The organism is Nocardiopsis sp. LDBS1602, from assembly GCF_035818715.1.
Classification (GTDB): Bacteria; Actinomycetota; Actinomycetes; order Streptosporangiales; family Streptosporangiaceae; genus Nocardiopsis; species Nocardiopsis alba.
This window is the reverse complement of the sequence record NZ_JAYLVW010000006.1, coordinates 171,739-287,081: the sequence shown is the minus strand read 5'-3', so window position 1 is coordinate 287,081 and position 115,343 is coordinate 171,739. Positions and strand designations below refer to the sequence as shown.

Here is a 115,343-nt window from a genome sequence, read left to right as displayed (position 1 = left end):
TCTCGTCCATGAGGAGGAAGCGGTCGCGGACCGGGGGTTCGGCCACGTTCTCGTGCGGGCGGACGGGGCTCGGGTCGGTGTCGTCGTCGGGGAGGCGCAGGGCGCCGATGAGTCCGCGTTGGGTCTCGCCGTTCGGGGTGACCTGTTCGTACACGTACAGGGCGGGTTCGGGGTCTCGGACGAGTCGGCCGTCGGAGATCCAGCCGTGGAGTCGTTCGGCGGCGCCCCGGTAGCGGTGGGCGGTGGTGTCCTCGCCGGCGGTGTGCCGGGACAGGGCGTAGGGGAGGGTGACCCTCGCCGCGTTGTAGGGGTCGGAGCGTTGGAGTTCGCGGGCCTCGCGGGCGTCGGGGATGTCGTAGGGCGGCGCGAGGAGGCGGGAGAGGTCGAAATCGCCGTCGATGAAGCGATCGACGTCGGGGGCCGCGTAGCGCAGTCCCCGGAAGGGGGCCAGGTCAAGAGGTCGGCGTGGCATCCCAGAAAGGTACCCTCCCGCGGGCGGCGGTCGTGGGCGGTCGGGGGAGAAGGGGGCACGGTCCCGGTCGCTGGGGCCCTCCCGCTCGGGGAGGGCGGGTGTGCCTCTGCTCACGTGGGCGGTGGCGGTGTTCTCGGCCCGGGCGCGTCCTTCACAGGAGGCGGCGCATGCGCAGGAGGTCGCCGACGCTGGCGTTGACCTTGAGACGTCGGCTGACCAGGGCCTTGGCCGGGTCCAGGCGGTCCTCGGCCAGGGCCACGAGGTCGTCGCCGGAGACGGTCACCTTGACCTGGGCGGGGCCGCCGGGGGAGGTGAGCGGGCGGTGGACGATGTCGGTGAGTCCGTCGACGGTCAGGCGCATGTCGAAGGCGGTTCCCAGGTCGGGGACGATCACGCTGATGGTGCGTTCGCGTATGTGCTCGCGGCGTTCGGCCTCGGGGCGGGCGAGGATACGCTCGTTCGTTCGGGCGATGCCGTCCAGACACGCGTCGATGCTGCTCATAGGCTCATGATGCCCTATATGGGGATGGTTCCGCCGTTGTTCCGGGTGGAGAGGGCGGAGGGCGGGTCGGTCGGTTCGCGTGTCATGGGAGCGCCGGGCCCGGTAGCGTTGGTGTCGATCCCCGGAGCACGAGGCCCCTCCCTCCTGCCTTCGTTCCCTTTCCTTTTCTCCTTCGGCCCCATCAAGGAGTACGTCATCATGGTCGTCGACGCGGTACGCACCTATCTCGATGCCGCCAATGGCCTCACCGAACTCTCCCGCAAGCAGGCGGTCGCGGCCGCCAAGTCCCTGCTGAAGGCGAACGGTTCGGTCTCGCCGCAGGTCGCGGAGGCCGATGGTCCGCCTCCGCGTCTGGGGCAGAACATCCAGGCTCTGGCCGGTGAGTTGATCGAGACCAGTCAGGCCAACCGGGCGGCCATCGCCGATCTGGTGCGGGCCGAGGTGGAGAGCGCCCTGGAGCGGATGGACATGGTGCCGCGCTCGGAGTACGAGCGTGTGGTGCGCCGGGTCGCGGAGTTGGAGCGCAGGATGGCGGCCCGTCAGCCGGTGGAGCGGGTCGCGGCCTCGCGCGGGGAGACCTCCTCGACGTCGCCGGCCCCGGTCGAGGGTGAGGATGACCGGCGGGAGCCCGTGCCGGCGCCGGAGGCTTCGGTGGCGGCCGACTCCGAGGCGGCCGCGTCGACGGTCGGTTCCGAGCCGGTGGAGGAGACGGCGCCCTCTTCCTCAGAGCCCGCGGTCGAGGGGTCCTCGGCCGGGGAGGAGCGCTCCGAGGGTTCCGACGAGGGGTCGGAGGAGGCCGCGGAGAGCGAGGCCTCCGACGCTTCGAAGGGGGCCTCGGCCACCCGCGCCAAGAGCCGGGCGGGCAACGCCAAGACCGCCAGGGCCAAGACGGCTCCCAAGCGCGGGGCCAAGGGCAAGGGCGGCAAGAAGTAGTTCGGGTAGGGTCCCTCCGAGTGTGGTGGGACGACGGTCGTGAGAGGGCGTCCGGTCGTGGACGTGGAAGGGGAGGCGTGCCTCGATGAGCACCGAGGAGGAGGCCGAGGCCTTGGCGGAGCGTACGCTCGGCGCCACGCGGGAGCGTTTGGCGGAGTTGGACGCGCTGCCCACCCACGAGCACGTCGCGGTCTTCGACGCCCTCCAGCAGGAACTGTCCGGTGTCCTGGGAGCTCTCGGGCAGGGCTCCCAAGGCGCGCGATAACGCCCGGTACCCTAGGTGACCATGGCAAAACGTAGTCGGCTCGACGCGGAACTGGTCCGCCGCGGTCACGCACGCTCCCGAGGCCACGCGGCCGAGATCATCGAGAACGGTTTCGTCCGTGTGGCGGGGATGGTCGCCTCCAAGGCCGCCACCCAGGTCGGGACCGACCAACCCATCGTGGTGCGCACGCCCTCCGACGAACCGCCCTACGTCTCACGTGGCGCGCACAAGCTGATCGGTGCCCTGGACGCCTTCGAACTGTCGGTGGACGGTCGTCGGGCGTTGGACGCGGGCGCCTCCACCGGCGGGTTCACCGATGTGCTGTTGCGTCGTGGGGCGGCCCATGTGACGGCGGTCGACGTCGGTTACGGCCAGTTGGCGTGGGCGTTGCGCAGTAATGAGCGGGTCAAGGTCATGGAGCGGGTCAACGTCCGTGAGTTGACCCCCGAGCAGATCGACGAGCCCCGTCCCGATCTGGTGGTGGGCGATCTTTCGTTCATCTCGCTGAAGTTGGTGCTGGGGCCGTTGCGCGACTGCGTCGATCCCGGTGCGGACTTCGTGATGATGGTCAAGCCCCAGTTCGAGGTGGGGCGGGATCGTGTGGGCGCGGGCGGTGTGGTGCGCGAGCCGGAGTTGCGCGCCGAGGCGGTGACGGACGTGGCCGCGCACGCGCTCACGTTGGGTCTGGGCGTGGTCGACGTGGCGGCGAGTCCGTTGCCGGGGCCTTCGGGGAACGTCGAGTACTTCCTGTGGATGAGGGCCGGGGCCGACCCGTTGGATCCGGCCCGGTTGGAGCGCGCGATCGAGGAGGGGCCGTCCTGAGGGGGCGTGGCCGCTCGTCGTAGGAGTCCGGTAACGTGACCCGGCCGGGTCCGCACGAGGCATCCGGTCTGCACCAGACCCCCTGTCGGGGCGTGAACGTGAGGGGACGGCGATGACCGGCGGACGCAGTGTTCTCCTGCTGGCGCACACCGGGAGGCCGGCGGCCGTGCGCAGCGCGCGGTTGGTCCATGAGCGGCTCAGCGGGGCCGGGTTGACGGTCCGGATGCTCGAGGACGAGGTCCGGGAGTTGGCCGCCGTGGGTTGTGAGCTGTCCCCGGTGGAGGCGGTGGCTCCGGAGGTGGCCGCCCACGGGGTGGAGCTGGTCATGGTCCTGGGCGGGGACGGCACCCTGTTGCGCGCCGCGGAGCTGGCCCGCCCCGCGGGGGCGCCGCTGTTGGGGGTCAATCTCGGGCACGTGGGTTTCCTGGCGGAGGCCGAGCGTGAGGACCTGGGGGCCACGGTGCGCAGTGTGGTCAACCGCGACTACGTCGTGGAGGAGCGGATGACCCTGGACGTGGCGGTCTTCAACGGGGGCCGTGGCGATGGGGATCCGCCGGTGCGGTCCTGGGCGTTGAACGAGGCCACGGTGGAGAAGGCCGATTCCCGCCGCATGTTGGAGATGGTCCTGGAGGTGGACGGTCGTCCCCTGTCCAGCTGGGGCTGTGACGGTGTGGTGTGCGCCACCCCCACGGGGTCCACGGCGCACGCGTTCTCCGCGGGCGGTCCGGTGGTGTGGCCGGACGTGGAGGCCCTCATGGTCGTACCGATCAGCGCGCACGCCCTGTTCGCCCGTCCCCTGGTGGTGGGGCCGGAGGCGACGGTGGCGTTGGAGGTGCTTCCGGACACCACGCCGGGCGTGCTCTGGTGTGATGGACGGCGTATGGTCGAATTGCCCGTGGGGGCACGAATCGAGATCACCCGTGCCGATACGCCGGTCCGTCTGGCCAGGCTGCATCGCGCCCCGTTCACCGACCGGTTGGTGGCCAAGTTCGGCCTCCCGGTCGCCGGCTGGCGGGGCCGGGTCGAGCACGAACGCTGAGTGCCGGCGTAGGCACACGCACAGGGCGTCAACTATTCAGGAGAGGGATCGGTGCTCGAAGAAGTCCGCATCCAAGGCCTCGGTGTCATCGACGACGCCGTGTTGGAGCTGTCACCGGGTCTGACCGTGGTCACCGGTGAGACCGGCGCGGGTAAGACCATGGTCGTCACCGGGCTGGGGTTGCTCTTCGGTGGGCGGGCCGATCCGCAGCGGGTGCGGCCCGGCGCCGGTCGCGCGGTGGTCGAGGGCCGGTTGACCGTTCCCGAGGGCGGTCGGGTGGCCACCCGGGTCCTGGAGGCCGGTGGCGACATCGACGACGACGTTCTCATCCTCAACCGTACGGTGTCGGCGGAGGGCCGTTCGCGGGCGACGTTGGGCGGGCGTTCGGCGCCGGTGAGTCTGTTGGCGTATCTGGCCGACGACCTGGTGGCGGTGCACGGTCAGTCCGATCAGCAGCGGTTGCTGCGGGCCGAGCGGCAGCGGTCCTCGTTGGACCGTTTCGCCGGGGACGACCTGGTCAAGGTCCTGAAGCGCTATTCGGTGGCCTACCGGCGGCACCGGGAGGTGGCGGCGGAGCTGGAGGAGCTGGTGGAGCGGGCGCGTGAGCGCGCGCAGGAGGCCGATCTGCTCCGGTTCGGGGTGGAGGAGATCACCGCGGCCGAGCCGGTGCCGGGTGAGGACGCCGAGTTGTCGGCGGAGGAGACGAGGCTGGCGCACGCCGATGGGCTGCGGGTGGCCTCGACCACCGCGCACGAGGCGCTCACGGGCGATCCGGCCGCGGCCGACGTGCAGGCCGACGTGGTGGGGCTCTTGTCGGCGGCCCGGCAGGCGGTGGCCTCGGTCAGTGAGCACGATGAGGATCTGGCCTCGATCGGGAGCCGGTTGGACGAGGCGTCCTACATCATCACCGACGCGGCCACCGAGTTGGCCTCCTACGCCGAGTCGGTGGAGGCCGATCCGGCCCGGCTGGCGGTGGTGCAGGAGCGTCGTGCCCTGTTGACGCAGTTGGCGCGCAAGTACGGCGAGACCACCGACGAGATGTTGGCGTGGGCGGAGAACGCCTCCGCGCGGTTGTCGGAGCTGGACGGCGACGACGAGCGGATCGAGGAGTTGCGGGCCGAGGTCGAGGAGTCGGCGGCCGATATGGCCGAGGCGGCCGGTGAGCTCACCGAGATCCGTGAGGCCGCGGCCGAGCGTTTCGGGGAGGCGGTCACCGAGGAGTTGACCGCGTTGGCGATGCCGCACGCCCGGGTGAGCGTGCGGATCACCACGGGGGAGGAGTTCGGCCCGCACGGTCGTGACGAGGTGGAGCTGTTGTTGGCCCCGCATCCGGGGTCGGCTCCGTTGCCGTTGCACAAGGGTGCCTCCGGTGGTGAGCTCTCGCGGGTGATGTTGGCGATCGAGGTCGTGTTCGCGGGCGCGGATCCGGTGCCCACGTTCGTGTTCGACGAGGTGGACGCCGGGGTGGGCGGTAAGGCGGCGGTGGAGATCGGGCGGCGTCTGGCCCGGTTGGCCCGTCGTGCCCAGGTCATCGTGGTCACGCACCTGCCGCAGGTGGCGGCGTTCGCGGACGCCCATCTGGTGGTGGAGAAGTCCACGGAGGGGCTGGTCACCGAGAGCGGTGTGGTCCGTCTGGATCGGGACGGTCGGGTGCGCGAGTTGTCCCGGATGCTGGCCGGTCTGGAGGATTCGGAGCTGGGTCGGGCCCATGCCGAGGAGCTGTTGGGCAACGCCGACCCGGATCGGGCGTATCCGAGGGCTTGAGGGGGTGTCGCCGGTGTCCTGAGCGGACACCGGCGACGTTTTGCCCCGAAAACGCCGATCGGCCGACTGTTGTAACTCTACGTGAGCGAGTTCTGACAGTATGCCAGCGATGAAGGTATCGGATGCGCTCAGCGCGACAGTCATGCGATTCCGACGCTCTCGGGCGGAGACCTCCACCGGGCTGGTCGCTCCCGTCCGCTCGGACCGTCGTACCAAGAACCTGACCAAGCGGCTGCGCCCCGGCGACATCGCCGTGATCGACCACGTCGACCTCGACCGTGTCAGCGCCGAGGCGCTGGTCGGTTGCGGGGTCGGCGCCGTGCTCAACGTCGCCCCCAGCATCAGCGGCCGCTACCCCAACCAGGGGCCGGAGTTGATCGTGGGCGCGGGGATCCCCCTGCTGGACGACGTCGATCCCGAGGTCTTCACCCGTGTGCGCGACGGGGAACGGTTGCGTCTGGAGGGCGACACCCTCTATCGGGGCGAGGAGGTCGTCGCCCGAGGCGTCCTCCAGGACCGGGAGACGGTGGAGGAGGCCATGCACCGGGCCCGTGCCGGTCTGGCGACCCAGTTGGAGGCCTTCGCCGCCAACACCATGGCCTACCTGCAACGCGAGCGCGATCTTCTGTTGGACGGGATCGGGATCCCGGCGATCGGTACCGCGATGGAGGGAAGACACGTCCTCATCGTGGTCCGCGGCTACCACTATCGAGAGGACATCGCGGCGCTCAGACCCTACATACGCGAGTTCCGCCCGGTCATCATCGGTGTGGACGGCGGAGCCGACGCGGTGATCGAGGCCGGATACCGGCCCGACATCATCGTCGGCGACTTCGACTCGGTCTCGGACCGTTCCCTGAGCAGCGGCGCCGAACTCGTGGTGCACGCCTATCGGGACGGTCGGGCGCCCGGACTGCAACGGCTGCGGGACCTGGGGCACGACGCCGTGGTCTTCCCCGCGACCGGCACCAGCGAGGACGTGGCGATGATGCTCGCCGACGGGGCGGGGGCGAGCATCATCGTGGCGGTGGGCACCCACGCCACGATGGAGGAGTTCCTCGACAAGGGCCGCGCCGGGATGGCCAGCACCTTCCTCACCCGGCTCAGGGTCGGCGGCAAACTCGTCGACGCCAAGGGCGTGAGCCGTCTGTACCGTTCCCGCATCTCTCCGTGGGCACTGCTGGGCCTGGTGGCCGCGTGCCTTCTGACCATCGTGGTCGCCGCCTACTGCTCACCGGCCGGCCAGGTCTACCTCACCTTTCTCGCGGCGCGCTGGGACGCGTTCGTGTACTCGCTGACGGGGCTGTTCACGTGATCGACTTCCGTTACCACCTGGTGTCCATCGTCGCCGTGTTCCTGGCGCTCACCGTCGGGCTGGTCCTGGGAACCACGATGCTCCAGGACCCGCTGCTCAACACGCTCCAGTCCGAGACCGCCGACCTGCGCGGGCAGAGCGAGGAGCTCAGGGCCGAGCGCGACAGCGCCGATCGGCTCAACGAGGGGGCCGACCGTCTGGCCGACGCCGTCGGCGACGACGTGTTGGAGGATCGGCTGCGCGACGTCGGCCTGGTCGTGATCGGCGCTCCCGGGGCGGACGAGGACATGGTGGCCTCCTTGGAGGAACGGGCGGAGGCGGCGGGGGCCGACGTCCAAGGGCGGGTGTCCCTGGAGGACGCCTTCGTCGACGACGGTGGAGCCACGTTCGTCGACGAGCTCGCCCTCCAGGTGTCCCTGACCCCCGAGGACCTGACCGGCGGCCCCTACGACAAGGCGGGGGTCGAGCTGGGTCGGGCGTTGGCCGTCGGGCTCGACGAGGAGACGGAGACCCCCGAGGCCCCTGAGGAGGGGGCGAGCGAGGGCCCCCGCGAAGAGGACGTCGAGGAGAGCGCCCGCCCTTCCGACGAGGACGATTCCAAGGGCGCCGAGGCCGTCCTGGCCGCCTTCGAGGAGGGCGGCCTGATCAGTGTGCGGGGGAACCCGGCCCGGTCCGCCGACGCCCTGCTGGTGGTCGCCCCGGCCGGGGCTCCGGAAGGGGAGAGCGAGGCGGCCAACACCCTCCTGACCGGGTTCACCACGGCGTTGAGCGAGACCGTGGGCCCCACGGTCCTGGCCGGGGGCACCGAGGCCGCCGGCGAGGGCGGTCTGATCGCCCGTGCCCTGGCGGAGGAGGCCCCCTACAGCACGGTGGACGTGGCCGGTCGACCCACCGGTGACGTGGTCACGGTGTTGGCCCTGGCCGGGGCCCTGGAGGGGACCCGGGGGGCCTACGGCATCGGCGAGGGCGTCTCGGGTTTCCTGCCCGAACCGCTGCCCGGACCGATCGCGAGCGAGGACCCCGAGGCCCCCGAGGCCGACGCCTCCTCGGGCGAACAGGACGAGGCCCGTCGCTCCGCCTCCGGAGAGGAGGAGTGACCGTCGTGTTCGACCGGATCCCGACCCTGGCCGCCCGAGGGCTGACCGGGGTCGTCCTGGGCGGGCTGGCCGCCCGCTCCACCTACCGTCTGATCACCCGGGGGCCCGGACGTTCCGAGGCCTGGCGGCGGACCAACTTCCGGGGGAGGACCGTCACCCTCAAGGAGGGGCCGGCCCTGGCCTCCGGTGTGTGCGCGGCCTCCGCGCTGGCCCCGGGGGTGTCCCCGCGGGTGCGCGCGGCCTCGATCGTGGCCGCCGCGGGCGCGGCCGGGTTCGGCGCCTACGACGATCTGGCCGGATCGGACCGGGCCAAGGGGCTGCGCGGCCATCTGGGCGCGTTGCGTCGCGGCGAGGTCACGACCGGGGCGGTGAAGATGGCGGGGATCGGGGCGACCGGGATCGTGGCCGCCGCCCTGCTGCGTCGGGGTCCGTTGGACACCTTGATGGACGGGGCCCTGATCGCGGCGGGCGCCAATCTGATCAACCTGTTCGATCTGCGTCCCGGCCGCGCGGTGAAGTTCGCGCTGCTCACGGCGGCACCGGCTCTGGTCACCCCGGCCGCGCCCCTGGTGGGCCCGGTGTTGGGCGCCTCGGCGGCGCTGTTGCCCGATGAGTTGGCCGAGCGTTCCATGTTGGGCGACGCCGGGGCCAACGCCCTGGGCGCGGCCCTGGGTGTGGCCGCGGTGGCCCAGGCCCCGCGCCCGGTCCGGGCGGCACTGCTGGGCGGGGTGGTCGGTCTGACCCTGGCCAGCGAGGTCACCAGTTTCTCCCGGGTGATCGAGCGGGTGCCGGCGCTGCGCCGTCTGGACCGCTGGGGGAGGAACGCTCCGGAGGTGACGGGTGGGCGGGGTACGTGAGGACCGGCCGGTTCGTGACGGCGAGGTGACCCGGGGGGTCGCCGCCGCGGCCGCGCTCATCGCCGTGGTCACGGTGGGGGCGCGGCTGGCCGGTTTCGGCCGTACCGTCGTCTTCTCCCAGACCGTCGGCGACACCTGTCTGGGCACGGCCTACGTGACCGCCAATCAACTGCCGGCGGTGTTGTTCGAGATCGTCATCGGCGGGGCCCTGACCGCCATGGTCGTGCCGGTGCTGGCCGCCGCGGTCCGCAACGGCGACAGGGACCAGGTCCGCCACACCACGTCCGCGCTGATCACCTGGGTACTGCTGCTCTCCCTGCCGTTGGCGGCGCTGCTCGCCCTGGCCTCGGTGCCGGCGATGGCGCTGATGTTGGGCGGGGCGGGCGGTTGCGACCACGCCGCTCTGCTCTCCCTGGCCTCCCGGATGCTGATGGTGTTCGCGCCCCAGGTGGTCTTCTACGGGCTGGCCGCCGTGCTGTACGGGGTGTTGCAGGCGCACCGCAGGTTCCTGGGGCCGGCGTTGGCCCCGTTGGTGTCCAGCCTGGTGGTCATCGCCGCCTACCTGGCCTTCGTGCCCCTGGGGGAGGGGCACCGTCGGGATCCGGCGGGGCTGCCGCTTCCGGCGGAGCTCGTCCTGTCGTTGGGCACCACGTTGGGCGTGGTGGCGCTGTTCGTCACGGCCCTGGTGCCGGCCCGGGGGCTGGGGTTGCGGCCGCGGCCGTGTCTGACCTTCCCGCCCGGTGTGGGGGCCAGGGTGCGGGCCCTGGCGATGGCCTCCCTGTTGCCCCTGGTGGCCATGCAGGTGTCGCTGCTGGTGGCGGTGGCGCTGGCCAACTGGGGCGGAGGCGCCGGGGCCGCGGTGCTCTACAGCTACGCGTGGGCACTGTTCACACTGCCCTACGGGGTGATCGCGGTGCCCATCGCCACCAGCGCCTTCACCGAATTGACGGTGGCCCACGCCGAGGACGACCGGGAGGGGTTCGCCCGGCTGGTGTCGGCCTCGGCCAAGGCCGCGGTGGTGATCACCGCCGCCGCGGGCACCGCTCTGGCCGGCGCGGCCGGCCCCGTGGCGTCGGTGTTCGCCCAGGTCGATCCCCTGCCGTTGGAGCGGGCCCTGCTCGCCTACGCGCCGGGTGTCGTGGGGTTCGCGCTGGTGGCCCTGCTCGGTCGTGCCCTGTACGCCTCCCACCACGGTCGTCGGGCCGCCGCCGCGCAGGTTGTGGGTTGGGTCGTGGTGATGGTGTGCGCGGTCGCGCTGGTCTCGGCGTCGCCGACGGGGTGGGCGATCGCGGGCCTGGGGGCGGGTACCGCCATCGGGCTGAGTCTGGCGGCGGCCCTGCTGTGCGTCGGGGTGGTCCGCGCGCACGGACGTGCCTGCCTGGTGGGGCTGCCCCGCTCCCTGGCCGCCGCGGCACTGGGCGGGGGCGCCGGTACGGCGGCGGGCCGGATCGTGGCCGAGATCGCGCCGCAGGGGGGCACCGGGGCCGCGGTGGTCGCGGCGATGGGCGCCGGATGCGCGGCGCTGGTGGTCTTCGGTTCGGTCGCGGCGTTGGTGGACCGCCCCGCCGTGCGAGCGGTGGCCGACCGGGCCCGGAACGTACTCGAACGTAGGAGGGGGACGAGGTGAACGACAGGATCGCGTTGGTGATCGGGAGCAGTACCGGAGGTGTGGGCCGCCACGTGCGCTCGCTGGGGGAGGGGCTGCGTCGGCGGGGTCACCGGGTGGCGGTGGTCGGGCCGCCCGAGGCCGATCGGGAGTTCGGTTTCTCCGAGGCGGGCATGCGGTTCTCGGAGGTACGGATCGGCCCGTCGCCGTCGTGGAACGATCCGCGGGCGGTGGTGCGGCTGCGGGCCCTGTTGGGCGGGGCCGACGTGGTGCACGCGCACGGTATGCGGGCGGGGGCGTTGTGCGCCCTGGCCGGAGCGCGCCCGTTGGTGGTCACCGCGCACAACGCCCCGCCCTCGGTCTCGGGGCCGCTGTCGGCGGCCTTCCCCGTGCTGGAGCGGATCGTGGCGGCCAGGGCCGATCTGGTGACGGGGGTCTCCGGCGACCTGGTGCGCCGGCTGCGCGCGGCGGGCGCCGCGGACGCCCGACCGGCGGTGGTGGCGGCTCCGGACACGGGCGGCACGATCAAGGGGCGGGAGGAGACGCGTCGGGATCTGGCGGTGACCCCGGAACGCCCTCTGTTGTTGACCGTGGCGCGCCTGGCCGAGCAGAAGGGGCTGGACGTGCTCTTGGAGGCGGCGCCCGCGATCGCCGACCGCGCGCCCGAGCCGGTGGTGGCGATCGCCGGGGACGGTCCTCTGTGGGGGAGGCTGCACGACACCGCCGCCGAGATGGACGCGGACGTGCGCATGCTCGGGAGTCGGAGCGACGTGGCCGATCTGTTGGCGGCCGCGGACCTGTTCTGTCTGCCCTCGCGCTGGGAGGGGCCCTCACTGGTGATCATGGAGGCGTTGCGCGCCGGGCTCCCGGTGGTGGCGACCCGGGTCGGTGGGATCCCGGACCTGTACGAGGGGACGGTGGAGATGGTGCCGCCGGGGGACGCCGGGGCGTTCGCCGCGGCGGTGGGGCGTGTGCTGGACGATCCCGAGTACGCCGCCGATCTGCGGGCGCGCTCACGCGAGGCGGCCCGGAACCTGCCGGACGAGGAGGACGCGGTGGAGGCCGCGTGCGCTCTGTACAAGGCGGTGACGCGGGGGTGAGCCCCGGTCGCCTTCGGACGGGGCGGTGGCCGGCGGAACGGTCTGGTGAATGTGTCCCCGGGGTGGCCCCGGTACCACCGGGCCGGCGATTTTCCTTACCGATCTTTTGATGGCATGCTGATCTTCGGCTCGTGTGGCGTACCCTGGTCGGGTGCGCTTCATGCGCCTGCTTCACCACGTGAGGGGAGTATCCCTGTCGCGGCGGCGCCGTCATCACGGAGTACAAGGGCGTGCTCCCGGTTCCGTCGGTCCACACCGTTCCGGTGTGGGCGGGAGAGACCTCCGGTTCGTTATCGTGCGCGCACAACGCTCGCGCGCACCGACCGGAGGAGAATCCGTCCGTGAACGTTCCCCTGTGGGTCTGGGCTGCCACGATCGCGGCCATGATCCTGATCCTGACGCTGGATCTGATCATCGTCGACCACCCCTGGAGCAAGACCAAGGGTCCCAAGGAATTCGGGATCAAGCAGGCCGCCTGGTGGGCCGTCTTCTACATCGGTATCGCCGTGGTGTTCGGCCTCGGTCTCATGTACTTCGGCGGGGCGACCTCGGGCGCGGAGTACTTCGCCGGGTTCGTCACCGAGAAGAGCCTGAGCATCGACAACCTCTTCGTCTTCTATCTGTTGATGACGGCGTTCGCGGTGCCGAAGAAGTACCAGCACGAGGTGCTGCTGGTCGGCATCGTCCTGGCGATCATCATGCGCGGCGTCTTCATCGTCCTGGGCGCCCAGGTCATCAACGCCTGGAGCGAGGTCTTCTACCTCTTCGGCGTCTTCCTCATCTACACCGGCTACAAGATCGTCCGTGACCACGTGAAGGGCGACGAGGAGGAGAAGGACTTCACCCAGACCCCCGCGGTCCGTCTGGTGAAGCGCTTCTGGCCGGTCACCGACGACTACCACGGCGCCAAGCTCACGGTGAAGCTCGACGGCCGTCGTCACGTCACCCCGATGCTGCTGGTGATCGTCGCGATCGGCGTCATCGACCTGGTCTTCGCCGTCGACTCCATCCCGGCGATCTTCGGTCTGACCCAGGACGCCTACATCGTCTTCACCGCCAACGCCTTCGCCCTGATGGGTCTGCGCCAGCTCTACTTCCTGCTGGCCGGGCTGATGGACCGTCTGGCCTACATCAGCTGGGGCCTGTCGGCGATCATGGTGTTCATCGGTGTGAAGATGATCCTGCACGCGCTGCACGAGAACGGCGTCCACGTCATCGACATCGGCATCGGCACCTCGCTGACCGTCATCATCGGCATCATGACCATCACCGTCGTCGGCAGCCTGATCAAGTCCCGCTCGGACTCGAAGAAGAAGGCCGAGAGCGAGGCGATCGAGGGTTCCTGACCCCGGCCGGATCCGGCCGGATCCGATCGAGGAGATCGAGCCGAACCTCGTCGTTTCGAACGGCTGTTCGTCTATAGTGGTGGTGTTCTGACGCCGGAGCGTCATGGGCACCACCACTCTCTTCTGGTGGAAGAAACCGTCATGGGCGATCGTTGGTCTTGTCGGACGGGGTAGGGATCTCCTCCTCCCCGCTTCCCCTCAGCGGCCCGGCCCCGAGGCCGAGGCGGCCCTGATGGGTCCGCGACCGCCGTACCGCGAAGCCGCACGGGTCAACCGACGTCACGCGACGTGGTTGGACGTCCGGTGCGTCACAGCCGAAGGATGTCTCACTCGATGGTCGAACAACTGGTGGTGCGTGGAGCACGGGAGCACAACCTCAAGGACGTGTCCCTGGATCTGCCACGCGACTCCATGATCGTGTTCACCGGGCTGTCCGGATCGGGCAAGTCCTCGCTCGCCTTCGACACGATCTTCGCCGAGGGCCAGCGCCGCTACGTCGAGTCCCTCTCGGCGTACGCCCGCCAGTTCCTCGGTCAGATGGACAAACCCGACGTCGACTTCATCGAGGGCCTCTCGCCCGCGGTCTCCATCGATCAGAAGTCGACCAGCCGCAACCCGCGTTCCACGGTCGGGACCATCACCGAGGTCTACGACTACCTGCGCCTGCTCTGGGCCAGGGTGGGCGTGCCGCACTGTCCCGAGTGCCACCGCGAGATCGCCCGGCAGAGCCCGCAGCAGATCGTCGACCGGGTCATGGAGATGACCGAGGGCACCCGTTTCCAGGTGCTGGCCCCCGTCGTGCGCGGCCGCAAGGGCGAGTACGTCGAACTCTTCAAGGAACTCCAGTCCAAGGGCTACACCCGCGCGGTGGTCGACGGCGAGGCGGTGCGGCTGGACGAGGCGCCCAAGCTGGGCCGCTACGACAAGCACGACATCGCGGTGGTCGTGGACCGGCTCAGCGTCAAGCCCGGCTCCCCGGGCCGGCTCACCGACTCGATCGAGACGGCGCTGAAGCTGGCCGGTGGAACCATCGTGCTGGACTTCGTCGACCTGGACGCCGAGGACCCCGAGCGCGAGAAGGTCTTCTCCGAGCACCTGTACTGCCCCTACGACGACCTCTCCTTCGAACAGCTCGAACCGCGCTCCTTCTCCTTCAACGCCCCCTACGGCGCCTGCCCCGACTGCTCCGGTCTGGGCACCCGCATGGAGGTCGACGCCGACCTGCTGGTCCCCGACCCGGAGAAGACCCTGGCCGAAGGGGCGATCTCGCCCTGGTCGGGTGGGCCCAACAGCGGCTACTGGGAGCGGATCCTCACGGCGTTGGGCGAGGCGATCGGCTTCGACCTGGACACCCCCTGGGAGCGTCTGCCCCGCAAGGCGCGCAAGGCCATCCTGGAGGGGCACGGCACCCAGGTGCACGTCAGCTACCGCAACCGGTACGGGCGCAGCCGCTCCTACTACACCGAGTTCGAGGGGGTCGTCCCCTGGGTGCGGCGCCGCCACTCCGAGGTGGAGAGCGACCACACGCGCGAGCGCCTCGAGGGCTACATGCGCACGGTGCCCTGCCCCACCTGTGAGGGGACCCGGCTCAAGCCGGTGGTGCTGGCCGTGACCGTGGGCGGTCGCTCGATCGCCGACGTCGCGTCGATGTCGCTGCGGGACAGCGCCGCCTTCCTCGCCGACCTGACGCTCTCCGACCGGGACATGGTCATCGCCTCCCAGGTGCTCAAGGAGATCAACGCCCGGCTGGGGTTCCTGCTGGACGTGGGTCTGGACTACCTGAGCCTGGCGCGTTCGTCCGGTTCGCTCTCGGGCGGCGAGGCCCAGCGCATCCGGTTGGCCACCCAGATCGGTTCGGGGCTGGTGGGCGTCCTCTACGTGCTGGACGAGCCCTCCATCGGGCTGCACCAGCGCGACAACGCCCGCCTGTTGGAGACGCTCCAGCGGCTGCGCGACATCGGTAACACGCTCATCGTGGTCGAACACGACGAGGACACCATCCGCGCCGCCGACTGGGTCGTGGACATCGGCCCCGGCGCGGGCGAGCACGGCGGCCACGTCGTGGTCTCGGGCATCGTCGACGAGCTGCTCACCTCGACCGACTCGCTGACCGGCGACTATCTGTCGGGGCGGCGCGCCATCGAGTTGCCCAAGCTGAGGCGGCCGGTCACCAAGGGCCATGAACTGGTGGTCCGAGGGGCGCGGGAGAACAACCTGGACGGGATCGACGTGACCTTCCCGCTCGGGGTGTTCACCGCGGTCACCGGTGTGTCCGGTTCGGGTAAGTCCACCCTGGTCAACGAGATCCTGTACAAGGCCCTGGCCAAGGAGCTCAACGGTGCCCGCGACGTGCCCGGTCGGCATCTGCGGGTCAACGGCACCGGCAAGGTCGACAAGGTGGTGCACGTCGATCAGAGCCCGATCGGTCGTACCCCGCGTTCCAACCCGGCCACCTACTCCGGGGTCTTCGACCACGTGCGCAAGCTGTTCGCGCAGACCACCGACGCCAAGACCCGCGGCTACCAGCCGGGCCGGTTCTCCTTCAACGTCAAGGGCGGCCGTTGCGAGGCCTGCGCGGGCGACGGCACGCTCAAGATCGAGATGCAGTTCCTGCCCGACGTGTACGTGCCCTGCGAGGTCTGCCACGGAGCCCGGTACAACCGGGAGACCCTTCAGGTGAAGTACAAGGGCAAGAACATCTCCGAGGTGTTGGACATGCCCATCTCCGAGGCCCTGGAGTTCTTCGAGCCGATCAACGCGATCCGCCGCCACCTCCAGACGCTCAGCGACGTGGGGTTGGGCTACGTGCGGTTGGGGCAGCCGGCCACGACCCTGTCGGGCGGTGAGGCCCAGCGGGTCAAGCTCGCCGCGGAGCTTCAGCGCCGTTCCACCGGGCGCACCGTGTACGTGCTGGACGAGCCGACCACGGGTCTGCACTTCGAGGACATCCGCAAGCTGTTGGGCGTGCTCGACCGGCTGACCGAGAGCGGCAACACGGTGATCGTCATCGAGCACAACCTCGACGTCATCAAGACCGCCGACCACGTCATCGACATGGGCCCCGAGGGCGGTTCCGGCGGTGGCATGGTCGTGGCCCAGGGGACCCCGGAGGAGGTCGCCGCGGTCGCGGAGTCCTACACCGGTCGTTTCCTCGCCAAGATGCTCTGACCCTCCCTTCGGTCCGTTCGGGGCCCGCGTCGCCCTCCGGTGACGCGGGCCCCGCTCCGGTTCCGCCTGGAGTACACCCTTCAGGGGGTGATATCGGGATCCGGTGGCCTCCCGGTCGTGAGAACCTGGGCCGTCGAAGGGACCACCCCGATCCGACCGAGAACCGTGCCCCCGAGACGTCCATGGCCGCGTCCCCGCCCCGCTCCCGCGTTCGCCCCCACGTTCTCCGGGCCCGAGAGAGGACCCCCCGTGCTTCCGCTCCACCGAGAATTCCACAAGACCCGACCGCAGAGGCTCCCCGCCGGAGAGTGGCGCAGTCTCCGGTTCGACGTGGACCACGAGGGTCGTGAGGGGGCGTTCTACGCCCTCGTCGGCCAGTACGAGCCTCAGGGGGCCCTGTACGACCTGTCCGTCGGAGTGGTGCTGGAGGGGGTCGATCGCGGGGCCGAGGTGCAGATCCGCGCCAGCGAGTACGTCAAGGTCGAGGACGCGTGGGTCGTGGCCCGAGACCGTCCGATCGACAGCCCCGTCCACGTCGGGGGGCGGGCCCACTTCACCTACTCCTGGAAGGACCTGTTGGAGCCGGGTCGGCGCGTCCGTGTGCGGGTGGCCCAGTACGGGCGCTCGGAGGCGGTGATCCGCGGCGCCGAGGCGGTCGCCTTCTACCTTCCCGACGGTCACGGGACACCGGCGCCCGGTCCCTGGGACGCGGCGGGCGCGCACGAGGGGTTCCACGCGCAGGTCCCTCACGGGGCGCAGGGGTACGGACCTCCGGTCCCGCCGCCGATGCCGCCCTCCCCGCCGGGGGAGTACGGTCTGGCCCCCTACCCGCCGCCGGCGGGGGAGACGACGCCTCCCTACCCCGCCGACGGTCACCGGTTCCCGCCGGCACGGTAGGGGCGGGATCGGGCACTCCGGGCGGGCTACTACAGTTCGTAGTGGACTGTCAGGCGCAGGTGAGGAGCGTTCGGTCGTGGCCGGAAAGAGGACATGCGGGTGCGGGGTGAGCAGGCGGCGTCTGCTCGGTACGGCGGGCGCGGCGGCGGCCGTCACCGCTGTGAGCGCCTGTGGCGAACCTCCGGACCCCCAGGAGATACGCCGCGGTCACGTGATCGGTCAGGTCGACGAGGTGCCCGAGGGCGGCGGGGCGGTCTTCAGTCAGAGCAAGCTGGTGGTCACCCAGCCCGAGAAGGGCGAGTACAAGGCGTTCAGCGCCTCCTGCACCCACGGTGGATGCACCGTGCAGGAGGTGGAGGACGAGGTGATCCGCTGCCTGTGCCACGGAAGCGAGTTCGACATCACCTCGGGCGAGCCGGTCACCGGGCCGGCCCAGGAGCCGTTGGAGCCCTTCACGGTCACCATCGATGGTGAGGACATCATCCTCGACTGACACGGTCGGTGGACGTCGACGCGAAGCGGCCCCGTCGAGTCGGACTCGACGGGGCCGCTTCGTACGTCGGGGAGGGGGTCAGACCTCCTCGGGGTCGCCCGAACGCGCGTCGCCCGCGTCGTCGTGGGCCAGGGCGGAGGCCGCGACGCTGCGGCGGAAGGCCGAGGTGGGGAAACGCGAGGCGTAGGAGGAGTCCTCCTCGCCGCCGACGAACTCGGTGCGCTTGCGCGGCAGGGACTCCGGGTAGTGGGTGGTCAGCCAGGTGATGAGATGTTCGCGGATCTCACAGGCGATGTTCCACTGGGCTCCGGTGTCGGCGGCGGTGGCGACCACGCGCACCATCACCTCGCCGCTCTCGCTGATGTCCACGACCTGGCAGGACCAGCTGCGCCCGTCCCAGTGATCGCTGGAGGTGATCAGACGGCCGGCCTCCTCGCGGAGTTCGGCGATGGGCACCTCCCAGTCGAGGGGGAGCTGCACCTTGGCGGTGATGTTGGTGCCCGACTTCGTCCAGTTCTCGAAGCTGGTCGTGGTGAAGTTGGCGACCGGGACCACCAGGCGGCGCTCGTCCCAGATCTTGATGGTGACGTTGACCAGGCTGAGCTCCTCGACCCGGCCCCACTCGCCCTCGACCACGACCACGTCGCCGATGCGGAGGGCGTCGCTGAAGGCGAGCTGGAGTCCGGCGAACAGGTTGCCCAGGGTCGACTGGGCGGCGACACCGGCGACGATACCGATGATGCCCGCGGAGGCCAGGAGTCCGGCGCCCAGCGCCTTCACCGCGTCGAAGGTGAACAGGATGGCGGCGATCGCCAGGACGACGATGATGGAGGTGATGACCCGGCGCAGCAGACGGACCTGGGTCTGGAGGCGGCGTGCCCGGCGGTCGGCGTCGCCGTTGCTCGCGGACAGGCGCTGGAGCACCATGTCGGTGGCGGCGTAGGCGAGGCTGATGCCCAGGGCGGTCAGCGTGCCGATCATCAGGATCTGCATCGCGTGCTGGATGGTCTGGTAGGTGCTCCAGCCGACGTCGCCCACGCTGGGCAGCGCAAGGTTGGCGCCCACCACGGCCGCGGCGGTGTAGGCGGTCACCGCGGATCGCGAGACCACGTATCGCGCCATCGGCCAGATCTTGCCCAACTTGTGGTTGAGCAGCCAGTGCAACGCGAAGACCAGGGCCATGGAGAGCGCGATGGCGATGCCGATCGCGATCCAGTGCTCGACGGTCACGATGTGGAGCCCCCTTGTCGTTCGTCTGTTCGTCGGGTGCGGGCCCGGGTGTCGGGCCGAGAGGAGGGAGGGATCCCCGCCTCGGGGAGGGTGGGTGTCGCGGGTGTCGCGGTCCACGTGCCGGAGTGGGCGAACGTGGCCATCAAGGTCTCCTCCTTGATGCTGAAAAGGCCCGATGAAAGAGGTTTTCGAGTCCTTTGGGACGAGAACGCGGTCTTTCCGGGTCGAGGTCCCTTACGTCGGGAAGTCCGTCGGTACCCGCCCAACCTAGACTATGTGGATACCCAATCGTGACGTTTGCGGGAAGGATCACCCGGAAGTGAGACGCGGCACTGTGTCGTTCGCGCCGACGAGTGGCCGTCTGTCGCCGTGACACATCAGAATGGGGGCATGGCTGCGACTCCTCACCTACGACCCGCGCCCGGATCGATCCCCACCGAGCCCGGCGTCTACCGGTTCCGCGACGCGTCCGGCCAGGTCATCTACGTGGGCAAGGCCAAGAACCTGAGGTCGAGGCTGTCCTCCTACTTCCGTGACTTCGCGGGCCTGCATCCGCGTACCCAGCAGATGGTCTCCACCGCCGACGACGTGGACTGGACGATCGTCGGCACCGAGGTCGAGGCCCTCCAGCTCGAGTACTCGTGGATCAAGCAGTACAATCCGCGCTTCAACGTCAAGTATCGCGATGACAAGAGCTACCCCTACCTCGCGGTGACGCTCAACGAGGAGTTCCCGCGCGTTCAGGTGATGCGGGGCGCCAAGCGCAAGGGCGTCCGTTACTTCGGCCCCTATTCGCACGCCTGGGCCATCCGGGAGACCGTCGACCTGCTGTTGCGGGTCTTTCCGGTGCGCACCTGCTCGGCCGGGGTCTTCCGCGGGGCGCGCAACAGTGGTCGCCCCTGCCTGCTCGGTTACATCGGCAAGTGCGTGGCCCCCTGCGTGGGCCGTGCCTCACCGGAGGAGCACCGGGACCTGGTGGAGGACTTCTGCGCCTTCCTGGCCGGTGACACCGGGCGGTTCCTGAAGGAGCTCGAAGGGCGGATGAGGGAGGCGGCCGGCGAGCAGGAGTACGAGCGGGCCGCGCGTCTGCGCGACGACATCGAGGCCCTGCGCGCCGCTCTGGAGAAGCAGGCCGTGGTCCTTCCCGACTCCACCGACTGCGACGTCATCGCCATGGCCGACGACCCCTTGGAGGCGGCGGTCCAGATCTTCCACGTGCGCGGCGGACGGATCCGGGGGCGACGCGGTTACGTGGTCGACCGGGTGAGCGACGCCGATACGGGCGAGCTGATGCAGACCTTCCTGCGCCAGATCTACGGGGCGCTGGACGGGGACGAGGAGACCGAGGGCACGGGCACCTCCGTACCGCGCGAGGTCCTGGTCTCCCATGAGCCCTCCGATCGGGAGGCGGTCGCCGTCTGGTTGTCGGAGCATCGGGGATCGACGGTCGACCTGCGGGTGCCGCGGCGTGGTGACAAGAAGTCCCTGATGGAGACGGTCGATCGCAACGCGCGTGAGGCGCTGGCCCGGCACAAGACGCACCGCGCGGGCGATCTGAGCACGCGGAGCCGGGCCCTCAACGAGATCCAGGAGGCCCTGGATCTGCCGGAGGCGCCGCTGCGCATCGAATGCTTCGACATCTCCAACCTCCAGGGCGAGCACGTGGTCGCCTCCATGGTGGTCTTCGAGGACGGGTTGGCCCGCAAGTCCGAGTACCGCCGCTTCTCGGTCCGCGGCAGCGGCGAGGGCGGCTCGGAACAGCACGACGTGGCGGCCATGTACGAGGTGGTCTCCCGGCGTTTCCGCCGCTACCTGGAGGAGAGCTCCCGCTCGGGCGAGGTCGCCAGGATGGGCGGCCCCGACGACCAGGGGGCCGGCGCCGGGGGAGAGGAACCGACCCCCGGTAGGTTCGCCTATCCGCCCAACCTGGTGGTGGTGGACGGCGCCCTTCCCCAGGCCAGGGCGGCGCGACGCGCCTTGGACGAGTTGGGGATCGAGGACGTGGCCGTGTGCGGGCTGGCCAAACGTCTGGAAGAGGTATGGCTGCCCGACGACGAGGATCCGGTGATCCTTCCCCGCAACGGGGAGGGGCTCTATCTTCTGCAACGGGTGCGTGACGAGGCCCACCGCTTCGCCATCCGCTATCACCGGCAGAAACGTGCCAAGGCGCTCACCGGCAGCAGCCTGGACGAGCTCGCGGGGCTCGGTCCGGCGCGGCGGAGCGCCCTCATCAAGGAGTTCGGTTCCGTGAAGCGTTTGGCCTCGGCGAGTGTCGAGGAGATCGCGGCCGTGCCCGGTATCGGCCCCAAGCTGGCCGAGGCCGTGCACGAGCACCTCTCCGGTGGCCCCACCGGAGCCGGTGACGAGGGTTCAGGGGCGACGAGAGACCGGAAGACGGACGGGGGAGGAGACACATGACGGTCGAACTGGGTGGGGAACTGCCACCCGAGGTGGTCATCGTCACCGGGATGTCCGGTGCGGGACGGAGCACGGCGGCCAGGGCCCTGGAGGACCTGGACTGGTTCGTGGTGGACAACCTGCCGCCGGGGCTGCTGCCCACGATGATCGAATTGGCGGGCCGTACCCACGGGGCGGTGCCCCGGGTGGCGGTGGTGGTGGACGTGCGTTCGCTGGCCTTCACCGAGGACCTGCTGTCCACGGTGGAGGGGCTGCGCAAGCGCGACATCGTCGCGCGCGTCCTCTACCTGGAGGCCTCCGACGAGGCCCTGGTCCGTCGGTTCGAGGGGGTGCGCCGCCCCCACCCGCTCCAGGGCGACGGGCGGCTCACCGACGGCATCTCGCTGGAGCGGGAGACGCTGCGGGCGGTCCGGGGCGAGGCCGACCTGGTCATCGACACCTCCCAGCTCAACGTGCACCAGCTCAAGGCCCGGGTGATCGGGTTCTTCGGTGAGAGCGACGAGGTGCGCACCCGCGCCAACGTGGTGTCCTTCGGTTTCAAGCACGGTCTGCCGGTCGACGCGGATCTGGTCCTGGACTGTCGTTTCCTGCCCAACCCCCACTGGGTGCCCGAGCTCAGGCCGATGAACGGGCGCGACGAGCCGGTGCGCGACTACGTGCTCTCCCAGGACGGCGCCAAGGAGATGCTGGAGTCCTACGTCGACGTCCTCAAGCTGATCATCGCCGGCTATCAGCGTGAGGGGAAGCACTACATGACGTTCGCGGTGGGCTGCACGGGGGGCAAGCACCGCAGCGTGGCGATGGCGGAGCAGTTCGGCGAGCGGTTGCGGGGTCTGGGGGTGGACGTGCACGTGGTCCACCGGGACGTCGGAAGGGAGTGATCCACGCCCGCCCGGTGTGGTGAACCGAATCGCCAAGAGTGGCGTCTTCACTTACATTGGCCCGATCGCCATCGGCCCCGGCCCGGGAGGGCCCGGGTCCGACGGGGCACGGTGGCGGGTCGATCGTTCGTACGCCGTCGAGTGACGGTAGGGGCCGGAGTGTCCGAGGGACCACGGGACGAGGGGGCAGGCCGAAGGCATGGCGAAGAGCACCGCGCCGGACGGGCCGGACGGGGACGACGACTCGCGGCCACCACGGGTGGTCGCGCTGGGGGGCGGGCACGGCCTGTACGCCTCGTTGTCGGCGCTGCGCAGGGTGACCACGGACGTCACCGCGATCGTGACCGTCGCCGACGACGGCGGATCCAGCGGGCGGCTGCGCAGGGAGTTGGGGGTGCTGCCACCGGGTGATCTGCGGATGGCCTTGGCGGCGTTGTGCGGGGACGACGAATGGGGGCACACCTGGACCCAGGTGCTCCAGCACCGTTTCCGTTCGGAGGGCGAGCTGCACGGCCACGCCGTCGGGAACCTGCTGATCGTGGCCCTGTGGGAGCTTTTGGGCGATTCGGTGGCGGGGCTGGACTGGGTGGGGCAGTTGTTGGGCGCCCACGGTCGGGTCCTGCCGATGTCCTCGGCCCCGCTGGAGATCTCCGCCGAGGTGGAGGGGGTGGACCCCGAGCGTCCGCACGAGCTCACCACGGTGCGCGGCCAGGTGGCCTGCGCGAGCACCAGTGGTCGGGTGCGATCCATCTCGCTGCTTCCGGAGGAGCCGCCGGCCAGTCCGCAGGCGGTCAAGGCGGTGCGCGAGGCGGACTGGGTGGTCTTCGGGCCCGGTTCGTGGTTCACCAGTGTGCTGCCGCACCTGCTGGTGCCGGATCTGGCGCACGCCCTGGTCACCACCCGGGCCAAGAGGCTGGTGGCCCTGAACCTGTCGCCCCAGAAGGGCGAGACCGACGACTTCCGGCCCGAGACCTACCTGGAGGTGCTGCGCGAGCACGCCCCCAAGCTGGGGGTGGACGTCGTGCTGGCCGACACCGGGACGGTGGAGGACCCGCTGCCGTTGGAGGCGGTGGTGGGCGAGCTCGGAGGGCGTCTGGAGTTGGCCGAGCTGAGCATGGGGGACGGTGGCCCCCGGCACGATCCGGACCTGTTCGCCACGGCTCTGGAGCGAATCCTGGTGGATTGACGGGTTCGTCGTGACGGTCCCCGGGGAAAGGGGGCCGCATGGCCGAACAGCACCGCGTTCACCTGGAACGCGTCTACGACGAGATCCACGCCGAAGAACATCCCGACCGGGAGGGGGAGGCCCCTCCCGGTCCGCGTTTCCTCGTTGACCGGCTCTGGCCGCGCGGGGTGCGCAAGAGCACCTTGGAAGAGGTCCGGTGGGTCAAGGACGTGGCCCCGGACCCGGAGCTGCGCTCCTGGTTCGGACACGACCCGGACCGTTTCGCGGAGTTCGCCGAGCGGTATCGCACCGAACTCGAACAGCGGCCCGAGGCGCTCGAACCGATCCTGGAGGCCGCCCGTCGGGGTCCGGTGACCCTGCTCTACGCGGCCAAGGACACCAGACACAACCACGCGGTGGTCCTCCGGGACCACCTGGAGTCGCTGTTGGCCCCCTGAAAGTCGGGGGGAGCAATTGACCGCACACCGACACGAAGGCCGACACGCCGCCTGTGAGCAGGGACAGCGGATCGGCAACACGCCGTCCAGGGGTCGGCGGGAAGGCCCGCGTCACGTAGTCTGCGACGAGAAAGCCGCCCGGTCCTCGGGGGTCCGGACGGCGGTACCGGTGTCGGTGTACGACACCAGGGTTCCTGGCAGCTCAAGGGGAGGATCGCAGCGATGGCGATGACCGGCGTGGTGAAGGACGAGTTGAGCCGGCTGGCGATCCTCAAGCCATGCTGCCGTAAGGCGGAGGTGTCCACCATCCTCCGCTTCACCGGGGGCCTTCACCTGGTGGGCGGTCGGATCGTGATCGAGGCCGAGCTCGACACGGGCGCGGCCGCGCGACGCCTGCGCAAGGACATCTCGGAGGTCTTCGGCCACGAGTCCGAGGTGGTCGTGCTCTCCCCGAGCGGTCTGCGCAAGGGCAACAGGTACGTGGTCCGGGTGATCAAGGACGGCGAGTCCCTGGCCCGGCAGACGGGTCTGGTCGACAACAACGGTCGTCCGGTGCGCGGTCTGCCCCGGCACGTGGTGGCGGGCGGGGCCTGCGACTCGGAGTCGGCCTGGCGCGGTGCCTTCATCGCGCACGGTTCGTTGACCGAGCCGGGACGCTCGATGTCGCTGGAGGTCACCTGCCCGGGGCCGGAGGCGGCGTTGGCGCTGGTGGGGGCGGCCCGTCGGCTCAAGGTGCACGCCAAGGCCCGTGAGGTGCGGGGCGTGGACCGGGTGGTCGTCCGTGACGGCGACTCCATCGGCGCTCTGTTGACCCTGTTGGGCGCCCACCAGAGCGTGCTGGCCTGGGAGGAGCGGCGGATGCGCCGTGAGGTGCGCGCGACCGCCAACCGTCTGGCCAACTTCGATGACGCCAACCTGCGTCGTAGCGCGCGTGCCGCCGTCGCGGCCGGAGCGCGGGTGGAGCGGGCGTTGGAGATCCTGGGGGAGGAGGCGCCCGATCACCTGGTGGCCGCGGGACGGCTGCGTCTGGCGCACAAGCAGGCCTCGCTGGAGGAGCTGGGCCAGCTCTCGGTGCCGCCGCTGACCAAGGACGCCATCGCCGGTCGTATCCGCAGGTTGTTGGCCATGGCCGACAAGCGGGCGAGCGACCTGGGCATCGAGGGAACAGAGGCGAACCTCACTCCGGACATGCTCGTCCCCTGACCCGGTGTCGGGGCCGGTCGGAGCACGAGCGGCCCCGAACGCGCGATCGGCGATCGTGTGCACCTTTGTTAACTGGGAAAACTCAGGGATAACTTCCGAAAATGGTATAGACCTCTCCGCTTCACGGTGTCAGGATGGGTGCGACTCCACGAGGAGTGGAAGGGCTGTCCGCCGAGGGGGGCGAACGGGTTCCCGCCGGCACTCCGATAGGCTCTTTGTGAACACCTGTTACACGTTCACGCTGTTCAACGTGGTCGACCCGGACCGTACCGGTCGGGGTCCCGAGCGCGGGCGTACGGGTGAAACTGCTGTGCGATATATGAGGAGATTGGTTCCGTGACCATCCGTGTAGGCGTCAACGGCTTCGGTCGGATCGGCCGCAATTTCTGGCGCGCGGTCGCCGCCGGCGACAGCGACATCGAAATCGTCGCGGTCAACGACCTCACCGACACCAAGACGCTCGCGCACCTGCTCAAGTACGACACCGTGCTCGGCACCCTCCAGGGCGAGGTCGAGGTCGGCGACGACTTCATCCGCGTCGGCGACAAGAACATCAAGGTCCTCGCTCAGCGCGACCCGGCCCAGCTGCCCTGGAGCGAGCTGAACGTCGACGTCGTCGTCGAGTCCACCGGCATCTTCACCAAGGCCGAGGACGCCAAGAAGCACATCGAGGCCGGCGCCAAGAAGGTCATCATCTCCGCCCCCGCCAAGGGCGAGGACATCACCATCGTGATGGGCGTCAACGACGACAAGTACGACGCCGCCTCGCACGACGTCATCTCCAACGCCTCCTGCACCACCAACTGCGTGGCGCCCATGGCGAAGGTCCTCAAGGACGCCTTCGGCATCCAGCAGGGCTTCATGACCACGGTGCACGCGTACACCAACGACCAGGTCATCCTGGACTTCCCGCACAAGGACCTGCGTCGCGCCCGCGCCGCCGCGCAGAACATCATCCCCACCAGCACCGGTGCCGCCAAGGCCACCGCCCTGGTGATCCCGGAGCTCGCCGGCAAGCTGGACGGCATGGCCATGCGCGTCCCGGTTCCGGACGGCTCCGCCACCGACCTGGTCGTCACCCTGGACCGTGAGGTCACCAAGGACGAGGTCAACGACGCGTTCAAGGCCGCGGCCGAGGGCCCGCTCAAGAACGTGCTCGTCTACACCGAGGACGAGATCGTCTCCTCCGACATCGTCGGCACCTCGCCCTCGTGCACCTTCGACGCCAAGATGACGATGGTCTCCGGCAACACCGTCAAGATCCTCGGCTGGTACGACAACGAGTGGGGCTACTCCAACCGCCTGGTCGACCTGGCCAAGCTGGTCGGCGCCGGCCTGTAACCACGGGTCCCCACGACTCGTGGCCGCACACGCGTGACCCGGCACCCCTTCCGCCCCGCGCGGTGGGGGTGCCGTCGCGTCCACGCCCGCCCGGCCCACCGTCCGGGAGCTTCAGACCCCACCAACCCCAACGAGGAGACCAGCATGCGGACGATCGACGACCTCGACGTCTCCGGAAAGCGCGTGTTCGTCCGGGCCGACCTGAACGTGCCCCTGGACGGTGACCGCATCACCGACGACGGTCGCATCCGCGCGGCCCTGCCGACCATCGACAAGCTGCGCGAACGCGGTGCCCGCGTCATCGTGGCCGCCCACCTGGGTCGCCCCAAGGGCGCCCCGGACCCCCGCTTCTCCCTGCGCCCCGTCGCCGCCCGTCTGGGCGAGCTGCTCGGCACCGAGGTCGCCTTCGCCACCGACACCGCCGGAGACTCCGCCCTGGAGACCTCCGCCGCGCTGAAGGACGGTCAGGTCGCCCTGCTGGAGAACGTGCGCTTCGAGCCCGGCGAGACCAGCAAGGACGACGCCGAGCGCGGTGAACTCGCCGACCGCTTCGCCCGCCTCGCCGACCTGTACGTCGGTGACGCCTTCGGCGCCGTGCACCGCAAGCACGCCAGCGTCTATGACCTTCCGGCCCGTCTGCCGCACGCCGTCGGCGGTCTGGTGCTGACCGAGGTCGAGGTGCTCAAGAAGCTCACCAGCGACCCGCAGCGCCCCTACGCCGTGGTCCTGGGCGGCTCCAAGGTCTCCGACAAGCTCGGCGTCATCGACAATCTCCTGGGGACCGCCGACCGTCTGCTCATCGGCGGCGGCATGGTGTTCACCTTCCTCAAGGCGCAGGGCTACGAGGTCGGTTCCAGCCTTCTGGAGGCCGACCAGCTCGACACCGTCCGCGGCTACCTGGAGCGGGCCGAGCGCGAGGGCGTGGAGATCGTCCTGCCGGTGGACGTCGTGGCCGCCGAGAAGTTCTCGGCCGACGCCCCCCACGCCGCCGTCGACGTCGACTCCATCCCGGCCGACCGGATGGGGCTGGACATCGGCCCCAAGAGCCGGCACCTGTTCGCCGAGAAGCTCGCCGACACCAAGACCGTCTTCTGGAACGGCCCCATGGGCGTGTTCGAGATGGAACCCTACGCGGGGGGCACCCGGGCCCTGGCCCAGGCGCTCATCGACTCCGACGCCTTCACCGTCGTCGGCGGTGGCGACTCGGCCGCGGCCGTGCGCGCCCTGGGCTTCGACGAGGCGGCCTTCGGTCACATCTCGACCGGTGGCGGCGCCAGCCTGGAGTACCTGGAGGGCAAGGCCCTTCCGGGCATCGACGCCCTCGCCTGACGTCATCCCCGTCGGGCCGGTACGGGGTCCCGGCCCGACGGGTACGACCCCCGCCCCGTGAACAAGAGAAGACTTTCGAGGAAGGGACGACGATGGCCAAGCGCATGCCGCTCATCGCGGGCAATTGGAAGATGAACAACAACCACCTCGAGGCGATCGCGCTGGTCCAGAAGCTGGCCTTCGCCCTGAACGACAAGGACTACGACAACGCCGAGGTCGTCGTCCTGCCCCCGTTCACCGACATCCGCAGCGTGCAGACGCTGGTGGACGGGGACAAGCTGCGCATCGGTTTCGGTGCCCAGGACATCTCCGCCCACGACAAGGGCGCCTACACCGGTGAGATCTCCGGTGCGATGCTGGCCAAGCTGGAGTGCTCCTACGTCCTGGTCGGCCACTCCGAGCGTCGTGAATACCACAATGAGGACGACGCCCTGGTCAACGCCAAGGTCAAGGCCGCCTACAAGAACGGGATCGTCCCGATCCTGTGCGTGGGCGAGGGCCTGGAGGTCCGCAAGGCCGGTGCCCAGGTCGAGCACGTCCTGGCCCAGCTCGACGGCGCCCTGAAGGAGATCACCGCCGAGCAGGCGGAGAAGATCGTCGTGGCCTACGAGCCCGTGTGGGCCATCGGTACCGGCGAGGTCGCCACCCCCGAGGACGCCCAGGAGGTCTGCGCGGCGATCCGCGCCCGTCTGGCCGAGCTGTACTCGCCCGAGGTCGCCGACGCGGTGCGCGTCCTCTACGGCGGCTCCGTCAAGGGCGACAACGCCCCCGGCATCATGGCCAAGGCCGACGTGGACGGCGCCCTGGTGGGCGGTGCCTGCCTGAAGGCGGACGAGTTCGCCAAGGTGATCCGCTTCCGCGAGAACGGCTGACCGAACGTCTCGTCTTCCCCGCCTCGTCACGCTCCGATGTCCAAGCGTGACGGGGCGGGTGTCCGACAGGTGCGTCGTTCGGGCTAGACTTCGCTGAGGGGATGGCCGTGCCTCGCGGTTTCTCCTCCCGTGTCGACGCCGGCGCGGTAAAATCCGATAACGTCCCCGGTCTCCTCCTTCCGTGGCCCGTTCCCGGACGGCACCCCCATGTCGTTGTCGGTGCGGGTGGGGAAAGGGGGCCGAGGAGTCCATCCCCCCGCTGCGGGGTCGAGCTACGGGTGAGCGTGTGATCCTCGGTCTGTCCATCTTCGTGATGCTTCTCAGTGTGCTGCTGGTCCTCCTCGTGCTGATGCACAAGGGCAAGGGCGGTGGTCTCTCCGACATGTTCGGCGGGGGTGTCACCTCCTCGCTCGGCGGGTCCTCCGTTGTCGAGCGCAACCTCGACCGGATGACCATCGGTGTCGGGGTCGTGTGGATCGTGACGATCGTCGTTCTCGGCCTGCTGATCAACCGCGGGTAGCGCGCCACCGGCCGCGCCGGCCCCTCGTTCTAGTCAAGCTCGCCCGAGTCGCCGGTGAGCGAGTTCGCCGAAGGAGTTTTTCGTGGGTAGTGGCAGTGCCATCCGTGGCAGCCGAGTCGGAGCCGGCCCTATGGGCGAGGCGGAGCGGGGCGAGGCCGCTCCGCGGATCCGGGTTCCGTTCTACTGTGCGAACTTGCACGAGGTCGTCCCCAGCTTCGCCAGCGAGGCCGCCGTCCCCGACGAGTGGGACTGCCCGCGTTGCGGTTTCCCCGCGGGCAAGGACAAGGCCAACCCGCCCTCGCCGCCGCGCACCGAGCCCTACAAGACGCACCTGGCGTACGTGAAGGAGCGTCGTAGCGAGGAGGAGGGCAAGCTCATCCTGGACGAGGCCCTCGCCAAGCTGCGCGCCGACCGCGCCGCGGTGGAGGCCCACATGAAAGCCTCCCAGAACTGATCCTCGCGATCACCGTGTTCCGTTCGGGGTCCGCCTTCGGGGCGGGCCCCGACGTGTGTCCGGGGATCGGGCGCGTATACGAGTCGGGTATCGATTTTCTCATTCCGGGGACCGGTGTGGTTGGTGGGGCCTACGATGACCGACACACCCCCGAAGTCCCCTTCCTGAGGAGTTGGTGTCGATGTCAACGTGCCCCACCGGCGGAGACCACGACTGGATCCTCGGCGACGATCGCAAGTTCCAGTGCGCCAAGTGCGGCGCTCAGAGCGCGAGGCGATTCTGAGGGACCTCGCCCGGCTGGGCGGTCCCCCTCACCTCCGGTTCGTTCTTGGCCTTGGCCCGCCAGGTCACCGGTTCCCCCAGGCTCTCGGCCACCCCCTTCGCCCACCGTTCCAACGGCGCGAACCTGTCCTCGCCCTCCTCGTGGAGCATGGTCAGGCCCCGATAGACCACCCCGTCCTGGACCAGGACCTCCCCGTTCACCAGGAGGGCCGTCTCGTACTCACGTGTGCCGCGTCTCATGGCAGGACTGTAGCGTCCGACGCCGTCGGACACCGACGGTTCGGTCGGACCGCCCGTTCCCGTGAGAAGGCCGACGGAACGGGGTGTGCCGGCGCACCGAGCACACCGAAGGCTTGAAAGAATGGGGGTATGGCTTCCCCCGAACCCTCGGACGTCCCCCCTGACGAACGGGGCGTCCCCTCGGATCTGACCCGGCCACCGGCGAGCGTCTCCCACCTGCGCCGCTACGTCAGCCTGCGCGGGCCCAACGCCCGTATGTGGATGACCGCCGCCTACTTCTCCGCGTCCCTCACCCTCGGATTCCTGCTGGTCGTCGGCTCGATGCTGTGGCACGTGACGCGTGAGGAGGCCACGGTGGGCTCGGTGTCCCTCTGGGCCATCGCCGGCCTGGTCATGTTCTTCCTCGGCCCGGGGAGCAACGTGTTCCTCGTGCGCGGTCTGCCCCAGCGGATCACCAGTCAGGGCATCAGCGCCGACAGCGACGGCGTCACCCTCCTCCAGGAACGCAAGTGGTGGTTCCCCGGAGAGGGCACCTTCGTCTCCTGGGAGGAGATCCGCCGGATTCGCGAGGTGCACATCGGCGGTCGCCGGGTCCTGTACTTCATCGAATTCGCGTTGGACACCCACCGCACCGACCCGGAGCTTCCCGGGTGGGCCGAGAGCGCCGAGACCCTGGATCTGGAGGCCGACCCCGAGGCGGCCACGCAGTTCTACGTGCAGGTGCCCAAGGACCGCAAGGAGCACATCCTGCGGATGGTGGAGCGCACCGCGCCCCTGCCCTCCATCGTCGAGCGCAGCGCGCCCCTACGGTGACGCGCGTCCGCTCATCCGCCGGGTGAGCTCCCCGGCCGCGTCGCGCACCCGCGCGGCCAGGGCCCCCGGGGTGACCGGCCGCGCGCTCGGCACGGTGAGACTGATCGCCGCCACCGGGGTGCCGTTGTGGTCGGAGGCGGCCGCGGCCACGGACAGGTAGCCGTCGGTGACCTGTCCGTCCTCCATCGACCACCCCTGGCGGCCCTCGTCGGCCAGTATCGAACGCAGTTCTCCGGGGGCGCGCGGCCCCTTCCCGGTGCGATCGGTGAAGGCGTCGGCCCCCGGATACAGCGCGCGCACCTGTGCCCGCGGCAGCCGGGCCAGCATCGCCCGTCCCGAGGCGGTCAGGTGGGCGGGCAGTCGTACCCCCACCCCGGTGATCAGGGTGGGCGCGTGGGGCGGCTGTTCCTTGAGCAGGTACAGGGTGTCGGAGCCGTGCAGGACGCCCAGGTGGGCGGTGGCCCCGGTCGTCTCGGTGAGCTGGTGCAGCAGGGGGCGGGCCAGCCGTTCGATCCCGTCGTGGCGCAGGTAGGCCGAGCCGATCTCGAACGCGGCCACGCCCAGGCCCCACCGGCGTTCCTCCGGAAGGTGGGTCACGAACCCCTCCTCGGCCATGGCCTCCAGCAGTTGGTAGACGCTGGAGCGAGGCAGGCCCATCCCCGAGGCGATCGCCGAGGCGGACATCGGCCCGGGCCGCGCGGCCAGGAAACGCAGCAGCCGTAGAGCCCGTGTGGCCGCCGGAACATGACTCATGCCCCGATGTTCTCACAGTCCCTCCAGGTCTCCCGGGGGACGTCGGGGAGCTCCGCCCGGTGAGGGGACGGGTACACGGCGAGGTTGTCCGGGATTTCGGACGGAACCCGCGTGCCGGCACTTCCGAGGCGGTGGCCGAAGAGGTCGAATGGGGGTATGTCCACAGCAGTTTCTTCCGTCGCCGTCGGTGGAGCCCCGCTCACCCCGGCCCAGGTCCTGGCCGTCGCCCGTGACGGCGCCCACGTCGTTCTCGGTGAGGAGACCCGTAAGGCCGTCCACCACGGCCGGGAGCGGGTCGAGTCCCTGGCCCGGGCCGAGACCCCCACCTACGGGGTCAGCACCGGGTTCGGCGCCCTGGCCACCCGACACATCGCTCCCGATCTGCGCGCCCGTCTCCAGCGCTCCCTCATCCGCTCGCACGCGGCCGGGGCCGGCCCCGAGGTGGAGCGCGAAGTGGTGCGCGCCCTGATGCTGTTGCGTCTGCGCACGCTGGCCTCGGGCAACACCGGGGTCGAGCCGGTCACGGTCGAGACCCTGGCCGGGCTGCTCAACGCGGGGATCACCCCGATCGTCCACGAGTACGGCAGCCTGGGCTGCTCGGGCGACCTGGCGCCGCTGTCCCACGTGGCGCTGGCCCTGATGGGCGAGGGCGAGGTCCGCGACGCCTCCGGAACGCTCCGTCCCGCCGCCGAGGCGCTGGCCGAGGCCGGCATCGCCCCGGTGGAACTGGGCGCCAAGGAGGGCCTGGCCCTGATCAACGGCACCGATGGCATGCTCGGGATGCTGGCCATCGCCTGCATGGACCTGGAGCGGCTGCTCAAGGTCGCCGACATCACCGCCGCCATGAGCGTCGAGGCCCTCCTGGGCACCGACCGGGTCTTCGCCGCCGAACTCCAGGCGCTACGTCCCCATCCCGGGCAGGCCGCCTCCGCCGCCAACCTGCGCGCGCTGCTGGCCGACTCCCCGGTGGTCGCCTCCCACCGTGGCCCGGACTGCAACCGGGTCCAGGACGCCTACTCCCTGCGCTGCGCTCCGCAGGTCGCGGGCGCCGCCCGCGACACGCTCTCCCACGCCCTGCTCGTGGCCGGACGCGAACTGGACAGCGTCATCGACAACCCGGTCGTCCTCGACGACGGTCGGGTGGAGTCCAACGGCAACTTCCACGGGGCGCCGGTCGCCTACGTGCTGGACTTCCTGGCCGTGGCCGTGGCCGACGTGGCCTCCATCGCCGAACGGCGCACCGACCGCATGCTCGACGTGTCCCGCTCCCACGGGCTGCCGGCCTTCCTCGCCGACGACCCCGGTGTGGACTCCGGGCACATGATCGCCCAGTACACCCAGGCCGCGATCGTCTCCGAGCTCAAGCGGCTGGCCGTTCCCGCCAGCGTCGACTCCATCCCCAGCTCGGCGATGCAGGAGGACCACGTGTCCATGGGCTGGTCCGCCGCCCGCAAGCTGCGCCGCGCGGTGGACGGTCTGACCAACGTTCTGGCCGTGGAGCTGCTCACCGCGGCCCGAGCCCTGGACCTGCGCTCGCCGCTGGAGCCGGGGCCGGCCACCGGCGCCGTGGTGCGTCTGGTGCGGGAGAAGGTCGCCGGCCCGGGCCCCGACCGTTACCTGGCCCCCGAGATCGCGGCCGTGGCGGCCCTGGTCGCCGACGGCTCGGTCGTCGACGCCGTCGAGTCCGTCACTCCGCTCGCCTGACCCCCCGAAGGAGACACAGATGAGCAAGGCACGTACCGTCCGCGCCGCCCGCGGCACCACGCTGTCGGCCAAGGGCTGGCAGCAGGAGGCCGCCCTGAGGATGTTCCACAACAACCTCGACCCCGAGGTGGCCGAACATCCCGAGGACCTCGTGGTCTACGGCGGTACCGGCAAGGCCGCCCGCGACTGGCGCAGCTTCGACCGGATCACCGCCTCCCTGCGCGACCTGGAGGGCGACGAGACCCTCCTGGTGCAGTCCGGCCGTCCGGTGGGCATCATGCGCACCCACGAGTGGGCGCCCCGGGTGCTGATCGCCAACAGCAACCTGGTGGGCGACTGGGCGAACTGGCCCGAGTTCCGGCGTCTGGAGGCCGAGGGCCTCACCATGTACGGGCAGATGACCGCCGGTTCGTGGATCTACATCGGTACCCAGGGCATCCTTCAGGGGACCTACGAGACCTTCGCCGCCGTCGCGGCCAAGCGCTTCGGCGGCTCGCTGGCCGGAACGATCACCCTCACCGCGGGGCTCGGCGGCATGGGCGGGGCCCAGCCGTTGGCCGTCACGATGAACGACGGCGTGGCGATCGTGGTCGAGTGCGACGGCAGCCGCATCGACCGCCGGATCGAGCACCGCTACCTGGACGTGCGCGCCGACGGTCTCGACGAGGCGCTCGAGTTGGCCGTGCGCGCCCGCGACGAGCGCCGACCGTTGTCCATCGGGGTGCTCGGCAACGCCGCCGAGGTCTTCCCCGAGCTGCTGTCCCGGGGCGCGCCGATCGACATCGTCACCGACCAGACCTCGGCCCACGACCCGCTGGCCTACCTGCCGCTCGGGGTTCCCTTCGGTGACTGGAAGGACCTGGCCGCCGCCAAGCCGGAGGAGTTCACCCTCCGGGCCCGCGAGTCCATGGCCGCGCACGTGGAGGCGATGGTCGGCTTCCAGGACGCCGGGGCCGAGGTCTTCGACTACGGCAACTCCATTCGGGACGAGGCGCGCGAGGGCGGCTTCACCCGGGCGTTCGACTTCCCCGGTTTCGTGCCCGCCTACATCAGACCGCTGTTCTGCGAGGGCAAGGGCCCCTTCCGATGGGCCGCGCTCTCCGGCGACCCGGCCGACATCGCCCGTACCGACCAGGCCGTCCTCGACCTGTTCCCGGAGAACGAGCACCTGGCCCGTTGGATCCGCATGGCCCGGGAACGGGTCGCCTTCCAGGGGCTGCCCGCCCGAATCTGCTGGCTGGGTCAGGGCGAGCGGGCCGCCGCCGGGCAGCGGTTCAACGAGCTGGTGGCCTCGGGGGAGATCTCCGCGCCGCTGGCGATCGGTCGCGACCACCTGGACACCGGTTCGGTGGCATCGCCCTACCGTGAGACCGAGGGCATGCGGGACGGTTCGGACGCCATCGCCGACTGGCCGCTGCTCAACGCCCTGGTCAACACCTCCTCCGGCGCCTCCTGGGTCTCCATCCACCATGGCGGCGGCGTGGGCATGGGCCGCTCCCTGCACGCCGGCCAGGTCAGCGTCGCCGATGGCACCGACCTGGCCGCCGCCAAGCTCGACCGGGTCCTGACCAACGACCCGGCCATGGGCGTCATCCGGCACGTCGACGCCGGTTACGAGAAGGCCGAGCGGGTCGCCGAGGCCCACGGGATCCGCGTGCCGATGAGGGAGGGCGAGTGAGCTTCGACCGTCTCTGGGCGGATCTGCTCCCCATCGGACGCTCCACCGACGGCGGCGGCTACCACCGGTACAGCTGGACGGGGGCCGACACCGACGCCCGCGCCTGGTTCACCGAGGCGGCCGCCGCCCGGGGCCTGGACGTGCGCACCGACCGCAACGGCAACCTGTGGGCCTGGTGGGGCGCCCCGGGGCCGGGGGCCGTGGCCACCGGCTCCCACCTGGACTCGGTCCCCGACGGGGGCGCCTTCGACGGACCCCTCGGGGTGGTATCGGCCCTGGCCGCCGTCGACGAGCTCCGAGCCCGGGGGTTCGTCCCCGAGCGTCCGCTGGCCGTGGGCGTGTTCGTCGAGGAGGAGGGCGCCCGGTTCGGCGTGCCCTGCCTGGGCAGCCGCCTGTCCACCGGTGGTATCGACCCGGACCGGGCACGTTCCCTGACCGACGCCTCGGGTGTCACCTGGGCGGCCGCGATGGAGGCGGCCGGTCTGGACCCGGAGGGGATCGGCCCCGACCCCGGCCTGGCCGAGTCGTTCGACGTCTTCGTCGAGCTGCACGTCGAACAGGGGCGTGCCCTGGCCGACACCCCGCACGCGGTCGGCGTGGCCGGTTCGATCTGGCCGCACGGGCGTTGGCGGATGGACTTCACCGGTCGGGCCGATCACGCGGGCACCACCCGTCTGGTCGATCGGGCCGACCCCATGCTGCCGTTGGCGCACACGATCCTGGCGGCGCGTGCCCTGGCCGAGAGCCACGACGCCCGTGCCACCGTCGCCAAGGCGCACATCACCCCCAACGGCACCAACGCGATCCCCTCGCTGGTCAGCGCCTGGCTGGACGCCCGGGCCGCCGACGAGGCGGCGTTGACCGCGGTGGTGGAGGGCGTACGCGAGGCGGCGGAGAAGGCCTCGCGCGACCATGGGGTCGTCCACACGATGGCGGCCGAGTCCACCACGCCCCTGGTGGAGTTCTCCCACTCCCTGCGCGACCGTCTGGCCGCCACCCTGGGCGAACGCGTCGCCGAGGCGGACGGTCCGGTACCGATCCTGCCCACCGGCGCGGGTCACGACGCGGGCGTGCTGTCCGCCCACGTGCCCACCGCCATGCTGTACGTGCGCAACCCCACCGGGGTCTCCCACTCGCCCCACGAGTGGGCCGACCCGGAGGACCGCCACGCCGGGGTCCGGGCCCTGGCCGACGTCCTCGCCGACCTGCTCTCGACCCCGGGAGGGGGCGCGTGAGCGTTCCGGAGGGCCCCCGGATCCCGGGGGAGCGCCGCTACTGGTGCGAACACGCGTGGACGGGCGGCCCCACCGCCGAGGCCGGCGTGCTGTTGACCGTCGACCCCGGAGGCCGGCTGACCTCGGTCACCGCCGGTACCGAACCCCCGATCGACGCCGAACGCCTGTCCGGGCTCACCCTGCCCGGGCTGGCCAACGCCCATTCCCACGCCTTCCACCGGGCCCTGCGCGGCCGTACCCACGCCGACGGCGGTTCCTTCTGGACCTGGCGGGAGGTGATGTACCGCGCCGCCGAACGGCTGGACCCCGAGTCCTATCACCGGCTGGCCAGGGCCGTCTACGCCGAGATGGCCCTGGCGGGGGTGGCGTGCGTGGGCGAGTTCCACTACCTGCACCACGCCCCTGGCGGACGTCGTTACGCCGACCCCGGTGTCATGGGGCACGCGCTGACGTCCGCCGCCGCCGACGCCGGGATCCGGATCACGCTCCTGGACGTGTGCTATCTGGCCGGCGGGCTCGGCGAGGACGGCGGACACCCGCCCCCGACCGGCCCCCAGCTGAGGTTCGGAGACGGCACCGTCGACGCCTGGGCCGAGCGGGTCCGCGGCACCCGGGTCGAGGGCGCCCACGCCAGAGCCGGTGTGGCGGCCCACTCGGTGCGGGCGGTACCGGCGAAGGACCTGCCGGAGGTGGCGCGCGTCGCCGACTCCGGAGGGATGCCCCTGCACGTCCACGTCTCCGAACAACCGGCCGAGAACGCCGCCTGTCTGGCGGCGTACGGCCTGACCCCGACGGGGGTCCTGGCCGAGGCCGGAGCGCTCACCGAACGCACGACCCTGGTCCACGCCACCCACCTCACCGACGCCGACGTCGACACCGTCCGCGCGCACGGCGCCGCCGTGTGCCTGTGCCCGACCACCGAACGCGACCTCGCCGACGGGCTGCCGCGTACCGGCGACCTCGTCGCCGGCCCGAGGCCGGTACCGCTGAGCCTGGGCAGTGACCAGCACGCCCGCACGGACCTGTTCGAGGAGGCGCGCGGGGTGGAACTGCACGAACGTCTGCGCACCCACCGCAGGGGCACCCTGGACGGCGGTGCGCTGCTGCGCGCGGCCACCGTCGACGGGCACGCCGGGCTCGGTTGGACCGACGCCGGGGCGCTCACCCCGGGTGCCCGGGCCGACCTGGTCAACGTCCCCCTCGACGGGGTGGGTCTGGCCGGGGCCGACCCGGACCGGGCCGTGGACGCCGTGGTCTTCGGGGCCACCGCGGCCGACGTACGTCACGTGATGGTCGACGGCGTCTGGATCGTCCGCGACGGCGCGCACACCCTCGTCCACGACACCGCACGCGAACTCGACTCCGCGATCAAGGAGCTGCTGTGAGCCACCACAGGACCGGAGGGGCCGGCACCGTCCTCGTCGACGGCATCGCCACCCTGGTCACCAACGACCCGTCCCTGGGGAAGGGGGCGCTCGGAGAGATCTCCGACGCCGCCCTGGTCATCGAGGAGGGACGTATCGCCTGGGCGGGAGCGCGCGCCGCCGCGCCCGCCGCCGACACCAGGGTGGACGCCGCCGGACGCTGCGTCATCCCCGGTTTCGTCGACAGCCATTCGCACATCGTCTTCGCGGGGGACCGCAGCCGCGAGTTCGCGGCCAGGATGAGCGGGGAACCCTACTCCGCCGGAGGGATCCGAACGACGGTCGCCGCCACCCGGGCCGCCTCCGACGCCGAACTGGAGGAGCGGGCGCGCCGGTTCGTACGCGAGGCCCACGGGCAGGGGACCACCACTCTGGAGGTCAAGTCCGGGTACGGGCTCACGGTCGAGGACGAGAGGCGCTGCCTGGAGGTGGCCTCCCGCGTCACCGACGAGGTGACCTTCCTCGGCGCGCACGTGGTCGCCCCCGAGTACGCCGACGACCCCGACGGCTACCTCGACCTGGTCACCGGCCCCATGCTCGACGCCTGCGCACCTCTGGCGCGCTGGGTGGACGTGTTCTGCGAACGCGGGGCCTTCGACGAGCGGGCCTCGCGGCGGGTGCTCACCGCCGGGATGGAACGCGGGCTGCTGCCGCGCGTCCACGGCAACCAGTTGGGCGAGGGGCCGGGCGTCCGGCTGGCGGTGGAGGTGGGCGCCGCCTCGGTGGACCACTGCACCTATCTGTCGGCCGAGGACGTGGAGGCCCTGGCCGGGGCGGCCGAGCGTCCCGAGCCCACGGTCGCCACCCTGTTGCCGGGGGTGGATTTCTCCACTCGCCAGACCTATCCGAACGCGCGCGCGTTGATCGACGCGGGCGCCCTGGTGGCGTTGGCCAGCGACTGCAACCCCGGCTCCTGTTTCACCTCCAGCCTGGCGTTCTGTATCGCGGTGGCGGTGCGGGACATGGGGATGACCCCGGACGAGGCGGTCTGGGCGGCCACCCGAGGCGGGGCGACGGCGCTGCGCCGTACCGACGTGGGCCACCTGGCCCCCGGGGCCCGCGCCGACCTCACCCTCCTGGACGCCCCCAACCACCTGTATCTGGCCTACCGGCCGGGGGTGCCCCAGGTGGCCGCGGTGTGGAAGGACGGTGAACTCGTCTCCGGCCGCCCCTGATCGGGCCCGGAGAACGAGAACGGGGGCGGTGTCCGCCGATGGCGGTCACCGCCCCCTTCGCGCGTCGACGCGATGAGGCCGTCGTCCCACCGCTCCCTCGGGGCGGCGGGGGATGGGTTCTACTTGTCGTCGCTGTCCGCGTCGGCGCTCTCGGCCGTCTCGGCGGTCTCGGCCGGAGCCGGGGACGCCTTCTTGGTGGCGCGACGCTTCTTCACCGGGCGGGAGTAGTCGACCAGGGGCTCGAAGCGGGCCTCGTGCTCCTTGAAGCACTCATCGCAGGCGTCGACCTCGCGAACGGAGCCCTCCCAGGCGAACTGGACGACCTCAGTCGCCTCGACCTTCTCCTCGCGAACGGCGTGGGGATCGCAGTACTTGCGCGTGAAGACCTCGGTGACCACGGCGGGGATTTCCCTTCGATATGGCGTGAACAGTGCGGACCCCGTGATCATACACCTGTACGAAAGCGGAGGCCGGTGTAGAGCCGGCCTTCCGCCTTGGTGTTCGGGGTCGCCCCGAAGCCTAGCGAAGACGGAAGGGTCGCTGCGCCTTCGAGCGACGCGCGTGCCCCGGGTGACCAGGCCCTCCGTTCACGGTGTTCGGTTGTGATCCCCGTCGCGCGGCGCCGGGTCCCGATGGGTTCCGCCGTGGTTTCGGAAGGTGTTCCGTCCGATTCCCTATTTTCGGTGCGGTTATTCTCCGGTCGGCCGTTTTATGCATTCTGTGAACACGGCGGGCGGGCTGTGGTTAGTGTGATGGCCCATCGGGGCGTGACCGGCGGATACGAACGCGAACACGCCGGATCGAGACGACCGATCCGCCCCGTGCGCCGGACGCCGAGACGGTGTTCGGGCAGGGCCGCGCGCCGTGGGGGAACGGCGCGCGGGAACGAACCGGACCGTCCGCGGTGGCGGGAGCGATCGTTGGGGGACGACCGTGGTCGAATACATGGAGGGCACGCCGAAAAGGCGTGATGTGCGAGAAGGGGAACGACACCGGCCCGGAGGAGGGGAGACGCGTTCCCGTGGCGGGCTCGAGGCCGATACGGCACGCGCCTGCGAACGTGTGTTGATCGATCCGCGTTTCGTGATGCTCCGGCGGAGGTTCGCCGTTCAGACCGCCATTCTGGTCGTGCTCTTCCTCGGTGGCTACATGACCTATCTTCTTCTTTCCGCCTACGCGCGCGATTTCATGGGGATTCCGATTATGGGGCCGATCAATGTGGCGTTGCTCCTGGGAATCGGGCAGTTTCCGCTCACCTTCCTGCTCGCCTGGGCCTTCCACCTGTTGTCCGTCCGCACCCTCGACCCGTTGGCCGAGGAGCTCCGGGTCGGGTTCGAGGAGGACGTCGAGGGGCGGGTGATCGACTGATGCCCTCCCTGCCTGCGGACCCGACCGAGGCGATCGTGGGGTCGCTCGGTGTCACCCACCTCTGGACCCTCGGACTGTGCGCCCTGTTCGTCCTGGTCACCCTGGTCATCACGGTCCGTGCCAGGCGCACCACCAAGGGCGCCGTGGACTTCTACGCCGGTGGTCGGGGCTTCTCCGGAACCCAGAACGGGCTCGCCCTGACCGGGGACTACCTGTCCGCCGCCTCCTTCCTGGGCATCGCCGGGATGATCTCGCTCCAGGGCTACGACGGTCTCCTGTACTCCATCGGCTTCCTGGTGGCCTGGCTCCTGGTGCTGCCCATGGCCCAACTGACACGCAACACCGGCCGTTTCACCATGGCCGACCTGCCCGCCTTCCGGATGCGCCGGATGCGGGTCCGGCTGGCCTGCACCATCTCCACCGTCACCGTCTGCGTGTTCTACCTGGTCGCCCAGATGGTCGGAGCGGGTGCCCTGGTGTCCCTCCTGTTGGGGCTGCGCGACGGCGGCACCTTCCTGGGGATGAGCGCTGCCGAGGCGCGGACGGGGGCGATCGTCCTGGTCGGCGTGCTGATGATCGTCTACGTCATGTACGGCGGGATGAAGGCCGCCACCTGGTTGCAGATCATCAAGGCCGTGGTGCTGCTCTCGGCCACCGGGCTGCTCACCGTCATGGTGCTGGCCGTGTTCTCCTTCGACCCCCGCGCGCTGTTGAGCGGGGCCGCCGAGGCGAGCGGTCACGGACAGGCCTTCCTCGAACCCGGGCTGCGGTTCGGGGTCGAGGTGCCGGGCGAGGGCGCACGGACCTTCTTCGACAAGATGGACCTGATCAGCCTCGGCCTGGCGCTGGTCCTGGGGACGGTCGCGCTGCCCCACATCCTCATCCGTTTCTACACGGTCCCTGACGGCAGGGCCGCCCGTTCCTCGGTCAACCGCACCATCGCCCTGGTCGGCGCCTTCTACCTGATGACCCTCGCCCTGGGGTTCGGCGCGGCCGCCCTGGTGGGTTCCGAACGCATCATGGCGGCGGACCCCTCGGGCAACTCGGCGGTCCCGCTGCTCGCCGAGGAGCTGGGTCGCAGGGCCGCCGGGCCGGTGGGCGCCGCGGTGCTGCTCGCCCTCATCTGCGCGGTGGCCCTGGCCACCATCCTCGCGGTGATCGCCAGCCTGACCCTGGCCTCCTCGTCCTCGATCGCCCACGACCTGTTCGGGCACATCCTCATGTGGGGGCGGCCGCGCGAGTCCCAGGAGATGGGGGTGGCCCGTCTCTCGGCCTGTGTGATCGGGGCGGTCGCCATCGCCCTGGCGGTCCAGGCCCAGGGGCAGAACGTCGCCTTCCTGGTGGGGCTGGCCTTCGCGATCGCCGCCGCGGCCAACCTGCCGGTCATCGTGTTGACCCTGTTCTGGCGCCGGTTCAACACCGCCGGGGTGGAGGGCGGTATCTACGGTGGGTTGGCGGCCACCCTGCTGCTCATGCTGCTCTCACCGGTGGTGTCCGGCAAGGTCGACCCCCGCACGGGGGAGAGCCTGTCACTCCTGCCGGTCGGGATCGACATCAACGTCTTCCCCCTGGAGAACCCCGCGCTGGTCGCGGTGCCGGTCGGTTTCCTCTGCGCCATCGTGTGCAGTCTGCTCTCCTCCGAGCGGGGCAACGCCCGGTTCACCGAGATGCGGGTCCGCTCCCTCACCGGCCGAGGGGCCGACCGTGACTGATCCGGTCTCCCCGGCCCGGGCCAGCGCGGCCGTCACCTCGTCGAGGAAGGCCGGCACACCGGGCAGCCCTCGCGCGATACGGGCCCACTCCCGGCGCATCCGTTCCGTCCACTCCTGGACCGGCCGGTCCGGTGAACGGCGCAGCGAACGCAGCATCGCCCAGGTCGTCACCGCCACGAGGGGGCGGGCCAGGCCGCGTCCACGCACGTCCAGCCAGGCCTCCACCGGCCAACGCCCCTCCCTCTCGGCTCCGGGCACGGCCCGACCCGAGACGCCCACCAGGGGATGGGACACCTCCAGACGGATCGGCTCCAGATCCCTCTCGCCCGTGGCGGCCGCGAACCAGCCGGGCAGGTCGATCGTCACCTCGACGTCGACGCGCAGCATCCGGGAGCCCTCTCGAAGTAGGCCTCCCGGGGTGGGGAACCGCGTCCGCGAGCGTACGGTGAGGGTGCCGGCGGGCAGGTCGTGCTCGACCCGGCCGGTGGTGGTCGCCTCCTCGAACCCCGACCGCGCGGGATCGTCCCGCATGGCGAAGTCGAAGGCGCGCAGACCGTCCGTCTCCCAGGAGACGACGGCCAGATCGGTGCCCACCCAGCCGTCGACCTCCTCCTCGCCCTCCCCGACCTCGTCGGGTTCGGCGATCTCCGACTCGGGGACGGTCTCGGTGTAGAGGTAGCGCGCTCCGGGCGCGAGGTGTCCGCCCGACAGCAGCTCCAGGGTCCGCGTGCCGGGAACCTCCTCCCGGGCGTCGTGCGGGTCGGAGGCCGACAGACCGAGTTCGCGGGCCCGCTCCTCCAGTCGCTCCATCTCGGCCTCGTCGGGGACCAGGAGTCGCCCTCGAACGTCGAAACGGGCGGCGGCCAGAGCCCGGTACACCCCGTCGATGGCGTCGAGGAGGGCCTCCCGGTCCAGGACGTCCAGGTCCAGGGTGTGGCGAGGGCGGGGCATGAGCGCTCCGTTCGAGATGGAGGATGGGCCCGCTCATTGTGGTCCCCGCGACGGGTGATGGACAAGAGTCCACCTCTTTCTGGCGAGGCAGATGTGGAAAAGTCGCCCCGAGCGGGCACCATGGTCGCGGCCGTCCCGCGATCCCGTACCGGAGGGATCGTCGTACGGGGCGGGCCGGGACTGTCCGAGAGGAGTACCCGGCAGGGCGAGCACGGCGGGCGGCCGCCGTCACGACCGCGGAAAGGGGTGGGGCCGGTGCCCAGACGGTGGACCGTGATCCTGAGGGACCGGGCGGACACGGCACGGCCGATCCGCCCGGAGGACTGTCATGGCCTGCTCAACCACTGGTGGCCCCAGTCCGAACGGGAGCACACCGCCGCCAAACGCTGGGCGATGAACGGCTGGCCCCTGCCCCTGGGGAACCGGCTGTACCACTGGACCCTCACCTGGCTGGACGACGTCTCCGCGCCGCTGGACCCCGCCGATCTGATCGGTGTGCCCCAGCGGATCGGCGACCATCTCCTGGAGCCGCTCTCGGTCACCCCGACCTTCGAACGCTCCTACGCCGAGATGCTCACCTCCGAGCCCGGCCCCGTGACCGTACGCGGGGCCGAGGTGCACGCGCTGACCCCGGTGGTGACCACCACGCGTGACAACGCGGGCGAACGGATCCCGCACATCTGGCCCACCCCGCGTCGTCTCTTCGGCGCGGTGCACCGTTCGGGCGGGGAGATCGTCGGTGGCAGCGGGGCCCTGGGCGCGGTGGCCCGTTTCGCCCCGAGGGATCTGGCGACCCCCTGGCTGGAGGAGGCCCTGGTCGAGCTGGCCCGGGTCCGGCGAAGCCCCCTGCCCGGGGAGGACGTCCGACTGGCCGAACACGCCCACGCGGAGAAACGCACCGTGCTGGGCTGGCTGGGCGGTCTCCGGCTGGACCACGGGACGGGAGGTCGACGGCCCGGACCGACCTTCGAGGTCCTTCTGGAACTGCTCGAACTCTCCGGGATCGGCAAGTACACCGCCCAGGGTTTCGGGGCGGTCCGGGTGGACACGGTCACCGGCGGCCGCGTGACGGTCGAGGTCCCGGCACCCCGCTCCGGGAACGCCGAGCCGAACCGCCCGCGCCGGATCGGGGACAGGGTCGACCTCGCCTCGGTCCGCTCCGCCTCCGAGCCCGAGGAGTTCGGCGGCACCCTGTTCGATTGACCCCACGACCACCGGTTCCCGCTCGAGGACGGCGGGCGGGGATCGGTGCGGTACACGGCGGACACCGCGCCGCCGTGTACCGTCGGCTCCCACCCCGTGGACGGGGGTGGGAGCCTTCCTCATGTCTCAGCCGGTCCTCTCGCCGGGAACGGTCGGCGGGCCGCCGGGACGCTCGCGCAGGGAACGGGCCAGGTCGAGCAGGGGGGCCACGAGATCGTCCGGGACCAGGGCGGGGCCGGTGAGCTTGGTCGCGGAGGGGCGTTCCCGATCGGAGAGCCGGAGTGGTTCGGGGCGGTGTGGGGTCGGCATCGGCGGCCTTTCTCGAAGAGGCGTCCGGCGGGTCCTTGAGCGGTGCGGGGGCGGGCCCGTCAAGGTGGTCTCTCGGACAGTCACCGTCCGTGGGCGATCCCGGGGATGGCCGGAAGGGGACACCGAGATGACGGTGGAGCGCGTCTCCTGATATCCGTGGTGATGCCGGTACCACCGTCCGCGAAGGGCCTCTGGACCGTACACGCCTCCGACCCCGGAGACACGAGGAACACACCACGGTGACCCCTGCCCCCGTCCACCACAGAACATCGAACGCGCGACCGGAGGAACCTCCCCCGGAAGACGGCGTCCTCGTCGGCGTCGACCTTCGAGGGATCCAGGACTACGTCTACAGCGGTCGGCGCATCCTGGACGCGGTCGGCCGGGCGGCCCTGGTCGCCGAACTCACCGACACCTCCGACCCCGTCCACGGCGTGGCCGACCTGATCCCCGAGCGGTGTCTGATCCTGCGGGACGCAGGAGGCGCACTCACCGCCGTCCTCCCGGACCGGGAGAGCGCCCGCCACCTCGTCTCCCGCTACACGCGCAGGCTCCGGGACCGGGCCGGGGAACTCACCCCCGTGGTGGCCCTCGTACCCTTCGGCGCGCGGGGGCCGGTCGACGGGGGAGAGCCGGAGGCGCCCGACCTGGACACCGCGCTGGCCGTCCTGCCCGCGCGTCTGCGTCGTGCCCGCAGGTACATGTCGGCCCTGCACACCCCGGCGCACGGCTACGGCGTCACGGCGATCTGCTCGGTCGGAGGGGGACCGGCCGAATCGGTGGACAGCAGCCGCTCCGAACACGATCGGGTGGCGGCCGACGTGGTCCGGGCCCGGGGGATCGGGCGTCGGTGGCACCGGGAGCACAGCCGCGCCTGGCTGACGGACGCGGCCACCGCCTCGGGAGACCCGAACCTGGCCCTGCCGATGGAGGTGGACCGGCTGGGCCGCGACCACGGCGGGGTGAGCCGGGTCGCGGTGGTCCACGTGGACGTCAACGGTCTGGGCGCGACCCTGGCCGAGTACCGGGACCGGGTCGGGGATCCGGACCGCCCGGGGTCGGGGGCCCTGGCCCAGCGCTCCCTGTCCACCAGGATCGTCGGCCTCACCGAGGGGCTGGCCCGCGCCCTGGTGCGGGCGGTGGCGGCCACGGTCCGGGTCGACCCGGGGGAGGCGCCGTACGTGCCGGACCGGTGGCACGGCGGCCGCATCACCCTCGACCACGAGCCTCCCGGACCGGTCCGGTTGCCGGTCCGCCCGATCGTGGTGGCCGGGGACGACCTCACCGTCCTGTGCGACGCGCGTCTGGCGTTGAGCATGACGCGGTACGCCATGGAGTGGCTGGACGCCGACCCCGAACGGATCGAGGACCCGGAGGACCCCCGTGCGGCCCTGCACCGTGTCCTGGCCACCGCGCGCGGCATGAGCGGACGGACCGTGGTGAGGGGCGGGCGGCGTCACGTCACCTTCGTGCCCACGGTCGGTGTCGGGATCGCGGTGCAACCGGTGGGAGCGCCCCTCTCCCTCGGCTACGACCTGTGCGAGACGATGTGCCGTATGGCCAAGGACGACCGCGCGGCGCGGATCGAGGAGGATCCGGCCGCCGCCGAGGAGCACGCCGTGGCCTGGACGACCCGCTTCGACGGGGTGGACCGGGTACGAAGGCGACTGGAGGCGGACCTGCGGGAGGAGCCTCCGCGCACCGCCCGTCCGATGAGCGGAGGCGAGTTCTTCCGCTTCCTGGACCGCTACCTGCGCGCCGGCGGCCCGCTCGCCGACGACACGGCCCGGAACCGGGGCTGGTTGGTCTCCTCCCTGGTCCCGCTGCTGGAGTCGGGGGCCGATCCCGCCCCCGAACTGGCCCGACGGGCTCGCGCCACCGGGCGTCCCGTCGCCCTCCCGAGGGACTGGAGCAGGGGGGAGCTGCTCGACGCGGTCGGTGTCATGGACCTGTACGCGGATCCCGGGCTGGCCGAGACCTCGTGCCGGGGCGGGGGAGGGGGCCGATGAGCGTACCGGATCGGATCCTGGTGCGGTTGGTCTCCCCGGCCCTGTTCGTCGGCTCCAGCGCCGATGGCACGGCCGCCGACACCGACGTGGTCACCGACGAGCACGGCCTTCCCCATCTACCTCGCCACCGGCTGGCCGCCCGTCTCAGGGCCGGCGCGGTCTCCGCCTCCGCGGTCTTCCCGGAGTTCGCGGGGACGGTGCACCGCCTCTTCGGCCGGGGGCGTTCCCACGGGAGGGATCGGATCCTGCGGGTGGGGCACGCGGTCACCGGCGACGAGGTGCGGTCCGCGGTGGCCCACGCCCTGGCCGGTCGGTCCGAACCCCTGCGCTCCCGGCTGCGCCGTTCCGTCACCGAGGCCTACACCACCCTGGAATCGGGGGTGGAGATCGGTCCTCACGGGGCGCCCGAGGCGGGCCGGCTGCGCACCGACCGCGTCCTGTCGCCCGGCCTGGTCCTGACCGCCGCCCTGACCTGGTCGGTTCCGCCCGCCCCCGACGACCGACGCTGTCTGGCGATGGCCTGTCTGGCCACCGCTCAGATCGGGCTCAAGGCCACGCGCGGCAGGGGTCGGGTGGACGTGCGGCTGGCGTTCCCCGAGGACCCCGACCCGCACGCCACCACCCTGGCGGAGGCCGGGATCGCGAGGTCGGGGGACGGGGAGGTCGTCCCATGACCTGCCCGACCGAGGAGACCATCGCCTACCTTCCGCTGCGCTACGTCCTCACCGACTCGGTCGCGGTGCGGACCTCCTATGATCCGCTGCGTGTGGACTCCGAGGGCGTGGTGAGCGGCCGGGCCCAACGGGGCATGTTGGCGGCCGCGCTGTCCAGGGCCGGCCGCGAACGCGAGCTGACCGAGTGGGTGGCGCGGGGCGACCGGGTGCGCTTCGCCCCGGCCCACCCCAGGATCGAGGGGGGCGGCGGAGCGGTGGCCGCCCTCCCGGCCCCCGCCCACCTGTACGTTCCGGGAAAGGACGGCGACACCCTGGTGGACGCGTTCGCCGGCGGCACCGACGTCCCCGGCGTCCCCTACCGGGCGCTCAGGGAGCCGGTGACCGTCGACCGTTCTCGACGCGCGAGCGTGGACACCACCGCCGAGCGCTACCTGGGCCGTTCGAGCTCGGGGGAGCGAGGCCGGGGCATGCCCTTCTTCACCACGAGCCTGGACCCGGGGCAGGTCTTCGAGGCCCGGTGGCAGTTGCGCGGCCCCGATCCCGACTTCGTGCGAGGGCTCGCCGAACGGATCCTGGACGTGCTCGCCGAGGCCCGGGGGTCCCTCACCCTGGGCGCGGCCGGCACCCGCGCCCACGGCGGGGTCGAGGTGGGCCCGGTGGACCCCGACCGCCCTCTGTCCCCGGATCGGGTGGACCGGCCGGAGACGCCCTTGTGGAAGGGCGGAGAGGTCGATCTCCTGCTGATCTCCCCGGCCCTGACGGTGGGGGAACAGGGGCAGCATCGTCCGCACGCCCTGGTGCCGGCGGTACGCGAGCTCTGGAAGCGGCGCGCGCCCGAGGCCGATCCTCCCGAGGTGGTGGCCGCCCACGTCGAACCGGTCCTCGTGGGCGCCTACCACCGCGCCTATCGAGGCCCCATGGCGCAGCGTTGGGCCGCCGCGCCCGGATCCGTGGTCCGACTCCGGGCCGGTCGGGCGCCGACCCCGGAGCTGGTCCGGGAGATGGAGTCCCACACGTTGGGGGAGCGGGCCGTGGACGGGTACGGCCAGTTCGTCCTCCTCCCCACGCCCCCGCCCGGAGCCGCGCCGCTTCCGGAGGCCTCGGCCCCCCGACCCGAACGGCGTGAGGGCACCGTCACCCTGACCGACGGTCGGGTCCTGCCGGCGCCCGACCCCCGTGACCACGACCGGTGGCCGGACGATCTCTACGACACCCTGCTCTGGAACGCCGCCGTCGGCCCGGTCCGCGACCACGCGCGCGCCTCGGCGCGCGCCCTTTCCACGTCCGCTCACGGAACCCTGCGTCGGCTGCGAGAGGTGATCTCCGATCCACGCCGTTCCCCGGACGAGGCGCTCACCGCCCTGCGCGCGACCCTGGACGCCTCCGCCGGGACGGGGGACGCCCTCCACCGCCGTCTCGCGGGACTCTCCGGTGGGGAGGCGGCCCTTCGCTGGTGGGCCTCCTCGCGCCCGGAGGACGCCCACGGGTCGGCCTACGCGCGGGGGATCGCCGCCGTGGACCTGGCCCTGGCCGACGGCCTGCCGCCGGCGGAACGCCCGAGCGGCCTGTCGGAGCGGGCCGAACGGTGGGAACGCCGGGACGCGGCACGGCTGTGCCTGTTGTGGGTCGCCTCGTGGCTGGCGGAGGCGGTGCGCGCCCCGCGGGAGGGCACCCGCCGGGGCGAGGGGGGACCACGATGACGGAGGTGCCCAGAGACCCCGACCTGCCTCGACCGACCGCGGTGGTCTGGGAACTGACGGCCCGGCTGTGCCTGCTCACCGACGCCCACATCGGGGCGGCGCGGTCCGTGTCGGGGCACGGGAGCGAGAACGACGGGGTCCTGCCCCTGGACCGGGATCCGATCACGGACGCGCCCCGTCTGAGGGCGACCACCCTCGCCGGGCTGTTGCGGCACGAGCTCACCGCCCGCGCCGACCACGCGGGGGCCGTCGGCCTGTTCGGCGGTGGGGGCCCCGTCTTCGCGCCCAGCGCCCTGGACCTGGACGACGCCCACGCCGAGTGGGCCGAGGCCATCCCGGTGACGGTGCGGACGGGGATCCGGGTGGCCCCCGACACCGGCGCCGCCCTCCCCGGCCGTATGTGGCGGCGGGAGATCCTGCCCGCCGGCACGATGTTCACCTGCCACCTGCGCCTGTGGGTCCCCGCTCTCGCCCACGAGGCCCGACTCCTGAGCCTGCTGCTCCTGGCGACCCGCGGTCTGGAGGGGGAGGGGCCGGGGCTCGGGATCGGGGCCCGTACCGGACGCGGCTACGGGGCGGTCCGCGCCACCCGGTGGGCCGCGCGCCGCCACGATCTCACCGACGCGCGCGGGTGGTCCGGTTTCCACGCGCGCGACTGGGCCGAACGCCACCGGCAGGGCGTCGAGGCGCTCACCGAGAACCCCGGAAGGCTGGCCGACCTCGTGGACCTCGGTCTGCGCGAACACGGCCGGGACGCGGTCGCCGCGCACGTGGCCGCCCGGGCGGCGCTCCCTGATCGCGCGCGTCGCGCCGAGCTCCGTATGGAACTCCACGTGGCCGAACGCGCCGCCCCGCCGGCCGGGCCCCCCACCGGACCGGAGGGGTTGCGGCCCGGGTTGCTCCTGGTGGGCGGGGATCCGGCGGAGGACACACGCCCCGGGGTCGACCGCTCCCACCGCCGGCGCCCCGTGGTCACCGATCCGGACACGGGGGCGACACGGGTCGAACCCGTACTCGGGGACACGGCCCTGTTCGCGCTCCTCAAACGGATCGGGGGTCGACTGGCGCGGGACGCGGCCGAACACCTGGGCGCCCCGGGAGAACGGTGGCGGGCCTGGCACGGGAGTTGGTGGGGAGCGGACTCCGCGCGGACCTCCTCCCCCGAACCCGCCGCGACCCACCACGGCGAGGCCGTGCCCTCCCGCGTCCGGTTGCGGTCCGTCCCCGTCCTGGCCGGCGGGGCGCCGCTGACCACCGCGCGTCGGACCGTGGACGCGCTGTTCGGCGACACCGTCGACGGCCGGCTGTTCACCGCCGAAGCGCACTGCGGCGGCTCGGCCGAGGTCGTCCTGGACGTCATCGGACCCGACGACGCCGTGCGCGGGCTGCTCGCCCTGCTGGTGCGGGAACTGGCGACCGTACCCTTCGACGGAGCGGGCGCGGGGACCGGCGGCGGCAACGGGGGGCTCGTCGCCACCCGGGCGGTCCTGACCACCTACGGCGACCCCTCGTCCCCAGTGGAGACCGAAGGGGACGACGAGGGGGACCCGGTGGACCTCATGGCCGTGTTCGCCGACCCCGAGGGGGAACGGGCCCACGTCGTACGCCGCTGGGTCAGGGCCCTGCACACGCGTCTCACCGGACCGGAGGAGGACGAATCACGATGAGCCCCCACGCCCACGAGCCGCCCGCCCCGTTCGGGGTCGAGGTCGACCGGCTCGACACGGAGGAGGTCGACGGGGTCCTGGACGACGTGTTCGTCCACGGAAGGCGCTGTCGACTCCTGGACGAGTCCGGAGCGGGCCCCGGCCCCCAATGGCTCCTGGCCGAACTCGGCGACGGACGGATCACCGGCTCCTGCCCCGGAGACCGTTGGCGCCGTTCGGACGGGCCGGGCACCGCCCATCTGTCCGCTCCCTCCCTCGACCCCGGTGTCGACCGGTGGCGGATCCTGGAGGTCCTGGTCTTCTCCGCGCACGCCCAGATCCGGTTGGGCGAGGCCGCCGACACGGGATGGATCGCGATCGATTCCACCGAGGAAGGGCCCGAGTGGCTGCGTCCGCGCGACCGCTCCTTCCTCCTTCAGGGCTGGACCGGCGACGACCACGGACGCACCCTGGAGGGGGAGACACCGATGGCGATCACCCGGGAACCCTCGGGCAACGAGGCGGTCCTGCCCGCCCCTTGGACGGTGTTCTCCGGTCGCCTCCGTCACCGTTCCGGGTCGGACCGGGCCGCGCTGGAGAGCCGGGGGACCTGGTTGACCGTCCGCGAGTACTGGGCCGCGGACCCCGACACCGGCGCGGTCGGCGTGGCCTTCCACCGGCTCACCGGCGTCCACAACGGGACCAAGCCCACCGGGCCGGAGTTCGACGTGGGAACCGGCGATCAGATCGAAGAGGGCTGAGGATGGACCCCCGACACATCGCGGCCCGCGTCTCTCGGAACACCGCCCCCCGCCCCCGAGGCCGGGCCACCGCGCCCTACGGCCTGGTCCGGCTGGCCGAGGCCCCCGTTCCCGCCGCCGTCCTGCACGACGGGTACGACACCCACGACCTGCCGCGCTCCCACGACCGCACCGTCCCGGGCACGAACACGGGTTGGATCGAACTGACCCTCACCACCCTGACACCCATCTTCGTGGGCCGGACCGGGGAGGGGGAGGGGCCCTCGCGCTCCTTCCGGCTCCCGGACGGGGACCGGCTCCTGCCGGCGATCCCCGGCACCTCCCTGCGCGGACTGGTGCGCAACACGCTGCGCATGCTCACCGGTGGCGAGACAGGCCCGGTCGACACCCCCATGCTCTTCTTCCGCGCCCCGGTGAGGGAGGGCGGCGCCGACGCCTCCGCGCGCTCCCGCCGGGTGCGCGCCCGACAGCACGAGCACTACCGTCGTCGGCGATCGGGGACCCGCACCGCGCAGGGCTTCCTGTACCACTCCCCTCGGGAGGGGCGCTGGTACGTCGTGGAGGTGCCCGCCACCCCCTTCGGACGCGAACGGGGACGGGCGCTCAAACTGCCCTTCCGTGTGTTGCGGGAGAGCCTCGCGACCTGGGACTTCGGGGTCGACCACTTCCCCGATCCGCCCCGGGACGGGACCTACGTCCCCACCACCCACGCGTCGCACGGGCGCCTACAGTACCGCCGGGTGTACGCCGTCCACCGCTCCGGCCGTGACGGGGTCGCGGCCGTCGCCCCCACCGAGGAGGAGGCCCGCGCCCACCTCGAACGGGGGCGGGGCGACGGAGAGGTGGTCCCCGCTCTGATCGTGCTGACCGGGGTCGCGGCCGAGAGACGGCGCAACGCCTACCTCTTCCCGCTCCCGTCCGACCGGAGCAGGGGACGTCGCCCCGTCCCCGACGCCCTGATCGAGATGTTCGAGTCCGCGGCCCAGATCACCGACTACCAACGGGCGGCCTTCCCCGACACGTTGGGTACCGAGGAAGGCGACCCCGAACGCCCCCCGGTGGCCGGGGGGAGGGGCGGAGGCCTGCCCAGACGGGGCCTCGAACCGGTCTGGTTCGACGTGGACCCCTCCGACCGGGTCGTGTCCTTCGGCCGTTCGGGCGGTTACCGGATCGCGGTCGGCGACGAGAACCCGATCCGAAGGGCCGTCCCGGAGGCGGTCCTGCGGCCCGGGGACGACGACCCCGACCGGGCCGGTCGGACCGTGGACGTGTGCCGCGCGATGTTCGGCGACGTCGACGTGTTCGCGGGGGAGGCCGGGGCCCTCAAGGGGAGGGTGTCCTTCGGCAACGCGGTCGCGGACGACGTCGCCGCCGACCTCACCGACCCCGACCACCCCGACGGCACGGTCCTGCGGGTACGTCTGCTCTCGCCCCGACGCGGCTGCTTCGCCAACTACCTGGTGCAGGGGCCGAACGCGGACGAGGGGGAGCGCCCCGACATCGTCACCTGGTCGCACGAAGGGGACGTGCGCCTGGGCGGATACAAGATCTACCTGCACCGTCACCGGCCGGTGACGGGCCCCTTCCCCTACGACGCGCGCTCCCTGAGGGAGCTGGGGATCGAGATACCGCCGCCGGGCGGAGGAGGCCCCGGCCGGACCCACCGCGACATCGTCCCCCTGCGGGACGGGCTCGTCCTGCGCTCCCGGATCACCTTCACCAACCTCACCGACGCCGAACTCGGGGCCCTCATGCGTGCCCTGCTCCTCGACAATCCGGTCGACGGAGGGGACCCGAACGATCCCGAACACGCGCACAAGATCGGGATGGGCCGCTCGTTGGGGATGGGAAGCGTCCACCTGCGCCCCGAGTTGTACCTGGTGGACCGAGGGGCCCGCGCCGCCGACCTGTCGCTGCGACCCGACTCCGGGGTCGTCCACGCCGACGAACGCCGCGTCCGGGAACTGCTCGACGCCTTCTCCGCGGCGCTGGTGGCCCACCGCCTTCCGGGGGAGCCCTCCCCGGAACGGTGGCGGGAGGTCGACCAGGCGGTCGACCTGTGCCTGGCCACCCGGTGGCGGCGGCGCCTCCCCTGGGAGGAGACCGCGGTGATGTCGGCGGGCGGGTTCGCCGAGTACCCGGTCCTGCCGCCGCTGACCGAGCGGTTCCGTCGGGCGGGGCTCAGCCCCGAGAGGTGATCGTCTCGGCCAGCGCCTCCAAGAGGTCGGCCCGCAGGTCGGGGTCCTCCCGCGCGTCGCGCCACCGCTCCGGGACGGCGGGCCCCTCCACCAGCAACCGGCACAGCAGGAGGTCGAGCGAGCCGGTGGGGTCGGCGTCGAAGGCGGCCCGGTGGGCCTGTGCCTCGGCGGTCAGCTCCCGGGCCAGCCAGGACAACCACCGCTGTTCGTCACGGCGCAACACCTCGCGTCGATCGCCGTCCTCCTCCCACGGCGAGGTCTCGGGGACCGGGGTGTAGGGGGCGCTGCGGGCACGGCCGCGGGCGTGCTGCACCAGGGTGAAGTGCGCGGGCATGAGCGTGGACATCCGGCCCAGGACACCGGTCAGACGACGGGCCAGATCCTCTCCGGTCAGCTCGGGCAGCAGCCCGCGCAGCAGCAGGCGGCGCCGCTGGTCCGGGGTGCGCCCCGGGTCGGCGTCCTTGCCCGAGGCGAGTTCGGCCAGCTTGCGCAACAGGTAGTCGCCGGTGGCGGTCGAGACCATCGGCGGTTCCTTTCCCACGGTCATCGGTCGTCCGTACAGGTCGGCCACGGGAACGGCGCTGCCGTCCTCGGTGAAGGACACCGACTCACCGGGGGTGATGTCCTCGGGAAGGTCGGCGGCGGGGTTACCGCGCCCGGCGGTGAGCACCAGCATGGCCAGGGCCTCCTGCTCGACCACGTCGGTGGCCACGTGGGAGACGTCGCGCCGCTGGGCCCACCGGCGGGGGCGTTCGGAGAAGGCGCTGCGGGCCTTGCCGTTGGGCGCCGGGTGCGGGTAGACCCGCCGCAGGTTCTTGTACGAACGGTCACGGCGCACGTCGTCCAAGGCGTCGCGGAGCCGGTGCGCGGCGGTACGGTCCACCCCGTCGGGGCCGGGCCTGGCCCGCCCCATGCGCACGGCGAGTACCCCGTGCGGATCGCCGCCGTGCTCGGAGCACGGACAGTGTTCGACGCACAGGTCGATGTAGTCCCAGAACTGTTGGGTGTGCTGAGCGCAGCCCTGGGCGGTTCCGTCGGTGGAGCACGGCCCGCATCCGAGCACGCGGGTGAACACGCGCAGGAAGGTGGCCGAACCGTACAACTCCCAGGCGGAGCAGTGGTGCTTGCTCACGAACTCTTCTCCCCGGATACTCCGGGGCCGGGATGCCTCCCCAGCCCTTCCGGGAAGACGTGCGGACGAGTCGCGAACCCTGTGCGACACCCCCGGGTCAGCGGGAGGTCATATAACAAAATAGGGCCGATGAGGGTGAAAAGTCAATTGTCGATGGCCATTATCGAAAAGCGGGAACGCCATTTCCTTTCGTGAATCGGTCAGGACGGAACAGGGGTACCAGGGGGAACACGGGTCCGTTCCGTCGAGGTCACACGGATGTGTCCGAGAGAGTGCGGTGAGAACCGGACCGGCCGGCAGCGGGGGTCCACCGGAACGAGAGAGATCGAGAGGCCGCCGTATGAGGGTGATCAACCTGACCCCGCACGAGGTGAGAGTGGTCGACGAGGAGGCCCGGGTCATTCGCACCTGGCCCAGCGCGCCCCGCCCGGCCAGGGTGGAGGCGGCGCGGGTGCCGCTCAGGGACCTGGACGGCATCCCCCTCATGGCCGAGAGACGGACCAGGGCGGCCAACCTGCCCGAACCCCGGGCAGGGGTGTGGTTCATCGTCTCGTCCGTGGTCAGTTCGGCCCATCCCGAACGAGGAGACCTGTTGGTCCCCTCCGACCTGGTCAGGGATGGCAGAGGGGTCGTCACCGCCTGCCGTTCCTTCGTGGTCGTCTCCGATTCGGTGTGCGGGGCCCGCCCCCTCCCCTTGGCGTCGACCGCCCCCGGATGAGTACGGTGGGGGCGTCCGCGACCACCCGGAGACGATCGGCGCACGGATCGCCCCCATCCCCTGGGAGAGGAGAACGTGGACGCACCCGGAGCCGCCATCGTCCTCGTGGGCCAGAACCCCACACCGGCCCTCCTGGCCTCGTCGACGCTGCCCGTGGAACGGCTGTTCCTGGTCTGTAGCGACGGCACCTCGCCGGTGGCCCACCGCGTCGTCGACGCGGTCCACCGCCTCCACGACGACCGTTCGGCGCGCGCGCTCAGCGTGGGCCCGGATCCGCACGACCCCCGTGCCGTCACCGCGGTCCTGGAACGGATCCGCCGCGAACTCGACGGACGCCCCTGGTACCTGGACTACACCGGGGGGACCAAGATCATGAGCGTGGTCGCGGCCCTGCACCACGAACGCTCGCTCCCTCCCGGATCCCGAGGGTTGCGCCGCTACCTCGACCCGCACGGCGCCCCGTCACGGGAGGACCCCGGTCCGGACCTGAGCACGCTGGCCGCGATCCACGGCGCCCACTGGGCGGAACGGCGCGACCCCGAGCCGGTGCGGATCTACCTGCGCGGCGGCGAGGACGCCCTGCGCGAGGCCTACCCGAGACTCCCCGAAGGCGAGGTGAACGGTATCTCCGCCGAGGGGCGCGTCCTGTCCCACCTGCGCAGCCTGACCCGCGGCCGCGACGACACCGAGGTACTGGGATCCCGCCGGATCGTCGACCCCTACCGGCCGGGCGGCTCCATCGCCGACTTCGACGTCCTCTTCCGCCACCGGCACCGGGTGCTGTGCGTGGAGGTCAAGAGCCGGGCCGAGGACGTGGTGGCCCGGGCCGGATGGACCGTGGCCAAGGCCCGCCGCGTGTTCGGCGGCGCCGCCCGGATCCTCTTCGTCTACGCGGGGCCGCCCGTCGACGACCTGCGGGAACGGCTCACCGCCTACAACCCGGCCCTGTCGGCCCGCAACGTCCACGTCTGGCACTTGGACGCGTTCCTGGCCAGGATGACCACGTTCGAGGCCCTGCGCCGCGCCTTCCTGCCCGAGAGCCCCCCTCGCCCCCGAGAGGCCACCGATCCGGAGGACCCGCGCACGCCCTCCACACCGCCGGCCCCACGACCGCGCCATCCCGCGCCGGAGGAGGGGCCCCTGCTCGTCACCCCGCTGGGCGGCAGCCGGTTGGGCGCCCTGACCGCCCTGCACGCCCACCGCCCCTCCCGGGCCCTGGTCCTGCCCTCCCGGCAGAGCCTGCGCACCAAGGTGCGCGAGGCGGCGGCCCGCACGCTGTACGCGGTCGAACACCCCGGAGCGGAGGCGCCCGACGACGCGACCCTGCGTTCGGAGGGCTACCGTGATCGGGTGCGGCTGGCCGCCGACCCGGTGGACGGGTTCGACCCCGCCGCGGTGACCCGGAGCGTGGGCGCGTGGATCGACCGAGAACGCGACGGGGACCGGCCGGTCGTCGTCGACTTCACCACCGGGACCAAGGCGATGAGCCTGGGACTGGCCGAGGCGGCGCGCGGGGCCGGAGCCTGCGCCACCTACCAACTGGCCAGGGAACGGGCCGTGGTCTGCCTGGAGCACGGGCGTCGGGAGCTTCGAGGACGCGCCCGCCCGGACTGGTCGCTGGTGCTGTCCGGTTACGAACCCCTCGACGGGGCGCTGCGCGACGTGGTGCGGGGGCCGGCGCTCGACCAGGTCGATGTGGAGTTGCTGGACCTGGCGGCGCGCTCCCTGATCGAGGCCTCCTCCACCGGGTGCCGGGTGTGGTGGGACCCCTCCCTCGCCGACGGACAGGCCTTCCTCACCGCCCGTGAACGTCCCGGCCTGGCCCTGGCCTTCGACGATCGCGTGGTGGGTCTGGCCGCCCCCGGATGGAGACGGCGCCGCACCCCCGAAGGGCCGCTCCGCGCGGTGAGCCCGGGAGGCTGGGCGCAGAGCGTGTTCGCCGCGACCACGCACCTGGCGGTCCGCTGCGACGTGGCCGGAACGCTCCTGGCGCTGACACGGCCCGGCCGTGACGTGACCAGGGCGGGGGAGCTGGTGGACTGGATCGCGCAGGGCCCGACGGGGGAGACCGCGAACGAGGGGATCCGCTTCGGGGACCCCCACCGGCCCATGGTGGTGGAGGTCGATCCGGCGGCGCCGCCCGCCCTGCTCGGCACCGACGTCGGAGGGCTCTGAACAGGGCACGGGTCTATCGGCGGACCTCCCTTCGACGGTTTCACCACCGAACGTGCTCTTCCTCCCATACCGGGAACGCAACCTCCGAAGGGGGTGGAACGTCTCATTCCCCGCGCGTCACCGGAGCACCGGTGCGCGACTCTCGGAACACGAGGGCCGCGCGGACGGCGCGAGAGCGGAAGAGGAATCGAGAACGTGCGTTTCACGGGTGTCATGGTCCTGGGCGGTGTCGCCACACTGCTCCTGGCGGGATGCGCCCCGCCGAGTGCCGCTCCGGAGGAGGACGGCGGGCCCGCCGACTTCGCCTTGGGCACCATCGACTGGGAGCCCTGCAAGAACGAGGAGGAGTTGGCCGAGGCCCCCGAGTGGGACGGCGACCCCGAATGGCTGGAGACGCTGGAGTGCGGGACCCTCGACGTCCCCCTCGACCACGCCGATCCCGGTCAGGGGACCATCGGGCTCGCCATGGTCCGACGCCCCGCCGAGGGGTCGGACGAGGACCGGATCGGCTCCCTCGTGCTGAACCCGGGCGGGCCGGGCGAGACCGGGGTGGACCTGCTGGACTTCCCCATGTTCGACGACCCGATCCTCTCCGCCTTCGACCTGGTCTCCTTCGACCCGCGCGGTGTCGGTGACAGCGGCGGCTTCGCCTGCGGAGACTGGTTCGCCCTCGACGAGGCGCGTAGCGCGATCGAGGATCCGACCCGGGTGAGCGACGCCGAGCTGGACGCTCTGGAGGAGGCCGCCCGCGCCTACGCCGACGACTGCGCCGAAGAGGTGGGCGAGGACTTCCTCGCCGCGATCGGCACGGTGAACGTGGTGCGCGACCTGGACCTGATCCGTGAGGCGCTGGGCGACGAGCGGCTGAGCTACGTGGGCTTCTCCTATGGCACCTACATCGGTGCCCTGTACGCCGAGATGTACCCGGAGAACACCCGCGCCCTGGTCCTGGACGGGGCGGTGGAGACCGAGCGTCCCAACGTCGAGGTCGCCGTCGACCAGGCCGAGGGCTTCCAGTACGCCTGGGACCTGTTCGTCGAGGACTGCTCCGCCGCGGGCGAGTGCCCCTTCTCCGACCCGGCCGCCTCCGAAGGGTGGATGGCGGACCTGCTGGAGGACCTCGACGCCGACCCGCCCATGGCGCGGGACGTCGAGGTGGACGGGGCGACCCTGATGTCGATGATCTCCCAGCAGCTCTACTACGAGAACTCCGGTGACCTGCTGGCCGCCACCCTGACCGCTCTGGACGAGGACACGCAGGGGGCGGGCGAGTACCTCGACGTCCTCTACGACGACACGTTCGCCGAGTACGAGGAGGAATCCGACGACTGGTCGGACAAGCCCGGCATGACGTGGGCGGACGAGGAGGCGGCGCTGACGGCGATCAACTGCGCCGACCGGACCGACCCCACCGACGCCGACGCCTACCGTCGCGCCGCGCAGGAGGCGGCCGTGGACTCCCCGCTCTTCGGCTCCGACCTGGTCTGGGAGCAGCTCCCCTGCGCCTACTGGCCCGACACCGAGGAGGCGCCGAGCGGCTTCACCGCGCCCGACGCCCCGCCGATCGTCGTGGTCGGCACCCTGGGCGACCCCGCCACCCCCTACACCTGGGCCGAGGAGCTGGCCGGGCAGCTGGACTCCGCGGTCCTGCTCACCTACGAGGGCACGGGCCACACCGCCTACGCCTACGGTGACCCGTGCGTGGACCCGGCGGTGGACTCCTACCTGCTGACGGGCGAGATGCCCGAGGAGGGGCTGTCCTGCCCCGCCTGGGAGTGGTGAGGACCCGCTAGGGAGAGGGCACGTCCCTCTCCCACCCGGGTAAAACACACCAGAACGGACTATTGACCCGCTTGTCGGCATGTTCGCCATGCGTGTCTCGACGATCACTCAGAGTATGTGAATCTCGGTCGTCGGGGGTCACGGATGAGGTCGGTTGTGCGGGTGCGCGTTACGAAGACGGGGGCGTTCGGGCTCGGAGCCCTGGCGGTGGTCGTGGTCGCCACGTCGATCACGGCCCACGCCGACGTCGGCGGGGACCACCCCTTCCACGGACAGAGCATCGCCTGGGAACCGTGCCTGACCCCCGAGGAACTCGCCGCCACCGAGACCGTCGAAGGCGATCCCGACTGGCTCCGCCGTCTGGAATGCGGGACGGTCACCGTCCCCATGGACCACGGCGACCCCGAAGGCCGGACCCTGGACCTGGCGCTCGTCCGCCACCCCGCCCAGGGGCCGGCCGACGGGCGCCGGGGCTCCCTGGTCTTCGAGTTCGGCGGCCCCGGGGTCTCCGGCGTCGACACCTTCCTCGCCGGCTCCCTGCCCCTGGGGCGGGAGATCCGAGACTCCTTCGACCTGGTCTCCTTCGACCCGCGCGGCGTCGGCGACAGCGAAGGGTTCTCCTGCCCCCTCCTGCGCGTCATGGACCGCCCCCTGTCCGAAGCGGACCGGATCGGCGCCGCCGAGGTGGAAGGCGACCTCCTCACCGACATGGAGAAGAGCGCCCACGCACTGGCCGCCGCCTGCGAGAAGGAGGCCGGCGCCGACTTCCTCGCCACCATGGGCACCGTCAACGTCACCCGCGACCTCGACATCATGCGCGACGCCCTGGGCGACGAACGACTGAACTACGTGGGCTTCTCCTACGGCACCTACATCGGCGCCCTGTACGCCGAGATGTACCCGGAGAACACCCGCGCCCTGGTCCTGGACGGCGCCGTCCAGACCGAACGCGACGTCGTCTCCGAGGCGGTCGAACAGACCGGCGGACTCCAGACCTCCTGGGAGGCCTTCGTCGCCTTCTGCCTGGACCGGGCCGAACCGTGTCCCTTCACCGGTACCGACTCCGCCCTCCGGGAGATGGAGGGGATCCTGGACGGCGTCGACGCCGAACCCCTCCGCGTCGCGGACCGCACCCTGGACCGGGACGGGTTCCTCGACCTGCTGCGCGGCGCCCTCTACACCGAGACGCTCTGGTACGACACCGCGGGCCTGCTCGCCCGACTGGCCGAGGGCGAACGCGACGACTTCGTCCACGACTACCTGCTCGGGCTGCTGCGCCGGGACGGCGACGAGACCCCGGGGATGGAGGAATCGGCCCACCTCGCCGTCCGATGCGCCGACCACGCCGCCCCGACCGACGTGCGCGACTACCAGGAGGGCGCGATCCGCGCCACCCGCCTCTCCCCGCTCTTCGGCGGCGATGAGGTCTGGCGCAAACTGCCCTGCGCCTACTGGCCCGACACCGAGATCGCCCCCATCGGGGTCACCGCGCCGATGGCCCCGCCGATCCTGGTCGTGGGCACCCTCGGCGACCCGGCGACCCCGTACACGTGGGCGAGGGAGATGGCCGACCGGCTGGCCACGGCGACCCTGCTCACCTACGAGGGAGGCGGCCACACCGCCTACGCCAAGGGCCACCCCTGCGTGAACGAGGCCGTCGACGCCTACCTCCTCCGGGGCGAACTCCCCGAGGAGGGCACCGTCTGCCCCACGGGTTCCTGAGCCTCCCCCCGAGTACCGATGGATCCCTCCCACGGGGGAGGCGGCACGGCCGTCGTCCGCACGAGAATCGGAGAAGAACGACACGCCACGAGGGAGCACGACATGGACACCGAACGGACGCACGACCCGATCACGAGGACCACGTCTCCCGTGTGGCTCGCGTACGCGGCCTCCGGTACCGGACTGCTCCTGGGCGCGGCGCACCTGACGGTCACCGGGGGCCTCCTGTTGAGCGAGGCCCGGAACCCCACACCCGGCTACCTGGCCTGGATGTTCGTCCCCGTCCTCATCGCCCTGGCCATCGCGGCCGTGCCCTTGACGCTCATCGACCCCCGCCGGGCCCGCTCCCCTTGGCCTCGACGTGCCTGCGGTGTGATCGCCGTCCTCACGGCGGCTCTCGCCCTCTTCGGGCTCGCGCCCCTGGCCTTCGGAGCCGCCCCGCTCTCCGTCTTCCTCGGCCCGGGACCCTACGCCCTGACCTGCGCGGTGGCCTTCACCGCCCTCACCCTGAGCGCCCGCAGGCCCCGCCCGTAGGGGTGGGCCCCGGGCTCTCCTGTGAGCGCCCGAGGCCCGGATCCGTGCCGGTCCGCGCGGGCGTCTCATATCCTGTTCCGAGACCGGAGGCGAACCTTCCACCCCGGTCCCTCACATCCCCCACGATCCCGAACAGGCATCCCCCATGCACCGTTCCCCATTTCCCGCGACCCTCGTGCCCCTGACCGACCCGTTCCCGCCGGGTCTCATCGTCATCGGAAGCCCCCATGCCTGAGCCCGGGCGAGAAAGAGTGCGCTTCAAAAGATGGACCTCGGCCACCGTCGCGTGGCTGATATACGCGATGTGCGGGTTCGGATGTTTCGCCATCGGTGGTGGGACCGGGGACTCGGGGCGGATGGAATGGGCCGATGTTCCGATCCTCCTGTTGGTCTTCGTCTCCTCTTCCACGCTGGCGTGGCTCTGGTCGATGCTCGGTGTGCTGACCGGGGTGAGGATGCGCGGTCAGAACGTGATCGTGCGGAACTTCGCGAGGGAGGTGGAGTTCCCCGCCTTCGTGGTCACCGGCGTGCACTGGGTGGGAGGCATATCCCTTTCGCTACGGGGAGGGCACTCGATCAAGTGCATCGCCTTTCCCGACTCCCTCATGTCCCTGATCCTGGGGTACCGGAACTTCAGAGGTGTGGCGAGGGCGCTCGAACGGGAGATCGCCGAGAGGTCGATCCGTTTCCCCGAGACGGACGAGGCCCACGCCGAAGAGCGTTATCGATGGGGTCTTTCCACATTCCTCGGCATTCTGGCCTCGTACTTCCTGCTCTTTCTTCTCGGCTACGTGATATTCGTCTGAGCGGCGGGCGAGCCGGGGGAGGTGTCCTCGTTTTCCTCTTCCCGATAACGGGCCGGTGGGACGTCGAACTCCCGCTTGAACGCTCCGGCGAAGGCGAACCGGGAGGCGTAACCGGCCCTGGCGGCGATGGTGTCGATCGAGGTGTCCGTCTCGCGCAACAGCCGTGCGGCGAGGGTCAACCTCCACCAGGTCACGTAGGTCAAGGGCGGCATGCCCACCAGGGAACCGAAGCGGCGGGAGAAGGCGGCCCGGGACAGCCCCGCGCGCTCGCCCAACCTCTCCACGGTCCAAGGGTGCGCCGGATCCAGGTGGACGGCCCGGAGCGCGGCGTGCACGGCCGGGTCCCGGAGCGCCTCGGTGAAACCCCGCCTCTCTCCCTCCTCACCCGTGCACTCCTCCAGGTGGGTGCGCAGGATGTACACGAGCATCATGTCCAACAGGTGCGGTACCAGGGTGTCCGCGCCCGGACGTTGCGAGCCCAGCTCCCGACCGAGCAACCCCACCGCCAGCGGCAGTTCTGAGCGTCGATCCGGGCGGGCCGCCAGATGGACCACGGAAGGCAGGTCCACGAGCAACGGATGGGGACGGGCGCCTCCGGAGTGGTAGAAGCCGCTCACCGTGACGCAGGACAGCTCACTCGCGCCCTCCTTTCCCAGGGCGCCTGAGGTGGCGGCACCGAAGCGCTGGAAGTGCCGCGGCAGACGTTCCGAACAGACCAGGTTCGGGACGGGCTCACCGGGCTCGGGACTCAACAGCCCGTCCCGCCGTCGTAGGAAGTCCACGCAGCCCAGGTCGGAGGGGGAGACGTCGGGGCCGCTGGCCAGAGAGTGTTCATCTCCTCTCGGCAGGAAGAGCACGTCGCCGGGGCCCAGGGGGATCGAGGACCGCCCGTCCATGAACAGCCGACACGAGCCCTGAAGGATCACGTGGAAGCCGGACCCCGGCGGCTCCGAGCCGGTGAAGCGCATGCCCCAAGGGGCGTACCACTCGACCCGGGCCGAACGGGGGTGTCCGGTGCGCACGGTCGAGACGACGTCGCTGAGTACATCCATGCCCTCAACGTATCCGCGATGCCCCTTCGGAAAGATGATCACTGATAGATCGGAGCTTTTCGCGCATAGGAAGTCTCGGCAAGGGGCCGTACGGTCGTAGACGTTCCGAAACGACCCGAAGGAGAACCCATGACCGTCACCGAATCCGGCACCACGACCCCGACCTGGCGTCCGCGTCTGCTTGGGGTGGTCGCCGCCACCGTCGCCAACATCGTCCTCATCCTCCTCGCGCCCCTGTTCGACGCGAACATGGAGATCATCGGCCCCGATGGAGAGACCGCGGTCGTCGGCGTCCAGCACTTCGCGCTCTTCACCGCCGTGTTCGCCCTGCTCGGGTGGGCCGCGCTGGCCGTGGCCGAACGTCTCTTGGGCGCGGCCCGTGGACGCCTCGTATGGACGGTCGTTGCGGTGCTCTTCACCCTGCTGTCCTTCGTGCCGTCCCTGTCGGTCGGGGCCACCGTCGCCACCGAGGTCGTCCTCGTCCTGTCGCACGTGGTGGTCGCCGCCATCGTCGTCCCGGTGTTCCGGCGCACCTCCGAGCCGGTCTGAACCCCCGGTCCTGGCAGGGGCGGGCCCCGTCCCCGGTCAGACGGGGACGGCCGCCAGGGACTCCGGTTCCTCCGTGACGGAGGCGTCGGAAGACGCCTTCTCGAAGCGGGAGGGGAACGGGAAACGGTCCCGGAGGAAGTCGTGGACCATGCGCGTCGCGGCCTCCCGTCTCTCCGGCGGGGTGGCGACATCGTTGAGGCAGAAGAAGTCGACCTCCTCGGCGGCCTCCAAGGCCGCGAGTCTGTCGGTGGCGTCCGGGGTCCCGATGTCCACGTATCGCATTCGGTACTCGCCGGGCACGGCGCGTCCGGTGAACATCGCGTAGTGGTGGTGCATGGTCGCGGCGAACCCCACGTCCTCCAACGACCGGAAACGGGAACGAGTGGTGCGCTCCACCTCTCGGTGGTAACGCTCCTCCAGTTCCAACGCCACTCGCCGGATCTGCGGGTGAGGGGTGTGCTTGAACTTGTGCGTGATGTGGCGGCCGAAGTCCCGGGCGAACAGCTCACGTACGTTCTTGCCGGCCGAATTCGGCGCGGGTTCGCCCGTCACCGGTTCCCCGATACCGAACTGGAAGGGGGAGAAGGGCACCCGCGCGATGCCGTTGGCGTGGAAGAACCTCTCGGCCTGCACCGGGCGGGCCAGGAACACGTCGTCGTTGAAGTACAGGTACCGCTCGGCGAGGCCGGGGATGTGGTGCAGACGGGCACCGATGGCGTGCGAGTTGAAGGTCGGTAGCGCTTCGAGGTCGAGGATCTCCCGGTGGTCCACCACGGTGATCCCCTCGGCCGCGGTGTCCAACCAGTGGGGCACCTGGTCGTCGGTGACCAGGTGGACATGGCGCACGAACGGCGCGTACATCTCCAGCGCCCGCAGGGAGTAGCGCAGCTCGTCGCGATCGGTGAACCGGGAGGCGTTGGCCGCGCGGCCGTCGGCGCCGACCGTCTCGCCGCGATGACGGGCGCGCTTGGCGGCGTGCTCGGGGTCGTCGCCGTCGACCCAGGTGTAGACGACGTCGATGGGGAAGTCGACCTCGTCGGTGAGCTTCCAGGTGAAGGGCTCGAAGGTGGGGTGCTCTCGACCGGCGACGGTCAGCGTGGCCGGCTTCCTGTGGGAGGAGGGCAGCACATCGGCGACCTTGTTGCGGGTGGGCGCCACCAGGGAATCGGCGAGCACCTCCGGCGGGGCCTGCACTCGCAGACGACCCAGGATCTCCTCGAAGTCCTCGCGCTCCGCCAGCCGGGCTCCATCACGCCAGAACTGCACGTCGCAGCCGTATTCGAAGCCGCCCAGTACACGGCCGGTCGGGGAGAGCAGGGGTTCGGCGAAACGGATGATCAACCCCGACTTGATCCGCTCGTCCAAGGCTCCGTCGACATAGGCGGAGAAGGAGTCCACGACCCCTCCGGTCCCGGGTTTGATCGCGAAGACCGCGCTGCTCCGGTACAGCTCGCGCATGGCGTCCAGGAAGGGCTTGCGGTCGCGCCGCCGCAGACCCACCACGTGCCGGAGCGGAGAGCGCCCCCTCACCAGGAAGTGCTCCAGCCCCGCGTGTTCGAGGGCGGCGGTGACCAGCGCGAGGTTGTGCGCGGAGGCGCCCACCGAGGTGAAACGGTCCACCGTCCGGCCCAGATACTCGGCGTCGTCCAGGGCGAAGGGGGCCACTTCGGGGTCGTTCTCACGCAGTTCCCGACGGCGGGCGGCGATCTTGGCCAGGCGTCGTTCCTCGGCGGCGCGGGCGTCGGCCTCCCGCTGCTCGGCGGCCCGTCGTTCCCGGGTCGCCGGAGGCAGGAGACGCTCTCCGGTGCGCTTGATACGAGAGGACATCGACATGGACATCGCCCCTTCCGTGGTCGGGCCATCGAAGGTGGAGTCCATGGATGACTGGTTCCACGCGGGCCGCAGTGAGGACGGGCGGATCGGATCATCCGTTGTCCCGAAGGTGAACGATGAGACCTTTTCTTCTCCTACGGTCCGTCGCGGGTCTCTGACCATGTGTTCATCTGTCGAGATGAGAGTGGGGTCGGGTGTCTTCTGGGATGGCGTTCAACGGGGAACTTCAGTTCGGTTTACACGTTGACGTGGCCGGATGTGGACAGCATAAAGATTCCGCATGTCAAGTGTGGTTCTTGGTTCCACTTGCGTCCGGCTGGAGAGGGGCTCGATTGTGGCGGCTTATAGGCGCTGACTAATGTCCTGAGTTGTTCCCCTGGGCGCGACCGTCGGTCCTCGGGTCCTCATATCCTTCCCATCCCTGGACAGGCATCCCCCATGTGTCGCTCCTTGACCCGTGCGACGGCGGTCTCCACCGCCGGCGCCCTCGTACTCGCTCTGATGTTCGCGCCGCCGGTAGCGGCCGAACCCGATCCACCGGATCCGTCCGATTCCGAACAACAGCAGGAGTTCGACGCTCTGGCTCTGGCCGAGCAGAGTGGCGAACCGGTGGAGATCCCGGGGCTGACCGACGAGAAGACCCGCCATCTGGCCAACCCGGATGGATCACTGACCGCGGAGATCTCCGCGCTTCCGGTGCGAACCCGTTCCGCCGATGGCTGGGTGGACATCGATACGACCCTGGTCAAGGCCGAGGACGGCACCGTGCGGCCACGGGCCGCCGGTATGGAGATCGGTTTCTCCGGCGGCGGCGACGCCGACATGGCCCGGATCGGGATCGGCTCCAACAGTGTTTCCCTGGGATGGGTCGAGGAACTCCCAGAACCCACCTTGGAAGGGGATCGGGCCACCTACGCGGACGTACTGCCCGATGTCGATCTGGTTCTGACGGCCGGGGCCGAGGGGTTCAACCAGGTCCTGGTGGTGCACACCCCCGAGGCCGCTCGGCTTCCGGAGCTGGCCGAGCTGGAACTGCCCCTGTCCACGACCGGTGTGACCATGACCGTGGACGAACACGGCAACCTCGACGCCGTGGGCGACAACGGGGGGCAGAGTGTGTTCTCCGCCGAGGCGCCGGCCATGTGGGACTCGACTGCGGATCCCGAAGCGGTGGAGATCGAGGACCCCGTCGCCGGCCCCTTCACCACCTCGAAGGTCGAACTGTTGGAGACCTCGGTGAACGTCGACCGTATCCGCCTGATCCCCGACCAGGGGATGTTGTTGGACGAGGCGACCGAGTTCCCGATCTATATCGACCCCTCGGTGAACGCCAGTCGTCCCAACTGGGCCTATGTGGACAGGGCCTTCCCCAACCAGAGCTATTTCAACCCGTCGGTGGCCAGCGTGGGTGTCGGCCGGGTGGTCGAAGGGGGAACCTACACAAGGCGGGCGTTCTTCCAGTTCACTGTGATGGCCCGTACCAACCAGGCGAACACGGTCATCAATTCCGCGACCTTGAGGACCGAGGTCGAATGGGCCTATAGCTGTACCAGCAATTCCTATATTCAGCTACAGCGGGTGGGGGCCTTTAACCGGAATACCACCTGGAACAACCAGCCCTCTACTCAGGGCGGGGTTCTGGACACTCAGAACGTGCGCGGTGGCTGGGCGACCTGCCCGGCCTCCAGCGGAGTGGAGTTCGACGCCACCGCGGCCTATCGCTGGGGTGCGAACAACAACGTCTCCCACATCTATCTGCGCCTCAAGGAACGTGACGAGTCGGGCAGCTCCGCGTGGCGGAGGTTCAACACGAGAAGCAAGCCCCCGGTTCTCGTGGTCAACTACAACAACCCTCCCGCTCAGGTGAGTACGGCTGGTATGTCCGACTCCCTTGGGGGCGCCTGCTCGACGGACAAGGACAACCCGCGGCTGATCAACAACACGACGACGACCTTCCGCGCGACCATTCGCGACTATGACGCCCGTGCGGCCTGGGGCGGTCAAAAGCTCAAGGTCCGCTTCGCCTGGTGGGCCGATGGAGAAGGCGACCGTCTCGGTGAGGCGGACTCCACCTATGCCGATGTGGGTTACTGGCCCAACGGTTCCGAACGGGCGGTCACGGTCTCCGGTCTGCCGGAGAACCGGCTTCTGGGGTACAGGGCCAGAGCCCATGACCAGATCGCCTGGGGGGACGCCTGGTCCGGATGGTGCTGGATCAAAATCGACACCACCAAGCCTGATACCGGTCCGCGAGTGTCTTCCAGCGACTATCCGAACGATGACACCCCGCATGGAAGCGTGGGTCGTTCCGGTGACTTCACCTTCGACAACAACGGTGTCGAAGAGGCCACCGCGTATCACTACAGTCTCAATGACACCTCCTGTAACACCGAGGTGAGGCTGGACAGCCCGGGCGCGAGTGCGACCGTTCCCATCACACCTCGTCATAACGGCGCGAACATGATCTACGCCCGCACGGTCGACGCCTACGGGAACTCCTCCGAATGCGAGCTGGCCTATTACTTCCTCGCCGCGCCTCCGAGCGGCCCCGTCGCCCACTTCCGTCTGGGCGAGGGAGAAGGGGACACCGCCGTCGACTCGGTCGATACGGACCGCACGGCCACGGCCTCTGGAGACATCTCCTGGACACGAGGACGGGTCGGTGAGCCGACCGGTCGTGGATATCGGCTCGAAGGGGCGGCCCTGGACACGAACAGTGGTCAGCGTCTTCGAACCGAGAACCCCATCATCGATACGGACTCGGCCTTCTCGGTATCCGCTTGGGTGAGGCTGGACGAGACCGACCCGAGCCGGGCCTATACGGCCGTGGCTCAGGACGGTGAGCGGCACAGCGGTTTCTACCTGGGCTATCAGCACACCCAAGGTGGTCGTTGGATCTTCAAACAGGCCCCCTACGACGGGGACGCCACCGCGATCTCCGAACGAGTGCTCTCGACTGAACGGGCCCAGAGAGGGGTCTGGACCCACCTGCTCGGCACCTACGACCCTGAGGACGGGGCTTTGACCCTGTACGTGGACGGTGTGGCCCAGGGGACCCATATCCAGGAGACGGCCTGGAACGCCGAAGGCCCCTTCGTGATCGGTGGAGCCAAGTACCGAGGTACTTATTACGATTTCTGGCCCGGAGCCATCGATGACGTCCGCGTCTGGGATCGCGTGTTGACCGATGACGCCGCCTACGCGACCGATGGTGAGAACTCAGAGGTGTGGAACCTGGCCAATCGACCCATCGCCCTGGAAGGACGTTGGAGATTGGACGAGACGGAGGGGACGATCGCCTCGGACTCCTCCGACCACGGTTTGGACGCCACTTTGCACGCCGATCCGCTGACCGCGTGGAACGATGCCCTGAACGAGGTGACCTTCGCCCCCGGTGTGAGCCTGAACGTGGCCGAGCGCGAACACCTGACCACCGAGGGGCCCGCGATCCGCGCGGATCGCAGTTACAGCGTGGCGACCTGGGCGCGTCTGGACGAGGTGGGGAACAACGCCACGGCCGTGGCTCAGAACGGCACTGATCACAGCGCTTTCTATCTCGGTTACCAGCACACCCTGGACTATGACAACTGGGTGATGAAGTTGCCTCCCGAGGACCGCACGGGTGCTCGTGGATGGCACCGTTCACTGTCGAACCAGACCGCCGAGTTCGGGCGTTGGACACACCTGGCCGCGACCTATGACCACACACGAGGTGAGGTCGAGCTGTTCGTGGACGGGGTCGGCCAAGGGGCGATCGAGGTCTCCGATGCCTGGCATGCCAGTGGGGAGACCGTCATCGGAGGAGCCCGGTTCGAGAAGTCGTTCTTCGACCCCTGGTCGGGCGACCTCAGTGATGTTCACACCTACCAAGGGGTTCTCGACGAGGACGAGATCCGAGCGGTCATGGAAGGTATCTCACCGGCCCCCTCTCTTTGAGCGGTCTCCGTTCACCACCTGATTCCCCCACCTCTCCTTCGGGTGCCCTTCGGGGCCGCCATAAGAAAGGTTCGTCGTGTCCGAGACACCCCCCAAGGTGCCAGACCCCCGCCCAGGGTCCGCCATATCGGAAGCGGATCCTCCCAAGCCCCCCGAGACCCGGACCATGGCCAACAGCCGTGTAATCCGGTTCTTGAAGGGACCAGGCGCCTATGTGACGGCGCTTCTCATGGTCGGAACACTGTTGCAGTCCGTTCCGGCCTCCTCGACCACCTTCAACGTCCGTCCTGAGACGGAGGACGAGGAGTCGGTCGACGGTCACGATGTCGAGGGGGCCTTCGTCCAGGCCTCGGAGGCTCTGGGCGATGTGGTCGACGCCGCCGTGACGGCACCGTTGACCGCCGCGTGGCCCGACCCGGAGGTGGCCGACGTCGATCTCGGGGACCCCGGCGCGGGGGTCCCCGTGGGCGATGGTCCGGTCACCGTGTCCCAGGTGTCGGACGAGGTACTGGAGGAGTGGGCTCAAGAGCTCGGTGTCGAAGGGAGTGAGCCGGAGGAGGCCCCCGAAGGGTCGGAGTCCTCTGAGGACCCGGATGTCGGCCCTGAGGTGAACACCACCGAGAGCGAGGACGACGAGTTCTCGGACGAAGAAGGTCGGGAGCAGACTCCGGAGGGGGGCGAGCCTCTCGAAGAGGAACGGGTAGAAGAGAACCTCACGGAACAGGAGGATGCGCCCGAAGAGACCTCCCCGGTCGTGGCGAGCGTGGATTCGATCCAGGTCGAGGTCCTCGGCAGGGAACGTGCCGAAGACGCGGGCGTCGCGGGGCTGTTGCTCGAACTGACCCGGACCGACGGAGAGACCGCGGCGGGGCCGATCGACATCACCGTCGACTACTCCGACTTCGCCCATGCCTACGGTGGGGACTACGGAGGCCGTCTGGACATCGTGGCCGTCGACGCGTGTTCCTCGGAGGGGGACGACACGTGTTCCGAACCGTCTCCTCAGGTGACCGAGAGCGATAACGACCCCCTTCTGCAAGAGGTCGGCGCGACGGTACTGCTGGCCGAAGGCTCGACCCTTATCGCGGTCGCCTCGGACGGTGACGGAGACAAGGGCGACTACAAGGCGACCGACCTCTCCGCCTCCTCCAGTTGGGAGGTGGGGCTCCAGACAGGGGACTTCTCCTGGAGTTACCCGATGGACACACCGCCGGTCGCGAGCGACCTCACACCCAGTGTCGAGCTGTCGTACTCGTCGGGGTCGGTCGATGGTCGGGTCTCCTCGTCCAATAACCAGACCTCCTGGATCGGTGAGGGGTTCAACTACACCCCTGGCTTCATCGAGCGTAGATATGTCCCCTGTGCCGAGAAACAGCCGGATTCGGCGAAGACCGGGGATCTCTGCTGGTCGCATCAGAACGCGATCTTCTCCCTGAACGGTCGCTCCGGCGAGATGTTCCAGGGCGAGGACGGCACGTGGCGCATGCGCCACGACGACGCGTCGAAGATCGAACGTCTCACCGGTGCCACCAACGGCGACGACGACGGTGAACACTGGAAGATCACCACTACGGACGGCACTCAGTACTACTTCGGGTTGAACCGACTGCCCGGATACCGGAGTGGAAACCCGGAGACGAACTCCACCTGGACCGTTCCGGTGTACGGACGGGACTCGGGAGACCCCTGCAACGGGTCGAACTTCGCGAATTCCTGGTGCCAGCAGGGATGGAGGTGGAACCTCGACTACGTGGTCGACCCCCTCGGCAACGCCATGACGTTCTACTACGCCAAGGAACGCAACCACTACGGTCGTAACGGGCAGGCGGGCTCGCCCACGCCTTACGATCGTGGCGGCCATCCCACGCGTATCGAGTACGGTCTGCGTTCGGACGACCTGTACGCGACGGCCCCGGCCCGAGTGAACTTCTCCGTCAGCGAGCGCTGCATCCCCACCGATTCCTTCGACTGCGCTCCGGACAAGTTCACCAGTGCCAACGCCCGCCACTGGCCGGACGCTCCGTTCGACCAGAACTGCGATTCCGGGCAGAACTGCACCAACAGGCTCGCCCCCACCTTCTGGTCCAGGAAGAAGCTGGATTCCGTCACCACACAGGTCCACGACGGCTCCTCCTACCAGAGCATCGACTCTTGGACACTGGACCACAGCTATCCGGCGACCGGCGATGGGACCCCGTCTGACCTGTGGCTCAAGTCGATCAGCCACAAGGGGCATGTCGGAGACACCGAGACGATGCCGACCCTGGAATTCGGCGGAACCCAGTTCGAGAACCGGGTCGACGCGCGAGACGACGGCTTCGCCCCCATGCTGAAGTGGCGTATCACCTCGATCCTGACCGAGAGCGGCTCGCGGATCGACGTCGGCTACGCCTCCGGTGAGTGCGATCCGCGGGACATGCCGGAACCACATGCGAACGGCACGCGCTGCTTCCCCGTCATCAACTCCACTGCGGACGGCAAGAGCGAGTACACGGACTGGTTCCGTAAGTACGTGGTGACCCAGGTCAGTGAACACGACCTGGTCACCGACCAGCCCGAGGACATCGTGACGTATGAGTACGTCGGTGACGCCGCCTGGCGTTTTCGGGACGCCGACGGGATCAGTCGGGAGAAGCAGCGGACCTGGTCCGACTGGCGCGGCTACGAACTGGTACGCGTCACCGAAGGGGTCTCGAACCAGACCCGCTCCCAGACCGAGCATCGGTTCTTTCGAGGGATGCACGGGGACAAGCTGCCGAACGGTAACCGTGACGTCAAGGTCACGGACTCGGAAGGCGGAGAGCACACCGACCACAATCAGTACAACGGGTTCAAGCTCGAAGAGGCCACCCTCAACGGGCCTGGTGGAGACGTGGTCGAGAAGACCATCAATCTGCCGTGGAGCCGGGTCACCGGTGAGCGCGGCTTCTCCTGGGGCGAACTCCAGGCACGCATGACGGGTATGGCCTCCAGCACCCAGTTCACCGCGGTCGACGATGGGTGGATGCGTACCCGTGAGACGGCCGAATACGACTCCCTGGGCAGGGTCACCCGAGTCCATGACCATGGTGATCTGGGAGACCCCGACGACGACCAGTGTGTCGAGACCACCTACGCGGACAACACCTCCCTGCACATCCTGGACGCGGTGTCCCGCACCCGCAGGGTCGCCGTCGGCTGTGATTCCGAGGCCACCGTCGCCGACGTTCTGAGCGACACGAGGACCCTCTTCGACGGAGGAGATTTCGGAGAGGCACCCACACGCGGGCTGGCCACCGAGGAACAGAGGATCGAGGACCACGACGGCTCCACCCCCGTCTATCAGACGGTGGAGCGGAGCGAACACGACGACTACGGTCGTACGATCTCCGAAACCGACCCTCTCGGGAACACGACCACGACGACCTACGCGTCGAACACCACCGGTGGGAACGAGACCAGTGTCACGACCACCAACCCGCTCGGACATACGGAGACGGTGCTTCACGATGGCGGTCGTGGACTTCCACTCACCGAGATCGACGCCAACGGTAATCGGACCGACTTCGCCTACGATCCCTTCGGGCGTCTGACCGAGGTATGGACCCCCGACAAACAACGGGGCCAGGGCGGAGACCCCGCCATGAGGTTCGAATACCACATCAGCAACGAGGAACCCTCCGTCGTCGTGACACATACTCGACGTGACGACGGGACGTACGTCTCCGGGTACCAGATCTACGACGGTCTGTTGCGCGAGCGTCAGAGCCAAGATCCCGCGCCCGGTGGTGGCCGTGTCATCTCGGAGACCTTCCGGGACAGCCGAGGGCTCGAGGTGAAGGAACGGCACGCCTATCACAATGAGGAGGATCCCGGCCGTTCTCTGTTCGTGGTCGCCAACGAGGACAGTGTCCCTCGCTACACCGAAACGGTGTACGACGGTGCCGAACGGCCCACCGAGGTGATCACCTTCTCCCGTGGGCGAGAGATGTGGCGGACCGTCTCGGAGGACCGCGGGGACCGTCAATCGGTCACCCCGGCCGAAGGTGCCATCCCCACCACCACGATCAAGGACGTTCGCGGCCAGACCGTGGAGCTCCGTCAGCACGAGGGCGACGGTCCGGACGCGGACTACACAGCGCTGACCTATACCTACACACCCGCCGGTCAGCTCGAAACCGTGACCGACCCGGCCGGAAACGTCTGGCGTAACCACTACGACCTGCGCGGGCGTAAGATCCGCACCGACGATCCGGATCGTGGTACCACCACCTTCGTCTACGACGACGCGGACCGCCCCGTCTCGACCACCGACGCGCGCGGTGAGACGGTCGCCCACGTCTACGACGAGCTGGGACGCAAGACCGCCCAGCACGCGGGGGACACCGACGGCCCCCTCCTGGCCTCTTGGACCTTCGACACGGTCGCGAAGGGAGAACTGACCCGGGCCACCCGCTACGTGGACGGGAAGGAGTACACGACCTCCGTCGGCGCCTACGACTCGCTGGGGCGCGCGACCGCGACGTCGATCGGCATCCCCCGGGACGAGGACCTCGGCGGGTTGAGCGGTACCTACCGCTTCCGGACCACCTACAACTCCGATGGGACCATTCGGACCAACACCTACCCGGCGATGGGCGGTCTCCCCGAAGAGATCGTCAGCTATGGCTACAACGAGTTGGGCATGCCCACCCGTGTCCGAGGGCTGACCGAGGCGGAGTCGCTCTATTACGTCAACGACACCGTGTACTCCAAGCTGGGGCTGGTGCTCCAACGGGAGTTCTACCGCGGAGACGGTTCCACCTCGCCCAAGAGGACCTGGTCGACCCGGACCTATGAGACGTCCACCAACCGGATGCTCAGTGCCCGAGTGCACCACGAGATCGGTCACGGCAGTCTGGTCGAGCAGCACTACTCCTATGACCCGGCCGGGAACGTCCTGAGCATCAGAGACGAACCCACCGCGGTCGAGCAGAGCGACGTACAGTGCTTCGACTACGACGAGATGCGGCGTCTGATCAGTGAATGGACGTCCAAGGACAGGGGAGAGGATGCCTGTGCCTCCGCCCCCTCTCCGGACAACGTGGGCGGCGCGTCACCCTACTGGTACGACTACACCTATGACGCTCTGGGGAACCGGACCGGCGAGACCCGGCACGGGGTCATGACCGACTCCAGCGTCGTCAATACCTTCCACCGTCCCGAAGCCGGAGAGGCCCGCCCCCACGCGGTCACCGAGCGAGAGAGCAGCGGCGACGACAACACCTCCACCTACTCCTACGACGAGGCCGGGAACATGGTCTCCCGGAAGACGGGCCACCGTGACCAGACCCTGGAGTGGGACGCCGAAGGTCAGCTGGTCGGGGTCCGGGACGGGACGAACAAGACCTCGTTCGTCTACGACGCCGAAGGAGAACGACTCCTCCGGGACGACGGGAACACGGTGACCCTCTACCTCCCCGGTACGGAGATCACCTATCACAAGAACGACCTCGTGATGAACGGCACGCGGTTCTACGAGCACAACGACGAGGTCGTTGCCAGCCGCTCCGCGACGGGTCAGGTGCATTGGATCTTCTCCGATCACCACAAGACGGGGCAGCTCGCCCTGGACTCGGTCACAGGCGAGTCGATTCGACGTCGGTTCACCGCTTTCGGTATCGACCGGGGCACGGCCGGCGGCACCTGGCCCAACTCGCGCGGCTTCGTCGGAGGGGTCGTCGATGAGGGGATCGGGTTGACCCGTTTGGGCGCACGGTCCTACGACGAGGAACTCGGTTCGTTCATCTCCGCGGACCCGGTCATCGACTTTGGTGACTCCCAGCAGATGCACGGGTTCTCCTACGCCAACAACAGCCCTGTGTCCTTCACCGACCCGGACGGTCTGTTCCTGCGCAGGACCTTCGCCCGAGCCCGCGCGTGGGCCGCTCAGCGCGCGCGTCAGGCCGCGATCCGCGCCTACCGTATTCGCCAGGCGGCGATCCGTGCCTGGCGTATCCGTCAAGCGGCGATCCGCGCCCACCGCATTCGTCAGGCCGCGATCCGCGCGGCTCGCATCCGCGCGGCCCAGGCGCGTATGGCCCGTATCCGAGCGGCACAGCGCAGGGCCGCGGCGATGAGAGCGGCCGCTCTACGCAGGGCCGCGGCTCAGAGAGCGGCACGCGCTCGAGCCGCCCGCATCGCGGCGGAAAGGCGCCGACAGGCCGCCATACGCCGTTCCAAAGTAGTTGGGGAAGGGCCTCGGAAGTTGGGTCCTTCCAACGGTCGAGAAGAAGCCAAACCACTGGGCCTCTACCAAGGTCCACTGGTGCACTCTGGAAGGCCAAGAAAGGGATTGGGAGGTAGCGGCCAGATAGATGAGGGGATTGGCCGTTCGGGGAGTTTTGGGCGACAAGGCGGTATTAATTCGGAGCAGGCTAGAGAAATATGTACCACCAGAATGGAATATAGGTATAGGGTTATTTATGGAGTGGGTGGAATTGGGGTTGGTGGTATAATTGGTGGAAACTTGGGGGGTGGGATCGGTGCGATTGCAGGTATCGTAGGTGGCCCGCCCGGAGTTGCTGCGGGTGCTATCACTGGAGCTTTTAGTGGGGCTTTGAGTGGGGCAGGTATAGGGTATTCAGCGGCTGCTGACCGAGGAAGTGTGGTGGGCAAGATAGAAGCAATCAGGCAATGCTGATGAAGGTTGATGTGTTGCCGGGTTTTGGTAGATGATGCTATGTCTGGGGCTTGGTTGAAGTTTAGTCAAGCCCCAGATACTTGTCTGGTTTGGGAGAGTGATGGAATTGAGTTCCATGGTTAGAATTTCTCTGGGTTCTGCCCTGTTGGCCTTGGTGGTGCTGGTTGGTTTCTTTGTTATGTCTCTTGGTCTCGGGGTAGGGGGTGGTGGCGTGAGCTACAGTGCGCATCTCTGGTTGGCGCTACTGGTCCCTTATCAGATTGTCCTTATGTGGATTATGATTACTCTTCCTGAGGGTGAAAAATGGTTTCCTGGAGTTCAAGGGAAAATTAGATTCGCAATTCCTGTGGTTTGGGTTCTTTGTATTCTTTTCTTGTTGTCCGGCTTGTGGGTTGCGTTCTTTGACATGGGCATTTTGCTTTTGGTTGCCGCGAGTGGAGTTTTCTCTTTGATTGTTTCAGTTATTTCTTTTTCTGCTTCCTTTTCTGGGCGGGGGATGTTTGGGGTTTAATATTTCATACTGAGGTTCACATGCTGGATTTTAGAAGAATGAGCAGCGATACTCTGGGTGCCCTGGAGGATGCTGGATGATACTCGGGGAGATTTTTGAAGGATGCGGAACCCTGGTATGGCGAACTGCGTGGTATGGGGTACCCTGAAAATCAATTTGCCTTGGAGTTTCTGAGGGGGCTGGGGGTCTCGTTATTGGGCCTGTTGAGAATGAAGATGCCCATTTTGTAAATTATGAACCCTTGAATGTTGATCCATTCTCTGCGGATGTCATGGGTGTGTCTTTTTTTGAGGAGATGTCTGACCTGGTTCAGGAGCCCTGCTTTCCTGTGGGGGAATGGTTGAGCTATAGTTCTGTTTTTCTGACGGTGTCTGGGCGCATGATGGCTGGAGGTCTCGGCTACGTCTGGCTTCTTGGGGACTCCCCTGAGGAGGGCGTTCAGCAAGCTGTCATGGCGGATCGAGATCTCGTGTGTATTCATGCTGATAATGGTCTCCCCCCTTGGCCTTAGAACTCACCTCAAGCGACGAACGGCATCGTGGTCCACGCGAATTTTTCGTCCACGCGGGGCCGGCTCGGTGTAAGAGATCCGGTCCCATGAAAATGGAGTAGAGTTTCGAGGGGCCTTGTGGTCTATTTTGAAGATCAGAGTCATCGGCTGGTGTGTGGGGGAGTGAGGTCGGAGCTTGCCTCGAAGTGAACATGCTGCACGTTGATCTGATTCCTTTCTGGCGGGGGTTGATCTTCATGATGGCACGATGTTCGACTCTCCCCAGTTGGTGCGGTTGGTGGGAGAAATTGATATCTTGGTCGAGTGAAATTTCGACGCGAAGAGCGATTCGGTGGCATTCAAGTCCATCCTGGACGGAGTGGTCAGGCCTGGGGGCTACCTGTGGAGCTCCGGTCGTTGATTCGACTCGATCCCTGGGGCCATCTCGATCATCTTCCTGGATGAGCTGGAGAGGGGCTTCAATCCTCTTGAGCCATGGTCTTCGGTGAGGCCACGACTCACTGTCGATGAAGACGGAAATTCCATCTCCGAATGGCGGACCAGTGTCTCGGCGGTACGTGAGTTCCTGGGTGGGTGCTGAGGTTCGTAGTCGTTTGACTCGTAAATCTGGATCCCCACCAGGCGGTGTCCTGTGGGGCTCCAGATGGACTTGATGGCAGTGGTCGACGGCAATGTCCTCCGCATGGCGGTGGGTCATCGTGGTCGGGGCCGCCGTCTCGGTGCTCTCAGGGCTGCCGAGCACGGTGCCGAGAGTGTCGGTGGGCCTACTTCTTCTCCTACGTTCCGTCAGGGGGATCTGACCATGCGTTCATCTGCGGTGATGAGAGGGTGTACATCGTGGGGTTCGATGTGGTTTACACGCTGACGTGGCCGGATGTGGTCGGTATGAGGATCTCGCACGTCAGATGTGGTTCTCGGTTCCACTTTCGTCGGGACGGGGGAACGAGTGATTGTGGTGCCCTATAGATGCCGACTAATGTCCTGAGCCAGTTCCCAGAGGCGAGTTTCATGCGCTGGGTTCTCATATCTCCCATGAACCTGGACAGGCATCCCCCATGCGTCGGCCCTTCACACGCGCCGCGGCGATCTCCGTCGTCGGCGCTCTCGTCCTCTCCTTGAGCCTCGCGCCCCCCGCGGGCGCCGATACCGTCGAACACGCGCAGTCGGAGGTGGTCGCGAACTCCAACAACCCGCCCGAGCGACCGGAGACCTCCACCATCTCCGATTCCCTCGGGGGTGTGTGTCAGACGGATCCCGCGCAGCCGCGGTTGATCAACAACACCACCGTCACCTTCAACGCCCAGATACGGGACAGGGACTCCGAACGGATCGGCCAGCAGGTCAAGTCCCGGTTCGAGTGGAAGATCGACGGTGCCGACGAACCTTTGGGCACCGGCGACTCCGTTTATGTGACCGTCCGGGCATGGCCGGACGGCACCTACCGGCCGGTGACCGCGCGCGGTCTTCCGGAGAAGGAACTCATCGCCTACCGGGCGCGTGGTCACGACCGGACCGACTGGGGGCCGTGGTCCTCCTGGTGCTACATCAAGATCGACACCACCAAGCCCGAATCCGCGCCAGAGGTGACCTCCACCGACTATCCGGCGGGGGACAGGGTCCAGGGCTCGGTCGGTAGATCGGGGGAGTTCACCTTCTCCAACAACGGGGTGGAAGCCGCCACGGCCTACCACTACAGCGTCAACGACGCCTCCTGCTCGACCAAGATCACCTTGGACGAGCCTGGCGCGAGCGCGACGGTGACCATCACCCCGGTCCGTAGCGGCCCCCACGTCATCCACGCTCGAACCACCGATGTCCACGGCAACTCCTCCGTATGTGAGTCGGTGTACCGCTTCATCGTCGCACCGCTCTCGGACCCGGTGGCGTATTTCCCCTTGGACGAGGGCCAGGGCACCACGAGCACCGATGTGATGGATCGGAGCCGCACGGCCACCGCGCTCCAGGACCTGGACTGGACACGCGGCCGTGTCGGAGCGCGGGCCGGCGGGTCCTACCGCCTCGAAGGCGCCGCCGCCCAGATCGGTGGGAACTCCATGCTGGCCACGGACGGACCGGTCGTCGACACGAGCGGATCGTTCTCGGTCTCCGCCTGGGTCTACCTCGACGAGCTGCCGACCGGGAACGCCACCGCCGTTGCCCAGGCCGGTGAGTCGGGTTCCGGTTTCCACCTCGGTTACCAGGGCGATGCCGCCCAGGCCTGGACTTTCACGATGGCGTCGCACGATGGTGACCCCGCCACGTGGACCTACGCCGACGCCACGACCCCGGTGGAGACCGGGGTGTGGACCCATCTGCTCGGTGTCCACGACCCCGACAGCGGTGAGATCGCCCTGTACGTCGACGGTGTGGAGCGGTCCCGTGTCGAGCACGCCGGTGCCTGGAGTGCCGAGGGTGAACTCCTCTTGGGTGGCGGTAAGCACGAGGGGGACCTGACCCACCAGTGGCCCGGTGCGATCGACGACGTCCGTGTCTGGAACAGGAAGGTCTTCGACGAGCCTTTCGTCGGCGGAGCGGAGGCACGCTCCGAGGTATGGGAGCTGGCCAACCGGCCCGCCGCGCTCGAAGGCCGTTGGAGGCTCGACGAGACTGAAGGGACCATCGCGGCCGACGCCTCCGACCACGATCTGGACGCGACCCTGAAAGCGGATCCGTCGACCGCGTGGGACCTGGCCTGGAACAACGCCATCTTCGCGCCCGGTGTGAGGCTGGACGCGGCCGAACGGGAACACCTGATCACCGAAGGGCCGGCGATCCGAACCGACCGCAGCTACAGCGTGGCCGCCTGGGTTCGGCTGGACGAGATCGACCACGATTCCACGGTGTTGGACCAGGGCGCTTTCTCTCTCGGCTATGAGCATGCCCCGGGTGGTGGCGACTGGGTGCTGAAGGTGGCCTCGGAGGATGGCACGGGGGCGAACGAATGGCACCGTGCCCGGTCGTCCCACCGGGCTTGGCTCGGAGAATGGACCCATCTGACCGCCACCTATGACCACAGCCTGGGACGGGTGACCCTCTACGTCGACGGTGTGGAACAAGGGTCGGTGGAGGTCTCCGGCGCCCTGCATACAGGTGACCCGGTGACGATCGGTGGCTCCTGGTCCGGGGAGGAGCTCTCCGACCCCTGGGCCGGCGATATCGGTGACGTCCACCTCTACCAGGGAACGCTTTTGAGAAGCGACATCTCCAGGGTGATGTTGGGGTCTCTTCCGCTGTCCTGACGCGTTCCCTGTGACGACGTACCTCTGAAGCGTTCGAACGGCCCGGTGGGTGTGAGCCCGCCGGGCCGAGGCCTCGTGCTCGACGTTCCCGGCTCAGGCTCTTCTCGCGTCGTTCGGGCATCTTCGGTTCCGTGGGTCGGCGAAGATCAATAATTCGCTTCTCTGGATCGGGGGATCTGATGTGAAATGGCTGAAGTCGGAAAAGGAGCCGGTCTTCGTCAGTGTTGCGATGGTCGTCTTTTTCGCCGCGATGCTGTCTTGCTATTACATTTTCCAGGGAGTCTTCAACTGGACGTTCTTTTCCTGGTTGATCGTTTGGATCTTATTGCTGGTGTTCACCATCTGGAATTATTCGACGTATGGTCGAGGTTCGAGTGATGAATGAGGTTCTCGGCGGGTCGTCTCGTGTCCCGTTCTGAAGTTGCTTCCTGGGTGAGCGGATCTCTCGGCTTCGAAGAACAAGGGAAGGGATCTCCTTGTCCCTCTTGATATACCTTCTCGCCTCCCTGGTGTTCACGGTGCTGCTCGGATTCCTGATCGCGGAGAGAAGGGGAAGAAGGTTCAAGCCGGTGGAACGCCTGGTGGTCGTGGTGTCGTTTCTCTCCGTGCTCGCGCTCTCCTTCTGGGAGCTCTACGGATATTGAACCGAGGAGATCGTCGTGGTGAATGTGGGAGAGCGGCAGAGATGAGGGGAGTCGACCGTGGCGCGTGACGAAGGAGGTGTCAGGCGAACGATCTCCCAGGCGAGGTCGACCTGGGCCGAATGGGTCGTGGCGTTTCCACCCGTGCCCCCCACCCGCGGTGACATGAACGTGTTCTCCCTGATCACCGCTCTCATGGCCCCGGCCCTGTTCGCCGTGTTCGGGATGCTGGCGCTCGACCATAAGTACGGGCTGGGCTCTTATGGGAGCAGCGCTCACGTCTGGTCGGCGATTCTGGCCTTCTGGCAGATGGCGGCCTGTTGGATAGGACTCTCATCGGGGTGGGTGGGGAGGAGGTTCCCGGAGGTCGAACGCTATGCTCGCGCGTTCGTCATCGGTCTATGGGTGCTGAACGTCCCCCTTCTTCTCTTCGGGGCCTGGTTCTTCCTGACCGCGGGGGCTCCACTGCTGCGACTGATCCCTCTGGGAGTGGCGGCCCATCTCTGTCTCGCCCTCTCGGTGGTCTCCTTCTTCCTGCCGGCCTCGAAGAGGGTCGAGCCGTGAGCCCGGCGGCGAATGTCCTGATGAACGTGGTCGCGGGGCATGAAGGTCGTCACGCCTCTGCTGAGGGCCTTGAACGGTTGACGATCGATCCCGGGAGGGTCTCTTGCGCACGATCGCCCTGCTGAACTGCGGGCTCTTCCTGTTCCTGCTGTCGTGTTTCCAGCTCGCCCACCAACGGGAGGGGCACGGGTTCTCGCTGCTCTTGGCGGTGGTGATGGTGGTCCTGTTGCTGGTCCACCTCTTCGTGCTGCGGGACGGCCGCTTCGACCGCCGGCTCTCCGCCCGGGTGACCGTGCCCTACGGTCTGTTCGTCGCGGCGATGGGGGCGTTGGTCCTCTTCGGCCTCCTGGGGGCGGAACCGTACCGGCACACGTTCGCGATCTTCGGCCTCGGCGCGCTCTTCCTCCTGGCCCCGCCGGTGCTCGCCCTCTCCGCGAAGAGAACGACACCCCCGACCCCCGCGGCTTAGCGACACCGGGGAACGCGAAGGCGCCCCGGCGGGAACTCCCAACGGGGCGCCTTCGAATGGATGACTACAGCTGCGCGGAGGCCGCCTGGTCCAGCCAGAAGACGGTCCGCTCCGCGCCGCGCGCTCCGGCCACGGGGGCCCGGTCCACGCTCGCGTTGGACAGGCCCAGCCGTACGGCCTCGGCCTTGGACTCACCCGCGGCCAGCACCCACACCTGGCGGGCGGTGCCGATGGCGCACAGGGTCAGGCTGATCCGGGTGGGCGGCGGCTTGGGGGAGTCGTGGACGGCCACCACGGCCGCCTCGTCCTCGTGCACGCCCGGTAGGCCGGGGAACAGCGACGCCACGTGGGCGTCCGGGCCCAGACCGAGCAGGCAGACGTCGAACTCCGGCACCGGGCCCTTGCCCCGCGCGGCCACGGCCAGGGCCTGCGAGTAGGTGGTGGCGGCGCGTTCGGCCTCGGCGTGGTCGGTGCCGTCGGAGGACGGCATCGGGTGCACCTGATGCGCCGGGATGTCGATGTCGGCGATGAGGGCCTCGCGCGCCTGGGTCTCGTTGCGCTCGGGGTCTCCCTCGGGCAGGAAACGCTCGTCGCCCCACCACAGGTGCACGTGGGACCACTTCATCCCGCAGGCCAGCGCCTCGTCGCGCAGGGCCGCGAGCGTGCGGATACCGACCCCGCCACCGGTCAGGACCAGGTGGAAGTCGCGCCCCTCGGTCTCGGCGCTCACGATCAGCTTCGCCAACCGCGAGGCCGCGCTCTGGGCGAGCTGCTCGGCGTCGATGGTGCGGACGATCTCCGGTTCGCTCATCTCATGCTCCGCTTCCGGCGAGCATCGGGCCCAGGTGGCGGGCCGCGCTCGCGTAGGTCTCGTCGGCGTCCAGTCGGCGCAGCTCCTCGGCCAGGGCCTGGGAGGCGCCGCGTCGGGCCAGGGCCACCGTCTGGTCCGGCTGGCCGAACCTCGACAGGATGGCGACCTGGCCGTCTCTGCGGGAGATCGTGATGTCCCCCTGGTCGGTGCTCAGGCACACCTCGGTCAGCCCGGGGCCGTGCGAGGTGGCGCGCTCCACCGGGACGTCGAGGCGTTCGGACAGCCACGACGCCAGCAGTTCGGCGCTCGGGTAGTGCGGTTCGGCGGTCACCCGGGCCGAGTTCACCCAGCCGCACGGCTGGTCCATGGCGCTGGCCAGCAGCGAACGCCACGGGGTCAGCCGGGTCCAGGTCAGGTCGGTGTCGCCCGGACGGTAGTGGGCGACCCGCTCCATCAGGTCCTCCAGCGGGTTCGGGGCGCGCAGGGCGTCGGTGATCCTGCGCTGGGCCAGACGACCGACCGGATCGTCGGCCGGGTCGAGCGGCCCCTGGCCCGGCCACCACACCACCACGGGCGCGTCCGGCACCAGCAGCGGGGTCAGGACCGAGTCGGGGTGTTCGCCCAGGGGCCCGTACAGCCTCAGCAGCACCGCCTCGCCGGGGCCGGAGGTGCCGGGCCTGCGGATCTCGGCGTCGATGGCGGGCTCGGCCTTGGGGTCGCGGCGGATCAGCGCCACGACCCGGGACGGGTGTTCGCGGCCGGCCTCGGTGGCGGCCCGGACGGCGTCGTAGTGGTCGGCCTCGTCGGTGACGATGACCAGGGTCAGAACCATGTTCATCGCGCCGCCGCCGACACTGAGACGCTCGGACATGAGCGCCTCGGTGATCTGCGCGGTGGTGGTGCGCGGCAGGTAGAGCGTCATCGGTTCCTCCCGACGCGGGCGGTCATGGGCGGCGCCACTGGCGGCCGTCCCTGGCGAGCAGTTCGTGGGCGGAGTCGGGCCCCCAGGTACCCGAACCGTATTGTTCGGGGCGGCCCTCCTTCGCCCAGTAGTCCTCCACCGGGTCCAGGATGCGCCACGACAGCTCGACCTCCTCCTGGCGGGGGAAGAGCGGCGGGTCGCCGATCAGCACGTCCAGGATGAGCCGTTCGTAGGCCTCGGGGCTGGCCTCGGTGAAGGACTGCCCGTAGGTGAAGTCCATGCTCACGTCGCGCACCTCCATGGAGGCGCCGGGCACCTTGGAGCCGAAGCGCAGGGTGACGCCCTCGTCCGGCTGGATGCGCAGTACCAGGGCGTTCTGCCCCAGTTCGCTGATGTCGGAGCGCGCGAACATCTGCTGCGGAGCGGCCTGGAACACCAACGCCACCTCGGTGACGCGGCGGCCCAACCGTTTGCCGGTGCGCAGGTAGAAGGGCACCCCGGCCCAGCGGCGGGTGCCCACGTCGAGCCTGAGGGCGGCGTAGGTCTCGGTCACCGAGTCGGAGGGGATGCCCTCCTCCTCCAGGTAGCCGCGGACCGCGGCGCCGCCCTGCCAACCGGCGGCGTACTGTCCCCGGGCGGTGCCGGTGGACAGGTCCTCTGGCAGGGAGACCGCGGAGAGTACCTTCTCCTTCTCCGCGCGGATCGCGTCGGCGCTGTAGGAGACGGGCTCCTCCATGGCCACGAGCGCGAGCAGCTGGAGCAGGTGGTTCTGCATGACGTCGCGGGCGGCGCCGATCCCGTCGTAGTAGCCCGCGCGTCCGCCCACGCCGATGTCCTCGGCCATGGTGATCTGCACGTGGTCCACGTAGCCGCGGTTCCACAGGGGCTCGAACAGGGTGTTGGCGAAGCGCAGCGCCAGGATGTTCTGGACCGTCTCCTTGCCCAGGTAGTGGTCGATGCGGAACACCGCCGACGGCGGGAAGACGTCGTCCACCACGGAGTTGAGGTCGCGGGCGCTGGTCAGGTCGTGGCCGAAGGGCTTCTCGATGACCACGCGCCGCCACGGGGTGACCCCGCCGGTCCCCTCGCCCTGTTCGGGCTCGGCCAGACCGGACCTCTTGAGCTGGGTGACCACGGTCGGGAACAGCTTGGGCGGCAGCGAGAGGTAGAAGGCGTAGTTGCCTCCGGTGCCGCGCGCGGCGTCCAGCTCGTGGACGGTCCGGGCGAGCTCGTCGAAGGCCGCGTCGTCGTCCAGGTCGCCCTGGACGAACCGCATGCCCTCGCTGAGCTGGCGCCACACGTCCTCACGGAAGGGGGTGCGCGCGTGCTGACGCACCGCCTCGTGGGCCTCGTGGGCGAAGTCCTGGTCCTCCCAGTCCCGGCGGGCGAACCCCACCAGACCGAAGCCCGGAGGCAGCATGCCCCGGTTGGCCAGGTCGTAGATGGCGGGGAGCAGTTTCTTGCGGGCCAGGTCGCCCGTCACGCCGAACAGCACCAGCACGCTGGGCCCGGCGATCCGGGGGAGCCTTCGGTCCAGGGCGTTGCGGAGCGGGTTGGGTACCGCTCCCGGCATCACCGGTTCTTTCAAGAGTCTCTTTCTCCTGTCGAGCGTGGCCGATGCCTCGGTGGACGGGCACCCGTGCCCGCGCGGATCGCGCACGGGCACGGGGCGGTGAGAGGGTGCCTCGAGGGCCGCACGGGCTCCGGTGCGACGGAGGCCCGTGGATGCGACCTAGGCGAGCTCGTCGAGCTTCATGGTCAGCCGGCCGAGCAGGCTCTCCCAGGAGTCCACGAACTTGACCACGCCCTCGTTCTCCAGGTGGAGGACGACGTCGGCCATGTCCACACCGGCCTCGCGGAGGGCGTCCATGTCGGCCTGGGCCTCGGCGTAGTGCGCCCGGACCGTGTCCCCGGTGATCTCACCGTGGTCGGCGGTCGCGTCGAGGGTGGCCTGCGGCATCGTGTTCACGGTGCCGGGGGCCACCAGGTCGGTGACGTAGCGGGTGTCGGAGTAGGACGGGTCCTTCACCCCGGTGGAGGCCCACAGCGGACGCTGCGGGGTGGCGCCCTCGGCGGCCAGTACCTTCCAACGGTCGGCGGAGAAGACCTGCTCGTAGTCCTGGTAGGCCAGCCGCGCGTTGGCGATGGCGGCGCGGCCGAGCAGACGCTCGGCCTCGTCGGTGCCGATGGCCTTCAGTCGCTTGTCCACCTCGCTGTCGACGCGGCTGACGAAGAAGGACGCCACGGACTGGATGCGGGACAGGTCGTGGCCGTTGGCGCGGGCCAGCTCCATGCCCTCCAGGAACGCCTCCATGACCTCCCGGTAGCGCTCCAGTGAGAAGATCAGGGTGACGTTGACGCTGATGCCGTGTCCGAGCACCTGGGTGATCGCGGGCAGACCCTCGACCGTCGCCGGGATCTTGATCATCAGGTTGGGACGGTCGACCAGCCACCACAGCGACCGGGCCTCGGCGATGGTGCGCTCGGTCTCGCGGGCCAGACGCGGGTCCACCTCCAGGGAGACCCGGCCGTCCACGCGGTCGGTGGCGTCGTACACCGGGCGCAGGGTGTCCGCGGCCCAGCGGATGTCGTAGGCGGTCAGCATCCGGACGGCCTCGCCCACCGAGACACCGCGCACCCCGAGGGCGTGCACCTGCTCGTCGTAGGCGTCGCCCTCGGCGAGGGCCTTGTCGAAGATGGTGGGGTTCGAGGTCACCCCGGTCACGTGGTGGGTCGACATCAGTTCGGCGAGGTTGCCGGTGCGCAGTCGGTCCCGGCTGATGTCGTCCAGCCAGATGGACTGCCCGGCCTCGGCCAGATCCTTCAGTGCGGTGCTCATGTCCTTCTCACGCCTTCCCTGCGCTTTGTCCTGGGCCCGCGCCGCGCACGGGCGGCGGCCCCGCCGGGGAGCTCTCCCCGGCGGGACCGCTCCGTCAGCGTCCGACCTTGGCCAGACTGTCGCGGACCGCCGCGACGACCGCCTCGGAGGTGATGCCGAACTTCTCGTAGAGGGTCTGGTAGGGCGCGGAGGCACCGAAGTGCTCCAGGCTCACCGAGACGCCGGCGTCGCCGACGTAGGAGCGCCAGCCCATGGCGATACCGGCCTCGACCGACACGCGGGCGCGCACCGAGGAGGGCAGCACCTGCTCGCGGTACTCCTCGCTCTGCTCCTCGAACCACTCCACGCACGGCATGGAGACCACGCGGGTGGGGGTGCCGGCCCGCTCCAGCTCGGCGCGGGCCTCCAGCGCGAGGGAGACCTCGCTACCGGTGGCGATGACGATGGCCTCGGGGGTGCCCCCTTCGGCCTCGGCGAGCACGTAGCCGCCCTGGGCCGCGCCCTCGGCCGGAGCGTGGACCTCGCGGTCCAGGACCGGGACGTTCTGGCGGGTGAGCGCCAGCGCGGTGGGACGGTCGGTGCTCTCCAGCGCCTTGCGCCAGGCCACGACGGTCTCGTTGGCGTCGGCGGGACGGATCACGTCCAGGCCGGGGATGGCGCGCAGCGCCCACAGGTGCTCGATCGGCTGGTGGGTGGGGCCGTCCTCGCCCAGACCGATGGAGTCGTGGGTCCACACGTAGGTGACCGGCAGCTTCATGAGCGCGGCCAGTCGCACGGCCGGACGCATGTAGTCGCTGAAGACCAGGAACGTGCCGCCGTAGGGACGGGTGGGGCCGTGCAGGGCGATGCCGTTGAGGATCGAACCCATGCCGTGCTCACGGATGCCGAAGTGCAGCACGCGACCGTACGGGTTGCCGGGGAACATGCCGCTGGCCCGGTCGAAGGGGAGGAAGGAGGGCTCGCCCTTGGGGGTGGTGTTGTTGGAACCGGCCAGGTCGGCCGAGCCGCCCCACAGCTCGGGCAGGATCGGCGCGACCGCGCTCAGCACCTCGCCGCTCGCCTTGCGGGTGGCCATCCCCTTCTCGCTCGCCTCGAAGGAGGGCAGCGACTCCTCCCAGTCCTCGGGCAGCTTGCCCGACTGGAGCCGGTCGAAGAGCTCACCGTGCTCGCCGGCGCCCTTGCGCCAGGCGTCGAAGGCGACCTCCCAGGCGGCGTGGGCCTCGCGGCCCCGGTCGAGCGCCTTGCGGGTGTGCTCGATGACGGCGTCCTCGACCGCGAACGGCTCGTCCGGAAGGCCCAGGATCTCCTTGGTGGCGGAGATCTCGGCGGCACCGATGGCGGCGCCGTGGATGGCGCCGGTGTTCTGCTTGTTGGGCGCGGGCCAGCCGATGACGGTGCGCAGACGGATGAAGGTCGGACGGTCGGTCTCGGCCTTGCCGCGCAGGATCGCCTGGTAGAGGCCGTCGACGTCCTCGACGTACTCGCCGGTGGCGGTCCAGTCGACGTCCTCGACGTGCCAGCCGTAGGCCCGGTAACGGGCCATGACGTCCTCGCTGTGCGCGATGCGGGTGTCGTCCTCGATGGAGATCTGGTTGTCGTCCCAGATCATGATGAGGTTGCCCAGGTTCTGGGTGCCGGCCAGGGCGCTGGCCTCGTGGCTCACGCCCTCCTGGACGTCGCCGTCGGAGCAGAAGGCGTAGACGTGGTGGTCGAAGGGGCTGACGCCCGGACCCGCCTCGGGGTTGAACAGGCCGCGCTCGCGGCGGGCGGCCATGGCCATGCCGACGGCGTTGCCCACACCCTGGCCGAGCGGGCCGGTGGTGGTCTCCACACCCGGGGTGTGGCCGACCTCGGGGTGACCCGGGGTGAGGCTGTCCCACTGGCGCAGCGACTCCAGGTCCTTCAGGGTCAGACCGTAGCCGGCGAGGTAGAGCTGGATGTACAGGGTGAGGCTGGAGTGTCCGATGGACAGCACGAAACGGTCCCGGCCGACCCAGTCGGGGGCGGCGGGGTCGTGGCGCATGACCTTCTGGAAGAGGAGGTAGGCGGCGGGAGCGAGGCTCATCGCGGTACCGGGGTGACCGTTACCCGACTTCTCTACCGCGTCCATCGCCAGCGCCCGAACCGTGTCGACGGCACGGAGGTCGAGGTCCGACCACTCCAGATTCTGCGGGGTGTGGGCGTTCACGGACTTTCGTTCTCCTTCTCGGGCACCGGAGGCACCCGTTTCCGGGGCGGGTGGTGGTCGTGTGTACTTGTTGTCCGCCGGCGTCGACGGACGACCCGCTCGTGGGGCGGGCCGAGAGGGGTGTGCGGAGGGCGGGGTCGCTCGGCGTCGGGCTGTGGACGTCACGCGGCCCCGAAGCACGTGTCCGGTCCGTGTTCGCACGAGGTCGGTGGAACACGGACGGGGCCGTCTGCGAGCCTATCGTCCGCGGCAGGGGATGTGGGTGCCCGACACCTCCCGCACCGGCTGGTGGAGGGGGTCGTGGGGCCGGATCCCCGCGCTCGGTGGGGCGCGTGGCACGCTGGAAGCGTGGTGGGGCTTGTGCGACCCTTCTGTACACCCGAGAGGCGGCGAGGTCTCGGGCCGAAGGTCCCGGCCGGCGGGGCACCCGTACCCAGGGGGCAGGTCTCCGGTGCGCGCGAGGAAGTACTACAGTATGTCGTTGACGGGGTTTTCGCTGATCCTGACGCTTTGTCGGTCCGATCGACCCCGCGTGGCGAGCAGTGTCGAAATTCCCTAAGAGTTGTCGAGGTATCCGCGTGTCTGAAACCGAGCCGGCCCCCCAGGGGACAGGAGTGCTTCCGGCCGTGGGGACGCGGCACCCATGACACTCACCAACCGTTCCCCGCAGGCCGGATCGTCCACCCCCGAGGCCCCCCGCAAGGCCGCCCTGGGTGATTACGTCCGTGCCTATGTCGCTCTCTCCAAGCCCCGCGTCATCGAGCTTCTGCTCATCACCACCATTCCGGTGATGTTCGTGGCCGCCGGGGGTGTGCCGCCGCTGTGGACCGCGGTCGCCACCCTGCTGTTCGGCACCATGTCGGCGGCCAGCGCGAACGCGATGAACTGCTACATCGACCGTGACATCGACCGTGAGATGCGTCGCACCCGACAGCGTCCGGGCGCGATGGACCTGGTCACACCGAAGGGCGCCCTCATCTACGGGCTCGCCCTGGCGATCGGCTCCACCGTCGGCTTCCTGGTGTTCGTCAACGTGCTGTCGGCGACGCTGTCGGTCTTCGCGATCCTCTTCTACATCTTCGTGTACACGATGCTGCTCAAGCGTCGTACCGCGCAGAACGTGGTGTGGGGCGGCATCGCGGGCTGTATGCCGGTCCTCATCGGTTGGGCCGCGGTCACCAACAGCCTCGACTGGGCGCCGTTCGTCCTCTTCCTGGTGGTGTTCTTCTGGACGCCTCCGCACACCTGGACCCTGGCCATGCGTTACCGCGAGGACTACGCCGCCGCCAAGGTGCCGATGCTCCCGGTGGTCGCCGGCGACCGTCGCGTGCTGCTGGAGACGGTGCTGTACAGCTGGGCGACGGTCATCGTCTCGCTCATCTTCTGGCCGGTCGCGGGGACCACCGTGTTCTACGGTGCGGTCGCCCTCATCCTGGGCGCGCTCCTGGTGGTCCAGGCCCACCGCCTGCTCAGCCGCTCGATGGCGGGGGTGAGCGGGGCCAAGCTCAAGACCATGGGCTTCTTCCACCTCTCCAACGCCTACCTGGCGCTGCTGTTCACGGCGGTCACCATCGACCCCCTCATCGCGCGACTGCTCGGCTGAGCGGTCCCGTACGACGCGGACGGCGCCCGCCCCGGATCCTCGGGGCGGGCGCCGTCGTTCGCGGGGGAGGGTCATTCCACCGGGATCGTGAAGGCGCCGAAGGGGCCGGCGTCCAGCTCCACCTCGTCCACGCCCAGGGCGGGCGCGGGGAAGTAGACGAAGGTCCTGCGGCTCTCCCCACCGTCGGGGAACGGGTTGAAGTGTCGGGTGGACAGGTAGCGGGGGTCCGCGTCCTCGGGGTGGGAGGGGCCGATACGGACGGCCCGCAGGACGTCGTCACCGCCGGGGGCGCTCACCGAGAAGGCGGTCATCTCTCCGCCCCGCAGGTCTCCGGAGAGGGGAGAGACGACGTGCGGCACCGTCCCCGATCCGCTGTCGTCGTGTTCCAGTTCGAAGACCCCGACGAGGTAGGAACCGTCCCGGTACATCGGATACGCGTGCAGTCGATAGCGCGCGACGTCGCTGAGGAAGGTCGCCTCGCCCGTGGCGACGACCTCGCCGTCGCCTTCGCGGAACGGCGCCGGCGGCGCGGCCACGTGCTCCGTCCCCTCGGTGACGGTGGTACCGGCCTCTTCGCCGGTCTCCTCGCGTTCGCCCTCGGGAAGCAGGTGGTAGGAGATCTCCACCCGCCGGTTGGCCGCGCGCGCCTCCTCGACCTCCTCCTCGGTGTCGGCGTTCTCGCTCGCCACCGGTTCGGTGTCCCCGCGTCCCTCGGTCTCGTACGCGTAGTCGGTGCCCAGCTCCTCGCGGAGGAAGGCGTGGACGGCCTCGGCACGCTCCTCGGACAGGGTCAGGTTGTAGTCGCCCGCCCCTTGCCCATCGGTGTGGCCCACGATCGTGATCGGCGGCCGTGAGGGGTCGGCCTCGGCCCGGGTCTCCTCGGCCACCTCGCGCAGGACCTCCTCGGCCTCGGTGGTGAGCTCGGACTCGTCGAGATCGAACAGCACGTCGGCGTGCAGTCCCACCGTCGTCTCGTCCGCGCCGCCCGTGTGGACCCGGTCGGGCCGCTCGACGATGGAGTACAGGTCCTGGACCCGATCGTCGGGGTCGCCGGCCGGTTCGGCGTCGCCGGGTCCGGGACGCACGGTGTCGCCCGGCTCGACGTCGCTGTGCCTCACACTGTCGGAGGGGGGAGCGGAGGGCTCGCCCCGGTCCACCACGGGGATGCCGGTGAACTCTCCGGCGTCCCCGGTGGTGTGGAGGGTGAGGCGTTCCACCCCCTCGGGGATCGGTGGGAAGTGGATCTCGAACTCGTAGGTGGCCCCGGGGACCCAGTTGGGCGGCATGGGGCTGCCGGTCGTGCGGTCGTCGGAGTCGAGCAGCGGGAGATAGTGCTTCCTTCCGACCGGGTCGGTCAGGGAGAACGCCCAGTTCCGGCCGAGCAGTCCTCGAGAGAAGGCGGCGGGGCGGTGGATGTAGCTCTGGTCGGTCTCACCGGTGGCCTCCACGGTGAGACGGAGGACGCCGCGGTCCCGGCCGCGCTCGACGTGGTGCACCGCCACCCGGGCGGGGAAGTCATAGGCGCCGAAGAGCCCCTCCCTGACATAGGGGCCTTCGGGATAGGTGGTGGTCTGTTCCGCCGTGCTCTCGGGGTCCGGGACGTCCTCGGTGTCGGTCGGGGCGCATCCGATGGCCATGATCAGGGTGCTGATCAGGACCAACGCGGTGGGGATCGTTCGGGTGCTCCGTGGCATGCCTCTCCTTCGGGGGGTCTCACCGTCTTCGGAGGCAACTCGAAGAGGTGGGTTTCGTTGAAGGGGTTGTCGGTAAAGCACACTATGTTGCCTTGCGCGCGAGGTAAAATCCCGGAGTGGTCCCGTACGACGCGGACGGCGCCCGCCCCGGATCCTCGGGGCGGGCGCCGTCGTTCGTGGGGGTGGGTCAGGAGGCGGGGCGTCGGCTCCACGCGAGTACGGCCGCCCACACCACCAGGGCGACCAGGACCAGTGCCAGGGGGACATGGCCCTGAAGGGGGCCGTAGGTGCCCAGCGCGGCCTGGACGAAGCCCAGGGCGAAGGTGGCCAGGCTCAGCAGGAGGACGTTCAGATCGACGCCGGAGCCGCGGCCGGCCCCGAACCACACCATCGCCGCGGCCAGGAGCTGGACGGCGGCGGTCACGTGCACCGCGTAGGCGCCCCCGTTGTGCAGGGGCAGGGCGGTCGCGTCGAACGTGACGAGCCGTCCGGCGGTGACGAACTCCCACACGAGGGCGGCCACGGAGGCGAGGACCGCCACCCGCAGCGTCCATTCCCAACCGGAGACGGTCCTGCGCGGGGTGATGTCCTTCTCCATGCCAGAGGCCTTCCTCACGGGTTCGATCGTTCCCCACCATCCTGTCGCACGTGGGAGGGGGACCGTACCGCCCCCGACCGGGGCGGACGGCACGCCCGCGAGCCCGGCAGACGATACGATCTGTGCTCATGCCCCGACTCGACAGCAAGGCCATTCTCCAGGGCCGCAGATCCCGTTATTCGATGACCCTCATCCTGGGCACCGCCATCAGCGTGGTGTGCATGCTCGGGATGCTCGGGTACCTGTGGATCCTGGCCATGGCCGGGGGAGCGGCCGCCGGGATCGACGGTGCCACGGGCTTCGTGGTCAGTCTGGTCGCGGCGATCGTCCCGGTCACGATCCTCGTCCCGCTCATCCTCATGCTCGACCGGCTCGAACCCGAGCCCGGCTGGGTGCTCTTCTTCGCCTTCGTCTGGGGCGCGGGGGTGGCGGTGCTCGCCTCGCTGCTGCTCAACAGCTGGGGCATCGCCTACCTGATGGTGCCCCTGTTCGGGCAGAGCGTGGGCGACTTCCTCGGTACCTCCATGGTCGCCCCCGTGGTCGAGGAGAGCGCCAAGGGCATGGTCCTGCTCCTGCTGCTCTGGCGGCGCCGCAACGAGATCGACACCTTCACCGACGGCGTGGTCTACGCGGGGATGGTGGCCACCGGTTTCGCCTTCACCGAGAACATCCTGTACTTCCTCGGCGCCTTCTTCGACGGTAGCCTCGTCGCGACCTTCGCCATCCGCGGGGTGGTCGCCCCCTTCGGCCACCCGATCTACACCGCCATGACCGGCCTGGGCGTGGCCTACGCGGCGATGCGCACCGGCGGTGGACGTTTCCTCGCCCCGATCGCCGGCTGGGTGCTGGCGGTGCTGCTGCACGGCATGTGGAACGCGTCGACGATCTTCGGCTGGTACGGCCTGGGTCTGGCCTACCTGGTGCTGTTCGTGGTGCTGATGGGCCTGCTGGCCATCGCCGCGCGCGACCGTCGCAGCCAGGTGGCCGCCATCGACCGCTACCTTCCGCCCTACATCTCCACCGGCCTGGTGACCCCGGCCGACATCACCATGCTCAGCTCCATGAGCGGGCGCCGTCAGGCCAGGGACTGGGCCGCGCGCAACGCCGGTGCCCGGGGGCGCGCGGCGATGAAGGACTATCAGCTGGCCGCCACCGAGCTGGCCCTGCTGCACCGCAAGATGGACGCCGGTGTGCGCCGCACGGACTGGAAGGTCAGTCGGGACTCGTTCCTGGCCCTGATGCACGTGGCCCGGGACACCTTCCTGGGGCACGTGCCCCGGCCGGTGACCCCGGGCTGGGCGGAGACGCCCACCGACTCCGGGTTCCTACGTCGCGCCGACTTCGCGCACGTCATCGCCCAGGCGCAGGCTCAACAGAGCTACGTTCCCCGGCACGGTCAGCCTCCTCGCTGACCTCCTCGCCCGGAGGGGTCAGCCGCGTGGTGGCGAAGTACAGGCGGGAGATCGCGACCCAGGTCAGACCCGAACCGAGGACGTGGAGCACCACGAGCGCCTCGGGCAGCTCCAGGGCGTACTGGGTGTAGCCCAGGACGCCCTGGAGGAGGACGATCACCAGCAGGATCACGCTGTTGCGGCGGGCGGGGGCCCCGGCGCCGCCGCGGAAGGCCAGGATCACCGCGGCGGTGGCGCCGACCAGGGTGAGCCAGGCCAGGGCCGAGTGCACCCGGGTGACCGAGGGCAGGTCCAGCGCCCAGCGCGGGGCGGCGGCGTCCCCGCCGTGCGGGCCGGTACCGGTGACCACGGTGCCGGCGATCAGGAGCAGGAAGCCGACGACGACCAGGCCGATGCTCACGGTGTGCAGCATGGGGCCGACCACGATCCGCGGCCGTCCTTCGGGCTCCTGGCAGCGCACGTACAGCGCGACGGTGATGAAGACCATCACCATCGACAGCAGGAAGTGGGTGGCCACCGAGGCCGGGTGCAGGTCGGTCCACACGGTGATGCCGCCGACCACGCCCTGACCGAGGACGCCGAAGGGGATGATCACGGCCAGCCGGAACAGGTCCTTGCGGCGCGGGGTCATGCGCAGGACGGCGATCAGGGTGATCACGGCGACCGCCAGGACCACGAAGGTCAGCGTCCGGTTACCGAACTCGATGGCGGCGTTCAGGGCCGCGTGACCGGTGTCGATGGGCACGAAACTGTCAGGCGTGCACTTGGGCCACTCCGAACAGCCCAGCCCCGAGGAGGTGACCCGCACGGTCGCGCCGGTGACGGCGATCCCGGCGTTGACGGCGACGTTGCCCAGCGCCCAGGCGCGCAGCGACCGCGAAGTGGGGTTCCAGATGGTGCGGGCCAGGAGGGCCAGGGCCAGGACGCCCACGAGCGCCACGGCGATCTGCCATCCCCAGAGGGGCACGCCGAGGAGGACGATGTCGTCGATCTCGTCCGCCGCGAGCGGGGGAAGGGTGTGCGCGGCCGTGGTCACGGCGGCCGGGGAAGCAAACATACGACAGACTGTAGTACATCGTTCGGGGTCGTCCGACGTGGCCCCGCCGTCCGCCGCCACCTGCGGAGACACCGGGCTCCGAGCGGACGAGCCGTCGGGGATGTCCGTGATCCGCGCGTGAGGCGGTCTCTCCACCGGATCCCCCGGAAGGAGACGTTCACCGGCCGACGGCCGAGGACCCCTTCTCGTCTCCCGGTCCGGCCGGTCGCGACGACCGTTCCCGGCTCAAGCCGTCCCCTCCGGGGCGCTCAGCGCGTCGGAGGAGAGGCCGAACAGGGTTCCGAAGGCCTCCGAACCCTCCGGGGTCACCATGACGGCACGGGGTACGCCGGTGCGGACGATCCATCCGGAGGAGAACGCGTGGGAGCAGAACGCGGCCGCCAGGGCGCCGGCGAGGTGGAAACGGCGTTCCGTCCAGTCCAGGCAGGCACGCACCGCCGGACGACGGGCGCCGGGTGCGGTCGCCAGCCCCAGCTCCGCGCTCCACTCCTCCCCGGCCGGGGTCAACGCCAGCCCCCGCCCCTCGGACAACAGGCCCCGCTCGATCATCGCCTCGGTGATCAGTACGCCCAGTCGACCGGCCAAGTGGTCGTAACAGGTCCGGGCCAGAGCCAGATGACGCCCGCGAGAGCGTGCCCTCAGCGAGGGTGACGGAGGAGCCGCCTCCGGCCCCAACGCGGCGAGGCGTTCGACCAGTTCGGCGATCTCGGGCGAGGCCAGGCGAACGTAACGATGGCGCCCTTGCCGTTCCTGGACCAGGAGTCCGCCCGCCACCAAGGCGTTCAGGTGCCCGGTCGTCGTGGAGGCCGCCACTCCGACGTGGCGCGCCAGCTCTCCCGCGGTCCAGGCCCGTCCGTCCAACAGGGCCAGACAGAACCCGGCTCTGGTCGGATCTGCCAGCAGAGCCGCGATCTTCGCCAGCCCGGGGGCGACACGCTCGGTTTCCATGGGTCCATTGTCCCCATCGACGTTTCGGTCCGCGCCGAAACGTCCGGTCGTTAACGTCACCGTCCATGACCACCGACACGCACCGGAACCCATCGGTCGACCCCGGATCCCACCGCGAAATCGAACCCCGCGTCCTCTACTTCGGCACCCCCGTGGCCCTCGTGTCCACGCTGAACGAGGATGGGACGCCGAACCTGGCGCCCATCTCCTCGCTGTGGGCCCTGGGCATGCTTCTCGTCGTGGGGCTCGGCGCGACCGGACAGACCGCCCGCAACCTCGAGGAGCGCCCCGAGATGGTGGTGAACATGCCCTCCGCGGACCTGTGGGAACGTGTGGAGCGTCTGGCTCCGCTGACCGGACGGGATCCCGTTCCGGAGGGGAAACCGCCGGGGTGCCGCTTCGAGGCCGACAAGTTCGGCGCGGCGGGCCTGACGGCGACGGGATCGGTCCTGGTCGGTCCGCCTCGGGTGGCCCAGTGCCCCTTGCAACTCGAGACGAAGGTCCGGCACGTGCGGGCGGACGACTCCGGCGAGCACGTCATCGTCGAGGCCCGGGTGGTGCGCGTCCACGCGGAGAAGGGCGTCATCGTACCGGGAACGCATCACATCGATCCCGCGAGCTGGAACCCCTTGATCTACAGCTTCCGTCACTACTTCGGCCTTGGAGCCGAACGGGGATACTCCCACCGTTCTCAGACCCCGACCCGTGGTGCGGGCGGGCGCGCTCCGGAGCCCTCACGGGCCTGAGGTCCGCGCGGCCGTGCCGGCCGTGTCGAGGGCGCGGGGGAGAAGGGGGAGAGAACATGGGAGGAGCCGCCCCCGCAAGGTGAGGGGCGGCTCCGGGCACCGATCTATCGAAGGTGCGTCAAGCGTTGTAGTTGGCGATGCACTGGCTGAGCAGGTTGAGGTCCAGGTTGATCAGCCCCAGAGCGTTCTGCTCATCGATACATGCCTGATAGACCTCGGAGTTGTGGCCACCGGCCGAGGCGGCGCCGGCGCCCATACCGAGGAGTCCCGCCGCGAAGAAAGCGGTCAGGGCGAGCTTGGCGACGATACGCATGGGTGTTCCCCTTCGAATGCGGGTGCAGGAACGGGTCGGCCTACCCACCGGCAACAATTACCGCCGGCCTCGAAGCGGAAACGCTCCGCACTCGTGGTTTGCCCTGAACATGAAGGTGTTCTGCCGAATCGATGGTCGTAGGGCCGGACCCGTGGTCGGGCATTGCCCACGCCCTTGCCTTCCCCGGCCCTACGGATCGTCGCGGCGGACCTCCCCCTCCGTGCCGGACGAGGCCTTGGCGGCCTCACGGGAGGAGGTCCGGGTCGAACCGGCGCTCGCGATGATCACACAGGCGACCGCGGCCCACTGCCACACGGTCAGCAGTTCGCCGAGCAGGAGCAGACCCACCAACGCGGCGGCGGCCGGTTGCAGACTCATCAGCACGCCGAACACGCGGGGCGGCATACGGCGCAGGGCGTTCAGTTCGAGGGTGTAGGGGACCACGGAGGAGAGCACTCCGACGGCCAGACCGAACAACAGCAGACGCCAGTCGAGCAGGGCGGCGCCTCCCTCGGCGATCCCCGCGGGGGCCATGACCAGGACCCCCACCACGCTGGCGATGGCCAGACCGGAGGTGCCGTCGAAGCGACGTCCGGTCGCGGCGCTGAGCAGGATGTAGCCGGCCCAGGCCACCGCGGCCAGTACCGCGAACAGCACGCCCAGCGGGTCGAGGGAACGGAACTCCACGCCGAGGGCGGCGACGCCGAGCCCGGCCATCCCCGCCCACACCAGGTCGACACGGCGCCGCGAGCCCACGATGGCGATCAGCAGCGGCCCCAGGTACTCGATGGTGACCGCGATACCCAGGGGGATGCGGGCGAAGGCCTGGTAGATGAAGAAGTTCATGGCGGCCAGGGCCACGCCGTAGCCGACGACCACCATCCAGTCGGCCCGGGTGCGTGCGCGCAGCACCGGCCGGGCGACGAGGACCAGGAGGATCGCCGAGGTGAGCAGACGCAGCCACACCACGGCTGCCGGTGGCAGCGCGTCGAACAGGTTCTTGGCCACCCCGGCGCCGGTCTGGACCGAGACGATGCCGACCAGTACCAGCCAGACCGGGGGCAGGGAGTCCAGCAGGTTACCGCGGGTGGGGGCGGCCGTCGCTTCGGTCCGAGAACGCATAATGGGTCATCCTACGTTTTCCGGTGTCCGGTCGGCCTCCCCCGGGTCCCTTTCGACGGGAGCGGGCGCCGGTACGCGCGGTTCCCACACCAGCGCCAGCAGGAGCAGACACCAGGCCGACGCCACCACCGCGGGCTGCAACAGGGTCATGACCAGGCCGATCACCGTCAGGTCCCCCCGCCCGAAGAGGGCCTGGAACCCGAGCCAGAGGAACGGCAGCGCCGCCGCGAACAGGTTCACGACGAGGGCCGTCCAGGCCAACCACGCTCGCGCGGGACGACGCCACCACAGGAGGACGCCGCCCACCAGTACCAGGAACAGGGGAGGGCCCAGATAGCGGACCACGATGAACCAGGGCACTCCGATGCTCTCCATGGGCGATCACCCTATCCACGATCGATCGTGGCCCCCGAACGTGCGTGAGGTGGGGGATGTGGTGTGAAATGGTTCGGTTTCATCCCGAAGGAACGTCCCCGCCCGCAGGAGAGCCCCGCCATGTCCCGAAGCAGCGCCCGCCCGGACGACCTCCAGGACCGGGAACCGCCCCGGTGGCCGGTTCTGGCCGGGGCGACCGCCCTGCTTCTGCTCGCCGGTCTCGGCGGCTACACCGCCGGTGTGTTCGTCTCCGAGAACCGCGCCCAGGTCGAGGAGATGTCCGTGGTCTCGGGCATCCTCGTCCAGCCCGAGGGCGCCCCTGACGAAGCCGAGGAACCGGAGGAGGAGCCCGAGGAGGAGACCCACCCCGCCGGGATCGACCCCGAGGTCTCCTACGCCCTGCTCAGCGTGCACGGAGGGCGGGCCGTGGACGTCGCGGGCGCGGCGCAGGACAACGGCGCGCACGTCCACCTGTGGGACCGCCACGACGATGAGCATCAGCAGTGGCGCTTCGTCCCGGTCGACGACGGCTTCTACGAGATCCTCGGCGTGGCCAGCGGCAAGCTGCTGGAGTTCCCCGCGACCCCCGATCCCGAGACCGGTGAGGGTGCCTCGCTGCTCAGCCGCACCGGCGCCCCCGAACAGCAGTGGCGGGTGATCGAGGTGGGCGACGGCGTGGTCCGGCTGGTCAACCGGGCCGACGGGCAGGCCCTGGGGAACCAGGACGGTGAGGAGGAGAACCGGACGCTCCTCACCCCGGCCGAGGACGAGGGCCACCCGCACCAGCAGTGGCGTTTGGTCCCGGTCGGCTGACCCCTCCAGGGGACCGTGTTAGAGTCCGGACCGTGTTCTCCCTCTGTGCGTAGATCGACGCCCCGCCGCGACACCGTGTCGCGGCCCTTCGGCGTCCACGCACCTCCGCGGCGCCCGCGCGCCGCCTCTCCATGGAGAACACCATGTCCTCGCCTGTCCCGGGCCCCTCCTACCGTGCCGTCCTGCGTGTCACGGGGGCTTGCCGTCTCCTGATCCCCGCCCTTGTGGGCCGATCGTCCTACGGCCTCGTCTCGCTCGCCCTGGTCCTGTCCGTCGTCCACGCCACCGGCTCCTACGCCCACGTGGGGGTGGTCGTCGGGGTCTTCGGCGCGACCGTCGCCGCCCTGTCCCCGCTGCGCGCCCGTCTCATCGACCGCCACGGCCCGTGCGCCGCCCTGCCGCCGATGGCGGCCCTGTTCGCCCTGACCCTGCTCGGGCTGGCCGTGACCACCTGGAGCGAGGGAACGGGCCCCGGCGTGCTCGTGGCGCTCGCGGCGGTGGCCGGGGCCTGCGCGCCGCCATTGGGGCCGGTCACCCGGAGCCTGTGGAGCCACCTGATCGCCGACCGGGCCCTGCTCCAACGTGCCTACAGCCTCGACACGGTGGTGGAGGAGCTCATCTTCCTGGGCGGTCCACTCCTGCTCGGAGCCCTTCTGCCGTGGTGGCCGCCCCCGATCGGTCTGGTGGTCGGCGCTCTGCTGGTGCCGACCGGAACGTGGGGGCTGGTCACCTCTCCGGTGGCACGTTCGCTGTCCCGAAGGTCCCCGGAGGGGTCGTCGGCCCCGGCCCCGGCCCTGGATACGGACGTGACGCCGCGTCCCGTCGCCCGCGGCGGCCTTCTCACGGCGGTCGCCCTGTCCGGGGCGGCCGGTGTCGCTCTGGGGGCGACGGCACTGATCAACGTCGCCTTCGCCGAGCAGCACGGGCGGGTCGAGACCGTCGTGTTCCTGGAGGCCCTCCAGACCGCCGGCGGGGTGATCGGCGGCCTTCTCTACGGGGCCGTCTCCTGGCGGGCCGGTTCCCGGACCAGGCTCGTCCTGATCTCTCTGGCCCTGGGCGGGGGAGTGGCCGCCGCGACGTTCGCGCCCGGCGTGGCAGCCCTGACCGCGTTGCTCTTCGTGGTCGGTGTCGTCGGAGCGCCCCTGATCACGACCTCCTATCTGCTCGCCGACGAGTCGGTGGCGGCGGACCGCCGGACGCGTGCGGGGAACTGGGTGAACACCGCCCATAACGCGGGGTCCTCGGTCGGCGGGGCCGCGATCGGCGCGCTCCTCACCCTGGTCCCGCCGAGTACGGCCTACACGGCGGCAGGCGGGGTCCTGGTCGTGGTGGCGGTGGTCGTCCTGCCGTTCTCGATCCCTCGGAGGCGCGTACGCCCCCTCAGGGGATCATCATGGGCCGTACCGTCCGCCACGTCCGCTCGTCGGCGGCGGTGAGCAGGAGACGACCCTCGCCGTCGGGCCGGTAGGGCTCTCCTTCGGGACGGAGACAGACCCCGCCGGCCTCGGTCAACAGCAGGCTTCCGGGGGCGTGGTCCCAGGGCCGGGTCCCGGAGAACAGCATGAAGTCCAGCCCGCCCTCGGCCAGACGGGGGTAGTCCACGCCGACGCAGCCGGATCCCCGCTCGAGCCCGGCGAGGGCGGGCGCGGACCCCTCCACGTGCGCGCGTTCGGCGGTCGACAGGGAACGGCCCCGCGCCGCCCCGCGCAGAAGGGCGGGGTCGGCGGGCGCGGGTTCGCGTCGGACTCTGCGCCCGTCGCACCAGGCCCCCGAGCCGAGCTCGGCGACGTGGACACGGTCCAGGGTCGGGCGCAGGATCCAGGAGACGATCGACCGACCCCGGTAGACCAGCGCGACCATGACGGCGAACCTCTCGTCGCCGTGGACGAAGTTGCGGGTCCCGTCCAGGGGGTCGACCACCCAGACCCGGGGTTCGGCGAGCAGGGCCCGCGTCAGGTCGGGGTCGGAGGAGGCGGCCTCCTCGCCCACCACCGGCACGTCGAGGATCTCGCGCAGCCTGCGGGAGATGATCTCCTCGGCCTCTTGGTCGGCCACGGTGACCAGGTCGCCGGGCGCCTTCTCGGACACCTCGCCCTCGGCCAGTCGACGGAACCGGGGGAGGACCACCGTCTCCGCGGTCTCACGGAGGATCTTGGTCACGGTGTCGATGTCGATCGTCATGGCCGACAGACTACGGCCGTGGCGCGGTACGGGCCGGTGCCGGGCCTAGGGAGTGTTTTTTGGATGCTTTCGCCGGGCATCGGCGGAGCCGGTCCGTGGCGAGCGGCCGCCAGGTGATCTCTCGCCAGACGACGAGCGAAGGTCAGCCCGGGTTTGGCTGTCCGAGTGATGTCGGCGCCGCGAGAGGAAGCCCGGCCCCGCGTAGAGCACCGCGCGCGCCAGCGCGACCGTTGAGGGTGGTGGCGGGCGACGGCGCGGGAGGAATGATCCAAAAAACACGACCTATTCCCAGCGGAAGAGGCGGGAGGCGGCCAGGCCGCCCACGACGGTCCACACGGCCAGGACCGCGAAGACGCCGAGCCCGGGGGCCGCCCCGTGGGAGAGCACGTCGCGCAGCCCCGAGGCGAGCGCGGTGATCGGCAGGACGGACACGGCCCGCTCCATCACGGCGGGGAAGCCGGTGGTCGGGAACAGGACGCCGCCCAGCCCCAGCATCAGCACGTACACGAGGTTGGCGCCGGCCAGGGTCGCCTCGGCCCGCAGTGTTCCGGCCATCAGCAGCGCGAGCGAGCTGAAGGCGGCGGTGGCCAGGAGCACCAGGGCGACGGCGGAGAGCACACCGGTGAGGGAGAGCGCGGGGGACCAGCCCAGGAACAGCGCGACCACGGTCAGGACGGTGATCTGGATGGTCTGCACGGCCAGCACGGCCAGGGTCTTGGCGGCCAGCAGGCCGAAACGCGACAGGGGGGTGGCCCCCAATCGCTTGAGGACCCCGTAGCGCCGTTCGAAGCCGGTGCCGATCGCCAGCCCGGTGAAGGAGGTGGACATGACGGCCAGGGCCAGGATGCCGGGGGCGAGCGTGTCGACCCGGGGCCCCTCGCCCACGTTCAGGACGTCGGTGAGGCTCAGACCCACCAGCAACAGCACGGGGATGACCATGGTGAGCAGGAACTGCTCGCCGTGGCGCAGCATCACCCGCAGTTCCATCCCGGCCTGGGCGGCGACCATCCGCCACATCGGCGCGGCCCCGGGGTTCGGGGTGAACAGTCCGGGGTCGGAGGCGAGGGTCGGTGTGTCGGAGGCCGTCGGAGCGGCCGTGCCATAGGTGTGCTCGGTCATCAGTCGCGCAGTTCCCGGCCGGTGGTTTCGAGGAAGACGTCTTCGAGGGTACGCCGTCGTACACGCAGGTCCTCGGCGAGGACGCCGGCGGAGGCGCACCAGGCGGCGACCGTGGCGAGGAACTCCGGCCCGGGGGCCTCGGCGGCGTGCGTGGCGACGGTGTACTCGTGACGGCCGCCGGCGACGATCGACGTCACCTCGCCGCCATCGGGCAGGGCGGCGCGCAGGGCCTCGGAGTCGATCGGGGTCTCGGTGGAGAAGCACACGTCGCGTCGGCCGCGGGTGAGCTCGGCCGGGGTCCCCTCGGTCACCACGGAGCCGTGGTCGATGATCACGACGTGGTCGGCGAGACGCTCGGCCTCCTCCATGTGGTGCGTGGTCAGGATGACCGCGACACCGGCCGCGCGCAGGGCCGAGACCAGGTCCCAGGTGGCCATGCGCGCCTGCGGGTCCAGACCGGCGGTCGGCTCGTCGAGGAAGACGATCTCGGGGCGGCCGACGACGGCGCAGGCCAGGGAGAGGCGTTGCTGTTGGCCGCCGGAGAGGCGGCGGAACGGGGTACGACCGGCCGAGGTCAGCCCCAACCGCTCCAGGAGCAGGTCGGGGTCGATCGGGTGGGCGTGGAAGGAGGCCATGAGGCGGAGCCATTCGGCGGCCCTGGCGCCGGTGGGCACCCCGCCGGACTGCGGCATCACACCGACGCGGGGCTTGAGCTCGGCGGCGTCGGCCACCGGATCCCGACCGAGGACCCGCACGCTGCCCCCGTCGGCATGACGGAAACCCTCGCAGATCTCGATGGTGCTGGTCTTGCCCGCTCCGTTGGGGCCGAGCAGGGCGGTCACCGCGCCGCGGCGCGCGGTGAACGAGAGGCCCGTGACGGCCGTGGTGGCGCCATAACGCTTCACCAGGTCGACGACCTCGAGGGCGGGTGTGTCCATGGGGCCTGAGTTTACGTGCGTCCCGGTGCCGGGCTTCACCACCCCGCCCGGAGGGGGAGAGGCGTGATCCGGGGCTCGGGGGATCGTGGGGCGGACGAGATCGGGTTCCGGGGGAATGGCTCCGCCCGCTTTCCCGTTGTTCACATCCGTTGACCCGTTTCCCCTGGTCCCCGCGGAGTCGACACGGTGTCCCCTGAGAAAAATTCGCTCGAATGGCGAGACTCGAGTCTTGTCATTCGAGAAAGCACGTGCGGAGGAAACCGCTCGTGAGAGGGCTCCGGGCAGCCGGCTCGAGCGAATCTCCAGCTTAGGCAAGCCTGACCTTCGTGATGAAGCGCATCGTATCGGGTTTGCCTCGGTGGACTTATTTAAGCCACACTGATGTTGTCAAAACCACGAGCCGGTAGCGAACGAGGGGGGAGGAGCATGTCCGAGGCACGCCATGCCCCCCGTCCCCTGAACGGGCCCGACCACGGTACCCGCGCCCGCGTCGCCCGGCTCATTCTGGAGAAGGGTCCGATCACCGCGTCCGCCCTGGGCGAGCGGCTCGGTCTGACCCCGGCGGCGATCCGCCGCCATCTCGACCACCTGGCCGGCGAGGGCATGATCGAGGCCCGTGACGCCCGACCGGTGCACGGACGTCGACGCAGAGGGCGCCCCGCCCGCGTCTTCGCCATCACCGAGGCCGGACGCGACGCCTTCGTGCACGCCTACGACGACCTGGCCACCGAGGCCCTGCGTTTCCTCGCGAGGACCGCCGGACCCGAGGCGGTCGGGGAGTTCGCCCAGAGTCAGGTCGCCGACCTGGAGCGGCGCTACAAGCCCATGCTGGACGCGGTTCCCCCGGAGCGACGTGTCCTGCTACTGGCCGAGGCGCTCTCCAACGACGGCTACGCCGCCACCGCCGGCCGGGCTCCGGCCCCCGGAGGCGGCGACCAATTGTGCCAACACCACTGCCCCGTCGCGCACGTGGCCGCCGAGTTCCCGCAGCTCTGCGAGGCCGAGATCGAGGCCTTCGCGCGGCTTCTGGGCACCCCGGTGCGCAGGTTGGCCACCATCGCCCATGGCGACGGTGTGTGCACCACACACGTCACCCCCCGGGGAGACGGCGACGGCGGGGAGCACCACGTCCCCGCGACCAACACCGCTCGCCGTACGGCGAGCGGAGGATCGCAACACCACAAGGACGTCTGAGTCCAGGAGGAGTCCGCGCATGACTTCTGTCGCGCACCCCGAGCTCGAAGGGCTCGGAACATATGAGTACGGCTGGGCCGACTCCGACGAGGCCGGGGCCACGGCCCGTCGTGGTCTGAACGAGGAGGTCGTCCGGGACATCTCGGACAAGAAGAGCGAGCCGGAGTGGATGACCAAGCTCCGTCTGAAGTCGCTCCGGCTCTTCGACAAGAAGCCGATGCCCGACTGGGGCGCGGACCTGTCCAAGATCGACTTCGACAACATCAAGTACTTCGTGCGGTCCACGGAGAAGCAGGCCACCTCCTGGGAGGACCTGCCCGAGGACATCAAGAACACCTACGACAAGCTGGGCATCCCCGAGGCGGAGAAGCAGCGTCTGGTCGCCGGTGTCGCCGCTCAGTACGAGTCCGAGGTCGTCTACCACCAGATCCGCGAGGACCTGGAGGAGCAGGGTGTCATCTTCCTGGACACCGACACCGCGCTCAAGGAGCACCCGGAGATCTTCGAGGAGTACTTCGGCTCCGTGATCCCGGCCGGCGACAACAAGTTCGCCGCGCTCAACACGGCGGTGTGGAGCGGTGGCTCGTTCATCTACGTGCCCAAGAACGTGCACGTGGAGATCCCGCTCCAGGCCTACTTCCGGATCAACACCGAGAACATGGGTCAGTTCGAGCGGACGCTGATCATCGTCGACGAGGGCGCCTACGTCCACTACGTCGAGGGCTGCACCGCGCCGATCTACAAGTCGGACTCGCTGCACTCCGCGGTCGTCGAGATCATCGTCAAGAAGAACGCCCGCTGCCGTTACACGACCATCCAGAACTGGTCGAACAACGTCTTCAACCTGGTCACCAAGCGCGCCATCGCCGAAGAGGGCGCGACCATGGAGTGGGTCGACGGCAACATCGGCTCCCAGGTCACCATGAAGTACCCGGCCGTGTACCTGATGGGCGAGCACGCCAAGGGCGAGACCCTCTCGATCGCGTTCGCGGGCGAGGGTCAGCACCAGGACACCGGCGCCAAGATGGTGCACTGCGCGCCCAACACCTCCTCCAAGGTCGTCTCCAAGTCGGTGGCGCGCGGTGGCGGTCGCTCCTCCTACCGCGGCCTGATCCAGGTCCAGGAGGGGGCGCACCTCGCCAAGTCCTCGGTGGAGTGCGACGCCCTGCTGATCGACACGATCAGCCGTTCCGACACCTACCCCTACAACGACCTGCGCGAGGACGACGTCGAGCTCGCGCACGAGGCCACCGTCTCCAAGGTCAGCGAGGACCAGCTCTTCTACCTGATGAGCCGGGGGATGGGCGAGGAAGAGGCCATGGCCATGGTCGTTCGAGGATTCGTGGAGCCCATCGCCCGGGAGCTCCCGATGGAATACGCGCTGGAGCTGAACCGTCTGATCGAGCTCCAGATGGAAGGATCGGTGGGTTGAGTTGACGACCACGAACACGGAGCCCAAGGCGCACAGCCACGGCCTGGGACAGATCCCGGTCTCCAAGCTCGACACGCACGGCTCCAGCGACGTGAACGACTTCCCCGTCCCGAACGGGCGCGAGGAGGAGTGGCGCTTCACCCCGCTGCGCCGCCTCAAGGGTCTGCACGACTGGAAGGGGACCGCCGACGGCACCGACGAGCTCGTCATCGACGCCCCCGAGGGCGTCACCGTCGAGAAGGTCGGCCGTGACGACGAGCGTCTGGGCAAGGCGGGTCTGCCCGTCGACCGCGTGATCGCGCAGGCCTACAGCTCCTTCGAGCAGGCCACCGTCGTCACCGTGCCGCGCTCGCTGGTCGCCGACAAGGCGATCACGATCGACCGCAAGGGTCTGGGCGGCACCGCCTTCGAGCAGATGGTGATCGACGTCCAGCCGATGGCCGAGGCCACGATCATCATGACCGCCACCGGCACCGGTGTGCGGGCGGGCACCCTCGACATCCACGTCGGTGAGGGCGCCAGGCTCACCCTGGTCAACCTCCAGGAGCAGGACGACGACGCCGTCGAGGTCGGTCAGCACAACGCGCGGATCGGCAAGGACGCCAGCTTCAAGTCGGTCGTCATCACCCTGGGCGGCGACCTGATCCGTCTCTCCCCGCGCGTGTCCTACGAGGGCCGCGGCGGCAACGCCGAGCTCTACGGGCTCTACTTCGCCGGGGACGACCAGCACCACGAGCACCGCTCGCTGATCGACCACAACCTGTCCCACACCCGGTCCCGCGTGGACTACAAGGGCGCGCTCAGCGGCGCCGGGGCCCACACGGTCTGGATCGGTGACGTGATCATCGGCGAGGGCACCGAGGGCACCGACTCCTACGAGCACAACCGGAACCTCCAGCTCACCGACGACACCCGTGTCGACTCCGTGCCGAACCTGGAGATCTTCACCGGTGAGGTGCAGGGGGCCGGACACGCCAGCGCCAGCGGTCGGCTGGACGACATCCACCTCTTCTACCTGTGCTCGCGCGGCATCCCCGCCGAGGAGGCCCGGCGTCTGATCATCCGGGGCTACTTCCTGGACATCGTCAACCGGATCGACGACGAGGACCTGCGCGATCACGTCATGGAGAAGGTCGAGCGAAAGCTTGCCGCACATGAGTGAGACCGACGGCTGGACCAAGGTCGCCGAGCTCGACGAGATCCCCGAGGAAGGTGTCCTGGGGATCGAGACCGACGACGAGACGCCCATCGCGCTGGTGCGCACCGAGGGTGAGATCTACGCGCTGCGCGACGTGTGCTCGCACGCCGAGGTCCGCCTCTCGGAGGGCGAGGTCGAGGACGGGACCATCGAGTGCTGGCTGCACGGTTCCTGCTTCGACCTGAAGTCGGGGGCGCCGATCAACCCGCCCGCGACCCGGCCGGTTCCCACCTACGACGTGAAGATCGACGGCGACGACGTGCTCGTCTCGCTGGATGAGAAGAATTCCTGAGGCTTGAAATGACGAAGTTCGAAATCCGCGGTCTGCGTGCCGACGTCCTCATCAGCGAGGACGAGCGGCAGGAGATCCTCAAGGGCGTCGACCTCACCATCAACTCCGGTGAGACCCACGCCATCATGGGCCCCAACGGCTCCGGCAAGTCCACCCTCGCCTACGCGATCGCGGGCCACCCCCGTTACGAGATCACCGAGGGCGAGGTCCTCCTCGACGGTGAGAACGTCCTGGAGATGGAGGTCGACGAGCGGGCGCGCGCCGGCGTGTTCCTGGCGATGCAGTACCCGGTCGAGGTCCCGGGCGTCTCCATGTCCAACTTCCTGCGCAGCTCCGTCAGCGCGGTGCGCGGCGAGGCCCCCAAGCTCCGGCAGTTCTCCAAGGAGCTCCAGGGCGCGATGAAGGACCTGTCCATCGACTCCTCCTTCGCCGCCCGCGGCGTCAACGAGGGCTTCTCCGGTGGTGAGAAGAAGCGTCACGAGATCCTTCAGCTCGAGCTGCTCAAGCCGAAGGTCGCGATCCTGGACGAGACCGACTCCGGCCTGGACGTCGACGCGCTCAAGATCGTCTCCGAGGGCATCAACCGCGCCCAGGCGGCCAACGACATGGGCGTCATGCTCATCACGCACTACACCCGCATCCTCAACTACGTGAAGCCCGACTTCGTGCACGTCTTCGCGGAGGGTCGCATCGCCGAGTCCGGTGGCCCCGAGCTGGCCGCCGCGCTGGAGTCCGAGGGTTACGAGCGGTTCGTGAAGGCGGGCGCGTAACACATGAGTGATCGCGAGCTGGGACGGCTCGACGTCGCGGCGATCCGGGAGGACTTTCCGATCCTGTCCCGGACCGTCCGTGACGGGCGCCCGTTGGTGTACCTCGACTCCGGGGCTACCTCGCAGAAGCCCCGTCAGGTGCTGGACGCCGAGCGTGAGTTCTACGAACGCCACAACGCGGCGGTGCACCGGGGCGCGCACCAGCTCGCGGAGGAGGCCACCGACGCCTACGAGTCGGCCCGTGAGACCATCGCGTCCTTCATCGGTGCCGACTCGGGCGAGGTGGTGTTCACCAAGAACGCCACCGAGGCGATCAACCTGGTGGCCTACGCCATGAGCAACGCGGCCACCGCCGAGGACGGGCTGCGACGGCTGAAGGTGGGCCCGGGCGACGAGATCGTCGTCACCGAGATGGAGCACCACGCCAACCTGGTGCCCTGGCAGCAGCTCTGTCAGCGCACCGGCGCGACCCTGCGCTGGTTCCCGGTGACCGACGAGGGTCGTCTGGACCTGTCGGACCTGAACGAGATCGTCAACGAGCGCACCAGGATGGTGGCCTTCGCGCACCAGTCCAACGTGCTCGGCACCGTGAACCCGGTCGCCCCGATCACGGCGCGGGCCCGCGAGGTCGGCGCGCTGGTGCTGCTGGACGCCTGCCAGTCGGTGCCGCACATGCCGGTCGACGTGGCCGCCCTGGACGTGGACTTCCTCGCCTTCTCCGGTCACAAGATGCTCGGCCCCAACGGGATCGGTGTCCTGTGGGGACGGCGCGAGCTGCTGGAGGCGATGCCTCCGTTCATCAGCGGCGGCTCGATGATCGGAGTGGTGCACATGGACCACTCGACCTGGGCGGAACCGCCTCAGCGTTTCGAGGCCGGTGTGCCGATGGCCCCGCAGGCCGTCGGTCTGGCCGCGGCCTGTGACTACCTGTCCAAGGTGGGTATGGATCTGGTCGCCGATCACGAGCGCGCGCTCACCGAATACGCCCTGAAGCAGATCGGGGCGATCGAGGGCGCGAGCATCGTGGGGCCGAACGAGATCGCCGACCGGGGCGGCGCGGTGTCGTTCGCGGTGGAGGACATCCACCCGCACGACCTGGGCCAGGTCCTGGACGACAGGGGGGTCGAGGTGCGGGTGGGCCACCACTGTGCCTGGCCGCTGCACCGTAAGCTCGGCATCGTCGCGACCACGCGCGCGTCCTTCTACCTCTACAACACGATGGAGGACGTGGACGCGCTCGCGGAGGCGATCCGGGCCGCCCAGAGGTTCTTCGGGACCCGGGCCTAGTAATCGAGGATTCTGCCTGATCATGCAGTTGGACGCGATGTACCAGGAGATCATCCTGGACCACTATCGGAACCCGCATCACAAAGGGCTGCGGGATCCGCACGACGCCGAGGCGCACCACATTAACCCCACCTGTGGGGACGAGGTGACGCTGCGGGTGGCGTTGACGCCCGCCTCCGGGGCGACCGGTCTGGACGAGAAGGCGATCGTCAGCGACGTCTCCTATGAGGGGATGGGCTGCTCGATCAGTCAGGCCAGCACCTCGGTGCTCACCGACCTGCTGATCGGCCGGTCGGTGGCCGAGGGGATGGAGACCCTGAACGCGTTCACCGAGATGATGCAGTCCAAGGGCAAGGGTGAACCCGACGAGGACGTGCTGGAGGACGCGGTGGCGTTCGTCGGCGTGTCCAAGTACCCGGCCCGGATCAAGTGCGCCCTGCTGGGGTGGATGGCCTGGAAGGACGCGGTCTCGCAGTCCTTGGAGAAGGAAGGCGCCTGAATGAGCGAGAACGAGAGCACGACGACCGAGACCGCCGAGAAGCCCGAGGCCGCTCCGCTCTCTCCTGAACAGGAGAAGCTGGCCGAGGAGATCGAAGAGGCGCTCAAGGACGTCATCGACCCCGAGCTCGGGGTGAACATCGTGGACCTGGGTCTGCTGTACGGGGTGAACGCGGACGACTCCTCGATCACCCTGGACATGACCCTGACCAGCGCGGCCTGCCCGCTGACGGACGTGATCGAGGACCAGGCCAACAGCGCCCTGGACGAGTTCGAGCGCGACGTCAAGATCAACTGGGTCTGGATGCCGCCGTGGGGTCCGGACAAGATCACCGACGACGGTCGGGACCAGCTGCGCATGCTGGGCTTCAACGTCTGATCCGATCCGACGTGCGAACGGGCCGGGACCTCATGAGGTCCCGGCCCGCCGTCGTTCCTCATGAGGCCCCGCGCCCCGGGGCCGCGAGGGGGTGGGGCAGGATATCGCCATGGCCCCCTCCGTCGCCGTGTCCGGCGCCTCCGTTCGACGATCGACCTCCGCCTGGTGGATCCCCGTGTGGGTGCTGTCCGCCCTCGCCTCGTTGGGCGTCGCCCTGGTGACCCAGGGCTCCCTGTTCCTCGTCTCCCAGGACCACCCCGCCTGGTGGGGTCCGTGGGTCTTCTTCTGGCTGTGGCCCACGGTGTGGCTGCTGATGACGCCGGTCGGTGTCACCCACTTCGTTCTGGTGTGCACGCGCCGTGCGAGCGTGATGCGCCGTCGCCTGCTGATCGCGCAGGTCGTGGCGATGTCCCTCTACCAGGTCACGAGCTGGGGTCTCTTCGCGGCCGTCGGACTCACGGAGGGCTTCTACGCGGCCTGAGGGCGATGCCGATGGGCGTCCGTATCGTTCGAGTGCGCCGGGCCCGGGGTCTCACCAGAGGGGGGAGTGGGCGAGTTCGTGGACCCGGTGCGCGACCTCGTGCGGGGTGCGGGCCGGGCGGTGGAAGGGGATCAGCACGTCGTGGTCGCCATCGGACCCCTCCATGCGGAGGCGCAGCCCGTAGCGGTCCACCCCCAGGGGACGTGGCCGGCCCTCGGGCAGGGGGACCGGGCAATGGCGGACGACCGCGTGCAGCAGGTCGCCGTGGTCCCGCTCCAGGTGGCGGAGCCAGGGGCCTTCCCAGCGGTCGAAGGGGTCCGCCCGCAGGGAGGTGAACTCCTCCGGGGACAGCAGGTGGCAGCCGTCGTTGTCGGAGTACATGATCAGGTGGGGCTCCAGGACGACCATGGTGCGTCCGTGGCCCAGGTCGAGGAGGCGTTCGTCGGGATCGTCCTCCACCGCCTCGAGGGCCAGGTCCCGGGCCCGCCGGGCGGAGGGCAGCCGCAGGTTCCCGTTGATCCAGAGCAGGGAGCGGACCCGGTCGCGCAGGTCGACGGGGGCGGTGTCGGTGAACTCGATGGTGACCTCGTGGCCCTCGGGGTCGAGCAGGGCCAGGAGACGGTGCCGGTCCGGGATCAGCAGGGTGACCTCGCCGTCGGGGCCGGTGTGACAGGCGGGGCCGGTCAGGTGCAGGGACGCCTCGGAGGTCGTCACGGTCGCCGGGTTCGGGCGGGCCAGGACGGAACGGGCCCGCTCGACGGGGGACGGGGCCAGGGTGTTCGGGGACAGGAGGATCACCTCAGTTCTCTTAGGTAAGGCTAACCTACATCTTCCCTCGTGCTCTGTCACGCCCGGAACGTGACGAATCGGCCCGTGAACACCGCGAGCACGACGAAGGCCCGCGACCGATACGTGGTCGCGGGCCTTCGACGAGACGGCTCTAGCGAGCGGCGAACATGCCCGAACGCAGCTCACCGGCGATGTCCTCGTCGCCGCGCAGGGACAGGACGTCGAGCAGTGCCCGGGGCTCGGCCAACGACTCGTCGCCGTTGTCGGTCACCCGGCGGGAGAGGATGCGCAGGGCCTCCTCGGTGGACGCCGGAGCGGTGTAGCCGATCAGGTGCAGGGCCCGGGCGGCGGGGGAGTGGCCGCTCAGATCGCTCACCGGCAGCTTGCGCGCGTCCAACCGATCCCCGGTCACCGTGATGAAGATACGGTCGCCGGGCTGGGCCGCCTGCCGACGCAGGAGCGGACGCAACGAGTCGAAGGCCGGTTGGTCGCGCCAGACCAGCACCAACAGATCGGCGCCCGGGGCGGTCAGACACAGCAGACGACCCGGCTGGAGACCCAGGTGGGTGGCGTACCCGGGGGGCACCGCCACCGGGGCCCCGTTGAGGTGATCGGCGGTGATGTCGATGCGGTGCCACCAACGCCCGTCCGGGGCGCGGAAACAGCGGGCCGACAGGGCCGGTTCACTGGCTCCGCGCGGCGGCGGGTCGTGGACGAGCCCCACCGGAGGGACCGGAGCGGGCGGGGCCATCGTGTTCGCGCGCAGCGGCGGGGCCGTCCCCTGGATCTGGTCGGGTCTTTGCGGGGGCCCGGTCCGTACGGGCGGAGGGAAAGCGGGCTCGGGGGCCGGGGCCTCCGGGCGGCGGCGGATCGGCAGCCCGTTCTCGGTGGTGGCCCCGGACCCGTCCGGGGAGTGGTCGCCACCGGGGGCCTCCACGGGCACGGAGGTGTCCACGTGCACACGGCCCTCGCGCAGGCTCACCCCCGGCGTGCTCAACAGCCAGGCGCGCAGCTCCTGTTGGCGGACACCGATCCGACCCAACCGGATACCGGCCTCGGTGAGGTCGGGGGCGTCCCCCAACAGCTCACGGGTCTGAAGGCGCAGACGGTTGGGGTCGTCGGCGATGAGCCACCCGTTGTGCATCCGCCGATCGGTGAACAGGGTGATGATCACGCGCCACAACGGGGTGTGCAGCGTGGGCACATCCACCGGATGATCGGGGTGGGCGTTGATGAGCCGGTCGATGGTGGTGGCGGCGCCCAACTGTTCGGACAGCTCGCGCAGGTGTTTGGTGATGGCCGCGCCCTCGGGAGAGGCGAGCCAGCGCAACAGTCGCTCCTCGACCTTGCGCTGGGCGCCGCGGATCTCGGTGACGTCCACCGAGATCTGCTCGGACAGGACGCGGATGCTGATGGGGTCGGTGGCGAAGAGCCGTTCGGCCGCCACCGTCCGCTCCAACTCGGGCCAGGAACGGACCATCTCCTCGACCAGGTCCACCAGTGGGTGGCGTCCCAGGACGGGTGCGGGCGGCTGTTCCTCGGGCTGGTCGCGCATGGCCTTGGGCGGGCCGAAGCTGGGCCGGCGCAGGGTGCGTCCGGGGCCGAGCAGGGAGCTGCGGAACTGGGAGCGCAGGTCGCCCAGGCCCGAACCGGAGGGCTTCTCGGGTTCGGGTGCCGGGGTGGTGCCGGGGATCATCGCCGCCGAGCTCACCATGCCGCCGCCGACCCGATTCGGGGAGGGCGGAACGGTGTCGCTCGAGGAGGGCATGGTCTCGGCCGCGGAGCCGGACACCTCCTCGGGGGACCGCTCCCGCTCGCGCTGGTCGCGATGGGCCCGGAGCGCGCGAAGGGTGCGGATCGCCCGGGTGGCCGGGCTCTGCGGCGGGTTCGACCCCTCCGCGATCTCCTCGGGCGAGTCCGGGACACCGCTCGCCCCGGTGGCCGCGTCGAGGTAGTCGAGGGCGCTGCGCACGTGTTCGGGCGCGGTGTCGGGGAGCCAGTTCGAGATGGTGCGCACGGCCTCCAGCATCAGGGCGGGAGAGGGCGTGGGGCCGCTCGGCAGTTCACAGCAGGGTTGGAGGGCACGCCAGGCGACGGTGCTGACGATGTCGAGGACACCGCATTCGTCCAGAGACCAGCCGGAGATCTCCTGAGGGGTGGCGGAGATCAGGTGGTCCCAGTCGCCGGCGGTGGCCACGACCGCGCCGCGTACGGGTTCGGAGAGTTCGGAACAGTCCACGGGTCTGCTGCGCAGACTCGGGAGGAACTCCTCTAGGGGGACGTGCTCCCACTGCTCGACGGCGAGCCTGGCCAGGCCGTGGGCCAACCAGGGAGGACCGGCGATGTCCAGGACGCGGGTGACCGGAAGGGAGCGCCACCAACCGTCGATGAGCCGGTCGTGTCGGAGCAGGGGTGCCACGTCCGGCGACCTCGACCAGCGCAGTGCCGGAGCGAGGTCGACGAGGCAGATCGGAGAGACGGCGTTCATCCGCTGGGGACCTCGACCTCCTGGTGTCTGCACGTGAATTGGGGAGGAACCGCACGGGCCTTCGGTTCGATGCACCACAGTACGCGCCCTGAGCCCTGAGGGGGGACGGGCCGGTGAGTGCTCCGAGCGGGTCGCGTGGGGGAACAGCGGGTCGGAGTCGACGGTGCCGTGAGTGCTTCACGAGATCGTACGTGCCCGGGACGCACATGGGTAGTCCCGGGGGACCCGGTCGACGGAAGATGGATCGTGACCACGGTGTGCGGTCTCCGTGACGGAGGGGATCCACGATAAGAGCTCAACGAAATGTCGAAAAGGTATGTGAGCTACCCCATAGGCGTCCTGAGGCTCTTCACGTGTCCTTCGTCCGTTGCCCGTACAGAGAGACCCCGCTTCTCCGACACGACGCCCGGAACGAGTACGGGCGCGTGCCGAGAACCAGGGCGAACAGGGCGGTCCAGTGGTCTCCGACACGCACGAATCCGGCTCGCCGATGTCGAGCGAGGGTATGCTGGATGGGCACTTTCCTCGCCCGAGCGCCGTTCGGTTCCGGTGTCCACGGCCGGTCCCGGACCGACGGCGCTCGGACACGCACGGGGCAGCGGCAGACCGCGACCCGCCACGACTTCCGCTCCCTCGCCC

The 115,343-nt window shown here is 69.9% G+C and carries 97 protein-coding genes (1 of these 97 running past the window's edge); 69 read left to right on the top strand and 28 right to left on the bottom strand.

Going from position 1 to position 115,343, the window contains the following annotated elements; all coding sequences use genetic code 11:
• Together U9J66_RS19385 and U9J66_RS19380 are read right to left on the bottom strand one after the other, a co-directional pair.
• Positions 1–472 carry the beginning of a DUF1015 domain-containing protein gene (locus U9J66_RS19385; RefSeq protein WP_017535450.1) on the bottom strand. It extends 809 nt beyond the left edge of the window, so only the first 472 of its 1,281 coding nucleotides appear in the window; its start codon is at positions 470–472; the stop codon falls past the left edge of the window.
• A gap of 151 nt (positions 473–623) precedes the next feature.
• The gene (locus U9J66_RS19380) at positions 624–974 is read right to left on the bottom strand and encodes an SCP2 sterol-binding domain-containing protein (RefSeq protein ID WP_017535449.1); all 351 of its coding nucleotides are present in this window, start codon (positions 972–974) and stop codon (positions 624–626) included.
• 198 nt (positions 975–1,172) lie between these two features.
• On the opposite strand from U9J66_RS19380, the gene U9J66_RS19375 reads away from it, so the two are divergent.
• From U9J66_RS19375 to U9J66_RS19310, 14 genes are all read left to right on the top strand, one after another.
• Complete coding sequence (locus U9J66_RS19375; protein WP_237449902.1) at positions 1,173–1,907, top strand: membrane fusogenic activity family protein; 735 nt, start codon at positions 1,173–1,175, stop codon at positions 1,905–1,907.
• A gap of 85 nt (positions 1,908–1,992) precedes the next feature.
• Positions 1,993–2,172, top strand: coding sequence for a hypothetical protein (locus U9J66_RS19370; protein WP_014909622.1), 180 nt, complete (start codon positions 1,993–1,995; stop codon positions 2,170–2,172).
• A 21-nt stretch (positions 2,173–2,193) separates the two neighbouring features.
• Complete coding sequence (locus U9J66_RS19365; RefSeq protein WP_202421413.1) at positions 2,194–2,994, top strand: TlyA family RNA methyltransferase; 801 nt, start codon at positions 2,194–2,196, stop codon at positions 2,992–2,994.
• Positions 2,995–3,106: 112 nt separating this feature from the next.
• The gene (locus tag U9J66_RS19360; RefSeq protein WP_017535446.1) at positions 3,107–4,033 is read left to right on the top strand and encodes an NAD kinase; all 927 of its coding nucleotides are present in this window, start codon (positions 3,107–3,109) and stop codon (positions 4,031–4,033) included.
• Between the two features lie 51 nt (positions 4,034–4,084).
• Positions 4,085–5,797 (top strand): DNA repair protein RecN, encoded by a 1,713-nt coding sequence (recN, locus tag U9J66_RS19355; RefSeq protein WP_161110154.1) that lies wholly within the window; start codon positions 4,085–4,087, stop codon positions 5,795–5,797.
• Between the two features lie 142 nt (positions 5,798–5,939).
• Positions 5,940–7,112, top strand: coding sequence for a putative cytokinetic ring protein SteA (steA, locus tag U9J66_RS19350; RefSeq protein ID WP_014912133.1), 1,173 nt, complete (start codon positions 5,940–5,942; stop codon positions 7,110–7,112).
• Positions 7,109–8,209, top strand: a complete 1,101-nt coding sequence (locus U9J66_RS19345) for a copper transporter (protein ID WP_014912520.1) — start codon at positions 7,109–7,111, stop codon at positions 8,207–8,209. The genes steA and U9J66_RS19345 overlap by 4 nt, the downstream gene beginning before the upstream one ends.
• On the top strand, positions 8,206–9,066 hold the full coding sequence (locus U9J66_RS19340; protein ID WP_326338316.1) for a hypothetical protein: 861 nt from the start codon (positions 8,206–8,208) through the stop codon (positions 9,064–9,066). Before U9J66_RS19345 ends, U9J66_RS19340 begins: the two co-directional genes overlap by 4 nt.
• Positions 9,050–10,693 (top strand): lipid II flippase MurJ, encoded by a 1,644-nt coding sequence (gene murJ / locus U9J66_RS19335; RefSeq protein WP_161110152.1) that lies wholly within the window; start codon positions 9,050–9,052, stop codon positions 10,691–10,693. Before U9J66_RS19340 ends, murJ begins: the two co-directional genes overlap by 17 nt.
• Positions 10,690–11,772, top strand: coding sequence for a glycosyltransferase family 4 protein (locus U9J66_RS19330; RefSeq protein WP_014913624.1), 1,083 nt, complete (start codon positions 10,690–10,692; stop codon positions 11,770–11,772). The genes murJ and U9J66_RS19330 overlap by 4 nt, the downstream gene beginning before the upstream one ends.
• A gap of 341 nt (positions 11,773–12,113) precedes the next feature.
• Positions 12,114–13,118 carry a TerC family protein gene (locus U9J66_RS19325; protein WP_017535444.1) on the top strand — a complete coding sequence of 335 codons (1,005 nt, stop codon included), beginning with the start codon at positions 12,114–12,116 and terminating at the stop codon, positions 13,116–13,118.
• 333 nt (positions 13,119–13,451) lie between these two features.
• A complete protein-coding gene (uvrA, locus tag U9J66_RS19320; RefSeq protein ID WP_014910945.1) occupies positions 13,452–16,286 on the top strand; it encodes an excinuclease ABC subunit UvrA in 2,835 nt (944 codons plus the stop codon).
• Between the two features lie 249 nt (positions 16,287–16,535).
• Positions 16,536–17,183 carry a hypothetical protein gene (locus tag U9J66_RS19315; RefSeq protein ID WP_161110151.1) on the top strand — a complete coding sequence of 216 codons (648 nt, stop codon included), beginning with the start codon at positions 16,536–16,538 and terminating at the stop codon, positions 17,181–17,183.
• Between the two features lie 106 nt (positions 17,184–17,289).
• Entirely contained in the window at positions 17,290–17,676 is a 387-nt protein-coding gene (locus U9J66_RS19310) for a Rieske (2Fe-2S) protein (protein ID WP_014911936.1), read from the top strand.
• A gap of 78 nt (positions 17,677–17,754) precedes the next feature.
• Here U9J66_RS19310 and U9J66_RS19305 read toward each other — a convergent pair whose 3' ends face one another.
• Positions 17,755–18,906, bottom strand: coding sequence for a mechanosensitive ion channel family protein (locus tag U9J66_RS19305; protein ID WP_014908560.1), 1,152 nt, complete (start codon positions 18,904–18,906; stop codon positions 17,755–17,757).
• Positions 18,907–19,296: 390 nt separating this feature from the next.
• On the opposite strand from U9J66_RS19305, the gene uvrC reads away from it, so the two are divergent.
• From uvrC to U9J66_RS19255, 10 genes are all read left to right on the top strand, one after another.
• Positions 19,297–21,324 carry an excinuclease ABC subunit UvrC gene (gene uvrC / locus U9J66_RS19300; protein WP_161110150.1) on the top strand — a complete coding sequence of 676 codons (2,028 nt, stop codon included), beginning with the start codon at positions 19,297–19,299 and terminating at the stop codon, positions 21,322–21,324.
• Positions 21,321–22,205, top strand: a complete 885-nt coding sequence (gene rapZ, locus U9J66_RS19295; RefSeq protein WP_014913217.1) for an RNase adapter RapZ — start codon at positions 21,321–21,323, stop codon at positions 22,203–22,205. The genes uvrC and rapZ overlap by 4 nt, the downstream gene beginning before the upstream one ends.
• Positions 22,206–22,404: 199 nt before the next feature.
• Positions 22,405–23,391: a gluconeogenesis factor YvcK family protein gene (locus tag U9J66_RS19290; protein ID WP_017535441.1), complete on the top strand. Its 987-nt coding sequence runs from the start codon at positions 22,405–22,407 to the stop codon at positions 23,389–23,391.
• 38 nt (positions 23,392–23,429) lie between these two features.
• Complete coding sequence (locus tag U9J66_RS19285) at positions 23,430–23,828, top strand: DUF488 domain-containing protein (protein WP_014911309.1); 399 nt, start codon at positions 23,430–23,432, stop codon at positions 23,826–23,828.
• 222 nt (positions 23,829–24,050) lie between these two features.
• Complete coding sequence (gene whiA / locus U9J66_RS19280) at positions 24,051–25,031, top strand: DNA-binding protein WhiA (protein ID WP_014910031.1); 981 nt, start codon at positions 24,051–24,053, stop codon at positions 25,029–25,031.
• A 336-nt stretch (positions 25,032–25,367) separates the two neighbouring features.
• On the top strand, positions 25,368–26,372 hold the full coding sequence (gene gap, locus U9J66_RS19275) for a type I glyceraldehyde-3-phosphate dehydrogenase (protein ID WP_161110149.1): 1,005 nt from the start codon (positions 25,368–25,370) through the stop codon (positions 26,370–26,372).
• 144 nt (positions 26,373–26,516) lie between these two features.
• Entirely contained in the window at positions 26,517–27,701 is a 1,185-nt protein-coding gene (locus U9J66_RS19270) for a phosphoglycerate kinase (protein WP_014909709.1), read from the top strand.
• 92 nt (positions 27,702–27,793) lie between these two features.
• On the top strand, positions 27,794–28,573 hold the full coding sequence (gene tpiA / locus U9J66_RS19265) for a triose-phosphate isomerase (protein WP_014910514.1): 780 nt from the start codon (positions 27,794–27,796) through the stop codon (positions 28,571–28,573).
• 286 nt (positions 28,574–28,859) lie between these two features.
• Positions 28,860–29,093: a preprotein translocase subunit SecG gene (gene secG, locus U9J66_RS19260; protein ID WP_014908716.1), complete on the top strand. Its 234-nt coding sequence runs from the start codon at positions 28,860–28,862 to the stop codon at positions 29,091–29,093.
• Between the two features lie 82 nt (positions 29,094–29,175).
• A complete protein-coding gene (locus tag U9J66_RS19255; protein WP_017606310.1) occupies positions 29,176–29,547 on the top strand; it encodes an RNA polymerase-binding protein RbpA in 372 nt (123 codons plus the stop codon).
• A 261-nt stretch (positions 29,548–29,808) separates the two neighbouring features.
• Here U9J66_RS19255 and U9J66_RS19250 read toward each other — a convergent pair whose 3' ends face one another.
• Entirely contained in the window at positions 29,809–30,069 is a 261-nt protein-coding gene (locus tag U9J66_RS19250) for a hypothetical protein (RefSeq protein WP_161110148.1), read from the bottom strand.
• Between the two features lie 129 nt (positions 30,070–30,198).
• Here U9J66_RS19250 and U9J66_RS19245 point away from each other — a divergent pair, with 129 nt between their 5' ends.
• Positions 30,199–30,882 carry a hypothetical protein gene (locus tag U9J66_RS19245; RefSeq protein ID WP_014911661.1) on the top strand — a complete coding sequence of 228 codons (684 nt, stop codon included), beginning with the start codon at positions 30,199–30,201 and terminating at the stop codon, positions 30,880–30,882.
• Here U9J66_RS19245 and U9J66_RS19240 read toward each other — a convergent pair.
• The gene (locus U9J66_RS19240) at positions 30,874–31,635 is read right to left on the bottom strand and encodes an IclR family transcriptional regulator (protein WP_326338315.1); all 762 of its coding nucleotides are present in this window, start codon (positions 31,633–31,635) and stop codon (positions 30,874–30,876) included. The two genes, U9J66_RS19245 and U9J66_RS19240, sit on opposite strands and share 9 nt — an antisense overlap.
• Before the next feature lie 156 nt (positions 31,636–31,791).
• On the opposite strand from U9J66_RS19240, the gene hutH reads away from it, so the two are divergent.
• Genes hutH through hutI form a run of 5 tightly spaced genes read left to right on the top strand, consistent with a single transcriptional unit; the run spans position 31,792 to position 38,851 of the window.
• Positions 31,792–33,339 (top strand): histidine ammonia-lyase, encoded by a 1,548-nt coding sequence (gene hutH, locus U9J66_RS19235; protein WP_161110146.1) that lies wholly within the window; start codon positions 31,792–31,794, stop codon positions 33,337–33,339.
• 19 nt (positions 33,340–33,358) lie between these two features.
• Entirely contained in the window at positions 33,359–35,017 is a 1,659-nt protein-coding gene (gene hutU, locus U9J66_RS19230) for a urocanate hydratase (RefSeq protein ID WP_014908851.1), read from the top strand.
• Positions 35,014–36,252: an allantoate amidohydrolase gene (locus U9J66_RS19225; RefSeq protein WP_017535435.1), complete on the top strand. Its 1,239-nt coding sequence runs from the start codon at positions 35,014–35,016 to the stop codon at positions 36,250–36,252. The genes hutU and U9J66_RS19225 overlap by 4 nt, the downstream gene beginning before the upstream one ends.
• Positions 36,249–37,637 carry a formimidoylglutamate deiminase gene (locus U9J66_RS19220; RefSeq protein ID WP_326338314.1) on the top strand — a complete coding sequence of 463 codons (1,389 nt, stop codon included), beginning with the start codon at positions 36,249–36,251 and terminating at the stop codon, positions 37,635–37,637. Before U9J66_RS19225 ends, U9J66_RS19220 begins: the two co-directional genes overlap by 4 nt.
• Positions 37,634–38,851: an imidazolonepropionase gene (gene hutI, locus U9J66_RS19215; protein WP_326338313.1), complete on the top strand. Its 1,218-nt coding sequence runs from the start codon at positions 37,634–37,636 to the stop codon at positions 38,849–38,851. Before U9J66_RS19220 ends, hutI begins: the two co-directional genes overlap by 4 nt.
• A gap of 119 nt (positions 38,852–38,970) precedes the next feature.
• Here the strand turns inward: hutI and U9J66_RS19210 are convergent, their stop codons facing one another.
• Entirely contained in the window at positions 38,971–39,249 is a 279-nt protein-coding gene (locus U9J66_RS19210) for a hypothetical protein (RefSeq protein WP_014913543.1), read from the bottom strand.
• Positions 39,250–39,784: 535 nt separating this feature from the next.
• Between U9J66_RS19210 and U9J66_RS19205 the strand changes: the two genes are divergently transcribed.
• The 3 genes from U9J66_RS19205 (at position 39,785) to cas6 (ending at position 44,085) form a co-directional block, all read left to right on the top strand.
• Complete coding sequence (locus tag U9J66_RS19205; RefSeq protein ID WP_326338312.1) at positions 39,785–40,219, top strand: DUF485 domain-containing protein; 435 nt, start codon at positions 39,785–39,787, stop codon at positions 40,217–40,219.
• Positions 40,219–41,931: a solute symporter family protein gene (locus U9J66_RS19200; protein WP_326338311.1), complete on the top strand. Its 1,713-nt coding sequence runs from the start codon at positions 40,219–40,221 to the stop codon at positions 41,929–41,931. The genes U9J66_RS19205 and U9J66_RS19200 overlap by 1 nt, the downstream gene beginning before the upstream one ends.
• A gap of 1,206 nt (positions 41,932–43,137) precedes the next feature.
• Complete coding sequence (cas6, locus tag U9J66_RS19195) at positions 43,138–44,085, top strand: CRISPR system precrRNA processing endoribonuclease RAMP protein Cas6 (RefSeq protein WP_326338310.1); 948 nt, start codon at positions 43,138–43,140, stop codon at positions 44,083–44,085.
• 126 nt (positions 44,086–44,211) lie between these two features.
• Here the strand turns inward: cas6 and U9J66_RS19190 are convergent, their stop codons facing one another.
• Positions 44,212–44,394, bottom strand: coding sequence for a hypothetical protein (locus tag U9J66_RS19190; protein WP_014912436.1), 183 nt, complete (start codon positions 44,392–44,394; stop codon positions 44,212–44,214).
• A gap of 239 nt (positions 44,395–44,633) precedes the next feature.
• On the opposite strand from U9J66_RS19190, the gene U9J66_RS19185 reads away from it, so the two are divergent.
• The 6 genes from U9J66_RS19185 to U9J66_RS19160 are packed head-to-tail and all read left to right on the top strand — an operon-like array spanning position 44,634 to position 53,382.
• Positions 44,634–46,403, top strand: coding sequence for a hypothetical protein (locus U9J66_RS19185; RefSeq protein WP_326338309.1), 1,770 nt, complete (start codon positions 44,634–44,636; stop codon positions 46,401–46,403).
• Positions 46,400–47,077 carry a hypothetical protein gene (locus tag U9J66_RS19180; RefSeq protein ID WP_017535427.1) on the top strand — a complete coding sequence of 226 codons (678 nt, stop codon included), beginning with the start codon at positions 46,400–46,402 and terminating at the stop codon, positions 47,075–47,077. The genes U9J66_RS19185 and U9J66_RS19180 overlap by 4 nt, the downstream gene beginning before the upstream one ends.
• Positions 47,074–48,777: a hypothetical protein gene (locus U9J66_RS19175; RefSeq protein ID WP_326338308.1), complete on the top strand. Its 1,704-nt coding sequence runs from the start codon at positions 47,074–47,076 to the stop codon at positions 48,775–48,777. Before U9J66_RS19180 ends, U9J66_RS19175 begins: the two co-directional genes overlap by 4 nt.
• Positions 48,774–50,444: an RAMP superfamily CRISPR-associated protein gene (locus tag U9J66_RS19170; protein ID WP_326338307.1), complete on the top strand. Its 1,671-nt coding sequence runs from the start codon at positions 48,774–48,776 to the stop codon at positions 50,442–50,444. The genes U9J66_RS19175 and U9J66_RS19170 overlap by 4 nt, the downstream gene beginning before the upstream one ends.
• Entirely contained in the window at positions 50,441–51,184 is a 744-nt protein-coding gene (locus U9J66_RS19165) for a hypothetical protein (protein WP_017535424.1), read from the top strand. The genes U9J66_RS19170 and U9J66_RS19165 overlap by 4 nt, the downstream gene beginning before the upstream one ends.
• Positions 51,185–51,186: 2 nt before the next feature.
• Positions 51,187–53,382, top strand: a complete 2,196-nt coding sequence (locus U9J66_RS19160; protein WP_326338306.1) for a TIGR03986 family type III CRISPR-associated RAMP protein — start codon at positions 51,187–51,189, stop codon at positions 53,380–53,382.
• Here the strand turns inward: U9J66_RS19160 and U9J66_RS19155 are convergent.
• A complete protein-coding gene (locus U9J66_RS19155; protein WP_042283478.1) occupies positions 53,366–54,514 on the bottom strand; it encodes a hypothetical protein in 1,149 nt (382 codons plus the stop codon). The two genes, U9J66_RS19160 and U9J66_RS19155, sit on opposite strands and share 17 nt — an antisense overlap.
• 340 nt (positions 54,515–54,854) lie before the next feature.
• On the opposite strand from U9J66_RS19155, the gene U9J66_RS19150 reads away from it, so the two are divergent.
• The 6 genes from U9J66_RS19150 (at position 54,855) to U9J66_RS19125 (ending at position 62,251) form a co-directional block, all read left to right on the top strand.
• Positions 54,855–55,232, top strand: coding sequence for a hypothetical protein (locus U9J66_RS19150; protein WP_014912296.1), 378 nt, complete (start codon positions 54,855–54,857; stop codon positions 55,230–55,232).
• Positions 55,233–55,307: 75 nt separating this feature from the next.
• Positions 55,308–57,407, top strand: a complete 2,100-nt coding sequence (locus tag U9J66_RS19145) for a CRISPR-associated protein (protein WP_326338305.1) — start codon at positions 55,308–55,310, stop codon at positions 57,405–57,407.
• 195 nt (positions 57,408–57,602) lie between these two features.
• The gene (locus tag U9J66_RS19140) at positions 57,603–59,189 is read left to right on the top strand and encodes an alpha/beta hydrolase (protein WP_161110134.1); all 1,587 of its coding nucleotides are present in this window, start codon (positions 57,603–57,605) and stop codon (positions 59,187–59,189) included.
• A gap of 144 nt (positions 59,190–59,333) precedes the next feature.
• On the top strand, positions 59,334–60,911 hold the full coding sequence (locus U9J66_RS19135; protein ID WP_326338304.1) for an alpha/beta hydrolase: 1,578 nt from the start codon (positions 59,334–59,336) through the stop codon (positions 60,909–60,911).
• Between the two features lie 102 nt (positions 60,912–61,013).
• Positions 61,014–61,445 carry a hypothetical protein gene (locus U9J66_RS19130; RefSeq protein ID WP_326338303.1) on the top strand — a complete coding sequence of 144 codons (432 nt, stop codon included), beginning with the start codon at positions 61,014–61,016 and terminating at the stop codon, positions 61,443–61,445.
• A 386-nt stretch (positions 61,446–61,831) separates the two neighbouring features.
• A complete protein-coding gene (locus U9J66_RS19125) occupies positions 61,832–62,251 on the top strand; it encodes a hypothetical protein (protein ID WP_326338302.1) in 420 nt (139 codons plus the stop codon).
• Here the strand turns inward: U9J66_RS19125 and U9J66_RS19120 are convergent.
• Entirely contained in the window at positions 62,233–63,303 is a 1,071-nt protein-coding gene (locus U9J66_RS19120; RefSeq protein WP_326338301.1) for an AraC family transcriptional regulator, read from the bottom strand. The two genes, U9J66_RS19125 and U9J66_RS19120, sit on opposite strands and share 19 nt — an antisense overlap.
• 129 nt (positions 63,304–63,432) lie before the next feature.
• Between U9J66_RS19120 and U9J66_RS19115 the strand changes: the two genes are divergently transcribed.
• Positions 63,433–63,852: a DUF6069 family protein gene (locus tag U9J66_RS19115; protein ID WP_326338300.1), complete on the top strand. Its 420-nt coding sequence runs from the start codon at positions 63,433–63,435 to the stop codon at positions 63,850–63,852.
• Between the two features lie 36 nt (positions 63,853–63,888).
• On the opposite strand, the gene U9J66_RS19110 is transcribed toward U9J66_RS19115, so the two are convergent.
• Positions 63,889–65,685, bottom strand: coding sequence for a stealth family protein (locus tag U9J66_RS19110; RefSeq protein WP_326338299.1), 1,797 nt, complete (start codon positions 65,683–65,685; stop codon positions 63,889–63,891).
• A 438-nt stretch (positions 65,686–66,123) separates the two neighbouring features.
• Between U9J66_RS19110 and U9J66_RS19105 the strand changes: the two genes are divergently transcribed.
• The 3 genes from U9J66_RS19105 to U9J66_RS19095 all read left to right on the top strand — a co-directional run bounded on the left by U9J66_RS19105 (position 66,124) and on the right by U9J66_RS19095 (position 76,793).
• Positions 66,124–69,621 carry a LamG-like jellyroll fold domain-containing protein gene (locus U9J66_RS19105; protein WP_326338298.1) on the top strand — a complete coding sequence of 1,166 codons (3,498 nt, stop codon included), beginning with the start codon at positions 66,124–66,126 and terminating at the stop codon, positions 69,619–69,621.
• 229 nt (positions 69,622–69,850) lie between these two features.
• Positions 69,851–76,282 carry an RHS repeat domain-containing protein gene (locus U9J66_RS19100; RefSeq protein ID WP_326338297.1) on the top strand — a complete coding sequence of 2,144 codons (6,432 nt, stop codon included), beginning with the start codon at positions 69,851–69,853 and terminating at the stop codon, positions 76,280–76,282.
• A 100-nt stretch (positions 76,283–76,382) separates the two neighbouring features.
• A complete protein-coding gene (locus U9J66_RS19095) occupies positions 76,383–76,793 on the top strand; it encodes a hypothetical protein (protein WP_148281672.1) in 411 nt (136 codons plus the stop codon).
• A gap of 151 nt (positions 76,794–76,944) precedes the next feature.
• Here the strand turns inward: U9J66_RS19095 and U9J66_RS19090 are convergent, their stop codons facing one another.
• Positions 76,945–77,274 carry a hypothetical protein gene (locus U9J66_RS19090; protein WP_326338296.1) on the bottom strand — a complete coding sequence of 110 codons (330 nt, stop codon included), beginning with the start codon at positions 77,272–77,274 and terminating at the stop codon, positions 76,945–76,947.
• 439 nt (positions 77,275–77,713) lie between these two features.
• On the opposite strand from U9J66_RS19090, the gene U9J66_RS19085 reads away from it, so the two are divergent.
• The 6 genes from U9J66_RS19085 to U9J66_RS19060 all read left to right on the top strand — a co-directional run bounded on the left by U9J66_RS19085 (position 77,714) and on the right by U9J66_RS19060 (position 82,217).
• Positions 77,714–77,884: a hypothetical protein gene (locus U9J66_RS19085; protein ID WP_326338322.1), complete on the top strand. Its 171-nt coding sequence runs from the start codon at positions 77,714–77,716 to the stop codon at positions 77,882–77,884.
• A gap of 475 nt (positions 77,885–78,359) precedes the next feature.
• Complete coding sequence (locus tag U9J66_RS19080; protein ID WP_326338295.1) at positions 78,360–80,543, top strand: LamG domain-containing protein; 2,184 nt, start codon at positions 78,360–78,362, stop codon at positions 80,541–80,543.
• Between the two features lie 181 nt (positions 80,544–80,724).
• Positions 80,725–80,928, top strand: coding sequence for a hypothetical protein (locus U9J66_RS19075; RefSeq protein ID WP_326338294.1), 204 nt, complete (start codon positions 80,725–80,727; stop codon positions 80,926–80,928).
• A 91-nt stretch (positions 80,929–81,019) separates the two neighbouring features.
• Positions 81,020–81,187 carry a hypothetical protein gene (locus U9J66_RS19070; RefSeq protein ID WP_326338293.1) on the top strand — a complete coding sequence of 56 codons (168 nt, stop codon included), beginning with the start codon at positions 81,020–81,022 and terminating at the stop codon, positions 81,185–81,187.
• A 162-nt stretch (positions 81,188–81,349) separates the two neighbouring features.
• Positions 81,350–81,748: a hypothetical protein gene (locus U9J66_RS19065; RefSeq protein ID WP_326338292.1), complete on the top strand. Its 399-nt coding sequence runs from the start codon at positions 81,350–81,352 to the stop codon at positions 81,746–81,748.
• Between the two features lie 103 nt (positions 81,749–81,851).
• A complete protein-coding gene (locus tag U9J66_RS19060) occupies positions 81,852–82,217 on the top strand; it encodes a hypothetical protein (RefSeq protein WP_326338291.1) in 366 nt (121 codons plus the stop codon).
• Between the two features lie 64 nt (positions 82,218–82,281).
• On the opposite strand, the gene pgl is transcribed toward U9J66_RS19060, so the two are convergent.
• The 5 genes from pgl to tkt form a co-directional block, all read right to left on the bottom strand.
• Entirely contained in the window at positions 82,282–83,028 is a 747-nt protein-coding gene (gene pgl / locus U9J66_RS19055; protein ID WP_326338290.1) for a 6-phosphogluconolactonase, read from the bottom strand.
• A 1-nt stretch (position 83,029) separates the two neighbouring features.
• Entirely contained in the window at positions 83,030–83,950 is a 921-nt protein-coding gene (locus U9J66_RS19050) for a glucose-6-phosphate dehydrogenase assembly protein OpcA (RefSeq protein WP_017535413.1), read from the bottom strand.
• Between the two features lie 22 nt (positions 83,951–83,972).
• Positions 83,973–85,523, bottom strand: a complete 1,551-nt coding sequence (gene zwf, locus U9J66_RS19045) for a glucose-6-phosphate dehydrogenase (RefSeq protein ID WP_014911782.1) — start codon at positions 85,521–85,523, stop codon at positions 83,973–83,975.
• 159 nt (positions 85,524–85,682) lie between these two features.
• On the bottom strand, positions 85,683–86,789 hold the full coding sequence (gene tal, locus U9J66_RS19040; protein ID WP_042283453.1) for a transaldolase: 1,107 nt from the start codon (positions 86,787–86,789) through the stop codon (positions 85,683–85,685).
• Between the two features lie 94 nt (positions 86,790–86,883).
• Positions 86,884–88,977 (bottom strand): transketolase, encoded by a 2,094-nt coding sequence (gene tkt / locus U9J66_RS19035; protein WP_042283451.1) that lies wholly within the window; start codon positions 88,975–88,977, stop codon positions 86,884–86,886.
• 643 nt (positions 88,978–89,620) lie between these two features.
• On the opposite strand from tkt, the gene U9J66_RS19030 reads away from it, so the two are divergent.
• Complete coding sequence (locus U9J66_RS19030) at positions 89,621–90,580, top strand: heme o synthase (protein WP_326338289.1); 960 nt, start codon at positions 89,621–89,623, stop codon at positions 90,578–90,580.
• Positions 90,581–90,651: 71 nt separating this feature from the next.
• Here the strand turns inward: U9J66_RS19030 and U9J66_RS19025 are convergent, their stop codons facing one another.
• Together U9J66_RS19025 and U9J66_RS19020 are read right to left on the bottom strand one after the other, a co-directional pair.
• Positions 90,652–92,274: an OmpA family protein gene (locus U9J66_RS19025; protein ID WP_326338288.1), complete on the bottom strand. Its 1,623-nt coding sequence runs from the start codon at positions 92,272–92,274 to the stop codon at positions 90,652–90,654.
• 187 nt (positions 92,275–92,461) lie between these two features.
• Positions 92,462–92,872: a hypothetical protein gene (locus U9J66_RS19020; RefSeq protein WP_326338287.1), complete on the bottom strand. Its 411-nt coding sequence runs from the start codon at positions 92,870–92,872 to the stop codon at positions 92,462–92,464.
• Positions 92,873–93,000: 128 nt separating this feature from the next.
• On the opposite strand from U9J66_RS19020, the gene U9J66_RS19015 reads away from it, so the two are divergent.
• Positions 93,001–94,284 carry a PrsW family intramembrane metalloprotease gene (locus U9J66_RS19015; protein ID WP_026125155.1) on the top strand — a complete coding sequence of 428 codons (1,284 nt, stop codon included), beginning with the start codon at positions 93,001–93,003 and terminating at the stop codon, positions 94,282–94,284.
• Here U9J66_RS19015 and U9J66_RS19010 read toward each other — a convergent pair.
• Positions 94,223–95,341: a COX15/CtaA family protein gene (locus U9J66_RS19010; RefSeq protein WP_326338286.1), complete on the bottom strand. Its 1,119-nt coding sequence runs from the start codon at positions 95,339–95,341 to the stop codon at positions 94,223–94,225. The two genes, U9J66_RS19015 and U9J66_RS19010, sit on opposite strands and share 62 nt — an antisense overlap.
• A gap of 225 nt (positions 95,342–95,566) precedes the next feature.
• A complete protein-coding gene (locus U9J66_RS19005) occupies positions 95,567–96,289 on the bottom strand; it encodes an ArsR/SmtB family transcription factor (RefSeq protein WP_017535405.1) in 723 nt (240 codons plus the stop codon).
• 65 nt (positions 96,290–96,354) lie between these two features.
• On the opposite strand from U9J66_RS19005, the gene U9J66_RS19000 reads away from it, so the two are divergent.
• A complete protein-coding gene (locus U9J66_RS19000) occupies positions 96,355–97,035 on the top strand; it encodes a flavin reductase family protein (protein ID WP_017535404.1) in 681 nt (226 codons plus the stop codon).
• Positions 97,036–97,153: 118 nt separating this feature from the next.
• Here the strand turns inward: U9J66_RS19000 and U9J66_RS18995 are convergent, their stop codons facing one another.
• The 3 genes from U9J66_RS18995 to U9J66_RS18985 all read right to left on the bottom strand — a co-directional run bounded on the left by U9J66_RS18995 (position 97,154) and on the right by U9J66_RS18985 (position 98,845).
• Positions 97,154–97,348 (bottom strand): hypothetical protein, encoded by a 195-nt coding sequence (locus tag U9J66_RS18995; RefSeq protein WP_014912625.1) that lies wholly within the window; start codon positions 97,346–97,348, stop codon positions 97,154–97,156.
• Between the two features lie 189 nt (positions 97,349–97,537).
• Positions 97,538–98,470 (bottom strand): EamA family transporter, encoded by a 933-nt coding sequence (locus tag U9J66_RS18990; protein WP_017535403.1) that lies wholly within the window; start codon positions 98,468–98,470, stop codon positions 97,538–97,540.
• A gap of 6 nt (positions 98,471–98,476) precedes the next feature.
• Positions 98,477–98,845 carry a hypothetical protein gene (locus U9J66_RS18985; protein WP_161110119.1) on the bottom strand — a complete coding sequence of 123 codons (369 nt, stop codon included), beginning with the start codon at positions 98,843–98,845 and terminating at the stop codon, positions 98,477–98,479.
• Positions 98,846–98,965: 120 nt separating this feature from the next.
• Between U9J66_RS18985 and U9J66_RS18980 the strand changes: the two genes are divergently transcribed.
• Together U9J66_RS18980 and U9J66_RS18975 are read left to right on the top strand one after the other, a co-directional pair.
• Positions 98,966–99,658, top strand: coding sequence for an RICIN domain-containing protein (locus U9J66_RS18980; protein WP_026125154.1), 693 nt, complete (start codon positions 98,966–98,968; stop codon positions 99,656–99,658).
• A gap of 143 nt (positions 99,659–99,801) precedes the next feature.
• Positions 99,802–101,094: an MFS transporter gene (locus U9J66_RS18975; protein WP_326338285.1), complete on the top strand. Its 1,293-nt coding sequence runs from the start codon at positions 99,802–99,804 to the stop codon at positions 101,092–101,094.
• Here the strand turns inward: U9J66_RS18975 and U9J66_RS18970 are convergent.
• The 3 genes from U9J66_RS18970 to U9J66_RS18960 form a co-directional block, all read right to left on the bottom strand.
• The gene (locus U9J66_RS18970; RefSeq protein WP_326338284.1) at positions 101,039–101,839 is read right to left on the bottom strand and encodes an inositol monophosphatase family protein; all 801 of its coding nucleotides are present in this window, start codon (positions 101,837–101,839) and stop codon (positions 101,039–101,041) included. The two genes, U9J66_RS18975 and U9J66_RS18970, sit on opposite strands and share 56 nt — an antisense overlap.
• 282 nt (positions 101,840–102,121) lie before the next feature.
• Positions 102,122–102,958, bottom strand: a complete 837-nt coding sequence (locus U9J66_RS18965) for an ABC transporter permease (protein WP_017535398.1) — start codon at positions 102,956–102,958, stop codon at positions 102,122–102,124.
• Positions 102,958–103,896 (bottom strand): ABC transporter ATP-binding protein, encoded by a 939-nt coding sequence (locus U9J66_RS18960; RefSeq protein ID WP_017535397.1) that lies wholly within the window; start codon positions 103,894–103,896, stop codon positions 102,958–102,960. Before U9J66_RS18960 ends, U9J66_RS18965 begins: the two co-directional genes overlap by 1 nt.
• A 426-nt stretch (positions 103,897–104,322) precedes the next feature.
• On the opposite strand from U9J66_RS18960, the gene U9J66_RS18955 reads away from it, so the two are divergent.
• From U9J66_RS18955 to U9J66_RS18915, 9 genes are all read left to right on the top strand, one after another.
• Entirely contained in the window at positions 104,323–105,090 is a 768-nt protein-coding gene (locus tag U9J66_RS18955; protein ID WP_014910548.1) for a helix-turn-helix transcriptional regulator, read from the top strand.
• A 19-nt stretch (positions 105,091–105,109) separates the two neighbouring features.
• On the top strand, positions 105,110–106,522 hold the full coding sequence (gene sufB, locus U9J66_RS18950) for a Fe-S cluster assembly protein SufB (protein WP_014912019.1): 1,413 nt from the start codon (positions 105,110–105,112) through the stop codon (positions 106,520–106,522).
• A 1-nt stretch (position 106,523) separates the two neighbouring features.
• Complete coding sequence (sufD, locus tag U9J66_RS18945) at positions 106,524–107,684, top strand: Fe-S cluster assembly protein SufD (RefSeq protein ID WP_014909925.1); 1,161 nt, start codon at positions 106,524–106,526, stop codon at positions 107,682–107,684.
• On the top strand, positions 107,677–108,012 hold the full coding sequence (locus U9J66_RS18940) for a non-heme iron oxygenase ferredoxin subunit (RefSeq protein ID WP_014911922.1): 336 nt from the start codon (positions 107,677–107,679) through the stop codon (positions 108,010–108,012). The genes sufD and U9J66_RS18940 overlap by 8 nt, the downstream gene beginning before the upstream one ends.
• An 8-nt stretch (positions 108,013–108,020) precedes the next feature.
• On the top strand, positions 108,021–108,782 hold the full coding sequence (gene sufC / locus U9J66_RS18935) for a Fe-S cluster assembly ATPase SufC (protein WP_014912613.1): 762 nt from the start codon (positions 108,021–108,023) through the stop codon (positions 108,780–108,782).
• Between the two features lie 3 nt (positions 108,783–108,785).
• Positions 108,786–110,069, top strand: coding sequence for a cysteine desulfurase (locus U9J66_RS18930; protein WP_014910315.1), 1,284 nt, complete (start codon positions 108,786–108,788; stop codon positions 110,067–110,069).
• Between the two features lie 22 nt (positions 110,070–110,091).
• Positions 110,092–110,568, top strand: a complete 477-nt coding sequence (gene sufU / locus U9J66_RS18925) for a Fe-S cluster assembly sulfur transfer protein SufU (RefSeq protein ID WP_014910223.1) — start codon at positions 110,092–110,094, stop codon at positions 110,566–110,568.
• The gene (locus tag U9J66_RS18920) at positions 110,569–110,946 is read left to right on the top strand and encodes a metal-sulfur cluster assembly factor (protein WP_014910639.1); all 378 of its coding nucleotides are present in this window, start codon (positions 110,569–110,571) and stop codon (positions 110,944–110,946) included.
• 109 nt (positions 110,947–111,055) lie between these two features.
• Positions 111,056–111,427, top strand: coding sequence for a hypothetical protein (locus U9J66_RS18915; RefSeq protein ID WP_042283430.1), 372 nt, complete (start codon positions 111,056–111,058; stop codon positions 111,425–111,427).
• Between the two features lie 51 nt (positions 111,428–111,478).
• Here the strand turns inward: U9J66_RS18915 and U9J66_RS18910 are convergent, their stop codons facing one another.
• On the bottom strand, positions 111,479–112,225 hold the full coding sequence (locus U9J66_RS18910) for a DUF2470 domain-containing protein (protein ID WP_017535395.1): 747 nt from the start codon (positions 112,223–112,225) through the stop codon (positions 111,479–111,481).
• Positions 112,226–112,367: 142 nt separating this feature from the next.
• A complete protein-coding gene (locus U9J66_RS18905; RefSeq protein ID WP_326338283.1) occupies positions 112,368–114,704 on the bottom strand; it encodes a hypothetical protein in 2,337 nt (778 codons plus the stop codon).
• Positions 114,705–115,343 lie beyond the last annotated feature (639 nt).

What these genes read in the sequence shown, in the direction of transcription:
- U9J66_RS19160 (WP_326338306.1), top strand. Translation starts at nt 51,187, where the DNA reads ATGGACCCCCGACACATCGCGGCCCGCGTCTCTCGGAACACCGCCCCC.
- U9J66_RS19375 (WP_237449902.1), top strand. Translation starts at nt 1,173, where the DNA reads ATGGTCGTCGACGCGGTACGCACCTATCTCGATGCCGCCAATGGCCTC.
- U9J66_RS19120 (WP_326338301.1), bottom strand. Translation starts at nt 63,303, where the DNA reads ATGGATGTACTCAGCGACGTCGTCTCGACCGTGCGCACCGGACACCCC.
- U9J66_RS19365 (WP_202421413.1), top strand. Translation starts at nt 2,194, where the DNA reads ATGGCAAAACGTAGTCGGCTCGACGCGGAACTGGTCCGCCGCGGTCAC.
- U9J66_RS18905 (WP_326338283.1), bottom strand. Translation starts at nt 114,704, where the DNA reads ATGAACGCCGTCTCTCCGATCTGCCTCGTCGACCTCGCTCCGGCACTG.
- U9J66_RS18920 (WP_014910639.1), top strand. Translation starts at nt 110,569, where the DNA reads ATGAGCGAGAACGAGAGCACGACGACCGAGACCGCCGAGAAGCCCGAG.
- U9J66_RS19015 (WP_026125155.1), top strand. Translation starts at nt 93,001, where the DNA reads ATGCCCCGACTCGACAGCAAGGCCATTCTCCAGGGCCGCAGATCCCGT.
- sufU (WP_014910223.1), top strand. Translation starts at nt 110,092, where the DNA reads ATGCAGTTGGACGCGATGTACCAGGAGATCATCCTGGACCACTATCGG.
- U9J66_RS18970 (WP_326338284.1), bottom strand. Translation starts at nt 101,839, where the DNA reads ATGACGATCGACATCGACACCGTGACCAAGATCCTCCGTGAGACCGCG.
- rapZ (WP_014913217.1), top strand. Translation starts at nt 21,321, where the DNA reads ATGACGGTCGAACTGGGTGGGGAACTGCCACCCGAGGTGGTCATCGTC.
- U9J66_RS19150 (WP_014912296.1), top strand. Translation starts at nt 54,855, where the DNA reads ATGAGGGTGATCAACCTGACCCCGCACGAGGTGAGAGTGGTCGACGAG.
- U9J66_RS19080 (WP_326338295.1), top strand. Translation starts at nt 78,360, where the DNA reads ATGCGTCGGCCCTTCACACGCGCCGCGGCGATCTCCGTCGTCGGCGCT.
- U9J66_RS19105 (WP_326338298.1), top strand. Translation starts at nt 66,124, where the DNA reads ATGTGTCGCTCCTTGACCCGTGCGACGGCGGTCTCCACCGCCGGCGCC.
- U9J66_RS18980 (WP_026125154.1), top strand. Translation starts at nt 98,966, where the DNA reads ATGTCCCGAAGCAGCGCCCGCCCGGACGACCTCCAGGACCGGGAACCG.
- U9J66_RS18975 (WP_326338285.1), top strand. Translation starts at nt 99,802, where the DNA reads ATGTCCTCGCCTGTCCCGGGCCCCTCCTACCGTGCCGTCCTGCGTGTC.
- sufB (WP_014912019.1), top strand. Translation starts at nt 105,110, where the DNA reads ATGACTTCTGTCGCGCACCCCGAGCTCGAAGGGCTCGGAACATATGAG.
- U9J66_RS19245 (WP_014911661.1), top strand. Translation starts at nt 30,199, where the DNA reads ATGGCTTCCCCCGAACCCTCGGACGTCCCCCCTGACGAACGGGGCGTC.
- U9J66_RS18930 (WP_014910315.1), top strand. Translation starts at nt 108,786, where the DNA reads ATGAGTGATCGCGAGCTGGGACGGCTCGACGTCGCGGCGATCCGGGAG.
- U9J66_RS18940 (WP_014911922.1), top strand. Translation starts at nt 107,677, where the DNA reads ATGAGTGAGACCGACGGCTGGACCAAGGTCGCCGAGCTCGACGAGATC.
- U9J66_RS19170 (WP_326338307.1), top strand. Translation starts at nt 48,774, where the DNA reads ATGACGGAGGTGCCCAGAGACCCCGACCTGCCTCGACCGACCGCGGTG.
- U9J66_RS19000 (WP_017535404.1), top strand. Translation starts at nt 96,355, where the DNA reads ATGACCACCGACACGCACCGGAACCCATCGGTCGACCCCGGATCCCAC.
- U9J66_RS19190 (WP_014912436.1), bottom strand. Translation starts at nt 44,394, where the DNA reads ATGCCGACCCCACACCGCCCCGAACCACTCCGGCTCTCCGATCGGGAA.
- U9J66_RS19025 (WP_326338288.1), bottom strand. Translation starts at nt 92,274, where the DNA reads ATGCCACGGAGCACCCGAACGATCCCCACCGCGTTGGTCCTGATCAGC.
- U9J66_RS18965 (WP_017535398.1), bottom strand. Translation starts at nt 102,958, where the DNA reads ATGACCGAGCACACCTATGGCACGGCCGCTCCGACGGCCTCCGACACA.
- U9J66_RS19165 (WP_017535424.1), top strand. Translation starts at nt 50,441, where the DNA reads ATGAGCCCCCACGCCCACGAGCCGCCCGCCCCGTTCGGGGTCGAGGTC.
- U9J66_RS19240 (WP_326338315.1), bottom strand. Translation starts at nt 31,635, where the DNA reads ATGAGTCATGTTCCGGCGGCCACACGGGCTCTACGGCTGCTGCGTTTC.
- hutH (WP_161110146.1), top strand. Translation starts at nt 31,792, where the DNA reads ATGTCCACAGCAGTTTCTTCCGTCGCCGTCGGTGGAGCCCCGCTCACC.
- U9J66_RS19100 (WP_326338297.1), top strand. Translation starts at nt 69,851, where the DNA reads ATGGTCGGAACACTGTTGCAGTCCGTTCCGGCCTCCTCGACCACCTTC.
- hutU (WP_014908851.1), top strand. Translation starts at nt 33,359, where the DNA reads ATGAGCAAGGCACGTACCGTCCGCGCCGCCCGCGGCACCACGCTGTCG.
- pgl (WP_326338290.1), bottom strand. Translation starts at nt 83,028, where the DNA reads ATGAGCGAACCGGAGATCGTCCGCACCATCGACGCCGAGCAGCTCGCC.
- tal (WP_042283453.1), bottom strand. Translation starts at nt 86,789, where the DNA reads ATGAGCACCGCACTGAAGGATCTGGCCGAGGCCGGGCAGTCCATCTGG.
- U9J66_RS19135 (WP_326338304.1), top strand. Translation starts at nt 59,334, where the DNA reads ATGAGGTCGGTTGTGCGGGTGCGCGTTACGAAGACGGGGGCGTTCGGG.
- U9J66_RS19360 (WP_017535446.1), top strand. Translation starts at nt 3,107, where the DNA reads ATGACCGGCGGACGCAGTGTTCTCCTGCTGGCGCACACCGGGAGGCCG.
- U9J66_RS19270 (WP_014909709.1), top strand. Translation starts at nt 26,517, where the DNA reads ATGCGGACGATCGACGACCTCGACGTCTCCGGAAAGCGCGTGTTCGTC.
- U9J66_RS18960 (WP_017535397.1), bottom strand. Translation starts at nt 103,896, where the DNA reads ATGGACACACCCGCCCTCGAGGTCGTCGACCTGGTGAAGCGTTATGGC.
- U9J66_RS19115 (WP_326338300.1), top strand. Translation starts at nt 63,433, where the DNA reads ATGACCGTCACCGAATCCGGCACCACGACCCCGACCTGGCGTCCGCGT.
- U9J66_RS19010 (WP_326338286.1), bottom strand. Translation starts at nt 95,341, where the DNA reads ATGTTTGCTTCCCCGGCCGCCGTGACCACGGCCGCGCACACCCTTCCC.
- steA (WP_014912133.1), top strand. Translation starts at nt 5,940, where the DNA reads ATGCGATTCCGACGCTCTCGGGCGGAGACCTCCACCGGGCTGGTCGCT.
- U9J66_RS18985 (WP_161110119.1), bottom strand. Translation starts at nt 98,845, where the DNA reads ATGGAGAGCATCGGAGTGCCCTGGTTCATCGTGGTCCGCTATCTGGGC.
- U9J66_RS19130 (WP_326338303.1), top strand. Translation starts at nt 61,014, where the DNA reads ATGGACACCGAACGGACGCACGACCCGATCACGAGGACCACGTCTCCC.
- U9J66_RS19175 (WP_326338308.1), top strand. Translation starts at nt 47,074, where the DNA reads ATGACCTGCCCGACCGAGGAGACCATCGCCTACCTTCCGCTGCGCTAC.
- whiA (WP_014910031.1), top strand. Translation starts at nt 24,051, where the DNA reads ATGGCGATGACCGGCGTGGTGAAGGACGAGTTGAGCCGGCTGGCGATC.
- U9J66_RS19095 (WP_148281672.1), top strand. Translation starts at nt 76,383, where the DNA reads ATGGAATTGAGTTCCATGGTTAGAATTTCTCTGGGTTCTGCCCTGTTG.
- U9J66_RS19285 (WP_014911309.1), top strand. Translation starts at nt 23,430, where the DNA reads ATGGCCGAACAGCACCGCGTTCACCTGGAACGCGTCTACGACGAGATC.
- zwf (WP_014911782.1), bottom strand. Translation starts at nt 85,523, where the DNA reads ATGCCGGGAGCGGTACCCAACCCGCTCCGCAACGCCCTGGACCGAAGG.
- uvrC (WP_161110150.1), top strand. Translation starts at nt 19,297, where the DNA reads ATGGCTGCGACTCCTCACCTACGACCCGCGCCCGGATCGATCCCCACC.
- U9J66_RS19290 (WP_017535441.1), top strand. Translation starts at nt 22,405, where the DNA reads ATGGCGAAGAGCACCGCGCCGGACGGGCCGGACGGGGACGACGACTCG.
- U9J66_RS19090 (WP_326338296.1), bottom strand. Translation starts at nt 77,274, where the DNA reads ATGAATACACACGAGATCTCGATCCGCCATGACAGCTTGCTGAACGCC.
- U9J66_RS19110 (WP_326338299.1), bottom strand. Translation starts at nt 65,685, where the DNA reads ATGTCGATGTCCTCTCGTATCAAGCGCACCGGAGAGCGTCTCCTGCCT.
- U9J66_RS19030 (WP_326338289.1), top strand. Translation starts at nt 89,621, where the DNA reads ATGACACTCACCAACCGTTCCCCGCAGGCCGGATCGTCCACCCCCGAG.
- U9J66_RS19370 (WP_014909622.1), top strand. Translation starts at nt 1,993, where the DNA reads ATGAGCACCGAGGAGGAGGCCGAGGCCTTGGCGGAGCGTACGCTCGGC.
- U9J66_RS19050 (WP_017535413.1), bottom strand. Translation starts at nt 83,950, where the DNA reads ATGACGCTCTACCTGCCGCGCACCACCACCGCGCAGATCACCGAGGCG.
- U9J66_RS19180 (WP_017535427.1), top strand. Translation starts at nt 46,400, where the DNA reads ATGAGCGTACCGGATCGGATCCTGGTGCGGTTGGTCTCCCCGGCCCTG.
- U9J66_RS19250 (WP_161110148.1), bottom strand. Translation starts at nt 30,069, where the DNA reads ATGAGACGCGGCACACGTGAGTACGAGACGGCCCTCCTGGTGAACGGG.
- U9J66_RS18955 (WP_014910548.1), top strand. Translation starts at nt 104,323, where the DNA reads ATGTCCGAGGCACGCCATGCCCCCCGTCCCCTGAACGGGCCCGACCAC.
- U9J66_RS19065 (WP_326338292.1), top strand. Translation starts at nt 81,350, where the DNA reads ATGAACGTGTTCTCCCTGATCACCGCTCTCATGGCCCCGGCCCTGTTC.
- U9J66_RS19200 (WP_326338311.1), top strand. Translation starts at nt 40,219, where the DNA reads ATGCCCTCCCTGCCTGCGGACCCGACCGAGGCGATCGTGGGGTCGCTC.
- tpiA (WP_014910514.1), top strand. Translation starts at nt 27,794, where the DNA reads ATGGCCAAGCGCATGCCGCTCATCGCGGGCAATTGGAAGATGAACAAC.
- U9J66_RS19380 (WP_017535449.1), bottom strand. Translation starts at nt 974, where the DNA reads ATGAGCAGCATCGACGCGTGTCTGGACGGCATCGCCCGAACGAACGAG.
- U9J66_RS18990 (WP_017535403.1), bottom strand. Translation starts at nt 98,470, where the DNA reads ATGCGTTCTCGGACCGAAGCGACGGCCGCCCCCACCCGCGGTAACCTG.
- U9J66_RS18915 (WP_042283430.1), top strand. Translation starts at nt 111,056, where the DNA reads ATGGCCCCCTCCGTCGCCGTGTCCGGCGCCTCCGTTCGACGATCGACC.
- uvrA (WP_014910945.1), top strand. Translation starts at nt 13,452, where the DNA reads ATGGTCGAACAACTGGTGGTGCGTGGAGCACGGGAGCACAACCTCAAG.
- U9J66_RS18995 (WP_014912625.1), bottom strand. Translation starts at nt 97,348, where the DNA reads ATGCGTATCGTCGCCAAGCTCGCCCTGACCGCTTTCTTCGCGGCGGGA.
- U9J66_RS19005 (WP_017535405.1), bottom strand. Translation starts at nt 96,289, where the DNA reads ATGGAAACCGAGCGTGTCGCCCCCGGGCTGGCGAAGATCGCGGCTCTG.
- U9J66_RS19020 (WP_326338287.1), bottom strand. Translation starts at nt 92,872, where the DNA reads ATGGAGAAGGACATCACCCCGCGCAGGACCGTCTCCGGTTGGGAATGG.
- sufC (WP_014912613.1), top strand. Translation starts at nt 108,021, where the DNA reads ATGACGAAGTTCGAAATCCGCGGTCTGCGTGCCGACGTCCTCATCAGC.